Source organism: Lewinella cohaerens DSM 23179, assembly GCF_000379805.1.
Classification (GTDB): domain Bacteria; phylum Bacteroidota; class Bacteroidia; order Chitinophagales; family Saprospiraceae; genus Lewinella; species Lewinella cohaerens.
Genome location: NZ_KB903531.1, coordinates 288,357 through 403,699 on the forward strand (window position 1 = coordinate 288,357; position 115,343 = coordinate 403,699).

A 115,343-nucleotide genomic window follows, 5' to 3' on the forward strand; every position below is an offset into this window, starting at 1 on the left:
AAATAGAGGCGTACTTCTGCTCGGGCGTAATTTTCAAAGCCTGTTGTCCACGATACACAGGGGAACTGACCATGTCAAGGGTGCTATCTTGCTGTTCAAAATCAAGCTTCACCAGTTCCTTCTGTCTCATTAGTCCAGTGCTATCCGGTTGCATTTCATCGCTATCAAAAGCCACCAATGCATCATAGCTCATTTCTGTTTTACCAAAAACCGAACGGTAATAAGCACCGTTTGCCATTTCACTCCAGAGAATACCTTTGCTATGCTGCCAGTTTTGGAACAACTGCAAGCTGATGGCCCCAATAGTAAGCAATACCAAAAGAAAAGAGGTCCACTTTCGACGATCTAAGAAAGCAAAACTATAAGCCAAAGGAATCGCCAATAAAGCATACAATTCTACTATTGGCCGCGAACCAAACCCATTGATATAGTACCAGCACCACCAACTGTAAGCAATATAAACATGCAGCGGTAAGATGAGTAGCACAGGCCAAAGCCAATCTCGCTTTCGCAGTAATGCTACTATCCCAGCGAGGCTCAAAACCATAATTGGTGAATAAACCAGCCAGCCATTTTGGGTAGAAAACAATCCACTAAATATTTTTGCTCTCGCAAAATCAAAAGCCTCATTTGGGTAGCTATCAAAAAGCCAATGCCCCGAGGCGTATTTCCAATACAACAACTGAGGTATACCGCAGAGAATGAAAATTCCTGCCGCTAAAAATAGCCAGCGCCAGTGCTCGCCCCAAAATTTTAGTCGCTCTTGTAGTTTAGCCCTATCCGTCAGGCCATAGGCTAAGGGGATAGCCAAACACAGTATTTCTACCGGCCGAATCAAGGTGATCAAGCCTGCGCAAATAGCGGCCAAAATGATCCATCGCTGTTGAGGCTGCGTATAAAAGCGCCAGGTGGCATACATCAGGCCCGCGTACAACGAAAACAAGTAAGCGTGTGACATTCCTCCACGGTACACTGCAAAATTAAACAGGTTTGTTCCTAAAGCAAGAACAAGCAAGGTCCAGAATGCAATCTTTGGGTTAAAATGACCAGCCAGCAGCAAATACAATAAATAGCCCCCCAAAAGGAGATAGAACAGGTTGCCCAGTAAAACACAGAAAACATAGGGAAATGAAAAACCGTCCTGAGGGTAATCTCCATCTAAGCCTGCCCATACGTGCCCTATCGCAAAAAAAGGCAGCTGTAAAATCGCCACCCCGCAAGTATACTTGATTACTCGATGGCCATTTTCTGCAATAGGCAACTCTCCTCCTGGAGATGGGAAATGAGGACCTAGGTTCGTATAAGGAAACCGCTTCAGATAACTATCTGAGATATCGTGCAAATCGCCATAAATGAACGTAGCAGGCAGATAACCGTAGTATCCCCAACTGTCTCCACCATAGCGAATACTCGTATCCCATCGCTGAAAATAGCCAAATGAAAAAAGGTAGACGACGCCAACCAGTAATGCCAGGTAACGAAACCGGAAATAATTAACTTGCATACCGCAAAGTTGAAAATAAATTACTTAACACCCAAAAGAAGTATCTTGTCTATCATTCAATTTACTTAGTTTCCAGTATGAACCTATCTAATCTCAAAAAATATTATTCCCAAATAGCAGTCATCATCCTAAAAACAATGCCTTCGAGTGCTTTGAGTTACTGGAAACAACACAGCAAGTTATTCGTGACAATATCCGTACAGGTGCGCTACCCCATTTTCATGATTTTTCTCAGGCTGACGACAAATGTGAAAATTGCTACGTAGATTTGGTTCATTATAGCGGACTTTTTAATCAAAAACTGACCAATATGATAATTTCATTACAAAGCATATAAGCCCCCCTTAAAAGGTGGAGAACAGTAGTTTTATTACCAATTTATGAAGATTCTCGGTATCTCCTGTTATTATCATGACGCAGCCGCTGCACTCCTCATCAATGGGGAAGTTATTGCTGCAGCACAGGAGGAGTGGTTTAGTCGCGAAAAACACGATCCTTCCTTTCCACATCAAGCCATAGCGTGGATGCTGGAGAGTAATGGCATATCGCTTGAAGAGCTGGATGGCATTGCATTCTATGACAAGCCTTTCCTCAAATTTGAACGACTATTAGAAACCTATTACCAGCACGCACCTCGGGGTTGGCGGAGTTTTCTCAAAGCTATTCCGATTTGGATTAAGGAAAAAATATTCCTTAAACAGCAGTTGCGCAAAGAACTGAAGCGTCTTTTTCCTTTGACGAAGGAATGCCCACCACTGTTATTCACAGAGCACCACTTATCGCACGCCGCCAGTGCCTTCTACCCTTCCCCTTTTGGCGAGGCTGCTATCTTGACCATCGACGGTGTGGGGGAATGGGCAACAGCGACTATTGCTCATGGCTGTGGAAATCAAATCAAAGTGCTCAAAGAATTGCATTTCCCTGATTCAGTGGGCTTACTTTATTCTGCTTTTACTTATTTCTTAGGCTTCAAGGTCAACTTTGGCGAATACAAACTGATGGGACTTGCCCCTTACGGCAAACGTAAAAGTGAACAGACCCAATCGTTTATCAAAAAAATCAAAGAAGCCTTAATTGACCTAAAACCGGATGGTTCACTAGCCTTAAACCGAAGCTATTTTAAGTATGCGACCGGCGACCGGATGACGGATGATAAGAAGTGGGAACATTTATTTGGCTTTCCTCGCCGAGAACCAGAAAGTGCCTTTGAGCAACAGCACAGCAACTTGGCACTAGCTATCCAAATTGTTACAGAAGAGATTGTCCTAAAAATGGCCGCTACTACAGCCCTGCTCACCGGTAGCAAGCGGCTCTGTTTAGCAGGAGGTGTAGCATTAAACTGCGTAGCAAACGGCGTTTTGCATCGCCAGCAATTATTCGCCAACCTCTGGATACAACCCGCTGCAGGTGATGCTGGTGGAGCAATCGGGGCAGCACTCGCAGCACATCATATTTTCTTTGGACAAGAACGTAGTGACCGCAATAGAGAAAACGATGCCATGAATGGTGCCTATCTCGGGCCAGAATACACCTCCTTTGACATTGAAAAAGTGGCTAAAAAATACCAAGCTCCTTATCAACATTTCTCTAACCAAAGCGAACTTTGCGAAAAAGCAGCAGCGCTCATCGCTGAAGGTGCTTGCATAGGCTGGTACCAGGGTCGGCAGGAATTCGGGCCACGAGCTTTGGGGAATCGAAGTATCTTGGGAGATCCTCGGAATCCTGAGATGCAACAAAAACTCAACCTGAAGATAAAATTCAGGGAAAGCTTCCGTCCTTTTGCCCCTTCCGTACTCGCAGAAGACACCTCTGAATATTTCGACCTTGATCGTGACAGTCCTTACATGCTTCTCGTCGCTGAAGTAAAGCCTGAACGTCAAAACAAACTACCTCCGGAATATGACCAGTTGCCAATGCAGGAAAAAATAAACAGTACCCGCTCCGATATTCCAGCGGTCACTCATGTAGATTTTTCGGCCAGAGTACAGACAGTACACCAGGATACAAACCCCAAGTACTACCAACTTATTCAGCATTTTAAAAACCTAACGGGCTGTGCTGTATTGGTAAATACCAGTTTTAATGTTCGAGGAGAGCCTGTCGTTTGCAGCCCTGAGGATGCTTTTCATTGTTTTATTCGCACCAACATGGACTATCTGGTTTTGGGAGACTATCTTTTCTCAAAAAGTCAATTGACTCCCAACCCAAAGACGACAGCAATTACAAATCATACTTTTACACTTGACTAAATTTTCTTGAAATGGAATTCTTGAAAGACCTTTGGAACTTTATGATGGAAAGAAAAAAATGGTGGTTAGTTCCCATTATTTTAGTGGTTTTACTCATTGGCGTTTTGCTTCTTTTTGCTGAAAGTTCAGCTGTTGGTTCCTTTATTTACACCCTATTCTAAACAGAAGTAATGGACACCAAACCTGCCCATCCGCCTTATGAAGCTGCACTAGCCGTTACTTTTCTGCTTTTGCTACTACATTATTTTTTCTTTTCCGAACAACCTAAGCTGCTTGCTGTAAGCCTGGTTTTTGTATTGCTCTGCCTACTAAGCCCTGCTTTCACGCATATCGTAGAACGGTTCTGGAGTTTCTTTACTCGTACCATTGGTGGAGTGATGAATAACATTCTCTTGACGATCGTGTTTTTCCTCTTACTTACGCCCATAGCAATGCTTTACCGACGTTTCAAAAAAAACACCTTCTACAAATCCAAAACAGAAAACAGTTACTTTGTTAATCGTAACCATACTTACAAAAAAAGAGACTTGAAAAACCCCTGGTAATCCATATTTTCGGAACTTTGTTACCTTTGCTCCGCTAAAAATTAAAGCTATGTCAACCACCTTGTCGATTGTTATTCCTGCTTACAATGAAGAGCGTACTATCCACCTTATTCTGGATAAGGTAAAAGCAGTAGAATTGGTTGGTGGCTGGCAAAAAGAGGTACTAATAATCAACGATGCCTCCTCCGACGATACTAAGGGTGCTATTGAAAGCTATTGTAGTAGCAACCCTGATTTTCCGATTACTTATTTTGAACATGAGTACAACAAAGGAAAGGGAGCAGCATTGCACACCGGCATCAAGGAAGCTACCGGAGAATACCTCATTATTCAGGATGCTGATCTGGAATACGATCCAGAGGAATACAACATTCTGCTCAAACCTATCCAAAATGGTCAGGCTGATGTGGTTTACGGCTCTCGCTTTATTGGAGGCCACCCGCACCGCATCCTCTTCTTTTGGCATTCCATCGGCAACAAGTTTCTCACTTTCCTGTCTAATGCATTCACCAACCTGAACTTGACAGACATGGAAACTTGCTATAAACTCTTCCGGTCTGAATACGTCAAGCAGCTAACGCTCAAAGAAAATCGCTTTGGTTTTGAACCCGAAGTAACTGCTAAGATCTCCCGCATTCCCAATATTCGCATCTATGAAGTAGGTATTTCCTACTACGGCCGTACCTACGCAGAAGGCAAAAAAATCAATTGGCGCGACGGTTTCCGGGCGATTTACTGTATTCTGAAATACAACCTGTTTTCTTAAGGATGTAACAATGTAAAAGGTGTAAGAGTGTAAAGGCTCCAACTCCCCCCCCCTTACACTTACCCAACGTTTACACCAAGAAATCAATCCTGCGTAATAGCCGTCACAAAGCCCCGCATTTTGTATTTACGTAAAAGATTGTCGCGATAAACGGCTGCGGCTTCTCTATTCTCGAAAGGGCCAAGAACGACCTGATGTACATTGCCACGTAAACGGATCAGCACCTTGCTGTAGCCCTTTGCCTGTAGGTCAGCAGCGACCTTTGATGCGTTGTCATAAACACGATAAGACCCTACCTGTACACCAAACCCTTCCTGTATGGGCGCTAGCGCATCAGCACGATAAGTGCCCTGGCCTTCTATTACTGGCGTAGAAACAGCAACCTCCGGCACTGATTTTCCGGCATTTTCATAAGAAGCAGGCTGGTCTGAAGCAGCAGGTGCCGGACGATAACGACCACCACAAGCCAATTTTCCAGTACCCAACTTAACCAACTCTAAACGTACCGCGGTAATACCATCACGGATCAGACCTATTTGCTCGGCAGCAGCGCCTGATACATCAACAATACGACCTGCTTTATGCGGGCCACAGTCGTTTACTCTTACCTCTACTGCACGGCCATCATCCACACGAATGACTCGAAGCGTAGTACCAATGGGATAGTCCTTATTGGCACAAGTAAAACCATCATGTTTATAGCGTTCTCCGGAAGAGGTTTTTCTACCATCTAGGCCAGGAGCATAATAGGAAGCAATCCCATAATTGGTTTGTCCAAATAAGCAAACAGAGACGGCAGTTAAGAATAAAACAGAGAGGAAGGTTCTCATGGGCTTAGGGTTTAGTAGATAATCTGGTAAAAAACGATTAAGGCAGAATATTAATTGTGTGTAAACTTACAAAAAGTCCGTAGATATCCTTTGACTAATATTCAGCTAAAGAACCTCTGCCACAGTAAAAATACTCCCCCCTACAAAGATGGTATCCTCTACAGATGCAGCTCTTTTAGCTGCCCTCAGTGCATTTTTAACACTGGAATACGTTCTTCCTCTTAATTCAAACAAGGCAGCTGCCTGCTGCAAATCCTTCGCAGGAAGCCCTCTTGGGATATCAGCTTTTGCAAAATAGTATTTCGCCACTTTAGGAAATAATGGTAGTATCTGGTCTAGCTTCTTATCATTCACGACCCCCATCACGATATGCAATTGTCCAGAAAAAGTCTTGAGCTGCTCCATAATAGCTCGCAATCCTCCTTCATTATGGGCGCTATCTACTAATACGCGCGGCTGGTCACTCAACAATTGCCAACGTCCCTGAAAACGGGTTAACGCCCGAAGGTTAGACCATCCTTCCTGGATGGCATCGAAAGGTAAAAAGCGATCAGCCTTGTGCATTTGCCAGACCTCTAAGGCTGCGAGTGCTGTCTGGATATTCAACTGTTGATAACCGCCATGTAAATTAATCGCCAACTCATTGATGTACGGCTTGTGCTGTCGGCTGATTTGGTAATAAGAATGAGTAAGGTCCTGCTTTGCTTTTCTCACTTGAAAAAGCTGATCTGCAAAAACCAATGGAGCTTCCAACTCCGTCGCTTTCGCGCGAAACACATTGGCGGTAGCTTTCTGGGTTTCCCCAATAACAACAGGTACTCCTCTTTTAATAATTCCAGCTTTCTCTCCAGCAATTCCAGGCAAAGTGTCTCCCAGGAATTGCTGATGATCAAGGCTAATATTAGTAATCACTGCCAATTCCGGTGCCAATACATTGGTAGAATCCAGTCGCCCCCCCAGGCCCACCTCTACGACAGCAATATCCACCTTTTGCTCAGCAAAATACTGGAAAGCCATCGCAACAGTAATTTCAAAGAAGCTAGGTCTGATTATCGATAATTCCGGCTGAATACGCTCTACAAAATCCACGACAAATTTCCGGGAAACGTATTCCCCGTCGACCTTGATACGTTCCCTAAAATCTTTAAAATGTGGAGAGGTATACAGTCCTGTTTTATACCCCCCTTCTTGCAAAGCCGCACCTAACAAATGAGTCACTGACCCTTTACCATTGGTGCCTCCCACATGGATACTAGCAAACTTTGATTCAGGATTACCCAATACAGCAAGTAAATCCCGAATATTGGTCAGGTCTTTCTTAAAAGCAGCATTCCCCACCCTTTGATACATAGGCAGTTGCTCGTAGAGGAAGGTTAAGGTCTCTGTATAATTCATGGCGTTATATTGCGCAAACATGAGTCATCCCGAATTTTGGCTAAGGCCAAAATCCAGCCTGACTTTAACTCAGAACTAGTCATTAAGTATTGGTCAAAAATTAAGTTCCTCTTTCAATTTCGGTTTTTAGCTTGAATAAACTCATTAGCAATCGTTTATATCTTCACTAAAAACCGAAAGTCGGGAATTAATTATTCGACCGTTACTAAGCATCTGAAAAGAGTGATTTATCTGACTATTTGTACAAAACCCCATGATTTCACTAATAGAAATCATGAGGTTTTATTTTAAACTATAAGTTTTGCGATTGGTCAGCACGGATTTTGATGACAATCAAAATTCGGGATGACTCATATTATGGTATCATAACTAGCACCTTGTCAATATTTACAAGCCACTAAGTACACAATTACTGTACTTTAAAATTATAAGTAATCGTACCACATTGGCGATCAACAGAACCACTGGAGAAGCCCCATGATTTGGCATTTCTGATGGCCGCATTTACCAATTGGCTATCCGTAGTCGTAGAGCCTCGCTGGGTAAACTTAACAGAACCGGGGTCTACACTACCACTTGCATTTACACAAAGGCTGATGACAACGGTTCCTGATTTCTGGCTATTTTCTACCAATCGTGGAGAATTAGAAACACCTCTGCTTCCTAGGCCACCACCAACGGTACCGCTACCGAAGCTTTTGGTACCAATGTTACTGGAATTAGGATCACCATTTGTGGCACCACCATCACCTGGAGTATTCGTAGTTCCTCCACCTCCACCAGAATTAAACAACCCTCCAACTTGATCACGGGTTGCTTGCGCAGCAGCTTCTCGTGCTTTACGCTGGCGTTCGGCTTCTGCGGCATCCGCCTGACGCTGGCGTTCTCTTTCTGCTTCGGCTGCACGTTCTCGGCGCTCAGCATCTTCCTCTGCTTTGCGTTCGGCAGCTTCACGTTCTTGTTGCTTACGTATAGCAATTGCTTGGGCATCATCTGTCGTTACAACATCACGCTGCGGCGGCTCTGGATTAGGGTCTGCAGCAGCAGGAGGTGGGAGTTCTTCTTCCTGTGGTTCAGGTTGTACTTCCGGTTCAGAAGCTTCTTCCGTCTCCGTTGTAGTTGCCATCGGTGCATTCAGCTCCTCACCCATTCCAATATCAGGAATACCCAAGTTAACCTGAATACCTTCCTGCCCTGGAGGCGGGTTTTGGTACCAAAATAATGGTAACAACAGAATTATTACCAGAAGAAGGAACATCAAGCCACCGGCGAGTTGCCCTTTACGTTTATTCTCTAATTCTTTGGCCGTTAATATATCGTCCATTATTACTTGTTTTTTGCTCTTTAATTTCGTGCTCTTCCTTAGATGCAGAAATATACCCGATTACATAAAGAGCATCATTCCTTACTATTTCTCCGGTGCCAAAACCCTATTGATCTCAAACTTCAGCGTCAAGTCCATGACTGCTACAACGTTTTCAACCTTAGCGCCTTTGTCAATAGAAATGATTACACTTTCTGACTTTGGTGCCTTCCCGGCACTTAAACTCCGAAGTTGATCTTCCATCTCAATCAAGGTAATACTCTTATTATTGAAATAATAACGACCTCGATTATTGATTTTAATTTCATCCAGGGTACGTGTGGTATTAACCCGCTTTTGCGTACTGCCTGGTAGATTAAAATTAATCGCATTAGGCGCCACCAAGGTAGATGTCAACATAAAAAAGATCAACAACAAGAAAATAATATCCGTCAAAGAGGACATACTGAATTCTGCACTAACCTTCGCTCTTTTCTTAAGGCCCATAATTATGATCTTGGTTGAGTAGCTAAAATTGCCTGCACCTTAAGTGCTGCTGCAATTCCTAATATTTCGGTTACTTTCTCAAAGTCAGTACCAACTTCTGCTACAATGGTAATAGCTGTATGTTCCTTGTCGTTGATTCCCCTCACCTTCGTTCGAATGACTCCGACCAAATCACTTTGACGGACATCCTGGTCATCCACCATATAAGCACCATCTTTCGTGATACTTACTACAATGGACACCGGAGCTACCGTCTTCGAATCTGATTGTGGCAAATCGAAGGGTTGGATCCGAACAAAATTAGACGTTAACATAAAGAAGATAAGTAACAGAAAAATAATATCCGTCAAAGAGGACATGCTGAATTCTGCACTAACCTTGTTCTTTTTCTTAAACCCCATGGTAATTTATTTTTTGCGAACTCCCTAAGTCATCAAAGACGCGATGCATCGCGTCTTTACATTATACGGTAGGCTCCTGCAAAAGATCCATGAAGTCAACGGTCGTACGCTCCATTTTGTAGACAACTTTCTCTACACTGGAAACAAGAATATTGTACCCCACAAAAGCTAAAATACCAATAAACAATCCACCAGCAGTGGTGATCAGGGCTTGGTAAATACCTTCTGCTAATTGATCCGGTGCAACATTCTTTTCTGTTGCCATTTTCTGGAAGGCTGCGATCATACCTGTTACCGTTCCAAAGAAACCAATCATCGGCGCTGCACCAGCAATAGAAGCCAGCGTACTGAGATTTTTTTCCAAGCGGAAGATTTCCAGGTTACCGACATTCTCGATAGCGGCGTCGATATCACGTAATGGTTTTCCAATACGCTGCAGGCCTTTCTCTACCATACGTGCTACAGGAGAATCCGTAGACTGACAGAGTGCTTTTGCACCAGCAATATTACCTGAGGAAACATTGGCACGAATATTATTGATGAAGTTTTCATCTACCCGCCCTGCTTGCTTAATCGTCGCGTAACGTTCGATAAAGATAACAGTAGCAATAACGGCCAATGCTAACAAAATAGCTACAATTATGACACCCATGGTACCACTGCTAGCTATAATTGAAAATAAACTCTCACTTTCTTGAGTTGGTTCTTCCGTTCCGATATTCGCTGTCTGGAAAAACAAAAGGAGGTGGTTGAACATGTGGTTCATCGTTTTTTATGAATAAGTCCTTAGTAGTTTGAGCTAAAACAGGTTCTCCGCTTTGCTTTAAGGTCTTCACACAAGTACTTTTCACGTTCCAGTGGTCCGTAATTTTCGCTTTTTGTAAACCCCAAAGTTGGATAACTTATTTTTTACACGCTCTCTTAACGTATGTTAAGGCCGCAAATTATTAAAAAGCCGGAAGAATCCAGAAAATATTTTAAACTAGTCCCAAATAAGCTCTTTCGAAAATAGCTTATTTTTACAGCTCTTTCACTTCGTCATCCCAAATACCTTATGAAATACCCTTGTTTAATTTGCAGTTTATTACTCCCTATTTTCCTTTTCAGCCAAACAAGTATAGGCGGACAAATCAATGTTTACGGGCAATTGGTCAGCCAGGATGCCTGCACAAATACACTCTTACTTGAGAATGCTAGTGATTTCAATCCAGGCATGGGTTTAATCATTCTCCAAATGAATGGAGCTAATATTAATCTTAGCAATACGGATAATTACGGAAACATTACGGATTTGAATGGTGCGGGCCAATACGAGTACAACCGTATAAGTAGTATTACCGGAAATGAAATAAGCCTTGAATTTGCGCTCGTCAATGAATATAGTGGCAACAACACCCAAGTCATTGGTTTTCATGTTTACGAAGATGCAAATGTAGATAATACACTGGCTCCCGCGCTATGGGACGGGGCTACTGGTGGGGTTGTAGCTATCGAAGTAACTGGCACGCTTACGCTAAATGCCAATATTGATGCCAGTGGTCATGGCTTTCGGGGAGGAGCTCCTATTAGCATAGAAGATAACAATTGCAATTTTCTTACAAATGCAAGTGATTTTGCCTACGCCGACAACAATTGGAGAGGGGCTCCGAAAGGCGAAGGAATAGGTGCTGCCAACAGCAGTGCACCTTTTGGCCGTGGCGCACAAGCTAACGGTGGAGGTGGCGGCAATGACCACAACAGTGGCGGCGGTGGCGGAAGCTTAGTGACCGCAGGTGGACAAGGCGGCCGCAATAATGAACCCAGCACCTTTGGCTGTGATGGTGATTTCCCTGGCAGAGGAGGAAAAACACTACTGAATGATAGTTCGCTAGCCTTTCTTGGCGGCGGCGGCGGGAGCGGCCATGCCAACAACAATACACTTTCCGGCGGCGGAAACGGTGGCGGAATTATTTTTATCAAAGCGGAAACTATCAACTTTGCGGGTGGTCGTATCCTCAACAATGGCATCAATGCCAATAACATTAGCGGTGATGGCGGTGGCGGTGGCGGCGCTGGTGGGAGCATATTTATTCTAACTAATTCCGTCAGTGGAGAAGTGCAAATTACTGCTCAGGGAGGTACTGGATCAACGGTAAACAATAGCAATGCTGACCGTTGCTTTGGCCCCGGTGGTGGCGGTAGTGGAGGAGTCCTAAAATCCAACACCTCCCTTCTTGCTGATCTTACAGGAGGAAATGCAGGTTTGAGCATTAACTCAACGAGCTGTGGAGAAAGTAGTAATGGAGCAGAAAATGGTAATAATGGCTCGACAACATCAATAACAGCTTTGCCACAGGGTGAGCTTTTTACCGCACCTACGCTGGTTGCACTAACCGGAGATACCACGGTTTGCAATGGCACATTACTTACGCTCATTGCCTTAAGTTCAGGCAGTAACTACAACCTCCAATGGCAACGCCTTGTGGATGGAACATGGAGCGACCTAGTAGAAGTTCCAGGTGTTTTAACTGGTACTCAAACCGATAGCCTTCAATTTCAAGCAAACGAAACCTTCACTGGAAGTTATCGCTTAACGCTACTTCCTCAAAGTGATTGTTTTGCTGAAATTAATACTACAACTATCGATGTAAGTATTCTCCCCTTGCCGGCAGGTAACCCTTCCTATTTGGCTAATGGCAACGATGTTTCTTTTTCTGCCAATACCAGTAGTGGAAGCAGTTGGAATTGGAGTTTTTTAGCAGGGCAAGGCAGTACGGAAGAAGACCCATCGTTTACCTTTCCCGGGCCTGGAGAATACCCTGTAACACTTAGCATTGCAAATGAATGCGGTTCTGCTACTTACGATCTGCTAGTAAGCCTTAACGAGCCGCTTGTTGCACAAATAAGCAGTAGCAGTATTGAAGGATGCGCCCCTTTGGTTATTTTATTTGAAGATCAATCGACGGGTAATATCGAAAATCGAGTATGGACTTTTCCAGGTGGCACCCCGGCTACCAGCACAGCGGTCGCACCAGTTGTCACTTTTACGGAACCGGGTGTTTACACGGTAGACTTAAGTATTAGTAACAGCACTAGCAGTGCCAGCAGCAATCAGCAAATTGCAGTCGTAGTTCCTCCTACCCCTTCTTTTGAGATTATCACTGATGGCTTGATGATTAGTTTACAGAATAATTCGCTCAATGCGACAAATTTTTCCTGGAACTTTGGAGACGAAAACACCAGTACCCTAGAAAACCCTATACATATTTACAGCACCCCTGGCATCTACGAAGTGAGCTTAAGCGCCAGCAATAATTATTGCGGCGTTGCCATTGCACAAACTATCAACGTCGACGTATCGGCTGTTTCAAACCCCAACAGCTTCCCACTGATTATAAGCCCCAATCCTACTTCAGGATGGGTGGATGTACAAAACTGGCGAAGTGGAGAACTTGTGCTCATTGACCATACTGGCCGTTATTTAGCGACCTGGAAGTCCATTACCAATCGCATAGACATGAGTAGATTCCCTGCTGGATTATACTTTCTCCGCTACACGGATGGTAAGCAATACTATTGGTTCAGGATCATTAAACAGTAGAACAAATCTGTAACCTTCCCCTTCTCTGATAACTACTGGTGAGGGCGCTGGATAATTTCTGAATCTTCAGAGGTATTGATGACACCTGCACCACATTTTTGCAGTGCAAATGTGAGGATTGCAAAACCTAAAATTACCAAAATAAAAATTTCTCCTTTGGAGATTACCTTACGTGCCATTTATCTTTAATTTACTTGTTTTTCCAGCATCAGCTCTTTTAATCGAAGTCGGTAATTAAATACTCGTCGTTCCCACCCCCTATACCCTCTACCATAGGAACGCGAAGCGGTCCGAACTCTGAGGACTGAAAGGACGATCACCGAAGGTTATCTCTATACGGACTTTTACCGAGAGTCCAGCTTAAACCATTTCATTGATCCAATTTACAATCATAGCCATTACCTCTTCCTTTTCGGGCTCATTATGGATTTCATGGTACAAGCCTTCCCATTTTTTAAAAGTAACATCACCTGTTATTCGTCCGACAAAATCTTCACTCCCTTGAGGCGAAGTAATCCCATCTTCACCACCATGCATCAATAATAGTGGTACGGGAAAAGCACCTTTATATTTATCGAGCACCGCAGCGGCCTCCAGCATACTCATACCAGTAATAGCAGTAAGTTTATTATGCACGTAGGGATCGTTTATGTATTTTTCTACTTCTGCTTTATCGCGGGATATTTGCTCAACATCCAAGCCATTGGGTTGCGTAAAACCAGGAAAGACTCCCTTCATCACCCGCCCCATCGTCAGCATAACAGCTGAAGGCTGAAAAGCCAAGCGAATATGAGGTGCAGTGACTATCGCTCCCTTAATATTGGGATGACGCCTTATGATATAGTTAAGCAATAAATTGCCCCCCATACTGTGGCCATAAAGAAAAAGAGGGACATTAGGATAACGCTCCTCTGCCTCTACAGCTAGCTGCCCAATTTCGTCCAAAAAGGCTTTATAACTAACCGTATGGCCTTTCTTCCCTCCACTACGGCCATGGCCACGACGGTCATAGCCAACAACTGCGATATTATGCTGGTGGAAGTACTCCACAAGGTGCTCATAGCGATGTACATGCTCCCCCAAGCCGTGAATAACCCCAACTACAGCAAGAGGCTTTTCACAAGGCCAATCGATACCGTATATTTTTATACCATCAGCTGTTTGCCACGAAAATTCAGCACTCATATATTTAGTATTACACGTAATTTAGGGCCAAAATAATCATTTTTCAGAGCCTGCGTTGAATTTTATCACTTTCTACAAGTTCGGTATATTTGCGACATTAGCATTACGCAAAAATAAATGTCACTTAGCAAGTGATCACAAAAGGTTAACCGTTAACTATGCAGCCACGAATTATTTTTATGGGCACCCCCGATTTTGCTGTTTCCTCTTTGGATGCATTAATAGAAGCTGGACACAATGTTGTTGCCGTTATCACCGCAACTGACAAAATGGGCGGTCGTGGTGGCAAAAAGTTGCTGGAGTCGGCAGTAAAAAAATATGCTGTAGCCAAAGAAATCCCGGTTTTACAGCCAAAGAATTTAAAATCACCAGATTTTTTAGCAGCCTTGGCCAATTATCAGGCTGACTTGCAAGTCGTTGTTGCATTTAGAATGCTCCCTAAAGCAGTGTGGGCGATGCCTAGATTGGGCACCTTCAATTTGCACGGCTCTTTACTCCCTAAATACCGCGGGGCCGCCCCCATCAACTGGGCTGTTATTAATGGTGAAACAGAAACAGGAGTTACTACCTTTTTCATTCAAGAAGAGATAGATACCGGTGATTTGATCTTCCAGGAAAAGATGACCATCGGAGAAAATGAATCCGTTGGGGATGTTCATGACCGCATGATGGTGCTGGGAGCCCAAACGGTGGTAAAAACGGTGGATGCTATCGCTAAAGGAGAGATAGATGCCCAGCAGCAAGATCACCAACAAGCCAGCCCTGCTCCAAAATTGACGGCAGAAAATACCAGGATTGATTTTAATCAACCCGTAAAAAAAGTACATGATTTTATTCGTGGCCTTAACCCCTACCCCACCGCTTGGACCACCTTGGAGGATAAAAAGTGGAAAATATTAAAAACCATCCCCCACCAGGAAGCACACCAGTTGGAAGCTGGTACGATTATTACTGACGGAAAAACCGATTTCAAAATCGCTACTTCAGATGGATTCTTAGAGGTCCTTGAGCTCCAAGTCCCCGGAAAACGTCGTATGAACACCAGGGATTTTTTAAATGGTTGGCGAGCAGATCAAGCGTTTGGCAAATTCATTTAATGATACTATCTATTTACGATGGTTAACTATTTCACCAAGCCTTTCCTTTCCCCTCTATCCTTCATTAATTTCGTATCTCCCCCTTGTACCTTATAATTAATGGGCAATCATCTTTATTACTTTAAAAAGATGACGTAAATCATTCGTCTGTTATTAAAGATTTTACAATCTTTGTGTATTGTTGTAGTGTCAACGTCCTATCCTTAAGCCGTTTTTTTAAAACCGATTGGAAAGTAGATCTCCTCTACGCTTCCATTGGATTCTCATTAGTTATTAAAACGCTTGAATTATTCTAAACACTAAGTATTTAGCATGAAACAATTTCACAATTTAACCCTGTTGCTAATCGCAATGGTTATACTGCCTGGCCTAATGCTAGCCCAGCGTACCATTACCGGACAAGTAACAGATGCAGAAACGGGTGAAACCCTTATTGGGGCCAACATCCTGGTTGTCGGCACTTCTAGTGGTACCATCTCAGACATTGATGGTAACTATGAATTGGTTATGCCCGAAGGCAAAGACCTTCTATCTTTTAGTTACACAGGATACAGCACGCAGGAAGTCAAAGTAACCGCCAGCAATATCCTGAACGTACAGATGAGTTCCGGCACCATACTCGACGAAGTAGTCGTAATTGGCTATGGTACGGTAAAACGAGAAGATGCTACTGGTTCTGTTGAAACCATTAGCAGCGAATCCTTCAACCGAGGCGCCATCACTTCTACACAGGAATTAATAGCAGGTAAAGTTGCGGGGGTTGCCATTTCTCCCAGTAGCGACCCTGGTGGCGGTGCGACCATCCGTATTCGTGGTGGATCTTCTTTGAATGCCAGCAATGATCCATTGATCGTAATTGATGGTGTCCCAGTAGAGTCCCGTGGTGTTGCTGGAGGAAGAAACATCCTGAACCTTGTTAACCCTAATGATGTAGAAAATGTGACCGTACTTAAAGATGCCTCCGCAACTGCTATTTATGGTTCACGGGCATCAAACGGAGTCATCATCATTACGACTAAGAAAGGTAGCTTAGGTAAAGCTGTCAAAATCAACTACAACGGTAGCTTTGCTAGCAGTTCTATTCAGGAAACAGTAGATGTTATGTCTGCTGATCAATTCCGGACACTGGTTAACGAACGCTTCCCAGCCAATGCTGATCTTTTAGGTAATGAGAGTACCGACTGGCAAGATCAGATCTTCCAAACAGGTATTACTCACGATCATAACGTAAGTATCTCTGGAGGTATCAAGGATGTTCTTCCTTACCGTGTATCACTTGGTTATACCAATAAGGATGGCCTGCTGCTAACAGACAATTTCCAGCGTACCACTTACGGTGTGAGCCTTACACCAGGTTTCCTGGACAATCGCTTACAGGTGACAGCTAACATCAAAGGAGTGAATGTCCAGAACCAATTTGCCAACCGTGGTGCCTTGGGAGCTGCAGTATTTTTCGATCCTACCCAGCCGGTATTAGATCCAGAAAGTCCTTATGGTGGTTATTTTACCTTTGTCAATAACGATGGTACGCCTAACACTTTGGCTTCTGCAAATCCGCTTGCGCAGTTGCAATTAAAGGATGATCAATCTACGGTCAACCGCTTCATTGGAAACGTACAGGTTGATTATCGTTTCGAGTTCCTGCCTGAACTACGTGCCAATATGAATGTAGGTTACGATCAAGCTAAAGGAGAGGGCACGATCTACGAGCCTGGTTTCTACAGTGCTGTTTATGATGCTGCTACTGGCGGCGGAACAGACAACAGCTACAACGAACAGATCACCAATCAGCTTTTTGATTTCTACCTCAACTACGTAAAAGAGTTGGGTAAGAATCGCCTCGACATCATGGCTGGCTATGGTTATCAGCACTTCAAATTCGAGAAGGAAGATAACCGCAGTGACTTGGCAGGTACGCCAGAAAACGTGGTGCAAATTCTTACCGCTCGTGAGTACTACTTAGTTTCTTTGTTTAGTCGGGTGAATTTTACGATCAATGATCGCCTATTACTCACTGGTACTATCCGTCGGGACGGAACCAGCCGTTTCTCGGAAAAGAACCGCTATGGTATCTTCCCCGCAGCAGCCCTGGCCTACAAATTTATTGATGGTGACAACCCTGTAGGCTTCCTTAATAGTTTAAAGTTGAGAGTGGGATGGGGTGTTACAGGTCAGCAAGACCTTGGTGATAACTTCTACCCCTACATTCCCACTTATACCATTAGCTTGTCTAATGCACAGTATCAATTTGGGGATGAATTTATTCCGACAAACCGCCCTGGTGGTTACAATTCCGACCTTAAGTGGGAAGAAACTACCACCTATAATGCAGCCATTGATTTTGGTCTTTTCAACGACCGCGTCTACGGTTCTTTCGAAATTTACCAGCGTGATACAGAAGATTTGTTGACAACTACCCGCCCTGCTGCTGGTACCAACTTGACCAACAACATCCCTGCAAATATTGGCACCTTGGAAAACAAAGGTTTCGAAGTGTCTTTAAACATCGTACCTGTACGTACTGCTAAAGCAGAATGGTCTGTAGGTATAAACATGACTCGCAACCGCAACGAAATCACCAGCCTTACACTAGGTGACGATCCTGATTTTCAGGGTTTTGAAACTGGTGGCATTTCAGGTGGTGTAGGTAACAATATTCAGATTCACTCTGTAGGGTTCCCTACTAACTCTTTCTATGTTTACCAGCAAGTTTATAACGAAGCTGGCCGCCCAATCGAAGGCCTCTATGTAGATCGTAATGGCGATGGTGTTGTTTCTCCTGATGATCGTTACCGTTTTGAAAACCCTGCACCTGATTATTTCTTCGGATTTACATCGAACTTCAACTATGGTGCATTTGATTTCTCCTTTGCCGGGCGTGCAAATATTGGCAACTACGTTTACAACAACCGCTTTGTTAGTTCTTCGAACTACAACAGTATCGTTAACTCAACAGGTTTCTTGGGTAACGTACATAGCCAAATCAACAGCGTTGGACATAATGTTCCTCAGTATTTTAGCGACTACTTTTTAGAGGACGCTTCTTTCATTCGCCTTGACCACATCACGGCGGGCTATCGGTTCACCAATGTATTCGGCACTGATCGGGGTGGTAATTTGCGTTTATACGCAACTATGCAAAACCCATTTGTAATCACCAATTACACGGGTATTGATCCTGATGTATTTGAGAATGACAAATTTGGTATCGACAATGATATCTACCCACGTTCTCGGACCATTCTATTCGGTGTTAATTTGAACTTTTAGTAAACTTTAAATGCATTTTAAGATGAGAAATAACAATCTTTTAAATACCCTCTTTTTGCTGGGTGGATTGGTGTTCCTGACAACATCGTGCTTTAGCGATCTGGAAGTTGAACCCATTGACCCGGACGATACAACTGCTAATGTTGTTTATACCGACCCTGCTGCTTACCGTCAGGTATTGGCAAAACTATACGCTGGTCTTTCATTGAGTGGCCAAGAGGGCCCTTCAGGACAACCTGACATCAATGGCATTGACGAAGGTTTCTCGACCTACCTGCGTCAGTACTGGAAAGCACAGGAGCTATCTACCGATGAAGCCGTAATTGCCTGGAATGATGGTAACATCCATGATTTTGAAGACATGGATTGGGACGCTAATAACGAGTTCCTTCGGGCTATGTATGACCGTTTGTACTTCCAAATCGCATTGTGTAATGAATTTCTCCGGGAATCTACGGATGAGAAACTAGATAGTCGTGGTCAGAGCGACCTCAAAGGAGAGATGGTAGCCTACCGTGCAGAAGCACGTTTTCTGCGTGCATTGAGCTACTGGCATGCCCTAGACATGTTCCGTAATGTTCCTTTTGTTCTTGAAGCCGATGGTGTTGGATTCTTCTTGCCTGAGCAAATCAGCGCAGTGGATCTTTTCCAATGGTTAGAGGATGAAATCAAGGATATTGAGCCTGATATGCTTGGCCCTGGTGCCAATGAATATGGCCGTGCAGATAAAGGAGCACTATGGATGTTGGCTGCCAAACTGTATATCAATGCAGAATCCTACACTGGCCAGAGCCGTGCTGCGGATTGTGTTGAATTTTGTACTAAAGTCATCAACGCAGGTTATGAACTTGAGGAAGATTACAGTCATCTATTCCTAGCTGACAATGATAACTCCTCAGAAATTATTTTCCCTGTCTTATTTGATGGTGCCAATTCCCGCACCTTTGGAGGAATGACCTTCATCATGCATGCTGCTATTGGTGGCGATATGCAAGCCTCAGAGTTTGGCATGGATGGTGGCTGGGGTGGTACCCGTACCACCAGTGCTTTTGTCTCTAAATTCCCAGAAGTGGGTGGTAGTGTCGTTGAACCTGTTTTTGGTTCAGGTGATTACACTTTACTCAATGTTCCTGGTGATTACCAGGGGTGGGTACCAGAAGATGACAATACAGCCCTGGCTTCTTTGAATGACGACGGTATATATACCGGATATATCTACTTCCCGGCAGACCAACTGGGTTTCAAATTTGCTGACGGCGGCTGGGCTACCAACTGGGGCGATACTGGTGCCGACGGAACCTTAGAACCTGGAGGTGACAACATCGCTGCTCCAGCAGCTGGTTTTTATCAAGTAGACGTTGACTTGAACGCATTAACCTACACCCTTACACCTACCAACTGGGGTATTATTGGAGATGCTACTGCTGGCGGTTGGGACAACGATACAGACATGACCTACAACGAGGCCGATGGTGCTTGGGAAATCACTACTGATCTAACAGGTGGAGAAATGAAATTCCGCGCTAACGATGGCTGGGATATTGACTTCGGTGATAGTGGAGCTGATGCACTTTTAGACAGAGGTGGCGATAACATTGCGATACCCGGTGGTGGTAACTACACCATTAAGTTGTACCTGGGCAAGCCTGATTACACTTATTCTATCATCTCTAACACGAATGATGATCGTAAGATGTTCTTCACTGAGGGGCAAACACTGGAAATCACCGACGTTTCTCAGTTTACCCAGGGCTACGCTATTACCAAATGGCGCAATGTAGACCGTGCAGGTAACCCTGGCAAAGACCTGACCTACCCAGACACCGACTTCCCTATGTTCCGTTTAGCAGATGCTTACCTGATGTATGCTGAAGCGACCTTGCGGGGTGGTAATGGCGACCAGGGATTGGCCTTAGGTTATGTCAACGAGCTACGCAACCGGGCCGGAGCAGGTAACATAACCGCTGACGAACTCACCTTAGACTTCCTCCTTGATGAGCGAGGCCGTGAACTTTACTGGGAATGTCACCGTCGTACAGACCTTGTTCGCTTCGGACAATTTACTGATGGCGACTACCATTGGCCTTTAAAAGGAAACTCACTCGAAGGCACTAGCGTTGCTGGCTTTAGAGATATATTCCCTATTCCTTCTTCTGACCTAGGAGTAAACCCTAAATTATCTCAGAACGACGGATACTAAGGTAATTAGAACGGGAACTAGAACAAGATCAGGTAAAGCATCCGGTTCTAGTTCCCCTTTTGAAAACAAGCAAAACTAGCAGTCTTGAACCTGCTAGTTCCTTTGCTAAAACATAAAAATGATGTTGTTAAAAAAATATTTCATTTGGTCCCTTGCACTGAGCATTTTTGCTTTCGGCTGTGAAGACGACCGTGACCTAGTAGTGGCCCAATTGGGTGATGCACCGGTGATCATTTCCCCAGAAGCAGGTTTATCCGTAGACATTACAGAAGACAATCTGAGCGATGAGTTTGCCACCATCAGCTGGACTCCTGCTGACTTTGGCTTTGCGGCGGCTGTCAATTACAAAGTAGAAATAGATGTCGCTGGAAATAGCTTTGCAGAAGCTGTTGAGTTGGGATCATCTATGAGTGATGATGTTTCAGTAATCAATTCTAAGGTCAACAATATTATGGTGGCTAAAGGGCTACCCGGTGGTGAATTTACCGATATGGAAATTCGCGTACGTGCTTCTGCTAGCGATGAACTAGATGAATTGATTTCAGCAGCCATAACCGTGGGCGTTTCTCCGGTGGCTGTGGAAATTGACTATCCCAAACTACAAGTGCCGGGTAGCTACCAGGGTTGGGATGTAGAAAATGAAGCAACTGTCATCTATTCAGCTAATAGTGATGGTACCTTTGATGGCTACCTCTATATTGGTGAAGACGGTGCTGAACATAAATTCGCAGATGGCCCAAGTTGGGATGTCAACTGGGGAGACACTGGCGCTGACGGCACTTTAGATGCCGATGGAGATAACATTGTACTTGGCAATGCTGGTGTTTACCGTTTCTCGGTAGACATTAACACACTCACTCATAGCTCCTTAAGAACTGACTGGGGAATTATTGGTGATGCTACTCCGGGAGGTTGGGATAACGACACCGACATGACCTACGACCAAGGTACTGGCCTGTGGACCGTTGATATTGATTTGGAAGGTGGCAAGTTTGTTAAATTTCGCGTTAATGACGGCTGGGATCTCGATCTGGGCGACAATGACACCGATGGTAAAATGGAGTACGGCGGCGCTGATATTCCCGTTGCAGAATCGGGTAACTATACCGTGACGCTTGACCTTACCAATGCTATTTACACCTATACTTTGACGAAAAACTAAGTTCTTCATCAAATAGGTTAGCTGATTAACCAGCTAATAAAGGAGAGCAGGTTGACCAATGGGACGACCTGCTCTTGTTCTTTCTACTATTTTGCGTAAAAACATAGGTCATCACGAATTTTGGCTTAAGCCAAGATCCAAGCTGACTATAACTAAGAACTAGTCATTAAGTATCTGAAAAGAGTGATTTATCCGACTTTTTGTAGAAAGCCCCATGATTTCACTAGTAGAAATCATGGGGCTTCATCTTTAACGATAGGTTTTGCAGTTGGTCATCCCGGATTTTGATTGTCATCAAAATCCGGGATGACTCATGTTTAAGCTGTAAATAGACTTTTTATTTACCCTAGGAAAGACCTTAGCATATTACGATTGTAAGACTTTCGCAAGCGGCGGATAGCTCTTTCTTTGATTTGACGGACGCGCTCTCGTGTGAGCCCATACAAGTCGCCAATCTCTTCTAGCGTAAGTGCTTTATAGCCATTAAGGCCATAATAAGTAGACAGTACTTCTATTTCGCGAGGAGATAGAATAGACAAGCCTTGTTGTACTTCCTCCTTAAGCGATTCTTCCATCAACTGATTATCAGGAAGGTCTTCATCACCTGAGGTAATAAAATCCAACATGGTGGCACTCCCCTCTTCTGAAGATACAGGAGCATCTACAGAAACATGACGGGTATTTCCTTTAAGAACATTCGCTACATCCTTAGGGGTGATATTCAATAATTCAGCTAGTTCTTCATTAGTTGGTTCACGTTCAAATTCCTGAACAAAGGAACGAAAAGCTCCATTAATCTTGTGGTAAGATCCCACCTTATTCAATGGTAAACGAACAATTCGAGAATACTCTACAATTGCTTGTAAAATAGACTGTCGAATCCACCATACTGCGTAGGAAATAAACTTGAACCCTTTGGTTTCATCAAAGCGGCGTGCCGCTTTCATTAATCCAACATTGCCTTCATTGATAAGGTCAGGTAATGACAATCCTTGGTTTTGGTATTGTTTTGCGACAGAAACTACAAAGCGCAGATTAGCTTTGGTTAGTTTATCCAGAGCTTCCTGATCACCTTCTCGAATTTGGCGTGCCAACGCTGCCTCTTCTTCCGCTGAAAGCAATGAAATCTTACCTATATCCGTGAGATACTTATCAAGCGCTAAGCTCTCTCTGGAAGTAATTTTATTTGTAATTTTTAACTGACGCATGGATAATTCATTTGGTACCTTTTATAAAACATTAGCAAGCAGCAATTCCTTATTCAAATACGTTTAAGGACCCCATATTGTTGCTTGTGCCTTATTGAGTAGACTACATTATTTTCCTGAAAATACGAAAATTTGTTCGTATTGGTTCCTTTTAACAATAAAAAAGCCCTGAGTTATTTCTAACCCAGGGCTCAATATTTTTTCTCCTAAGAGGAAAATACTAGTCACGACGACGGTCATCGCGGCGATCGTCACGACGGCGATCATCACGACGGTCACCTCCACGGCGGTCGTCACGGCGGTCACCCCCTCCGCGGCGATCATCTCTACGATCATCACGACGGTCATCGCGGCGATCTCCACCTCCTTCTGGGCGAGGAATAAGCGCTTTGGCAGAAAGACGCAACTTACCTGTACGGTTATCTACGTCAATCAGTTTCACCCGAACTTCATCTCCTTCGCTGAAGTGATCTTCAACGTTTTCAACGCGAGAGTGGCTGATTTCAGATACGTGAAGTAATCCGCTACGGCCGCTAAAGTCAACAAATACACCATATGGCATAATCGTCTTTACAACCGCATCATACGCCTCACCAACCTTAGGAGTAAAGGCAATGCGATTGATAGCAGCAACTGCCTTATCAATCGCTTCTTTGTCATTACTGGCAATACTCACGACACCATGGTCGTCTACCTCTTCGATATTGATGACGGTACCGGTTTCTTTCTGTAGTTCCTGAACAACTTTACCACCAGGTCCGATAACCGCTCCGATAAACGACTTCTCGATATGTACCTGAACAATACGTGGTGCGTGTGGCTTGAGATCCTCACGAGGTTCAGCCAACTCCTTAGCCATTTCATCCAGGATATGGATACGGCCAGTACGAGCTTGTTCCAATGCTTTGGTCAGTTCCTCGTATGGTAATCCTTCGATTTTGATATCCATCTGACAAGCGGTAATCCCCTTCCGGGTTCCTGTCAGTTTGAAATCCATATCTCCCACTGCATCCTCGTCACCAAGAATATCAGAAAGGATAACTACGCGATTCTCGTCAGCAACCATACCCATTGCAATACCTGAAACAGGAGCTGCAATGTTTATACCTGCATCCATCAGTGCTAGTGTTCCGGCACAAACGGTAGCCATAGAAGATGAGCCATTTGACTCCATGATATCACTTACGATACGAATGGTGTAAGGCACCTCTTCTGGTAATACTTTACGCAAAGAACGTCCGGCAAGATTGGCGTGTCCTACTTCCCGACGACCAGGGCCACGCATTGGCTTGGTCTCACCCACAGAATAGGCAGGGAAATTATAGTGTAAGATAAAATCATCAAAAACAAGGCCTAAAGCCTTATCCACCATAGCCTTGTCTGACTTCGTTCCCAAGGTCAACGAAGTTAAACTTTGTGTTTCTCCACGATTAAAGATAGCAGAACCGTGCGTAGAAGGCAAGTAACTGGTTTCACACCAAATTGGGCGAATTTCGTTTGGTAAACGGCCATCAAGGCGTACACCTTCTCCCATAACCATCTCGCGGATAACTTCCTTTTGATACTTATACAGAATCTCTTTAGCAGTTCCCCAGTTTTCTGTGATCCACTCTTCTCCTTTACTTTCAAGAAGGCTTTCTTTCACTGCATCTTTTACAGCAGAAAAGCCAGCTTTACGATCCTCCTTGTTGTGAGCACCTTTACATACCTTGTAAAGACCATCATGAGAGATTTTTTTGATCTCTGCTTTCAAATCTTCATCTACAGGAGGTAATTCGAATGGACGCTTGTTGCTTGCTTTGTCACCTACTTTTGCAGCTAGATCAAGCTGTGCTTGAATCTGCACTTTAATAGCCTCATGTCCAACTTTGATAGCTCCTACAAGATCAGCTTCTGAACATTCGTCAGCTTCGCCTTCTACCATCATTACGTTGTCCATAGTAGCTGCAACGATGATATCCATATCCGCGTTTTCAAGTACGCTGAAATTAGGGTTAACTACATATTCCCCATCAACGCGGCCAACCCGTACTTCGGAAATTGGACCAGCAAAAGGAATATCAGAAACTGCAATAGCTGCACTGGCTGCCAAGGCTGTCAACGCATCAGGTGGAACATCTGTATCTCCCGAGATAAGGTTGATGATAACTTGTGTATCATACATGTANCCATCAGGAAACAATGGACGAATAGCCCGGTCTACCAAGCGAGACGTAAGTATTTCGTAATCATTTAATCTGGTTTCCCGACGGAAAAAGTTACCAGGAATACGGCCTGCTGCCGCAAATTTCTCCTGATAATCTACCGATAGAGGAAAGAAGGATTGTCCTTCACGTAGTTGTGTAGAAGAAACTACAGAACAAAACAACATGGTATTTCCCATGCGTACGACCACCGAGCCATCGGCTTGGGTCGCTAACTTGCCGGTTTCAATAACCACTTCTCGTCCGTCAGGCAAGTTGAAGGATGAAGTGATAGGATTCTTTTGTCCCATAAAACATTTTTGAGCGCAACTACATGAAAAAATCGGTCGCGCTCATTAATTTTCCTTTCTCCAAGCGCGTAAAGATAGTGTTGGGTAGCTGCAATGAAATAAATATAAAAAACGCTGCCTCAACATAGAGACAGCGTTCGGTAGTTCTTTTCGCTTATTTGCGAATATTACGGATACCTAATTTCTCAATTAGTGCACGGTAACCTTCCAAGTCTTTCTTGGCCAGGTAAGTTAACATTTGCTTACGACGACCAACCATTGTCAACAATGCTTTACGACAAGCATGATCTTTTGGATGCTCCTTCAGGTGCTGGCTCAGCTCCTGAACACGGTAAGTAAAAAGTGCGATCTGGCCTTCGGTAGAACCTGTGTTCTTGTCCGTACCACCGTACTCTGTGAAAATTTCCGCTTTCTTTTCTTTTGAAAGATAAACTGCCATGATAAAAGTTTGCGCCAGTAGTGATTTCGAGAATCAGTTATAGCAACGTTTAATAAATCACCTGACTATCTGTGCCAGGCGGGCGCAAAGGTAAACAGAATATCAATAATAACCAATAAAGGAAGAGAAGAATAAATCAAGGCAAAAATGCAGGCTAAAAGCCATAAACTACTGACTTCCAAGGACGGAAGCAAAGGGCTTTCAAGGAGTTCTTCCCTGGTGCAGATACGTTGTTGTTTATAGCAACCACTTTCTGGATACAGACACTGCTCGTTCAACTATTCTTCTACAAGAAAAAGTAAAAACCAGAGACGGAATCCAGAGGAATTCGCAGTAAATTATCATTCACCTTTCCGCAAAAGCTAAAAAATCCGTTTCTTTGCCTTTGGCGAGCAACCAAGTGAATATTCGCTTGTTTGCAATACAGAACGTAAGAAATTATACGTATCTTTAAAAGCTTAGGATGATGATCCTGCATTAGTAACCAATTATTCATCAAATAGCGACAACTCGCTTATGGCAACAGCAGCACCGACGAAGAAGAGAGCTACCAGCAAGAAAAAAACTACCTACAGCAAAGAGCAATACCTGGAATGGTATACCTTAATGCTTAGGATTCGCAAGTTTGAGCAGAAAGCGCTCATGGCTTACGGGCAGCAAAAAGTAAGAGGATTTTGCCACGTATACATCGGTCAGGAAGCAGTAGCTGCTGGCATAGAATCGGCTCTAATAGAGGGAGACGGTATCGTTACAGCTTACCGCCAACACGGAATTGCACTTGGCAGAGGCATTACCTCTGATGCTGCTATGGCTGAATTATTTGGCAAAGCAACGGGTGCAAACAAAGGAAAAGGTGGCTCTATGCACTTTTTCAGTAAAGAACATAACTACTTCGGAGGAAACGGCATCGTTGGTGCACAAATTCCGATTGGTACAGGTATCGCTTTTGCAGAAAAGTACAAAGGCACCGAAAATCTTTGTGTTACCATGTTTGGAGATGGTGCTGCACGCCAGGGAGCTTTGCACGAGGCGTTTAACATGGCCATGACCTGGAAAATTCCAGTATTGTACATTCTTGAGAACAATGGCTATGCCATGGGAACCTCTATTGAGCGTACTTCCAACGTTACAGACATGTCTAAACTGGGGCTTTCTTATGAGATGCCTACAGAATCCGTCGACGGGATGGATCCTGTTGCTGTACACGAAGCAGTGGGCAGAGCAGCAGCACACATTCGCTCAGGTAAAGGACCTTTCTATCTGGAAATCCGGACTTATCGCTACAAAGGACACTCTGTTTCCGATCCAGCAAAATACCGGACAAAAGAAGAGGTCAAAGAATACCAAGATCGCGACCCGATTAAAATGATTGAAAAAACAATTCTCGACGGCAAGATTGCTACCGAGAAAGAGATCAAAGCAATTCAAAGTGAGATCAAAGAAGAAATTGATCATGCTTATAAATTTGCAGAAGAGTCTCCACTACCCGATGCATCGGAGCTGTACACAGATAACTACCTTCAGGAAGATTACCCATATCTTACGTAAAATCAAGGCTTTAAATAAAGGATACCTTTATTTAATCCAAATAAGAAAAAAAAGCGGCAGTCCACAATGTGGTACTGCCGCTTTTTTGTTTATCTTTGCCGCGTTTTAAATCAAACGCAGTAAAAAGCAACAATGGCAAAGGATAATAAAGGCAGTCTGCCAAACGAAGAAACCTTAGCGGATGCTGTAGGGCAAAAATCCATCAATGAGATTTTTGAAGAGAATAAAAATACTATTACTTACCTACTCGTTGGGCTCTTAGTAATAGTAGGTGGTTACCTCCTTTACCGTCAGATGGTAAAATTACCAAAGGAGAACGAGGCTATTGAACAAATAGCTCAGGCACAAGTACAATTCGAACGTGATTCCTTTGCGCTTGCGTTGACCAACCCTGGAGCTGGATTCCTTGGTTTTGTTGATATTGCTGACCAGTATGGCAGTACTGCAGCAGGCAACTTGGCACTGTACTACGCTGGTGTCAGCTATTTGCAGTTGGGGCAGTTTGATGCTGCAATTGACTACCTAAGCGACTTCAGTCCTGCTGGCGATGTCACTCCTGCTATGGCAGCTGGTGCATTAGGTGATGCCTATTCTGAGAAGGGAGACTTTGACAAGGCCCTTTCTTCTTATAACAAAGCAGTAGGAAAAAGTAATAACCCTTTGATTTCTGCCTACTACCTAATGAAGGTAGGTATGCTCAATGAGCACCAGGGTAATGCTGCTGCTGCACGAGAAGCTTATCAAACGATCAAAGAGGAGTATCACAACACCCCTCAAGCTAACGATATTGAGAAGTATCTCGTTCGGGTGCAAGGATAAACAGCAATCCGTTGTTTAGAACCTAATAAAAGGTAAGGTGTTATTGATAACATCTTACCTTTTATTTTTTCAACCAATTATTTTGTAACGTTATGGCCAGTGCTCTAAAAAACTTATCCTCCTACGATACCGACAGTATACCAAATGCTGAAGATTTTACCCTCGGAATTGTTGTCGCAGATTGGAACGAAAAAATAACCCACGCACTTTACGAAGGTTGTTATGACACCCTCGTCAAACACGGCGCTCAAGCTGACAATATCCACACCATTCAGGTTCCTGGTGCTTTTGAGTTAACTGCTGGTGCAAGGATGCTGGCAGGTCGCTATAATTGCGATGCTGTAATTTGCCTGGGATGTGTCATCAAAGGAGAAACTTCTCATAATGAATACATCAATATGGCAGTAGCTCAGGGATTGACAAATTTGGGTCTTACTTCGGGGCGTCCTTTTATTTTCGGCTTACTGACCCCCAATGACGAGCAGCAAGCGCTTGATCGTGCTGGTGGAAAACATGGCAACAAAGGCGTAGAAGCAGCCACCACAGCCTTGCGTATGGCCGCTATACGGAAAGAATTGAACAAGGCTGGCAAGAAGTCAATAGGTTACTAATAGGAGCTCCCCTATCAGGAGAATAGAAAACCTTTTAATAATTGTGATACAGTCTATACTCAATAGCTATATCTTTAAGCCGTAACAGCGGAACTATTACTGCCACGCTGTATTTCAACGCCTAAAAAATGCAGCGGCCAATACTCCTGTTGATTTTGCTGGTTTCTTGTTTGCAGATGTTCGGAAGTAACATCAGCTATAACTTTAANGAGAACACCAACAACAGCCCTAACTTTACCGATTCTCTAGGCTTTTTCCTTGACAAGGAAGCAACATATAGCTTTGAAGAAATCCTTAGCTTATCAAGCTCTAAGTTTATTCTGCTAGAAGACGATGTAAAACTCAGTGCTCCTTTAGTCTTATGGACAAGCGTAACATTGACTAATAAAAGCGATGACAGGTTTGATGGCTATTTTCGCTTGTTTACATTCATTGACTCCATTTGGATGTACACCATTCAAGACGGAACGGTTATAGATGTGACTTTCACAGGCAACAGCCTAAGGCCATCAGAAAAAAGCCTATCAAGCAACCGAAGTAACCTCCCATTTAGCCTATACCCAGGAGAAACAACAACGTATTACTTTAAGATGCGTTACAATTCACTCGTTTGCGCTAATAAATGTTTGTCGACCCTGAGGGTAATCCCTCGAAATGTACTGGACAGGGATGAAATAACCACTAATTCGCTACAGAGTTTCTATGCCGGAATCATGCTCTTCTTCGGTCTCGTTAGCCTTTTCATGTACGCTATGTTTAGGGAAAGCGTCTTTATTTGGTTCTCTTTAATGATGTTTTCTTTCACCGCTTATTTTGCCTCATTCCACGGCCTCACAGATTTAATCTTCAACCACCATCCTACAGCATCAAAAAGACTAGACCTAACATTTATTGTACCGTCCATTTTGCTATCCTCCTCGATGTTTATAAGCAACTACATTGACCTTCGAGCACGTAACAGCAAGGTTTTCACGGGTTATTTATACTATTCTTTATTTACAACGATCTCCCCTCTTGCCTTTAAATTGTTTAACGATGACTGGCTCTGGATAAACACCGTCTCTGACTACCTCACGCTTATCTGGTTATTACTTGGTATGACAATCATTGGTTTATTTGCTCGAAAAAAAGATAAATCTTCTATCATTCTATTGGTTTCAGCGATTGTTTTATTCTTAGGTGCTATATTGTTTATTCTGGGTCTTTCCGGCTATATCCCTTCTAGCCCGGGCACCGATTATGCTTTTCAAATAGGAACAGTGCTTTTTTCAGGTATCCTCTTTTACGGTATTTTCGACAAAATCGATACTATTAGAGTAGAGAAAGAGCGCTTTAAAGAACTGGACCAAGTAAAGTCTCGTTTTTTTGCGAATATCTCTCATGAGTTTCGAACGCCACTTACCCTGGTGATGGGGCCCATCAAGGATGTATTGAAAAACACCGAGGCAGCCGAAGACAAAAATCGCCTGCAACTAGCTTATCAAAATGCGGAACGTTTACTGCAATTGATCAATCAACTGCTGGATTTATCTAAGCTGGAGGCCAATAAAATGGAATTGTTTGCGGTAGAACAAAACCTTCCGGCGATGCTAAAAGGTATTGCAATGTCTTTTGAATCGCTGGCAAAACGGAAGCATATTCAATTCAACTTTGTAGCCCAAAAAGAAGATATTCCTTTGTATGTGGACAAAGATAAAGTGGAGAAAATTTTCTATAACCTCTTATCTAATGCTTTTAAATTCACGAAGGAAAATGGCGAAATAGCCGTAATGATTACCGACTATAAAAATCATGTAGAAATTTTAGTAAGAGATAATGGTGTAGGTATTTCCTCTACCCGTCTGACCAATATTTTCAATCGCTTTTTCCAAGCAGACAGTGCTAAAATGAGTGAAGATGAAGGAAGCGGAATTGGGTTGGCATTGGTCAAGGAGTTAGTTGAATTACACAAAGGAAGGATTCAAGTCGAAAGCAAGGCTGGAGTAGGAACTACTTTTACCGTCATTTTTCAAAAAGGGACATCGCATCTAAAAGAGCATGAAATTCAAAGTAGTTCATCCTTAGTTGCTTCAGAAGCATCCAGTAGGCTAGAAAACTGGGTAAATATGGGCCTTGCTATCGAAACACCAATATTGGCAACTGCCAGCAATGATAGTGACGAGGAAAATGAAGCCCACGTAGCCTTGATCATTGAAGACAATGATGCCGTAAGAGCCTATATTAAGCAACACCTCATTTCGTCTTTTAATATCATTGAGGCCATCGATGGACAAGAGGGCATTGACAAAGCCTTGGAGCTACTGCCCGATTTAATCATCAGTGATGTTATGATGCCAAAAAAAGATGGCTATGAAGTCTGCGCAACACTAAAAAAAGATCAACGAACCAGCCATATTCCTATCATCTTACTAACGGCCAAAGCTGCTATTGAAGAGAAGATGCAAGGTCTGGAGATCGGAGCGGATGATTACCTGGTCAAGCCTTTTGATACCAAGGAACTCGGGATAAGAGCAAAAAACCTCATCACATCCAGGCTCCTATTAAGAAAGAAGTTTTCCGAATCGAACACCATCGAACCACAAGCCGTGGGCACGAATGCCGTTGACAAGGCCTTTTTAGAAAACGTATGTTCCATCATTGACACCCATTTATCTGACGAACAATTCAGTGTTGAGTTTTTGGCCCGAGAGATAGGCCTTAGCCGCAGCCAACTCAATCGGAAATTGAAAGCACTTACGGACCAGTCGTCAAATAAATTCATCCAGTCGTTCCGCCTGCAAAAAGCAAAAGAGATGCTTCAACAGGGAACGGGCAATGTTTCCGAAGTTGCTATGCAAACAGGCTTTAATAGTACTGCTTATTTTGTCAAATGTTTTGGCGATAAATATGGCCAAACACCGGGTTCGTTATTACAGTAATAGCGCCTATGCGCCATGACTTATAGGATATGCGTCGTTTTTGATACCGCCTTTCCCAATTTTATACTCTTTCCTTATTTTTTGATACCGCTCACCTGTAGTTGGTCCCCACCTTTGTAAGGTACTAAAACACAAGTAGTCAAGCTTCTTTGGAATGCTGGTTTTGTGGATGTCCCACGAATCACCAAAGGAAGTTGCTGTGCACTTTAATCAAAAAAATTCAAAAAATGAGACAAGCAATTTTACTCCTCAGTGCTTTTATTTTTATTCTTTATGCGCTCCCTGGAGCTTCACAGGTAACAATTACACAAAGTGATCTCTTGCGTCCGGCGAGCTTTACGGATAGTTCCCTGGTAATAACTGATCCAGGAACCCCTTTTCCTGAGGAAGGAGCCAATATCCTCTGGGATTACAGTACACTAGGCGAGGGCGTCCTTGAAACAACGGTCTACACTGACGCTACCACTGATCCCGATTTCACCGATGCTTTGAATTATTTCAGCTCAGATATTGAACTTTTTCTCGGAGGCTTTACTTTTGAAGTCACCAGTAATCTCTATGATGCCATAGATGCCGATGGATGGTATCGTACAGGAAGATCATTTGGTAGCCTGACTGTGCCTCTAACCCCTCTTTCAGGTGGGGCTAATGATCGAATAGACTATATCGCCAACAAATTCGATTACGTGGGCCGAACGAACATCATGGAGTTACCAATGACCTATCAAGACCAATGGGAAGGAAGCTATTATTATGACTTAAATTATGAAGTAACTGCAGTCGCATTTGGTCTGAACCAGACACCAGCATTCACCCGAACAACGATCACCGAAGAACGGGAAGTCGTTGGTTATGGTTCGATCATTCTACCAAGGTCTGATGGTGACCCCTCTGGAGAAATAGAGGTTTTACTAGTGAAAGGTAGCCTTGTCGAGGTGGATAGCTTTTTCCTAGGTGGAAGCCTTGCACCCCAAGCAATACTGGATGCTTTTGGCTTAGAACAAGGGCTTGCCAAGGGACGTAATTTTTATAATTTCTATGCCCCTGGCATCGGCACACCAGTCCTGCTCTCCGAGTCACCGCTAGGTGGAGGAGCAACTAATCGTATTGTTTACTGGCCTCAGGTAGCTGACATGGCCACCTCCACCGAGGAGTTAAGGGTACCTGTGGCTAAAAGCTTCCCGAACCCTGCATCAACTACATCATCTATTACGATCATTCTGGAGCAATTTACCTCCTCGGGGCAGGTTCGTTTCATTGATCTACAAGGACGAGTGCTGCAAACTGTTGATTATACCTCAAACGGAAGCAATTCCTTAGATGTTGAAATTCCGGCATCGCTGTCAAATGGCATGTTTATATACCAAGTTACCGATGAAGATAACGTCCTCATCGGTATTGGGAAACTACAGGTTTTCTAAAATAACTGATTAGGGCTAAAAATACTTCCGGTCCGTCAACGACAGTTGACAGACCGGAAATATTATATAAATACCCTACATGACTACTGAATAATCAAATCAAATTCCACGCGCCGATTAAGTGTACGTCCTGTGCTCGTAGAATTCGGTGAGATCGGGTAATCTTCCCCAAAGCCAGCGTAAGAGATACGGGTAGATCGCGCTCCCTTAGACAGCAGGTACTCATAACAAGCTGCTGCCCGCCCCTCAGAAAGTTCTTGATTCCTCTTAGCATCTCCGACATTATCAGTATGCCCTGCAATACGCAACTGGTAAGCAGGGTACCGCTTCATGATATCCGCAATCTGATCAAGAACAGCAAAAGACTCGGGTTTGATGACCGAACTCCCTGTCTCAAACTGAACGGCTCTCATGGCTAAATTAAGTACTTCACGTACATCTTCCTCAATTTCCGGGCACCCCTTGTTAGACGTAAGCCCTGCCTCTTCTGGGCAGCGATCATCGGCATCGATAACTCCATCGCCATCGGTATCCGGGCAACCGGTGTAAGGGCCAGCTTTATCTGGGCAGCGATCGTCTATATCTCGAACACCGTCGCCATCACGATCAGGGCAGCCTTGGGTGGAGGCTGGACCTTTAATATCGGGGCAAGCGTCTGCTTCATCAAGGATACCATCCCCATCGCGGTCACTTCCGGGGCAACCATTGTTTGTCGCTATACCTGCATCGTTGGGGCACTCATCATTCCCATCGTGAATACCATCACCATCCGTATCCGGGCAGCCAGCTTGAGCTATTGGGCCAGCATCCGTGGGACACAGATCATCAGCATCCGTCACGCCATCTCCGTCAGTATCCGGACAGCCCATCATCTCTGCAAGACCTGCTACTTCCGGGCAGCTATCTTTGGCATCCACAATACCATCGCCGTCGGTATCCGGGCAACCACTGGTAGCAGCGGGGCCAGCCACTTCCGGGCAAGCATCATCTTTATTAGCCACACCATCATTATCCGAATCCGGACATCCAGCAGTAGCCACAGGACCAAAAATCTCAGGGCAGCCATCTTCGCCGTCTGCTACACCATCGCCATCCGTGTCTTTGATTCCAAACTGATAGAGGTAACCAAGCCCAAGCTGGATATTGTCTCGATTTTCAGCATTTGAGGTCCGGTATTCTCCTTGAATACTGAGGTAAGAATTACTGCCCAACATGTAATTGATGCCAAGACCTACTGGTATCTGGGTATTGCCTTCATCGATGTTCTCGATTACATAGCCAATCCCCCCTAACAAATAAGGCTTAAGCTTTTGCTCGCCACCAAAAGGGTAGACATGCAATAAGGCATCAAAACTGGTGATATTCCGGTTTTGAGAGTCATCTATGACATCAGCGACACCTATTTTTAGCGGTACCGCCAAGCCAAAATTCTTGGTAATTAGATAGCGGTAACTGACTTCAAGACCAGCTGTGGGTGCTAAATCAGCATCATTAGGCGTACTATAGTCTACCCCCAGGACCCTGGCTGAGATGGCGTGCCGGTCTAATTTGTTACCATTTTGACTAAATCCAAACGTGCTTAGTAAAAGCATCATAGCAATGATGCCAAATCGGTTAATGTTCATACGGTAGTAATTGTGTAGTTTTCTCTTTTATTAATCGACCTTCATCAAGGTCCCCGTTTGTATTTTTTCTCCTTGTATCGAAACCAGTTGGTAAAAATAAGCTCCTGCGCTCAATTGCTGCACCTCTACCCTATCATTTCCACTGACAAGTTGCTTGTTGATGACTACTCTTCCAAGGGCATCAAATATCCGAATTTCGGCATTAACGCCTGTTGGGCCTTCAATAAAAAGGAAGCTTTTCAATGGATTAGGAAATAAATTCCAACTTCCCTGACCTACAATGTTATCTGTTGGTGTCGTACAATCCACCTCAGCATCGTAATCCGCAGCAATATCAGCACTCGTACTACAGCCCGTAGCATTGTCCGTTATCACCAGCGTGTAGGTCCCCGCTGCTTCCGCACATAATAGCAACTCCGTCGCCGATGGTATTAATTCTCCTTCGTATAACCATGTAAACGAGAAATCTACCGGAAGGTTACTTTCATCTTCCAATCTAAGTAAATTGCCATTCTGAATAAGGTCAATATCCTCAGGATTATCCGTGAAGGTTACGGCAATAGGCAAGGAGGTAGCAAGGCATCCATCTTCCGTCGTGTAAGTCGCCCAATAGCTACCACCTTGTTCCACCAAAAGGGTATCTGTTGTTGCACCTACAACCAAAACACTATCCCTATACCAAGTGAGGGAATTATTATAATTTAAGCTTACCAGCGCCACCACTTCACCATCACAATAAGGGCTATCCTCTGCGATTGTCAGGATTGGATCGTTAGGTATTTCATAAACGGTGATCGTTTCACTTGACCGGATGGTATCTATAGGGTTGACCATCTCAATATTCACATGAAGGTCGCCGTCATCATCTTGTAGAAGACCCGATACCCCTTGTCCAAATTCAATAATTCCACAGAGGTCATCTGCACCATCCAAGCCGCCGTCGTCATCAATGACATGCAACTCGTAAGTACCTTCACCAATTGGAATGAGAACGTTGTAAGTGATCGGTAAAGTAGCATTTCCAACAATGGGCGCAGTAAACACGTGATCACCATTGGGATCAAAAAGATCAAACTTTAGATCCGATGCTGTAAACAAATCCGTACAAGGAGATTGCTCGATGCTGACTTGGGTCATAAAAAAGCCTGTAGTATCTACTATTGCCTGATAATTGACCAGGTATTCGCCAGGCTGATCAAAGGTCTGATCAGCGGGATTCTCTGCTGTCGTTGAATTCCCGTTGTTAAAAAACCACAGGTACGAAAAGCCTTCGACCCCGCCAGAGGGTACGTTGTTTACAAAAGAAGCCGTAACCGATCCACAACCATTGTTATTCACAACAGTGAATCCTTCAGTTACGGTTTCTGCTGGGTTGATTAATAAAGGAAAAGAAAACGAAGTTTGCTGAGGAAAGATCAACACGACTGCCTCTATGACCACTTCTACCATGTAAAGGCCGGGGAGTAATGGCGTACCGCAAAACTTGACACAACCATCGGTACCTTCTTCGGTATCAAAGCTAGTCTGGCTAGCTTCCCAGTTCATTCCCGCAGGCAAACCTGCTACTGCCAGAATTGTAAACTGGGAGATATCAAGTCCAGCTGGAATAGTAGGATCAGAAGCGTTAACGGGGGTTGTTGTTAAAGGCAAACGAAAACTAAGGTCTCCGTTGTAGTAGGTGCCAGCTTCTCCATCAGGAGCGGGCGAAAGGTAGATAGTGTCTTCGGGTAGCATTGGTAAATCGACCAAGCACCCCGGACAGCCCGTCTGGGCAGTAATGGATGAAAGACATACGCTGACAAACAGCAAATTGAGTACAAATCGCAACATAGTTTCTACTGTTTAGTGGGCGGAGATAAGTAGATAGTTCCAGTAGAAAGATAAGGAAATATCGAAATTCCTTACATATGGACGTAAAACAATGCTTACGTCACTGTATTGGTGTTGCTATTATTCAAATAAAGGCGAGTAGGAAAAGGAATGGTCAGATGGTCAATTTTGGGCAAAACCAACCATCTGACTATATATCAATCCTTTTACCTTGGACTTAACATTTTTGTGTTGTTCCTTACCGTTGGATCAACAAACGACCTGAGGCTGCCTGTGCGCCTTGCTGAAGACGGAAAATATACATTCCGGTAGCGAGGTTAGATCCGTCGAAGCGGAAAGAATTTTGGCCGCTTACAAGCTCCAAAGACCGCTGCTGTACCAAAGTACCCAGTGTATTAAACACCTGTAAGTCGTACTTTCCACCTTGTGGAAGGTCAACAAAAATCTCTGAAAGGTCAGAAAACGGATTAGGCTGGATGCGTAGATCAAAAGCATTCTCCGTGACTTCAGTAGCATTAACGAGGCAGTTATCACTACCTTCAGGGCGTACAAAGAAGAAGTAGTTACCGGGTACCAACTGGCCATCAGGCAACGTGTAAGGAAGCGCAGCAATTTGCGTAGAAATCAACACATTGATCTTTAAATCATGCATTCCAACATCATCGCCAGTAGCTTCACCATACAATTGAATACAACCCACTTCTTCTGGCAAGAATACGCAAGAAGGAGGGTCACAAACGTAGTCAAAGCTTTCAGGAAGGTTCGTAACTCCCTGATCCGTAATCTGTACTTGAGTAATTCCCACTTCTGTTGTACCAATAGCAATGGTCTCAGGGATACGTATCTGGATAACGGTTTCATAATAACCAGCTACACAAGCCGTATCCTGAATACCACGCTCAGGAAAATCTTCCTGGTAAGGTAAAGGCAATACAATAACAGTATCCGGTAGCATTTCTTCCGGTGTACAACCGCTCTGTGCGGTCAACTGAAAATTGCCCAACATTAGGGCGAAAAGAGGTAAGAGGAAAAGTTTCTTCATTTGTATAAGATTTAATTCAGACGCAATATTGGCTAATTTTGCCGACAGTATAAAGGATTGATCAAGAATTTTATTGTCAAATAGTCGCATTTAGCGTAGGAAATTTTAAAATTTTCAAGCAAAGGTCTATATTGCGGCGTCTCAATTTGAATTATTTGATTAATTCGAGAAAAAGACGTTTGCAACTATTCACACTTCTTACTCCCAAAGAGCATTACTGCTCTTAATTCCCTTCCCGGAGAACTTTTGCTATTGCTGTTCCCTATTAAGTAAAGTTGATTAAATTTCGATATTCATCGAATCAACATCAATTCAGGCTTGATATATCTAACAACGGATAAACATTCAATTATGCTGCAATTCGCACGTTTCTGCGGGCTAATTTTAAGTCTGCTTCTCACTAATCTGGCTTTTTCCCAGTCAGGAACCATTAGTGGCACCATTACTGACAAACAATCTGGAGAGTCACTTATTGCCGCTACGGTGCGCGCAGGTGATATTGGAACCGTCACTGACTATGATGGTTTTTTTGAGCTAAAACTAACCGCAGGCACTTATGAAGTAAAAGCCAACTACCTTGGCTACACCACTGCTTCTGCTACATTGACTGTTGGTGCTGGTGAAACAACAACCTGGAATATCGCACTAGAAGAAGCTGCAACCTTACTACAAACAGCAACCGTAAGTAGCAGTAAGTACGAAAAACCGTTGAGTGAAGTAACTGTTTCACTCGAAATTTTGCGCCCTGACCTTATCGAAAGCACCGGAAAACTAACCCTTGACGATGCCCTTCAGAAAGTTCCTGGCGTAACGGTTGTCGATGGGCAGGCCAATATCCGGGGAGGATCAGGCTATAGCCAAGGCGCCGGTAGTCGTGTGCTTCTTTTGATGGATGATGTGCCCATTTTACAGGCTGATGCTGGTTTCCCGCAATGGGATGATGTGCCATTGGAAGTCATTCAACAGGTTGAAGTAATCAAGGGGGCTTCCTCGGCACTTTATGGTTCCTCTGCATTGAACGGCATCGTCAATGTTCGTACGGCATACGCTACTTCAACGCCCATTACCAAGGGTTCCCTGTTTTCTACCGTACACCTTACCCCAAAGCGGGAAGAACTCAAATGGTGGGACAGCGCTCCGCGTAGCTTAGGGGCTAGCCTGAGTCATCGCCAGAAATTCGATAAAGTTGACCTTGTTGTTGGCGGTTATTACCTCAACGACGAAAGCTTCCGCAAGGATGTATACCGTAAATTTGGTCGCGCCAACTTCAATATCCGACATCGTGCCAGCGACCGTCTGACTTATGGTCTAGCTGGTAACTTCAATGCTGGTGAGAGTAGTTCTTACTTTTACTGGTCTGGTATTGAGACGGCGTACGTGGGCGACAGTACGACCCAAGCTACACGCAAACGGTTTCGCTACAACCTGGACCCTACGATTACCTATTTCGATAAGAAAAATAACCGCCACCGTTTTCTGGGCAGATTTTACAGCGTAGACAATGACAATGATCGCAATCAAAGTAACCGTTCCAACCTCTACTACGCCGAATACCAATTTCAACGGCGATTTGAGAATTCAGGGCTGGTGATGACCAGTGGCTTGGTTGCTAGTGGTACAGGTGTAGAAGCAGAATTGTACGGAGATACGACTTTCACCTCTCAGAACTACGCGGCCTTTGCCCAATTAGATAAAAAATTTGGAAAACGGCTGAATGCCTCCTTTGGCTTCCGTTACGAATACAACAAGCTCAATAATCCCGGTTTCGACTATGTGCTCAATAATATCCAAAGCACAATACTTCCCACTACAGAGGAAGAAAGTCGTCCAGTATTTCGGTTTGGGCTTAACTACCAAGCTACCGAGGGCACCTTTATTCGCGCAAGCTGGGGGCAAGGTTACCGCTACCCTACCATTGCCGAAAAATACATATTTACCAATGCCGGAGGATTTTTCATTCAACCTAGCCCAGCGCTCGAATCAGAAACAGGTTGGTCGGCAGAAATTGGCATAAAACAGGGTTATCGACTGGGTGCTTTTGAAGGCTTTGTTGATGTCACAGCTTTCTATATGAAGTACGAAGACATGATTGAATTCAACTGGACAGGCTCTGGCTTTCAGTCTCTTAACATTGGAGGTACTAATATCCAAGGATTGGAGTTCACCATCGCCGGGCGTGGAAAATTAGGTAGTGTCCCATTTCAATTACTGACCGGGTTGGTAACCATCGACCCTCGTTTTGATGAGTTTGACACCAATGTTCCACCGGATGGCAGCACCCTGGGTGGGCAAAATTCTATTGGCTCTTCGAGCAACGATAATGTACTGAAATACCGTTTTCGCAATAGCTTCAAGTTTGACGGTGAGGTAGAATTAGGCAAATTCCGTTTGGGTGCAGAGTCATTTTACAACAGTCATATGGAAGCTATCGATGCATTGTTTTTAATCTTCATCAGTGGCCTTAATGATTATCGCCAGAAAGACAATAATGGTTATTGGTTACATAATATACGTTTGGCTTATGCACATAGCGAAAAAGTAAAAGCCACCTTCATTTTGGGGAATGTTTTCAACGAAGAATACACTATCCGGCCAGCACTGATGGAGGCTCCTAGAAATGTCACCCTGCGGTTGGACTATAAGTTCTAGAGGAAGACTTCACACCTATGATTAATGCCCTTCTGCGCGCCGGCCGGAACTCTTCGGAGTGATGGTCGGCGTTTTTTATTTGTAAAAACTTGGTCCTAAAGGGAAGAAGGTCACAATACCATTTGTATTGGAGTGGATTAATTTAATATTAAATCAGTATTAAGAAGTAAAAAAACAATAGTAATATCATTACTTTTTTTTAAATTGCTTGTGCAAATTGCTCTTTTTGACTTTGAGTTTACTTAAGCGCGCTAGTATTCAAAATTCTCAATTAAACCATTTTTAAATCTAAATTTTGAGTAATGAATTATTGTAAAAACAGTGTCCTGACACTGACACTCTCTCTATTGTCTACACTCTCTGTTTTCGCTCAATGTGGTACAATTTCATTTGGCTCGATTCAAGCCGAAGATGAAGGTGGCTATTCCGTGGAGGTTCTTCTTTCTGGAGTGTCTTCGCTAAGTAGTTTAAACGCACGAATATCCTTCCCTTTCGGTCTAACTGTCATCTATGACGATGCCCTTAGCGAAGCGAACTCTCCCAATACTATCACATTAACCCCACAATCAGGGTCTTATTTTCGCGTTGATCTTGGTGGTTCAGTAAGTTCTATCTCTGATGATCTACTGGCTAAGATTTACTTCTCCATTCCTTTCGGTGATTGCGTAAATAGCTTAACCTTTTCAAATGTCAGCTTCTTTATTCCGGGTGGAGGCTGTAGCTCAGGTCTAGTTATACAAGAGGACATGACGACAGCTTTCTGTCCTCCCAGCCGTAGCGTATTCGGTTCGCTCGAAGGAGTAATTGACGCTACGGGTGGTCATGTGGAAGATGCTGAGATTGAGATTGATTATTCTTATGATTTTCCAGAAATAGCAACATCTGACGTTACAGGCTACTTTAGCGAAACTGTTCCTACTACGGGTCTCACTATTACACCAAACCACGAAATCACTGGCACCACTACCTGTGGAATTACTACGCTTGATATTATCAAAACGCGTAAGCATATTCAACTGACAGCGCCTTTTACCGAGACCGCGCAATTTGTTGCGGCTGACATGAACGGGAGTAATACCATAACTACATTTGATCTTACTCGTATGCAGCGGGTAGTATTGGGTTATCCTTATTTCGATAATGCTCATCGTAATTGGGAATTTATTCCATCTACGCATTATTTTGGGATGACACTTCCCTCCGGAAGCAACGTCCCGGTAGAAGAGGTCGATTATCCAACAAGCATTATTGCCCCTGCTTCTTCCAGCAATTACTACGGAGCCAATTTCGCAGCGATCAAGATTGGAGACGTAACGGGAGACTGCGCATTGAATGGTGGACGAGGTGGCGAAGAAGAAGGCAGTTACGCTCTGGAAGAAATATTTTTAGCAGACCATTCCTTTGCTGCTAACGAAACAGCACTTGTACCAGTATACGCCAGCACCGATATAGATTTGTCCTTCTTTGGTTACACCTTGAATTTTGACGAGGATGCGATAGAGGTCACCAACGTCTTTTCCGGTCAGTTGGTCGACTTCACCGATGCTTACCGTATTGTTCCGCGTGAGGAAAACCGGGTCAGTTTCGTGTGGTTTCCTTATGACGAAAACGCGCAAAGTATTGATGCCGACGAACCGTTGTTTTTCCTGGAACTTAAAGCATTATCAGCGGTCACTACTTTAGATGGAATTGTAAGTATAGAAGACAACGGTAACTTGGGGGAGNGCCGAAATGGTTTACACCGCACATCACTACGAATTGGCAATGCTGCTGAACCACCAGTTTTAGAACCAATCTCGCATTTGACCGTTACTCCGAACCCTTTTGCGGATCGCTATACCACTAGCTTATTCGTAACCGAAACCCAGACTTGCATTATCGAGTTGTATAATATGCAGGGCCAACGCGTACATCGTCAAACGCTTGAACTGGTTAAAGGAGAGAACATCCTGACGAGCGACGATCTGAATAATCTACCCGCAGGCACCTATGTACAAAAGGTCATCCTTAATGACCAAACGCTCACTAATACACTGATCAAGCAACGTTAGTAAGTTTAAGTTCTAATTCATTACCGTACTACCGTAGTTTCACTATGGTAGTGCGGTTTTCAAATATCATGATCCTATGAAAAACTTCTTCCTCTTATTCCTCTTTTTCCTTACTCACACCGTCAACACCCAAGTTTATTACTGCGGCGATGATTCCAGGATAGGAGTATTCAATGTAGCCGATTGCTCTTACACTACCCTACCGACCAATAACCCTACCATCTTTCTTGCAGACATCACCTTTACACCAGAAGGACGCTTGATCGGTATCGGCTATACTGCTGATGCTGACTACTTAATAGAATTATTTTTGGACAATGGAGTACACTTTGATACCCTACTCGAAATCCCCAGCCTATCAGGTGCCCTAACTTGTGACCAAGACGGGCTGCTTTATATTGGTGGAAGCCAAGTCTATACCTATAATCTGGAAACACAATTTTTCGATTATCTTTCGCCTCTTCCGTCCAGTTATCCATTCGCAGGAGATTTTGTTTTCGTAGACGACGTATTGTATGGCAGTGCATTTCGTTTTCACATCGAAAGTACCGCTAATCAATTTGTTAATATTGATTTAGTGCCTAATGATACCTCTTTTGGGGATATCATCACCACCGAGTATCCCCAGTTTGGTGGGCTCGCTAAGTTTTATGACCCCGAACAGGAACAGTTTCGTCTGATTGGTACACAGGTATCAAATATCGTTGGCACCCCACAGAATGTAACCTTCCACGAAATCTTCCTGGAAGATACCACCCACCAAGCCCTTTGCACCCTCACCATGGAAGGCAATCCGCCTCGTGGCTTGGCTGGGCCTGATGATTTCCGCACCAATTTCGCACTACGCCTGGACCTGGACGAAGACGACAGCAGCGGGCGCTTTATCGATCATTATATCAGCGACAGCCTTTGCGCCGTCAGCTACCGACTATCGGACGACGATGTGTACATCCGTGCTCCGGGAAGTGGGATCGACTCCATGGTCGTCAACATCCATAGTGGCATCCAACAACCGGGGGAAGAAGTACTCGTTAGTGTTTCACACCCGCTGTTTCAGATCAATATGGCAAGCCCTACCCGATTGGTGGCCGTGCCACTGGCCACCGTCACCAATCAAGACTACGCTGACCTAATCCGGAGCCTACGCTTTGAACTCACCGACCCCGACCCACTCCCAGGTGAGCGCCGCATTGACTTTTATCTTTACGCCAACGGGCAAGCTTCCGACGCGGCCTACGCTTTCATACGGGTACAACCCGAGGTGGAGCTGTACGCTGGTGAAGATTACTCGCTGGAATTATGCCCTTATCGAGTCGCTAACTTGCTACAAGGCTTGGGGCCAGATGCTTACCAGGAAGGCTACTGGGTACCCGCACTAAATATCGACAACAACTTTTACGAACCCAGCTCTGGCGACCAACCCGGCATCTATCGCTACATTGCCCAGGAGGGCAGTTGCGGGCCTGACACAGCTATGGTCGAAGTCAATACGACATCCGTACCACCACTCAACTATGGGGGGGGTGACTGCTGACCTCCAAGACGTTTACCTCTGCCCCGGCGATACTGCCGTATGGACCATTAATACCGACTATACCGACTTCTGGTTCTGGAACTCCGATGCTTCTTCAGACACCACCCACCTCATCACTAGTCCTATTATCGAAGGTTTTCAGGTCATCGATAATCAAGGCTGTGACCATTACTTCCGTACCCGCTTTCTTATTCCCGAATGGGGCGATCAGATGCAAACCGACTATGACACCCTTCTGCTATGTGCTGGCACCACCGCCGATTTCTATGGCCGCGAAGTAAGCTCCGACACCACGATGTGTGAGCTGCTAACAGCATCTACGAGTGATTGTGGCTATGAGCTTTGCCGCACCTTCCGCTTTGAATACGCCGACACCTATGCTCTGGAGGCCGACATCTGCCAGGGAGAAAGCTATTCCTGGTTCGAGCAAGACCTTACTACCGCAGGTGTCTATGAGTATATACTCGACGGTACACAAGAACAGTGTGATACGCTCTATACGCTGACCCTTAACGTAAGTCCGCCGCCTACCGTAACGCAAGCAGCTAGCATCTGTGAGGGAGAAAGTTACGCCTGGTTTGGGCAACAACTCACTGCCCCTGATACTTACGAATACCTTGCCAGCACCGCAAATGACTGTGACACCCTCTACCTACTCGATCTAGCAGTAGAGCCCATCTACTCAACTGAAGTGGAGGTTGAGATTTTTTCCGATGAGAACTATACCATTGGTGATTCGGTATTTACCCTTGCTGGCACCTACACCGTGCCCTTGAATACCGTAGCGGGTTGTGACAGTATCATCCATCTGACGCTGGATATTATCAGCAGCACCGCTACAGCCAGCACAGTTGAATGTAACCTGGCCAATGCATGGCCACGCGGACTTCGCCCCTGGCAGTGGCAATGTGCTAAACCTGTGCTTTTACAACGCTGGACAATGTACGATAGCCAAGGACGGCGAGTGCAACATGCTAGTCCACAACAACTTGGACAAACATTCACGCTCTTACCTTCAACAGCCCAACAGCAGCTGGCCGCTGGTGTCTACTTTTACGAGTTGTACTTCCTGGAAAACGGCACACATCAACGAGTGAGTGGGAAGGTGATTGTTTGGTAAGGGTGGAAGGGTGAAGGGTTATTTGAGCGTCTCTAGTGGCTCCAAGAGACTCCGACTTTGCACTTTGCAGTTGGTTGAGTATAAAGAGCACTATAAGATTCACTCAGAGACCGTTGTTTTTGGATATAAACATGAGTCATCCCGAATTTTGATTGTCATCAAAATCCGTGCTGACCAACTGTAAAACCTATCGTTAAAGAAGAACCCCCATGATTTCTATTAGTGAAATCATGGGGGTTTCTACAAATAGTCAAATAAATCACTCTTTTCAGGATGTTTAATGACTCTTTCTAAGCTAAAGTCAGGCTTGATTTTGGCCTTAGCCAAAATTCGGGATGACTTATGTTTTGCTAATTATTACCACAATTAGCCTTCCTGTCTGCTTACTCCACTATCAAACGGCGAGTAGTCAAGCCTTCATCCGTTCGGAATTGAAGGATATAAACACCGGCAGGGAGATAGCTCATGTCTAAAGCTTCGCGGTAGAAATTATCGTACTGGAAACTTTCTAACAAGCGACCTTCTACACTGCGAATCTGTACATCTACGCGCTTGGTCATTGGCTGAGGTAAACTGAGTACAAACTGACCGGCCGTAGGGTTAGGGAACAAGCTCAATGGCAAATCTTGTACCAAGTTCTCTGTTGACTCAATGATACCATTAAGGATCGTAGTTACAGAGCTGCATAACTCTTCGCCGCCATTATCTGTACAAGCAGTATTGGTAACCGTGACCAGGTTGCCCATCAGAGAAATATCATCCACGTACCAACCTTCACGAGCATTACTGTCATTTGATCCAAAACGGAAACGAATCAGTACAGTTTCTCCTGCATAAGCCGTAAGATCTACTACCGAGCGAAGAAACTCACCGCCGCTTGCACCACTAAAAGCCGGGCGACCACTCAAAGGGTTACCAGACCCTGACGCTAACTCGCTGTTATAACCATTCTCGATAAAGTTGTCGGCACCGACATCTTCCCAATCCGCTCCGCCATTAATGGAAATCTCTACAACTCCACCATCAGTATCTACTTCAGTGCTGTACTGGTGGTAAAAAACCAATCCTGGGTTTAGGCCATCAAGAAACACGGGCTCTTCCATAACCAAAAGCTGATCACTTACTTCTTCAACACTACGAGCAAAGAAAGACAATAAACCAGTATTTGTATTGTTCAAGCGCAGTTGCCAGGTGATATCTGAAACAGAGCTGAGGAAATCCCAGTTGCCTGCTCCTGATATCATGTCTTCAAAGGCAGGGTAAGTGAAGGAAGCATCATCTGTTTGCAGTTGGTAGGTACAGGCAAATTCCTGTCCACTAGCCGCATCTCCCAAACTGATAACGAGGAAGCCATCTTCTACCGTAATATCACAATCAGAGCTACCGTCTACCAGTGTCGTTCCTTCAGGAAGTTGATCAAGTACAATAGCGTCGGTGATGCCATTGGTACGACCATTCACGATATCAAGTTGGTAAGTGATAATATCACCAGCAAAAGCTTCGGCAACGGCAGTTTTAGTCACACGATAAGCTGGTGGACAGGTGTCTGGTTTATCGAAAGCTTCCACTCCTACATCTGCGCTAACCCCCAAGCCACGACGAGCAAAGGTTTCCCAGATCAAACAACGGTTAACACCGCCGTTATTAACTTCGTCTGCTTCCAGAATAGCATCCCTAGCTTCGATGAAGCCAGGATTACAGGGCTGCAATTTCAAACCATCCATCACCAGCTGAATAGCAATATTATTGCCACCGGTTCCATTATACAGGTCATCATCAAAACCGTATTCGTCGACCAGGTTCCAATACATATCCCATATCATAACACACCACACTGAGCCAACGCCGTGAGGTATAGCAGCAGTAGCAACATCCGCATAAGTATGAGGATCAATAGTCATATCTCTAGAATAAGGATAGGGACGGATACCGCCACCTGTAATTGGCTCACCATCGGCATAAGTACCAATACCACGAGCTTCTTCCGCAAAGTCAGCAGAGGTTGTCGTCATCACTAAAGCGAAAAAGTCACTCCATCCTTCACCAGCTTGTTCTGGCTGTTGATTAGTAGAAAGGCATCCAGCCTGGTTAGGGCCAGCCGTAAGGCGATTAGAGATACCGTGCCCATATTCGTGAACAATTACCCCATTGTCAAAATCACTATCCCGCCCAGAAGGACCAGGCAGTGGCACATCAGCAACAGCTCCTTCTAACTGGATCATTACGCCAGGCATCGCCAATTTCAATTCATTACAATCCTGAAGACTTATCATTATCGCAGGAATATTAACTTGACCACCTGCATCACCTCCTGTCATCTCAAAGATAGCTGCACCGATATTATTACAAACTATCACAGCCACAGCTCCTGCTTCTTGGGCAGCTAGCGCTTTAGCACCAAACTCACAATCTCCACGATCAAGCATTGCTACTTTACCAAAAAGATCAGCACCGTTTATAATAGGTTCACAGGCATCGCTGCTTACACCAATCGTGTCACTGACAAGCACAACCTCAACTTCTGGAGAACCAGCAGGTAAGTCTGCACCAAAAGCTCCTTGGATAAACTCGTAACTTCCTTGCACTGATTCAGGTGCAGTTACTTCTAGTGATGGTGGTGGAAAACTAGGTAAGCTCCCTCCCCAAAGAAACATTTGCATACGAGGGCGGCCTCCATCAGCCGGCGTCGCAAAATTAGCGTTATTGGTGTTGCTACCGTCAAGTGCCTCGGCCCGTACATGGTCACCATCGTCACCGCCACGGCCGTAGTTATTCACTTGAAAGTTACCAGATTCTTCATCAAAACCATACTTGTACATTACATCATGGATAAGGTTATTCCAGTAAAACAGGTTCGTCGTCGCCGCATCTAACTGCGAATAAGGACGGCCAAGACTAAGGTCTAAAGGAAAATCAAAACACAGGGAATCACCTCCATCAGGTTCACCTCCAACGGATTCGTTCTGGCTGAAGATATCATGGTAGGCATGTACATTATTACCACGTGTAATGGTATACTCATGGCCTTCTTCACCATCGACATCATGCCAACCAAAAGGAGAAGCTACCTCATCGGCAGGATCAACCAATAGCTCCCGTGGACCATGATTGGGGCTTTCTGTATAAAGCGGGAAAGCACGGTAACTTCCTTCGTCTCCTGGGCCTGTTAAGAAGGAGAATGCTGTAGGTACACTTACTTGATCCTCCGGGCACTCTTCGTGCACAGGATGATCAAACTCACAATGAACGACTTGGTCATTATAATCAAGCATTTCGCCAGTAAGGGCATCTACCCTAGCCATCCACCAGTGATTAGCCGTTGTTTCATAATAATCCACATTCCAAACCAAACGAACTTGTTCATTCCGTGGCTGATACATTAAGCTGACTTTGATGGGTTCCAAAGCCAGACCATTATGGTCAAAAACAAATTCACGTGGGCTAATTTGCTCAACTAACTTTAGACCACCATCTATTGGTAGGCCAAAATAAGTCTGCACTGCGGTTACGGCCTGTGCTGGTGTAATCCCTGCTTCGCTTGCATTCACCTTATTAGACAAATCCGGCACAAAGCGATTTCCAACACTAAGCATTCTACCATCGGCTAAGATATTTAAGTTCAGAATAGCATTATGAACAGGAATATCCAAATGTGATTGTTGCAAATAAACATGGGTTAGTTTATTGTGCTTGGTGACAACCTTACTGCTCACTTGATAGTTGGCAACATCTCTGGCCGTAAGGCCCAGGTTGTCATAATTTGTTTGTAGGTGTTGGTCTGCCACTTCTAGTGGTCGATCAACTTGGGCCATAAGCATTTGGCAGCTTAGCAGCATTGCCAGCCCTAAAATTGTTGCGTTTTTTAACATACTGTACAAGTAGTGATAGTTAGGAATTGAAGGTTTACGGCGTTTATGCACTTCCATAAAGTAATATTCGGATATTACTTTTGGTTCATGACCGGTGAAATTAGTACACTTTTATAAATATATAGGGGGAATAAAAAAGTAGTTTCTTCTTGGGGCCGACAGTCTGTCGCATTTTATCTAACTTTGTGTCCCGTAATCGTTTTTCAGCGTCTTCAATATAATTCATGACCAAGTATATTTTCGTTACGGGCGGGGTTACTTCTTCCCTGGGCAAAGGCATTATCGCCGCTTCATTAGCCAAACTCCTGCAAGCCAGAGGCTTCTCTGTCACCATCCAAAAGTTTGATCCTTATCTCAATGTAGATCCAGGCACGCTTAATCCTTACGAGCATGGCGAATGTTTCGTCACGGACGATGGTGCCGAAACAGATCTGGACCTCGGGCATTACGAACGTTTTTTAAATGTTCCTACTTCTCAAGCTAATAATGTTACTACTGGTAGGATTTACCAAACGGTAATCAACAAAGAGCGAGCAGGAGATTATTTAGGAAAAACCGTTCAGGTAATTCCGCACATTACCGATGAAATTAAGCGCCGTGTGCAACTTTTGGGAAGCACCCAAGAATATGACATCGTCATCACGGAACTTGGCGGAACAGTAGGTGACATTGAATCACTACCTTATATAGAGGCTTTACGCCAAATGAGGTGGGAATTAGGTACCGACAATTGCCTGGTGGTTCACCTGACTTTGATTCCCTACCTCAGTGCTGCTAAGGAGTTAAAAACAAAACCTACCCAACACTCTGTAAAACAACTGCTCCAATCAGGTATCCAACCCGATATTTTGGTGTGCCGTACAGAGCATCCCATCACTATGGAAATCCGACGAAAGTTGGCCCTCTTTTGTAATGTCGAAGTAGGCTCTGTCATTGAAGCACGTGATGCGGAAACCATTTACGATGTCCCCTTACTCATGCTTAAAGAACAGTTGGATACGACTGTCATTCGTAAACTTAGGCTTCAAGATCGCAAAGCTCCCAACCTTTCTCGGTGGAAAGAATTCCTGGGCAAGCTAAAAAACCCTTCTTCCGAGGCAAGAATAGGATTGGTAGGTAAATACAATGAGCTACAGGATGCCTACAAATCTATCCACGAAGCTTTTGTACACGCTGGTGCTATTAATGAATGTAAGGTTAATGTTATTCCCATTCATTCTGAGCAACTGGAAGGCGATATGAAAAGTGTAGCCAAAGCGCTTAGAGACCTCGATGGTATTTTGGTAGCTCCTGGCTTTGGAGAAAGAGGCATTGAAGGGAAAATCCGAGCAATTCGCCACGTGCGTGAGAACAATATCCCCTTCTTTGGAATTTGCCTGGGAATGCAGTGTTGTGTAGTGGAATTTGGTCGCAATGTCCTTGGTTTAGAACAGGCCTCCTCTACAGAGGTTAACCCTAGTACGCCAAATCCTGTTATTCATTTGATGTCAGACCAAAAAGATGTTACGCAAATGGGCGGCACTATGCGTCTGGGGTCCTATGATTGTAACTTGAGGCGCAATTCCAAATCAAGTAAAGCCTACGGCAGCCTCTCCATTACAGAACGTCATCGCCATCGATACGAGTTTAACAACCAATATCGAGATCGATATGAGAAAGGTGGACTGGTACCAACAGGAATCAACCCTGCTACCGACTTGGTCGAGATCGTAGAGTTGAAAGGGCACCCCTACTTTGTAGGCGTTCAATTTCACCCTGAACTCAAAAGTACGGTAGAGAATCCCCACCCTCTTTTTGCAAGTTTTGTGCGAGCAGCACAGGAATATCGTAAAATAAAATAGTGCGTACCTATTTTTGGTTAACAGGGCTTTTGTCACTAGGGATAAGCCTCTTGGTCGCTGGAGAACCTTTCTTCTGGGATACCATTCAGTTGGGTGCTCGTCATGCCGATTGGTTTTATCATCAACCGCTGAGCACATTATTACTTCCGGAGGAGATGGACAGTGGTCATATCCCTGCTTTTGGGTATTACCTGGCCACTTGCTGGAGATTGTTCGGGCAAACCTTATTGGTGAGTCATCTAGCCATGTTTCCATTTATATGGTTAGTGTTATGGCAAGGATACCGCTTGGTCAGCAAACTTGACATAGGACTTAGATTTGCCACTTTAGCCTTAGCACCAGGAGTATTGCTACTAGATGCTACTTTGGTTGCGCAACTCAGCTTAGTCAGTCCTGACATTGTATTGATCGGTGCATTCTTTTTAGGAATCAATAGTATCCTAAGGAAGGCACCTCTTTGGTTAGGCATAGCCGTTTTACTGTTGGGGTTGACCAGTCTCAGGGGTATGATGGTTGCTTTTGGGCTCTTCCTTTGGCAACTTGCCTTATTATTCCTATATGGGAGCAAAAAAGACCGTCCATTCGCTGCTTTCAAGTTACTCCTCCCCTATTTACCGGGCGGCCTAATAGCACTTGCCTACCTCGTATATCATTACCAAATCAAAGGCTGGGTAGGTACACATCCGGATTCACCGTGGGCGGCAAGTTTTGCAAGCCAAGGAGGGCTTAGTATCATTAAGCAGGCGGCTATTGTAGGTTGGCGAATCCTGGATTTTGGTCGCATTTTCGTTGTGATTGCTTTAATGCTAAGTTGGTGGCAAACTGGATGGATATGGAACAAGCCAATAAAAAGAGCAGCGACCCTTTTACTGATTATGGGCATTACATTGGCCTTGCCTGCGCTCGTGAGTCCGGGCTTATCGCAGCATCGCTATTTACTGCCTGTATACCTTATGGTCGCTTACCTCTTTTTACTCGTACTAAAAGAGATACAAAATAAAACCTGGGCAACGGCAATGGTCATTGTTGTACTCTTGGGACAAATAAGTGGTCATTTTTGGGTTTACCCCGATCAGGTGGCTCAAGGTTGGGATGCTTCTCTGGCACATAAACCCTATTTTGAAGCACGTGAAGCAGGATTAGCGTATTTGCAACAAGAAAAAATCCCTTTATCAGCAGTAGGCACAGCGTTCCCTGAAGTTGGCAAACAGCATTTGCGGATGCTCAACAATATGGAAGAAGGTCTTGTTTCCTATAATCTTAATCAACAGAAATACATCTGGTATGCGAATATAATGAACGACTTTTCTGATGAAGAGCTATTAACTTTGCAAACCAGTTGGACACCTGTTTTCACCTTTCGGAAACGAGGGGTTCATTTAGAAATTTACCATCGTAAGTAAGCTATGCGGAAATTAAAATTAGAAGAGCTAGAACGGATCAGCATTGCTGAGTTTCAGAATAAGGATAAGCAGCCTGTTGCTTTGGTATTAGACAATGTTCGTTCTGCTTTAAATGTAGGCTCTGCTTTCCGAACAGCTGATGCTTTTGCTTTAGCTCATGTCTACTTGTGTGGCATTACTGCCCAACCTCCGCATCGTGAAATCCTAAAAACGGCATTGGGAGCTACAGAAGCGGTAGATTGGACCTATACAGAAACCGTAGAAGAAGCTATTAGCCACCTAAAAGTAGCCGGTTATGAGATATGGGCCGTAGAACAAGCTGCTGAACGCACTTGGCTCCAAGATTACAAACCAACGGATAGTGCACCTATAGCATTGGTGTTTGGCAATGAAGTAAATGGCGTCAGCCAGTCCGTGATGGATGCCGCAAACGGCGCTTTGGAAATTCCTCAATTTGGCACCAAACACTCCCTTAATGTATCTGTTTCTCTAGGTATTACCGTTTGGGAAGTTTTGAGGAAGATGGGAAAAATTTAAAGGTTAGATGGTTGATGGTTAGATGGTTGAATGGTTGGTTAAACAGTGTGGCAGCGCAATGTATTACGACAAGGACATGAACTATTAGCCAGTGAAATTTAAGTCACGTATATCTTCGATTTAGCCTAAAGGCTAAGGGCATCTTGATAATAAGTCATCCCGAATTTTGGATTAATCCAAAATCCGGGATGAATCGTGTTAGTCTTTCACTACTTTCGTTGAATAGACCCCTTCTTTTGTATACATTTTCAACAGGTAAAAACCGGATTGCAGGGCTGTCAGATCAATACTGCTTCCAGGCATTTCCTGATTGATCACCAGGCGGCCAGAGGCATCAAATACCTCTACTCGTTCTACACTCAGAGCAGGCAACTGCACTTCGCCAGTTGTAGGGTTGGGATACACCCGTAAGTTAGTGCTAGCCAAATCAGTAACACCTACCGTGGTCAAATTGGTTACTTCTAAACAAAAAGCTCCAGCCGTACCAGTATAACCATCTAACATCAACAAGTAAGTCGTACCAATCTCCGTATCCATTTCCAGGCTAACATTAAAAATGCTATTGCCGCCATCTTCGTCTTCGTTACAAACAACATCCGTCAAACTACCGCATTCACCGCTGTAAACAACTGCTTGCAAATCCAGGTTCGCAGGAGAATCATTACACACAATAGTTCTGATCAGGTAACGGTTGCCGTCACCAACGAAGGCATACCAAGACGTATTTTGCAGTGGGTCAGCTTCAAAGTGACACTCAAAACCAGTAGTAGGGTCGGTAGCATCCGTACCGTAGCCTGTATTGTCCTGCCCATCGGATATTTGTGGCACCAATGGTGTTTGACCGAAAAGGGTATTAATATCTAAAGCATCAGTACACATATCCCCGGGAAGGGGCTCACTACTTACCGTTACGTCCCCGGTAGCCGTTTGGCTACAACCAGCGGCACTTGTATAAGTATATGATAGTGTATGCATCCCCACGCCCGCAACGGTAGGATCAAAGCTATAGGTCATACCATTACCATCATCCGTGACTCCAGGGCCACTGTAAACTCCACTATCACCAGTTACAGTGCCTTGCGCAGGCGCACCTCCGCCAAGGCCCGTCTGGACACCAGCACTAATATCCAGATCAGGTAAGGCGGTAAAACTCACATCGGGGGTTGGATATACAGTTACCGTACCCGAGCTCATGCCAGAACACTCACCGCTAATCGTATAAGTAATAGTATGCTCACCCAATCCTGCTGTAGCAGGGGTAAAACTGTAAGTCATTCCATTTCCGTCATCTGTGACACCAGGGCCAGAATAAACGCCTCCCGCAGGAGAGCCTGAACCCAATCCACTTTGCACGCCCGCATCACTACAGAGGTCGGCCAAAGCGGTGAAGCTTACTGTGGGAGTTTGATCGTTTTGGAGAACAAGCTCGGCAAAAGGGCGACAATTATCATTATCAGGTAAATCGCCGAGGATGGCATAAAAATAAAGCGTGGAATTAGGAAAGTTGGTCGTAATATCCTCCAATATAGCAGTGGTATTAGTCCCCGTCAACTCATTGAAAGGCACCGTACCAAGAACCGACGTATTCACGTAAGGGTTGGTAGTAGAAACAGTGCTTACTACAAAATTAATACTGTAATTTTGCTCATCATTATCGGCCATCGCCATATTTTCCAGACCGCTAGCAGTAAGCGTAAAAGATTGATTTGAACAAATAGAGGAAGGACCTGAAACAGTACCAATAGTAGGACAAATTGATTGTTCTGGTGCACCACCAATCACCCGAAAGAAATAATCGTCTTGGTTAGCAAACGTAGGAGTGTCTTCGTCGTCACGGTACAGCACCATGAAGTTGCCATTCTGTAGAGGTTGCGCATATTCGAAGATCTCTTCCTGGCTGTCATTGCCCCCATTGGTTTTTGTCGTTCCACAAAGCGACATACCATCATTATCAACTACCTGATGGTAAACGTCCTGATCATCATTATTGCCGGGGCCAACGTCGCCAGGGCCTTGCTCGGAAGGCCAAACAACAGCAAAGCCTTCTGGCAACGCCTTCAAAGTAGGGCCGCCACTCCCCTGGTTGCCTACGCCCGTAGGGTTAATATCTGCGTAAGGTCTTACTACCGCACTTACTGCTGTTCCCGTAGCACTGAACACCCGGTAGTAACATTCTGTAGCGCTGCCATCCGTACTCCCTGAAGTAGACCAACCCATTACGAAGTTGCCATTATTAAGAGCGGCAAACCGATGATCGTCATTACTCATAAAACTACGGAGGTCGGTGTGTAAGCCACCGCTTACCTCTATGCTGCTGCTTACAGCACTACCACTCGCATTAAACACCCGAAAATAGAAGTCGTCGGTGTCGGGGCTTACTTCATCAGTATGATAAACGATAGCGAAGTTACCACCAGTGAGGGGAATGATTGCATCCAGGTTGTCTTCTTCAGCCGTATTGTCACCGTTGGCTTTAACAGTACCAGAGACCGCAGTACCCGTCGGTCCGTATACCCGAAAGTAAACATCTTGATCCTGATCTCCTCCCATACCGACATCTCCTGGTCCACCACGAGATTCCCAGCTGGTAACAAAATTACCACCCGCCAAGGCAACAACCTGCGGACCAAACCGGCCCTGGTCACCAGTACCAGCAGCATTGATATCGCTATAAGGCATTACTACTCCGGTTACCGCAGTACCATTGGCATTAAAAACTCGAAAGAAACCTCCGTTACCATCTCCGTCAATATCATTGCGGCCTTCCCAGGTAACGACAAAGTTGCCATTACCCAAATCTGCCATTACCTGCGAACCGGAATAGGTATTTTGAAAAGATTCTGCATGTGCATCTGACGTGATGTTTAACGGGCTACCGCTAGTCGCATTACCAGAAGCATTAAATGCCTGAAAAAAGAAGTCGTCTGTATTATTGTTATTATCAGGATTACCAGGAATTTGATCACTCTCCTCGATACGTGTAAGAACGACAAAACCGCCCGTGCTAAGAGGTAAAAGGAATTCAAGGTGATCTTCTTCGCCAGCAACACTAATACGGGTAGTACCACTAACGGCAGTACCATCATTACTGTAAACTCTAAAATAAACATCCTGATTTACATCTCCGGTATCGCCTGGCCCGTCTTCCGACTCCCAACCAATTACAAAACCGCCACCCGTAAGCGCTACGACCAAAGGGCCATTAGAACCCTGTTTTCCTGTACCGGAAGGATTAATGTCAGCATAAGGCATGATGATACTCGTTACTACAGCACCTGCTTCTGAAAAGACCTGAAAAAATGCCCCAGCATCATCACCATCAATATCATCCCTGGTTTCCCAGGCTATCACAAAATTGCCATTGCTTAAAGTAGCAACCGTATTTTTATTATTATTACTCTGTAGTCCAGGATCGTGGACATCTCCTCCGACATTAATATTTCCGCTGATATAATCGCAGGCCTGGGCCTGTAAATTAGACGTAAAAATGATTCCAAACAAAATCAGAATTATGGTGTAAAATGATCGCATTTTATTACAATTAGGGAAGTGAATTATGGAAAAACCCATGTTTTGCCCAAGCCGCTTCATGCCGGGTATAAGTACATGTACTATTTGCACCCACAGGTAAGTGCTTTGAGAGACTTTCTCAGAAATATAATGCCGCAGGCAAACCATTAAATGATATGAAATTTCACTTCTTTATAAATACTGTCGCGCAATACGATCCTCCGGTTGCCGGTCTGTAAGGTATAGGTACACCCAGAAACACCACTCCAAAGGCTTCATCAGGTAGTAAATCGCATCTGAGATGTACTTGTTTTCAAACCAATAATAGTAGCGATGAATCATGTCTCCAACACGGTTATAATTCCGGCGAATCAGGCGATGTAGGCGAGGGAATTGCTCCGTGATGACTTCTTCAAAAGCATTGGCGATCAATAATTGGCGATTGCACACAATGAGTTGTCCATGCCGCACGCCAAGTCGTTCTGGTCGAACAATATTTGGATGCCCCTGCGCGGCTACAGAACACAGAAAATGCCCGCCGCATTGAACATTATCGCACATATAATCCCATTGCGAAAAGCCATGCTTATAAGTATCAGTGAAGGCGCGTATACTGGAATCCGGCTGTTGCCCAAACAATAGTAAAATCGCCGTAACCACCAGTATAACGGGTAAACAAATGATGATCAATACCGGGTATTTTGCCCAAATTGGCAGCCGCAGCACATGGTTAGCCCAAGCTGTCAGTTTATGCTCTTCTGAGAATAAATCATCCTGCGTTTGCCGCAAAACAGCTTTCTGGTTTTCGCTAAGCAGTAGGAGAAAAAGTAAAACAATGGGTACATGCCCCAGCGTAACAGGAGACAGAACCCCTTGAAAAGCAATAAAAAAATTAAGAACAATCCCCAGCAAAAGCAAACAATTAACAATGACTTCCAGCAAAGGTGGGGCGAGCTGTTTACGAAAGGCGGAATAGAAAAAAGCTCCTGCGCTCAAAACGATCCACACATAGATTGTCAGGCGATGCTCGGGAGAAAAGACCGCACTGTCACTACAACAATCATTGTCTTGCTCAAAGTCGAAGATACCAAGATACAATAAAGGAAACCCCAAAACGACAAGCACTTCCAGTGTACGCGACAGTGTAGACCGAAACAAGCGCTTGCCATTGATGCAGTAATACATAAAATCAAGGGCGACCGAGGCACCGATTAAAACCACCAGCACAACGGGCAAGACGAATAAGAGTTCCATCTATTTTTAACATTTTCAGAAAAGGGCCTGTTGGTTCACAGGCTGTTCTTCCTTTTTTGGAAGCACTACTGGTGGTAGGTTCTTATCTGGTGCAAAAATTCGCTTTACAACGCGTAGCCGATGGGTATACTTCCCTTCCTGATAATTGAATATACCATAGTGATCGATAGCATCAATTCTCACTTTTTCATTGACATGAATGATTTTACTATCTGGAAGTAAAATACCTGAATGGGTAATCCGCCCTTGTGTGTTTTCAAAAAAGGCAATATCACCGGGCATGGCCTGCTCTACAAAATCAACAGTTTCACCACGATTAATCTGAATCTCAGCGGTACGAGGCAGTTGATAGCCAGCAACCTGAAAAGATAGCTGTACCAAGGCAGGACTATCGATTCCGAAAACGGTACGCCCTCCCCACAGGAAAGGAGCATTGAGCAATTTGCGGGCAATTTTGATCACCATCGCCGAACTCTGCCGAATATCTTCTGGAAAAACAGCTTGCCCACTGAAAGTAAAATCATGCGTACCCAGCGAAAAACGCATCCCGTCAAAGAAAGGCAACCGAGAGCCAAGCGTAATAGGCAAAGCCTCATCCGTTCCCATAAGGTTGTGGAAAAGATCCAACGAATAAGCAAAATTCCGACGAAAGTCCTGGGTTTCAGTAGGGCTAAGGTCCCTTAGCTGATTGCTTGGCGTCCAGCCAATATAGTCATCGTTGAGACAGCGGACTTTGGTCCACTGGCGACCTTTTGTCTCCATAATCTCTACCATTTCCCCAAAGAGTAGTTGAGATCCCATTTCGGAGCGATGGGCAGCACTGGTTCGCACAGGAACCACAGTAAAAGGACAAATGGCGTAGACGGACATTCGCTAGTTATTGGTACACTTCGTAAAAATAGTTTTTTATTCAAAATAAGGAAAGGAAATGCACCGTTATTCCGCTGAGGAATTAAACATCCTTACATTTGTCATTCCTTAGTATTGCTCAAAGAACCGAAATTAAGCGCATGAGGTATTATATTCTACTATTTTTTGTGGTATTGATAGGCAGCCAACTCTCGGCGCAAGACCAGCATTTTTCCCAATTTTACGCCTCCCCCCTTACCCTCAACCCTGCACTTACAGGTGCCCTGGAAGGTAAGTACCGTGTATCAATGATCTATCGCGACCAGTGGCGTTCGTCGCTGGATAATCCTTATCAAACTTTTTCTGCGGCGGCAGACTTCCGGTACAAAGTCAAGCAATACAAGAAACGCTACCGCGATGCTGTAGGTATTGGTGTGGTTTTTTACAACGACAAGGTCAATACCATCAATTTCTCCACCAATCAAATAATGATTTCCGGCGCTTATCATAAAGCACTTAACCCACAAAGTGACCAATTCCTAAGCCTCGGTTTTCAAGTTGGCATGGTGCAACGTAACATCAATTACGACCAACTAACATTCGACGACCAGTTCAACGGAACCGATCTATTCAATGATCCTACTGGCGAATTATTTCCAGAAAACAACTTTGCCTTTTCAGACTTCCAGGTAGGGCTGCATTACAGCTATGCTCCCAGAGGAGAAACTGGCGTTTTCGCCGGCGCAGCTATGCATCACGTTCTGGAACCAGAAATGAGCTTCTACTACCGCCAGCTGCCCGATGATGACAAAGACGAGCGCCTGAGCAATACTTTATATCGCAAATATTCCGCACACCTCGGGTTGCAGATACCTGTAGGCGAGCGCACCCAAATTTCCCCTCGGGCCTTGTTCTACAGCCAAGGTCCACACCTGACCTTCAATGCTGGCAGTAATTTTCGTTTCCTTGTAAATGAAATTGCAGGTACCGCTATCCATATTGGAGGCTGGGCCCGGCCCGTCAACAACGAAGATGACGCCTGGAACCTGGATGCAATCGTAGCCATGTTGGGCATCGAGCACCAAAATTTCCTAATGGGCTTCAGTTACGATATCAGCCCTGGTCAGCTAAACCTCAATAATCGTAATCGCAATGCTTTTGAAATCAGCGTAGCGTATTTAGGGGAATATGAAGATGAGACGGTATTGTGCCCTAAATTTTAACTCTTAGGGCATATTTGGAACGGATTTGATTCGGAAACCAAGACCATACAAGGGGGTAATCGTATAATTGCGATCTACGGTTACCCCCTACTACTACACTAACCTTTTAGAAAAATGAATACCGATCACCCTAGAAAGCCATTCTGGATTTTCCTTTTTTGCGCTTTTATGCAGGTGATTTTGTTTTTATTTATCTATTCTATCGGCTGGTCCATCATCGAGCACTATTACCACCCTTCCAATAGGTTTGACTGGGGGCTCACTTTTTTACTAGCTATTTACGCCTTTTTTATTGCGACTTCCGTTCAGTGGTTGCTTCTATTTTTCACCAAAGGAAAATACCTAATAGCCATCAGCGCTATTGTATTTATCACCTTAGCGATATTCATTTACACCTCTTATTACCCTTGGCGATCACTGTTTCTTTTGGGGTGCTTATTTTCAGCTCAAGCCACCAGCAACCTTGTTTTCCGTCGCCTAAGCAAGCGTGTACTTGCATCTACAGCCAAGAAAAACAACAGTGCTAGCAATTTACTGGATGACGATTGGGAGTGATTTTGGTCGCTGCCTACTATGGGCCATGCCATCTCCCGTCCCGACTTTTCTAGTCGGGACGGGATCGGCACCGGGCCATCCGTTCTTACCTTCGGTACCACTGCTGTCCCTTGTCCTTGGTCCATCCTGGCCCCGAGCTTCGGCCTACTGGCCTGCGCACTAAATGTTTGGGTAAAACTAAGCCCGCTTTACCATCTCCGTTACCGCCGCTATCCAGCGAGGATCATCGTTGAGACTGGGAACAAGATCGACTTTTTCGCCCCCCATCTCTTCGAATTCCTCTTGGTATTCATCACTTATTTCAATGATCGTTTCCAGGCAGTCTGCGACGAAAGCAGGACTAAAGACCAAAATTCGTTTTGCTCCTTTTTTGGCTTGCTCTTCCAGCACGGCGCTGGTATAAGGTTGCGCCCAAGCATCAGGCCCGAGACGACTCTGGAAAGTAGTGGTATACTGATCTTCTGTCAGTCCTAGTTCTGTAGCAATAGCTCGGGTAGTCGCATGGCATTGCGCAGAATAACAAAATTGATTGATCACGCTAATGCTCCCACAGCAATTTTCCGTCACCAGACAATGGTTGCAGTCATCCGCTTTCCGCAACTGACGCTGAGGCAAACCATGAAAGCTAAACATGATATGATCATAGCTTGATAGATCAAACTGACGAGCATTGTCTGCAAAAATATTGATCATCGCAGGCTCATCGAAATACGAATTGACCATCTTGACATTGGGGATGGTCTCTTTTTTCGCTAACAACCGCATCACCTCTTCATGGATAGACCCCGTAGTAGCACCCGCATACTGAGGAAAGAGTGGAAATACAATGATCTCACTTACTTGCTGTTTCAGCAAGCTATCCAAGGCACTCTCAATCGAAGGGCTTTGGTATCGCATAGCTAGCTCTACGACATACTCCTCTTTATCTAGACCTTCCTGTACCCCTGCGGCCAATAATTCACCATAGTATTTTAGTGGGGAGCCGTTTTCTGTCCAAAGCTGCTGATATAGTTTCGCAGACTTCCCCGACCGAAGGGGAGCAATTAAGCCACGTACCAGCAAGTTCCTAGGAATCCAGGGATAATCTATCACTCGGCGATCCAAAAGAAATTCTTTAAGATAACGGTAGACAGCTCCACGAGTAGGTGCGTCAGGTGTACCGAGATTAACCAACAAAACGCCTTTCTTGCCAAGCTGTGCCATAAATTTCTTAACTGTTTTTTATTGCAAATGCAAGGATACAACATATTGTCCGGCAAGGGGTTTATCTAAATGGTAAAATCATTGTCAATAATGTCAGAAAAGGAAAATGATTAGCTTTGCATTTTTAGCTTAGCGACGTACAATCAACAAGATTAAGATATTGATTGCACGGCACTAAAACCTCCAAATAATTTCTATTTATGTCCAAACCGCTCATTCTGGTCACCAATGATGATGGTGTCACTGCTCCTGGAATCAAAATGTTGGTTGAAATCGCTCAGGAACTGGGCGAAGTTGTTGTCGTCGCACCAGACAGCCCTCAGTCAGGTATGGGGCACGCCATTACACTCAATACACCTTTACGTATTCACAAAACGCGGGCCTTTCCCGATTTGCAAGCCTACGAATGTTCCGGTACACCGGTAGATTGTGTAAAACTGGCCAGGCACGTTGTCACCAAAGATCGCAAGGTTGACCTCTGTGTATCCGGCATCAATCACGGGAGCAATGCAGCGATTAACATCATCTACAGCGGCACCATGTCCGCTGCGATGGAGGCTTCGCTAGAAGGAATACCCTCTATAGGGTTTTCGTTACTGGATTATCGTTACGAAGCCGACTTTTCAGCTGCCCGTGGACATATAAAGGCCATTATGGAGCACGTGCTGAAGAATGGCCTTAGCAAAGGCAGCCTCCTCAACGTCAATATCCCAAAGTTGGCAACAAAAGAGATCAAAGGCATAAAAATCTGCCGCCAAGCCGATGCTCGCTGGCAAGAAACCTTTGCCGAAGCTACTGACCCCCGAGGTCAGAAATACTATTGGCTGACCGGCTCTTTCGTCAACGATGACCCCGGCACAGATACTGACGTACAGGCGCTGGAAGAAGGCTATATTTCCATTGTCCCCTCTCATCATGACCTGACCAATTACGAAGCCCTTCGACATAGCAGCTTGAAGGAGTTGGAGAATGGTTGATGGTTGATGGTTGATGGTTGATGGTTGATGGTTGATGGTTGATGGTAAAAAACAACTTTTACACCTTTACACCTACCCAACCTTTACACCATATAAAACTCATTATTAAAATTACATATCAATTCTGAAATATGCGTGATCAATTATGGTTTGGACTCTTGATTGGAGTGGTTGTCCCATTTGTGGGCTATGCCGTTTTGATGATGATTCTTGAACAATTGGGTGCTAGTGAAACACTGGCAGATAACCGTCTAAACTTTGACTTCAAAGAGCGTACACTTACCTTGCTTGCACTGGCTATTAATTTGATTCCGATGCGGATTTTCATGCGAGCCTATGCCAACAAAGCACTTCGTGGGCTTGTCCTCGCTACGCTGGCTTATGGAATGGTTTGGATGTTTTACTTTGGCAGACAGCTACTTGGCTCATGAAGTATTACCTCATTGCAGGAGAGGCATCCGGTGACCTACACGGCTCCTATTTAATAAAAGCCTTGGCGAAGGCTGATCCAGCAGCTGATTTCCGGTGCTGGGGGGGTGACCTAATGCAAGCTGCCGGTGCCAATTTACAGAAGCATTATCGTGACCTCGCCTTTATGGGCTTTGTGGAGGTACTGCTCAACATCAGAACGATATTGGGCAACTTCAAAGCCTGTAAAGCGGACGTATTAGCGTATCAGCCTGACGTGCTAATACTCGTGGATTACCCTGGTTTTAATCTACGCATGGCCAAATGGGCCAAGCAGCAGGGCATAAAAGTCTTTTATTACATTTCGCCCCAAATCTGGGCATGGCACAGTAGTCGCGTTCATCAGATCAAGGCCAATGTGGACGAGATGTTTGTGATTCTTCCTTTTGAGCAAGATTTTTATGCCAAATACGGAATGGAGGTCAATTTCGTTGGCCACCCATTATTAGATGTCGTTCAAGATCACAAGGCCGACCCTAATTTCCGGCGTAAAAACCAACTCTCTGACCAACCTATTATTGCGCTTCTGCCAGGCAGTCGAAAACAAGAAATCAGCAGGATGCTCTCGGTGCTACTTGCAACTGCTGATCATTTTCCTAGTTATCAGTTTGTCGTCGCTGGAGCCCCTTCTCAGGATAAAGACTATTATTTTTCTCTTTTTGAAGAATTGGGCCGGGAAAACAAGGTACACCTAGTAGAAGGACAGACCTACACACTTTTGCAAAACGCAGAAGCTGCATTGGTCACTTCTGGCACCGCTACCCTGGAAACAGCCCTGTTAGAATGTCCACAAATAGTGTGCTATCGTGGAAGCAGTATTTCTTATGCTATAGCTAAGCGGCTGATTAATGTAAAGTATATTTCTCTGGTTAACCTCATCATGGATGAGGAACTCGTTTTAGAGCTTATTCAGGATGACTTTAATGTAAAACGGACAACACAAGCACTCACCAATCTTTTAAAAACAGGTGAAAAAGAACGGATTGCTAAAGGCTACCAGCGCCTAAAAACAAAGCTTGGTGATGGTGGGGCAGCCCTTAGATGTGCAGAAACCATGGTTAATCGCTTGCAGGAATAAAATAAATTACACTTTTTTACAATACATTAAACACTGCTAATGTAGTATATACACAAAAAAAAGACTTACCGCTTCCTTCTTTTCTACTACCGTTCCCTCATTTACATATTATTAAATAAAATAAATTATACTTTTTTGCCATAAAAAGAGACTTCCTGAAGAGTTTGGCACACATTTTGATTTATTGCTATACGAAGGCAAGATGCAAAGCGTCACATGGTGAAATTATTTAATATTATATTTTTTCACCATATTTGTCCTGAGCATTTTGACGGAAATAAGCTATTACAATTTTTTTTGTAGGTTTTGAAAATTACACACTTAACTTTCCGCTGGTCAGTTGCGTCGTGAAATATTTCAAAACCAAAATTGGAATAACTCATTTTATCCCGTCACTAACACAATGAACTACTACTTTTGATAACCAGTGTCGAATTAGGTTGCAGGAGGTTATTTTTTTTGACTTTCCTGCATAACAAAACGGCCCCCTTCACATGTAACACTATGAAAAATTTTACGACCATTCTTATCAATGTTAGGTTTCACCCTTTTGTACCATTAAGGGAATGATTGTACTTCTCGTACGAATCATTTAATCTACACTTCCGCTTTATCAAGGCTATTTAACCAAGAAGACCCAGCGCTTGCTGGTACCTCCTACCCGTTAACGTTACTTGCAACGACTTGACCTGTTGTAAGCGTNGAACACTATTACTTAAACCTTTGCTACCCCTCACAGGGTGGCCTGGGAAGCTCATGCCCAAACAAATTACATCATGAAAAATTTTACACTATCGCTTGAAGCGTTACTCTTAATTTTTTTATTACTTGCAGGCTTGTACGGAGCCCGTACTATTATGAAAGGAGAAGACGTATCTCCAGGGTTGGCCTCGCCTCGCCAAGAAGAACCAGCAATGGTAATGGCTACAGAAACAACCGAAGATGTTTATCAAATACATCTCCCCAAATAAAATCACAACCATTTGAATGACTTGATAGAAGTCATGCTAAAATTCAATATCCATTTCAATGTACAATTTCCAAACAAGCTCTAAAAGTTGTACCTTATAGCACAAGTAATGTGCCTATGGAATACTTTAGACAAATGATGGAACGCTCGGCCTTCGGGGTTTGCAGCTATCTGGGAGAAAAAATTGGCTTGGCTAGCAGCCGGGTGAGGCTTTACTTTATCTATATTACCTTGCTTACGCTTGGTTCGCCAATCATTATTTATCTTTTTGCTGCTTTTTGGCTCAACATTAAGCGGTATATCAAAAAAGGTAGAAACATGATCTGGCAATAAGCACTAATTTCTTCCTTTCCAGGCTATTTCCTCTACTCCTAGCTCATGAGACAAATAGCGAGCTAGCACGAAAAAATAATCAGACAAGCGATTTAGGTAATGAAGTGCCCGAGCATTGATTGGCGCCTCTACATGCATGCGAACACATTGGCGTTCGGCACGGCGGCAGATAGTGCGCGCCAGATGTGCGTAAGATACCTGAGGATGGCCACCCGGTAAGATAAAATTACGCAAAGGCGCTAGGGTCGCGTCCATCCGATCCATTTCTTTTTCCAACAACTCCACATCTTCTTCAAGAATATCCAATGCAACCTCCTTGCCTTCTTTAGAAGGAGTTGCCAAATAAGCACCCAGGCTAAATAATCGATTTTGAATAGTGGAAAGAACAGCCTTTTCTGCGTCTAACGATATATGGTCTCTCAACAAACCAATAAAGGCATTGAGTTCGTCCAATGTCCCGTAAGCTTCAATCCGGTCATGTGATTTATTGACGCGCTGTCCGCCAAAAAGACCCGTTTCGCCTTGATCCCCCGTTTTGGTATAAATCTTCATAAGCTAATGTTGTAAAAGTGTAAGGGTGTGTAAGGGTGTAAAAGTGTAGGGGTTGTAAGGAGGTGATTTGAGACACACACATTTCTAAACAGTCTCAAATCAACCCTTACACCTTTACACTCATCCAACTTTTACACAAAAATCATTGATCCCGCAAATAACGGTGGGTGGGGTCATCGACACTTACGATATTTTCGTTTTTGATGTCAGACTCTACTTCACCATCACGTAAACGAATAATACGATGAGCATGTTCTGCAATATCAGGTTCGTGGGTTACGAGAATGACCGTGTTGCCTTTGCTATGGATGTTTTCAAATATTTTCATGATCTCAATGGAGGTCTTGGTATCAAGATTACCCGTTGGCTCATCAGCCAGGATGATACTGGGGTTGTTGACCAAGGCCCTGGCTATTGCAACCCGCTGGCGCTGTCCACCTGACAATTCATTCGGCTTGTGATCTACGCGATCACCGAGGCCTACCTCTGTAAGTACTTCTTGTGCCCGGGCTTCCCGATCCGCTTTTGACCAGCCGGAATACACCAAGGGCAAAGCCACGTTATCTAATGCTGTGAGGCGTGGCAGCAGGTTAAAAGTCTGAAAGACGAAACCAATTTTTCTGTTACGAACTTCAGCCAGCTCTCCATCCGTCATGGTGCTAACATTGATAGCATCCAGAAAGTAATCGCCCTCGCTAGGTGTATCCAAACAGCCCAGGAGATTCATCAGCGTGGATTTACCAGAACCAGAAGGCCCCATCAGCGCAACGTAATCGTTGACCGATATTTCGACATCAACCCCACGCAGCGCGTGTACTTTGGTCGTTCCCATGTCGTAGGTCTTCCGCAAATCTTTCGTAGATATAACAACAGCCATGCAAGGTGATTTTTTAAAAAAATTCTTAACTACAAATCAATTACTTTTGGAACACGGAAGAAAGTACCATCCTGATCTGGAGCATTGCGCAGAGCAGCTTCCCGATCTACTTGGTTGTTTATTACATCCTCACGTTGCCGATTGACAGCTTCATTGAGGTAAACCAGCGGTTCAACGTCTTCTACATCCAGCTTTTGCAATTTTTCTACCATACCCAGGATATTCGTAAGGTCTGTTTTCAAACCTTCTTTTTCTGTAGCAGAAAGTTGTAGTCGAGCTAGATTTTCCAATCGGGAAATTAGTTGATCATCTATCTTCATCATAAGTTTTTAGATGAGTAATGGGTATTCATCGTTAAAAAAACGAATACCAAAGGTAAGTAATCCCATTATTTCTAAGAGAAAGTTTATTTTCGCGAACACAACTGCACACAAAATAATTTTAATGGCTGATCATCAACCACCCGCTAACATAAAACACGTAGCAATTGCCGGAAATATCGGCGCTGGAAAAACCACCCTCTGCACACAGCTGGGGAAGCATTTCGACTGGGACGTTCACTACGAATCTACGGACAACAACCCCTATCTGAGTGATTTTTATCTCGATATGCAGCGATGGTCCTTCAACCTCCAGATTTATTTCCTCCATAACCGCTACGCTCAGATCTTAAATATCCACCAGGGAGACCGCACTGTGGTTCAAGATCGCACCATTTACGAAGATGCTCACATCTTTGCGCCCAACTTGCACGATATGGGCCTAATGACCAAACGTGACTTTGAGAACTATATGTCTTTGTTTAAAACAATGACTTCTCAGATTCAACCACCAGACCTCCTTATCTATCTAAGAGCGGGTATCCCTACCCTCGTCAATCACATCCAGTCACGAGGACGTGATTACGAAGGTAGCATGAGTCTTGATTATCTCAAGCGCCTCAATGAACGCTACGACGAATGGATCAGTACTTACACAGAAGGTAATTTACTCATCATTGATGCTGACAGTATCGATTTTAAGAAGAATCCAGAAGATTTAGGTACCGTATTGAACCAGGTTCAGGCCGAATTACATGGTTTATTCCATTAATTTACGGTTTGGAACTAAAATTTATTCAATTTCGTTTTGGATAATGAAACTGATCTTTATATTTGCAGCCGCTTAGGAAGTGAGTGTGGCTAGAAAGTCTAGTTTTTACTCGAAATCTAAGCTAAGGAGGAATGGCAGAGCGGTTTAATGCACCGGTCTTGAAAACCGACGTACTGAAAGGTACCGGGGGTTCGAATCCCTCTTCCTCCGCATAAGAAAGCAGTACCCTCGGGTGCTGCTTTTTTTATTGGCATAACTCACCCCCCTACTCTCATCTCAAGTCTATTAGCTGTGGAATTTTGTCTTCCTCCGTCTCGCTTTCATTCTACCGTGATGACCACCTCTAGCTGACAAATTTTCTTTTGAATAGAAAAAAGAGAGGAGCAATTGCCAAGTTTTCTGCTAACCTCTTAGTCTGGGTGTTTTTCTGAATTCTCTTATGTTTATCTTTTGGGGTTGGAAAGGCGGGAGTCGTGTAAGAGGTGTTCCCTCTTTAGTTTCTAGTCAGGGCCATATCTACTCGCCTAATTACTGGTATTTTTATATGCTACCAATGTTCTCTTATCGACATAGTATTTATAGTCATTCATGTCCACTTCAATTAATTCGACACCATCAACAGCTAAAAATTTCAGTTTTTGAGTAGTTATAGAAAGATGGATTCTTCCATCTAAATCCATAACTACTGATTTGCCACTTGAGAAAAATAAAAACTTGTTTATTGACAATTGATAACATCGTTCAAGTGAGCTAATATAATCGTAATTTCCCGAGAATAGCCTTTTACCATCTATAGTTACCAAGTGCCAATCGTGGTTATCGTCTCTAACGCTAATTATCTTATCTCCATAAAATCCACGAATGGCAGTGTAGTCAAAAGGGATCACGATACGGCCCTCTATATCAATTAAGCCATATCTCTCCTTCAGCTTAGCAACGTAGTAGCGGAATTTATCGGTATGGTTAAGGGGATATAGCCAATCATAGTTCGTCTCCAAAAAAACTTCACCTAGGGTATCGACCAATACAGCCTGCTTTTGGCCATCCATGCAGCCTTTTGATAAACAGGCATAATTCTCAAAGAATCGAAGCGTGAACCTATACTCCAGAGGCACCAGAACGTGTCCAAATTTGTCAATGTAACCAACATTTCTCTGCAGTTTCAGAATGGTATCTTGGCTTCCCGTGAAACAAGGGTTTGAAACGTGTTCGTAAAATTTATCGGAAGCAATTCTAAAAACGGAACGACGACCATTTATTGAAGAGTCATCAATGTAATCATAGCCAGCTTCATTTATTTGCTGCCCATCAGGAGTAAAAAGAAAATACTTTCCTTCTTTTTTGGCTACGAAGAACTCCTGGTTGATCTCTGTAATTTCTTGTTCTGAAAATGGAGAGATTACATTGCCGTGTACATCAATAACACCTTGCTTGTTTCCAGCAACTACAGCAATCAATCCCAGAGATATATTGACCTTTACAATACTATCAAACTGCTTACCCCAATGCTCAAATAACTTACCATCAATGATCACTTCATTTATGGTATCTCGCACATGCAATACAGCTATAAAAACAGAATCTTTCTTTGTATAGCCCGTGAAAAAGTTCTTACTATTTACATTTAAAGGATTGCCATGTATATCTGTAAAATGATAACTGTTTTCATGACGATGCCAATTGACGCTGCGGCCCGAAAGATGAGAAGATCTACTATTAAATGATGATAGTTGGTTTCCACTTAAATCAAAACTAGCATACCGCCCATTCTTTCTTGGTCGGAGTACGGTTTCATTTTGGACTACTTCAAACTCAATTTCTTCAAATTCTGGTTGGAGTATTATTTCCCCTTGAGCATTGGCTAATCCTTTTTTATCTCCCTGAGTGAGGATATAGAAATTGTTATTTCTATAGTAACACCTATCGTATTCAATTGGAATTATTATCTGCCCCTTTGAATCGATTATCCCGTATAATCCATTTGACGAAACAAGGTATCTGTCATTCCTTGAGCTAATTCTATGGATGGACGCTGCCTCGTAACTTATTTCTACATTCAAAGCGCTATCTAGCACTGATACTGTTTCACCCTTTTTTGAGGTATAGTAGTTTCCATCTTTGATAAATTTGAAGGTATCGAATACCTGATCTTCTAAAGTGATTTTTCCCAATAGCTCCACAACCTGTATCTTGTCATCATGCCTTATGGCTTTGAATAAGCTATCATTGATTGGATATATTGATTTGTATTCAGAAGTATCGACTAAGTCGTTTTTAAGGTCACTCAAAAATGCGTTACCGTTCCTTTTAAGGACATAAACTCCGTTGTGAGGTGAAACCCCTTGATATATCGTATCCAAAATTACTTGTCCATCTAAATTGACAACCCCATATTTAGTGTTTTGCCGATGAAAGACAAATCCCCCTCCATTCTTTTCTTGAGTAGAAACAATCAAGTACTTACCCTCAACGACTTCGACTATCGATTTATAGGAATATTCTTTTATGTATCCAGATTTGGGGTTAAATAGGTACGAATAGTCTCCTTGTCCAAAAGTTATCAGTTCATCCCCCCATATAGTAGGTTTGCTTAAAGTGGACTTAAGGACATCTCCATCTACATTTAGAATTTCAAAGCTCCCATCAGATTTGTCACCGATGAAATAACCATGGTAGAACTCCACCGATTCTCGTGGCCTTCTATACGAATACAATTGTTCATCTGGAGTATCAATAATATACCTAGAAGATAAAGTCTTAGTGTTCAGATTCAGCAATTGGCATTCGCCATTATCCAACATCACCCACTTTAGATGCTTTATTGTGTCTCTTGAAATAGCCCCTCGCCTCCACCCCCTGTTATCTGTACTGTAGGTAGCAGGTAATAATCGAATCTCAATGTCATTCGAATAAGAAGAAAGTTCTAATCCGTTTTTATCGATTATTATTTTTCTATCATCCTTTATCACAAATGCGATAGCGTCGCTTAAAAAGAATTCTACTTGATCATATTTAGGTGCAATTTTGACTATTCCATTTGTATCACAGTAGCCATATTTACCTTCATCGTAATACGGAATCAAAGTTTGACTGACGCAGTCTATCCCTACGGAAAATGTTAATATGATTAGTAAAAACTTAAGGTTCATATTAAAGATTTTATCACTTGTAACTAACAATAAGCTCTGCATTCGCCGGAATGGCAAATGCGGGAAAGTTGAAGAAAAAATCCCTTAGGTGTCTTCGGTGATTCAACATTTGGAAAGAAAAGCGTACAACCCCAATCGCTAATACCGCAGCCCCTCTGCTGGTATCTTCTCTAAATGCACATCGCCAAAGGTGACGCTGACTGTGATGACGGGGTAAGTTTCTTTACGGGTAGGTTTGAATTGTACCTTCTGGACTTCGGGGGTGTCTTCCAAGGCAAGTAGGCGGAGGTTTTCGGGGGTAAGGATTTTACCGTGGGCGGCCGTGAGGGTGTAGCCATACAACTCAGGCTGATCGCCGTAGAGGTAGACTTCGGATTTTTCGGCGCTAATATCCAATCCTAAGAGGCCTGCTCCGGGTTGCAATTTCAGGATACCGTATTGGGCATTGATCTGGTAATTGCCGGCTATCTCATAGAGGGTCACATCAGAACGGCGGGCATTGATGGTCACATTTCCGTCTATCTTTTCGCCGACGACATCACCGAAGCGGGTACGAATATCGAGGAGGCCTTTAACGTTGTCGATATCAATCTGGCTGTATTCTCCGAAGATCCGTAACCGGTTGGTAAGGTTGGAAATATTGGCCGCCCCAAAGTAATTCTTGACGTACACCGGGCAGTCTTCCGGGAGCGTAATGTAATAGGTAACGGAAAGTACGGATTCGGTTTGTTCGGCCCCACCGTAGCGGTAATTGCGCAGGTAAATTTTATTCTTGATGCGCTCTGCAACGAAGTTGACGGTTTCCAGATCAGTTTCGGCGGTAGCTTTTTCTGGATGTTTCGCTGAAATTTCTAGGCGTAGACCTACTTGACGTTTGTCCCAGGTTTCGACGAAAATCTCCGCTTTCTGGCCTTCAACATTGACTTCGTAGCCATCCTGATAGTTGAAGGTTTTCTCAATAACTTTGGTAACCACTTGCACGACTTCTTGCGCGGAAACAGAGATGGTTAGTAAACTCCCCAGGAAAAACAGGAATAATCTTTGCATCAATTAATTAGATTGCTTCAATGATTTGACGATAAATATCGCTTCTTTCGCGTTCAATATCGGCCATTTGTCGGATCAGCTGAGGGTCGCGACCATAGGACCTTAGCATCGCAGTTACGTCTTCGTGTGCCGAACTTAGTTCTTCGTATTCAAAACGCAACTTGTTGATAGCAGGGTCATTGACCTGCACAAGTTCTTGCTCCAGTTGTGCAAAAATATTTTCATCAGTATTCCAGTCAAGTTCCGCCTGGAATTGCTGAACCGTTTCTTGTGCGTATTGCAGTTTTACTTTCGGGCCGGGTTCCCGCATGATACCGTAGCCAGCCATTAACAGGAGTGCCACCGCTGCGGCCCACTGTAATACTTGCCGGCGGCGCACTACACGCAGTTGCCGGGTTTGATGGTCAGTGTCAAGCTGACGAGCCAATTTGTTCCACACCGTAACGGGAGGAGCATAACCGGGCAAATGCTGTACCGCATCGTGGAGTGCCTCCTCTACGGGCGCATGAGGCGTGGCTAACTCCGACTGAATCTGATCCCACAGTCCCGCAGGGGGATCGAAGGAAGGCATTTGGCCCAGTGCTTTTTTGAGGCTATCTCTATTCTTTTCGAATTCAGACATGGTTCAAAATAATTGATATAAAAATACAATAACCTGTTCTTATCTCTACCGGTATTTCTCCAGCGATTTTCGTAATTTTTTCTTGGCGTAAAAAAGCTGCGACTTCGATGTTCCTACCGAAATCCCCAGCATTTCTGCCACTTCTTTGTGCGCATACCCTTCTACTTCGATCATCACAAATACAGAACGATAGCCTGCTGGCAAAGCTTGAATAGCTTTTTCCAGGTAGTCCGCATCGAGATAATGCCCCCAGTCTACAACTTGGTCTTTATGGTGATAATCTTCCAGTGTTTCCATCCTGATTTCCCGTCGCATCCGGGAAAGAGCTGTTCGGACAACAATGGTTTTGATCCATGCTCCAAGGGTTGACTCTCTGCGAAATCCTGCCAGGTGGCGAAAGATTTTCACAAAAGCTTCCTGCAACACATCATTAGCAAGTTCAAAGTCGGAGGTTATTCGGTAAGCAGCAGTATACATTGCCCGCGAATAACGATCATATAGCTCTTTCTGAGCCAAGCGATCATTATCAAGGCAAGCATCTATCAATTCTGATTCCGTCATGGCGGCCGTAGTCATGAGCGAGTATTTCTTAGAAAAAAAACACCTAGGTGTAAACTCATCGTGGTTATAATGTAAAGAGTTGCACTTTCGTAAAACGGTTGTATCTTAGTTAAAATTATTCCAAGCTCTTGTCGCAAATTTCTGCGAACAGAGTTCCTGTCCCAAAGAAGCAAGCTACAAGCATTTAACGGAAATAAATTGATCTATTTCCCCCGTCTATTAACAAAACATAATGAAGAACAACAAAGTTATTTTGTGGTCCGTCACCGTGGCCCTGGCAGGGTTTTTATTTGGTTTTGATACTATCGTCATTAATGGTGCTGACAAGCCCATTCAGGATTTATGGCAAACCAGCGACTGGTTTCACAGTACCTTTATCATGTCGATGGCGCTGTGGGGCACTGTGATTGGAGCGCTGTGTGGCGGGTTTCCGACCAAACGCTTTGGGCGCAAGAAAACCTTATTTTGGATTGGTATCTTCTATCTCGTTTCTGCCTTGGGCTCATCGATGGCAACAGACCCTTATCTATTTTCCTTCTTCCGTTTTCTTGGTGGCTTGGGCGTAGGTGCTTCCTCGGTAGCAGCTCCCATTTATATTTCTGAAATAGCTCCGCGTGAAAACAGAGGCAAACTGGTAGCCCTTTACCAGTTTAATATCGTGTTGGGTATTCTAATTGCTTTTCTATCGAATTGGCTCATTGGTAAATACATGGCTCCGGCTGTTTCCTGGCGATGGATGTTGGGGATAGAAGCCCTACCCGCACTGCTCTACAGCTTGGTCGTGTTGACCATTGCAGAAAGTCCTCGTTGGTTATTACTCACCAAAGGCGACCGACAAGGTGCAAGGGCGGTGCTTGCTAATATCTTCTCCTCAGAAAAAGAAGTCGAAGAACAGTTACAAATCATCGAAGATTCACGAGAGACTGCGGAGCGTAAAACTGCTGGTGTTTCTTTCTTTTCTGCCCGACATCGCTGGCCTATATTTTTAGCGTTTTTACTCGCTATGTTCAATCAGCTTTCGGGTATCAATTTTGTGTTTTATTATGCTACCCGCATTATGCAAGAAGCAGGCATGACCGCTGAAACTGCTCGCGCCTCTGGCATTTGGCTGGGGCTTATCAACTTCCTATTTACCTTCGTAGGGCTTTACCTCATCGACCGCATGGGGCGTAAATCACTCATGTACATAGGCTCTATTGGTTATATCGTTTTCCTCTCACTGGTTGCTTATGCCTTTGCTACGGGTACCACAGGAGGTTGGGTAGTCGTAATGGTCTGTGGTTTCATTGCTGCCCATGCCGTAGGACAGGGAGCAGTGATTTGGGTGTTTATCTCCGAGATATTCCCCAACCAGGTACGAGATTTCGGCATGGCTTGGGGCTCAGGAACCCACTGGGTGTTTGCGGCAACTATTACGATGATTACACTACCTGTACTAAACGCCTTCTCTGCGACTACCGTATTTGGATTCTTTGCCTTTTGTATGGTACTACAACTACTTTTCGTCCATTTTATGATGCCGGAAACAAAAGGGGTATCGTTGGAGGAATTGCAGAAGCAGTTGACGGATAACGAGGCGTGATGGTGCGGGGGGGGGCTTTGTGCGAAGTGCGGGGTGTTCGCTGGCACTCACAGTAGTGCTGTTCCGATGAATCGGAATCGCGGAGGTGTTCATCCCAATTTTCGGGATTCACGAGGGTACTACTCATCCGATAAATCGGATTAGTGGCAGTACTCGCTTCGCTCGCGGTGGGGGCGACTGCCTCAGCGATAGCCCATGATACAGGTGATTCTAAAAACCGCCCGTATAGTGAGCACAACCGTGAACCCACTTTATTGAGAGAACACAACATAAACTAGGACAAACGCTAATTACTATGTATGCCAAAACACTATTAATTTTCTTGGTCGCTGTTACGCTTTTTACAACTTGTAGGAAGGATGAAACAGGAGACGCCACGGCTGGCCCAACTTATCTGGAACAACACCGGCCACAACTCCACTTCTCCCCTCCTACCCAGTGGATGAATGACCCAAATGGGATGGTCTTTTTTGATAATGAATATCATCTGTTCTATCAATATTATCCAGACAGTACGGTATGGGGGCCCATGCATTGGGGGCACGCAATCAGTAAAGACCTCGCTCACTGGGAGCATTTGCCTGTAGGAATAGCCCCTGACGAAAAAGGCTACATCTTCTCTGGTAGTGCGGTTGTTGATTGGGACAATACCAGTGGCTTTAGTGATGATGGAGAGCCGCCGTTGGTAGCCATTTTCACCTATCATGATCCTGAGGGAGAGAAAAGTGGTGCCATCGATTTCCAGAGTCAGGCCATTGCCTACAGCAACGACCGTGGGCGCACCTGGACGAAGTATGAAAACAACCCGGTCGTCCCTAATCCAGGGATTCGAGATTTTCGTGATCCAAAGGTCATCTGGGATTCAGATAATCGCCAATGGATCATGGTACTCGCCGCACAGGACAAAGTCATGTTTTATGCTTCAAAAGATTTAAAAAAGTGGAACTACCTCAGTCAATTCGGTAAAAACAGGGGGGCTCACGGTGGCGTGTGGGAATGCCCAGATTTGTTCCCCGTTACCATTAGTGAAACGGGGGGCAGAAAATGGGTTTTACTCGTTAGCATCAACCCTGGTGGGCCTAACGGTGGGTCTGCTACGCAATATTTCATTGGTGAATTTGATGGACAACGTTTCCGTTTAGATCAGGAGTTTGGTGCAGAAATGGCTCGCCAAGCGAGAAAAGACACCAGCAATGTTGCCGCTTGTTGGGTAGATTACGGTCGCGACAACTATGCTGGGGTAACCTGGTCAGACATTCCACAAGAAGATGGCCGTCGGATATTCATGGGTTGGATGAGCAATTGGGATTACGCGCAAGTGGTGCCCACCCAGCTATGGAGAAGTGCCATGACGTTGCCTCGCCAATTTCAAGTTAAATCGACGGCGATGGGTCCACGTTTAGCGCAATTTTTCCCGCAGGAACTACAAAACATTCGGGGAGAAAAAAAGGAAATCACGATCAATACAAGCCCCGGAACAACACACGACTTAGGAGTTGATCCACAGAAGCTGGAAATTATCCTTGAGGCTGCTACCGACGCCACTGGTAGCTTTGGATTTGAGTTACTCAATACCAAAGGGGAGGTTTACCGAATAGGTTACAGCGCTGATATGCAAGCCTATTTCAGTGATCGAACCAAAGCGGGCAATCATGATTTTTCAGAAAAATTCGCCCAAGAAATACACTACGCGCCTAAGCAATTGGAAGGTGTATTGATTACGATGCACTTGGTTTTGGACGTAAGTTCGGCCGAGCTCATTGCCGATGACGGGCTGACTGCTATCACAGACATTTTCTTCCCGACGGAAGATTTTACGACCATTCGTTTCTTCACAAACGAAGGCGTGGCGGTGCAGCGGTTGGACGTTTATCCTTTGGAGGGGGTTTGGTAAAACTTCTCTTTTGAACCACCAAAGGCACTTAAGTTTTTTTTAGTAATGCCTACAAACTAGACAAGCCCTCCAGTCCGTATTAGTGAATCAAATTGATCCCAGCAGCGGCCTTGGCAAAGCAAGGCCGCTGCTGGGAAAGGATACCATTTGTATAAATACATTTATGCATTTACACATTTGGTCACGCTACTTAATGATCACCTTCTGTACTGTACTGGCCCGTGTGGCATCGTCCTCTACATGAAGCCAATAGATACCCGCAGCTAGCTGCCCTATCATTAATTCAGTCGTATTTTGGCGCTGCATTACCCTTTGGCCCATACTGTTGAAAAGGCTCAAATTGAGTACCAGCCCTTCAGGGTTAATCACCTGGATACGATCAGTAGCAGGATTTGGGAAATTGCGGATACCGCTTAATGCTTCCGGCTGGTCATTGGTGCCAACAAGTTGCTCACACATAATGTCCTGCAAAAATTCTGTTGTAAAATCGATTGTAGCCGCATATTCTTCAGCAGTACCAAAATAACTAACGTGATCAAAGCTATTCTCGATGGTCAATAGACGGTTGGGGATATCAAGGCTATCTCCCTTTAGCTGAAGCTGAAGACTCCCCTCTAAATACACGATTTGCACGCCTAAGATGCTCGCAAAGCCAGTGTTGTAAGGAACAACGATATCCATATCGTCATGAACACTTGCAAAAGGAGGATCATTTTCATCCATCCAGGAAGCATCGTTCAATGCACCAGATAGACTGATATAGCCCTGCACTTCATGCGAGTATTCTGTATTGTTGCTGGAATTACCCGTAAATCCACCATTGGCTTCAATCAGTGCTACTAAATCTGCGTCAATATCGTCCGTTTCGTCCAATACCGCAGTATGCGCAGCAGCAATGCCGCCAGCAGACACACCACCTATAAATATCATATCAGGATCAACCCGGAAGGTGTTGCTCGTAGCGGCATCTTCTCTCATATATCGAATCGCAGCTTTGAAATCAGAGATTGACCGTACCACTACATCCCGCATTTCATCAGAAGTAGGGAATGGAATTAATGGAAGATCGTACAAGCGGTAATCAATACTCACGGCTACAAAACCCCGCCGGGCATAAGACTCACAAAGGCCAGCCAGGTCTCCTCGCTCGCCGGAGATAAAGCTCCCCCCGAAGGCAAGGATAATTACCGGGCGAATCGCCTGCTCGTCACCAACAGGCTCATAAACATCCAGAAAAAGCTCCTGTTCATTTCCTGCGATGGTCGTACCAGAACCGTAAGACAGGCCTAAGGTTGATTCTACTTCGGTAAATACATCTGTGCGATAGCGAATATCATCACAACCAGGGTAAGCTTGTGCGTTGGCAAAACTTATTGCACCCAAAACGAGTAGTGGTGTAAATAAAAACCTGATCGATTGTGGGCTAAAAATCGAACAAGAAAAATTTGGTAAAAATGGCTTCATCCTATTTCTGTATTTATGTGTATTTAAAAAATCTGCTAAAGTTAAGCCTTTCAGTTTATCCCATTTGTCAAGCAACAGTGTTATTGTTTTTTTGTTTACAACATGGAATTCCTATGTGCCTTTAATCGGCGCTTTACACTTGCGGGGAAATTGCTTATGTTTGTCTTTATATTGCGCAGAAAACAAAATGCGATTCTCTTTAGGTTTTTCAAATAGTTAAAGCACTTAGAATGAATCGTTTATTCAACTATTATGAAAAACAGAATCGCATTTTCTTTTCGTGCTGTTCCTCTAGCATAAAAGAAAAAATGGTCATTCACGAAATAGAATTTAAGGGAAGTTTTCCTGAGCAACGCCAGGCACCACAAGATGGTAAGCCTGAATTTGCCTTCATAGGACGTTCAAACGTAGGAAAATCATCACTTATCAATATGCTTACTGAGCGTAAAGATTTGGCGCGAATTTCCAACGTCCCCGGAAAAACACAACACCTAAATTATTACCTCATCAATGATAGCTGGTATCTAGTGGATTTACCGGGTTATGGTTACGCCAGGGTTTCCAAAAAGCTGCGTAAGCAGTGGCGCTTGATGATGGATTTTTACTTTAAGAAAAGGTTGAGTGTACAATGTGTTTTTGTCTTATTGGATGGTAATATTGGCCCTCAAAAAGTAGACATTGAATTCATCAACTGGCTTGGGGAGATTGGCGTACCTTTTATCATTGTTTATACCAAAACTGACCGTACCAAGCCCCACGAACTGGAAGCGAATATCGAGGCTATCACTGCTGCCTTGTTAGAACATTGGGAGGAGCTCCCACCCGGAATCCCTTCAAGTGCTAATACGAGAGTAGGCCGGGAAGAAATTCTAAAGATCATTGAAGAAACGTTAGATCGCATTGAGCTATGAAAAAACGTAGCAATACCATCCTACCTCCTGTCATCGATGACATTGAAGACTGGCCGATCTACCGACTCAGTGAAGATCGCCGTGCCTTTGTTCAAGAAATTGAGAAATATACCCTTGAAAGGCTAATGGGCCAGTCCCCCTCCAAGACCAGGGATCTCATCTCAAAAACTATTTACAAGGAGCGCATCCGGATCAAAGAAGAGCCGTGGAAGGTTGATCCTCCAAAAGAAAAGCAATTTTGGCGACGGCTAAGTCACCGGCATGTCCGCCTGGCGATGGATCATAAACCCGAGGAAGTTGATCAAATCAATCGTGAACATCTGCATCAGATTATTCTTCGCTACGCCGAAGAAATTGTGGGGACTTTCAGGATTAAAACATTCCTTTTCGCCCGCCGCTTTTTAACCTTCTTTTTTACGCGTCTGCTCAATACTGCAGCATTGCGTTCTGTGCGAGGATTGTGGGGTCGAGAACACCGGCTCACTGAAAAACTCGCTGTAGAAGGTGAAGTAGAAAAAGTACGCAAGCTTTTCAAACAAGGTACCGTTGTAGTCGTCCCTACCCACTTTAGTAACCTCGACTCCATTTTGATCGGATATGCCATGGATACCTACATGGGCTTGCCTTCGTTCAGCTACGGCGCTGGCCTCAATCTATACAACACTGGTTATACGGCTTATTTCATGAATCGCCTCGGTGCTTACCGGGTAGATCGCCGCAAGAAAAATGGCATCTATCTGGAGACCCTCAAGGCGATGAGTATGCTATCCATCAAACGAGGAATCAATAGTTTGTTCTTCCCTGGTGGTACTCGTTCCCGATCAGGCAAACTGGAAGACAAACTAAAACTAGGTCTGCTAGGGACGACTGTGGAAGCTCAAAGGACTATCTTTCAGGAAGGCCGAGATGAAAAAGTCTTTATTGTGCCATTGGTTTTGGGCTACCATTTTGTCTTGGAGGCCGAATTCCTTATTGAGCAGCATCTCCGCCAAATTGGTAAAGAACAATACCTCAAAACCAAAGACAACTCTTACAGCCCGTTTCGGGTACTCCAGTTTGCCTGGAAAGTGTTCTCCAAAGGGAACAACATCACCTTATCTTTTGGGCAACCTATGGATGTTTTGGGCAACCCTGTTGATGAAGAAGGTAATAGCTACGACCAGCACGGCCGCAAGGTAGATGTCTCAGAATATTTCCTGAATGCGAAAGGCGAAGTCAATGAAGACTTACAACGCGAAGCAGAGTACACCAGTTTGCTAGGTGATCGCATTGTCGACCGTTATCACAAGGATAATATCGTGTTGACCAGCCATCTCGTTGCTTTTGCTGCCTTCCGGTTGTTAGAGCACCAAAATCCACAACTAGACCTCTACGGCATACTGCGCCTACCTGCGGAAGAGTTTGTATTCCCTAAAGCAGCACTCGGAGATGTCATCAACCAGTTACGTAGCCGTTTGCTAGTCATGGAACGACTCGAAGAGGTTAAGCTTTCGCCGGATATTCATGAGGCAGTAGATTTCATTTTACAAGATGGTATCAAACACTTGGGGAATTTCCATGTTTCCAACCCTCTTTACTACGACAAGAAAGAACGTATCGTTAGTGCCAGTTTTAAGGTCCTCTACTTCTATCATAACCGGCTCGACAACTACGAACTAGAGCGCTATATTGACTGGAAAAATATCGGCGAAGAAGCGCTCCTTCTAGAAGAAGAATTGTATAATCAGGAGGGGAGGTTTTAGGATGTAAGCCTGCAAGAGTTGGATGGTTTGTTTGTTAGATGGTTGATGGTTGATCGTTATTTGTTCAAATAAGCCAAAAAAACAACTTGATATTCAACAATAAAAAACCTCTGCGGCTCCAAAGGGCCATGACATCCTACTTTTACACCTTTACACTTAACCAACTTTTACACAAATATTTCCGACTTGAAAAAAGGGAGATAAGGAATTCGTAGGTTTTAGAACAAATTGAAATAATTAAGAAAACAATGCTTCAACAACTCAATCCAAAGAACGAAAATCTTATCGTCTATGTAGACGGCGCTTTGGTACACCGCGATGATGCCAAAGTAAGTGTTTTCGATAGTGTTGTTCAGGGAGGTGATGCCGTATGGGAGGGCATCAGGGTTTACGATGGCAGAATTTTCCACCTAGAGCAGCACCTTGAACGGCTACAACTATCTGCTCATGCCTTGGATTTCAAAGCTATTCCCGATAATGACTTTATAACAGATGCAATTTTCCAAACCCTAAAGGCCAACCAGATGCGTGATGGTGTGCATATTCGCCTCACCCTCACCCGAGGCCGAAAAATCACCTCCGGGATGGACCCTCGCCTCAATCAATACGGTTGCACACTGATTGTTTTGGCAGAGTTTAAACCACCTGTGTATCCTCCGTCCATTAAATTGGCGACCAGTTCTACGCGCCGAAATTCCCCTATGCACCTTGACAGCAAGATTCACCACAACAACCTATTGAATAATATCCTGGCTAAAATAGAGGCCAACTATGCAGGTGCTGATGCTGGCCTAATGCTGGATACAGATGGCTACATCGCTGAAGCCAATGGCGTGAATGTCTTTTGCATACACCGAGGAGTCGTTTATACCCCTCATGCAGACTATTGTCTTCCTGGCATTACGCGCAGAACTATTCTTAGGCTCTGCAAGGAGAACAATATTCCACATGCTGAAAAACGGCTTTCCCTTACTGAATTTTATACTGCCGACGAAGTGTTTACCACCGGTACGATGGGGGAACTAACCCGCGTAGAAAGCATCGATGGTCGGAAAATCATTAACCGCTCAGGAGAACAGGTACTGGAAAAAATATCCGCTCATTTCCGGGCATTGACCGAAGTGGAAGGCGTAAAAATTCCAGCCTTCTAGTTAGGAGGCAGCGCCGCCAAAACCTCCTCAATAAACTTAGCTAAGGGGAAAGTTTTGTCCTCGTTCATTCCCAAACGCACCATTACAACCTTGCGGGAAGGAATAATAGCAATCCGCTGATCCTGGTAGCCTCGAAACATAAAAAGATTGCTGGGTACATCACTCAGCTCTTCGGGATCAGGCAACCATACCTGAGCGCCATAAACGCCCTCAGAACCAGCAGCAACTTCTCGTGAAAAGTCCACCCAGCCTGCTGGCAGTACGGGATAACCATCCCATTGGCCGTCCTGTAAATACAGCTGCCCAAAACGTGCCCAATCACGAGCTGTAGCCCAGCCGTAGCTAGAGCCAACAAAAGTACCAGATTGATCGGTTTCCATTTGTGCAGAATGCATACCTATTGTATTAAAAAGGCTATCCCGTACCAAATTGTGATAGGCCTGATCATTCCCCAATGTTTGGCGAACAAGATCACTCAGCAAGTTGGTCGTACCAGACGAATATACCCAGTTGGTATTTGGTGTAAATGCGGCTGGTTTTGCACGACTATACGCAGCCATATCAGACTGCGTATACAACATTTTTGTAGCGTCAGATACACCACCGTAAGCTTCATTCCATTCCAAACCACTATTCATGTGTAATAAGTCTGCCAAGGTGATATTGGCTCGCTCATCTCCTTCCCATTCAGGGAAAAGGTGGTCTTGCTGCAAACTCAAAGCCCCATTTTTCACCAATATCCCCACCAGTGCATTGGTAATGCTTTTCGTCATAGACCAACCTAACAGAGGTGTATCTCTGGTGAAACCCGGAGCGTACTTTTCGTGAACCAGATGTCCATCATGTAGTATGACCAGGCCACGAGTACCTCCACCAGGTAGGGGCAAAAAAGCATTCTGTGCTGCTTGCTCCAGGGCTTCTTTGTTTAGCCCTTCTGGTAGTGTATCGTAAGTAGGCAAAGGCATCACGATAGAAGCCATTGGAGAAGCAGGGACCTCCGCTGGCATCGGCTGATCTTCATCAACGATCAGCACACACCCTCTTCCTTCAATAAACTGTGCTTGCTGAGAAATCAAGCCAAAGAAAGAAGCCTTGATGACTTTCTTTTCCTGATTGTGAGACAATTTCACCAGCGGTAATGCAGAATAATTCAGGTCTTCAGCCTTGATATTTTCCAAATTTCGGCCTTGTATATAATGACAAGAACATGCCATCTTAGCCGCATAACCCGCGCCTACCTTTAGTAAAGGATGAGCATACCAATATCCACCTACTAAAAGGATGGCAACAACTATCAAGAACCATTTGAGGTACTGCATAAAGGAATGAAATTTAAGCTAAAGATAAAAGAATATGTGTTTCTTCCTCGGTGTGTGTTTAACTTATTGGTTGTATCTTAATCCCTACCCTGCTCCCCTGGTGTCTTTGGTGTCTTTGGCTCTAAATGTTCGTACTAAACGTAGCTTGGGCTTCAGCCCGAGCGTAATACTCACACTCGGGCTGAAGCCCAAGCTACGTTTAACAGCCCACTAGCAAAAAAACCAACACAAATACTTAATAATGAAAAAATTAGCAACACTCACCTCTAGTATCATTGCAGTACTATTCCTGTATCTCCTTTTCTGGCCAACTGCCCTCAAACCAGAAACATGGACAGCGCCACCCAACCCAGGTTATACTGGCGACTTTGCGTCCAACACATTGCTACAAGCTGTAGAAGTGCGCCACTTGAGCTGTCCGGAATGTGAAGATATTGCTATTGACTCCAGCGGCAGGGTGTACGGCGCAGCAGTGGATGGGAGGTTATTAAGGTACGATAGCCCCGACGCCGATCCTGTGGAGTTGGTTAATACTGGTGGCCGGCCACTAGGGTTGGATTTTGACCAAGCTGGCAACCTCTATATTGCCGATGCCCGTAAGGGGCTGCTTCGTTATTCAACAGACGGGCAACTCGAGGAGTTAGTCAACAGTTATGATGGACAACCATTTGGGTTTACCGATGACCTGGAGGTGGGGCCTGATGGAAAAGTATATTTTTCAGATGCTTCTGATCGCTGGGCCATTGAATCTTATAAGCTGGATATTCTGGAACACCTTCCTGTAGGGAAACTATACGTCTATGACCCTCTCACCAAGGAGCTAGACCTATTATTGGATAAGCTCTATTTTGCAAATGGTATAGCACTGGCGGCAGACACTTTCTTTGTGCTCGTCAATGAAACCAGCAGTTACCGCACCTTACGCTACTATTTAAAGGGAGAAAAAGGAGGAACAGTAGATACTTTCATACAGGGGCTACCCGCCTTTCCCGATGGCATTAGCCGTGGGAGCGATGGCATCTTCTGGCTGGCTATGATCAGCCCCCGCAACTCACTCATTGATGATTTGTCGGAGTGGCCTTTCCTGCGTAAGGCTATCGCACGCCTACCTAACTGGCTACAACCAGCTCCCGCTACCCATGCAGGTGTATTAGGCATTAATAGCCAGGGAGAGGTGATTTACAACATACAAGACCCCGATGGCAAGTTTTCCCAAATCAGTAGCGTGCAAGAATGGAATGGGCATTTGTATTTTGGTAGCTTGGGGCGGGAAGGAATTGGTTATTTGAAAACCTTTCAATAGGTGAATACCCCGCGTGAGCGATGTGGAGGGGTGACCGACCAGCGGGAGGTGAGATAGCGACGATAGGAGCTAGCCGAGTGAATAACGAGCCCCGCAACGTAGCGACCACAAAGTGGGCACGCCCAAAAGAGGGAAAAACGAAAATAATCAAATCAGAAGATCAGCATTCCGTTGCAAAGTTGGCCTACAATTTAATAAATGACCGACACCCGACCAAGCAAGCAACCATATTGCGGGAAATCATTTTATCTTTGCGCCGTTGAAAACAGTTCCCCCGAAATAATGGGTTAACTGCCCCGATTGACTTATTGAAACAGATTGAAACAGACGATATTTTGAAGAAGTTATTTACCCTCCTGTTATTTTGTGCTTTCTCTTTCCTGGCTTTTGCCCAAACTGGTATTATCCGAGGCAATGTTTTTGATGAAGAAAGCGGTGAAACTATCATTTACGGTACCGTAATGATGGATGGCACCGACCGTGGAACGACCACCGACCTTGATGGTTTCTTTACCTTTTCTAACCTGGAGCCTGGCACCTACAAGTTGCTGGTTTCCTATACTGGCTTTGGCACCAAAGAGGTAGAGGTAGAAGTTAAAAGTGGCATTGAATACGTAAGGATTTATCTCTCCACAGAAGCGGTCAACCTTTCTACCGTCAATGTTTCTGCTGATCGGGAACAGGCACGCTCTGACACTCAGGTATCTAAAATTACTGTTTCCGCAAACGATATCAGGGCTTTACCTTCCACAGGCGGCGAGGCAGATATTGCGCAGTACCTCACGGTTATTCCCGGTATTGTTTCTTCTGGTGACCAAGGCGGGCAAGTATATATTCGTGGTGGTTCTCCGGTGCAAAACAAGATCTTGCTAGATGGGGTAACCATCTACAATCCTTTTCACTCGATTGGATTTTTCTCTGTTTTTGAAACAGAAACAGTACGTAGTGTAGACGTGCTTACTGGAGGCTTTAATGCAGAATATGGTGGCCGTGTATCTGCCGTCGTAGATATTAAGACACGAACGGGCAATCAGCGCAACTTGAGTGGTTTGGTTTCCGCCAGTCCTTTTCAGGCGAAAGCACTGATTGAAGGCCCCATCAAAAAGCTTGACCCTGAAACAGGTAACAGCATCAGCTTCATGCTGACTGCAAAACACTCTTACCTCGACCAGACCTCTAAGCAATTGTATGCATACGCTGTAGATACGAATTACTATGCTTATGCAGGTGACTCCCTGAATTTGCGCCCGGAAGACATTGGCTTACCTTTTAATTATACCGACGTTTATGGCAAGCTCTCTATCAATGGAGGTAACGGTAGTAAACTGGATCTTTTCGGGTTCAATTTTACCGATGGCTTCAAGGTTCCCAATGTAGCTGACCTCACTTGGGACAATGGTGGCGGCGGTGCCAACTTCATCTTGATTCCGCTCAATAGTAACATCATCATGAATGGTACCTTGAGCTATTCTGATTACAATATTGGTCTTCAAGAATCAGACGGAGCACCACGTAGTAGTGGTATTACCACCTACAATGCACTTTTGAATTTCGCGTATTTCGGCCGCAACAGCCAATTGAATTACGGTATTGAATTCAATGGTTTCAACACCAATTTTGAATTTACCAACCTCATCGGCGTGCGCTTTAAACAACTTGATTTCACTACCGAGTTGTCGGCCTACATGAAGTATAAGCAGAAAATAGGTAATTTGATTTTGGAACCTGGTTTCCGGATGCAATACTATGCCTCTCAGAATACAGCCTCTCCGGAACCACGCCTGGGCTTAAAGTGGAACGCTACGGAATATCTGCGTTTCAAAGGAGCTGCCGGCTTGTATTCTCAAAACCTAATCAGTACAGTCAACGACCTGGATATTGTCAATTTCTTTGTAGGGTTCCTAGCGGGGCCAGAAGAAACTATATACGAACCTAATTCTCGTACACCTACCGATAATCGCTTGCAAACAGCCTTTCATGGCGTAGCAGGATTTGAGTTGGACCTCGGTGATTATGTCACCACCAATATCGAAGGTTATTACAAGGGCTTCACCCAACTCATTACGATTAATCGTAACAAACTTCGCGCTACCGACCCCGATTTCACTACAGAAACAGGCTATGCCTACGGGATAGATTTATCGCTGAAGTACGAAAGAAATCGTCTGTACTTATGGAGTACCTACAGTTATGGTCACGTACGACGCGATGATGGATTCCAGGAATACCCTACCAATTTCGACCGCCGTCATAATGCCAACTTTTTAGCCAGCTATCTTTTAGGTGAAAAAAGAAACTGGGAATTAGGCGTTCGTTGGAACCTTGGTTCTGGCTTCCCTTTCACAGAAACGCAAGGTTTCTATGAAAATGCTACCTCTCAGAATCCGGTGCTTGTCAACTTCCTAACAGGCAATTACAATCTTGACATTTTACTGGACGAAGACCTTAATGGCGGACGGCTTTCTTATTTCCATCGTTTAGACTTTTCGTTGAAACGCAACTGGAGTTTTGGTCGCTACGGCGGGCTGGAAGCCATCATCAGTGTAACCAACGCCTATGATCGCGCCAATGTATTTTACGTTGACCGGCTTACTAACAGGCGGGTAAATCAATTGCCGATTCTACCAAGTCTGGGAGTTACCTACAAGTGGTAAGCCCTGGAAAGCACTATTTTTAGCTCTACTCACATGAAAAAATTGGATGCGGAATATTGGGAGAAGCAATGGCAAGACCAACAAACAGGTTGGGATATTGGCCAGGCTTCTCCCCCGCTAATACACTATCTCAACGAGAACAATTATCAGCAATCCCGCATTTTAATTCCCGGAGCTGGCCGAGCTTATGAGGCCATCTATCTTCACCAACAAGGGTATCAGCATGTATTTGTCTGCGATTGGGCCCCAAGCGCCTTTGATCACCTCCGGCAGATGGCCACTGATTTCCCTGAAGAACACCTTCTGGTAGGCAATTTTTTTGAACTCGAAATCGATGTTCCTTTTGATCTCCTCCTTGAGCAAACCTTCTTTTGCGCCATTGATCCCGCTCTACGACCACAGTATGTAGCACAAGCTGCTAACCTACTTGGTGATCAAGGCCGATTGGCCGGTGTTTTATTTGCCAAAGAGTTTTCTTTCCCTGGCCCTCCTTTCGGTGGAGTTGCCGAAGACTATCGAAAATTATTTGCCCCATCTTTCGAGATAATATCGTTAGAAATCACCCCCTACTCTATCGCTCCTCGCTTGGGGAATGAACTTTTTATTGAACTAAAGAAAAATTAGATAGTTGTAACTATTGTTCTTTCGGTTTTAGACGACATTGCTAAAATCATCAGAAGGAAACAGGAGAAAGAAGAGTCTCCTGTTTCCTTATTTGAATTAAGTCTAAATAAATTTTGCTAACCAACGCTCCCCGCTTATCTTCGCGCAGCAGCCTTATCCTATGGAAGCAAGTACAACTATAGCCATCGCCGATCCGCAGCTCCTCTCCAGGGCTGGCATCAAGCACCTTCTCAGTCAGAACGAAGGCTTAGTGCTATTGTTTGAATCTACCCGTGAAGAAGAACTGTTTAGTCAACTGAAGATACAACAACCCAATATCCTCGTAATTGATTACGATCATTCGCCTCATTTCAGTGCAAATACGGTACACACTGTTATTAAGAACTATCCAGATATTCAGCTTTTGATCATCACTGATGATGATCGCAGGCATCAGATTTTACGGCTTCTGGAAAGTGGTGTAAAAACCTTCATCACCAAGGCCTGTAATGAAGAGGAAGTCGAAGACGCCCTACTAGCAGCAGTTCGTAAAGAAAAATTCTTTTGTGCAAAAGTACTTGATTACCTCCTTGAAAGGTCTGCCTCACAAGCTAGTCCTGACATTACTATTCTGAGTCCCCGAGAAATAGAAATCGTCAGTTTAATTGCTAAAGGATTAGTGGCCAAAGAGATTGCCGCCGAGCTACACCTGAGTACACACACCGTTTATACCCACCGTAAAAATATTCTCAAAAAGCTCAACTTGCGCTCTTCCTCAGAATTATTGGTTTTTGCGTTACAGAATAACCTGGTTACGGGCTAATATGTGGTAAATTGCACCCAAAGAAGCGTCTCGTATGACAAAACGGATTGGTATTACCGGAGGAATTGGAAGTGGGAAAACAACAGCTTGCCGTATTTTTGCAGCCTTAGGTATTCCTGTTTACTATGCTGATGACCGCGCCAAATGGCTGATGCAAAACGACCCAAAACTCGTAGCAGCCCTCAAAGATGCTTTTGGCGAAAAAACCTATGACGAGCAAGGGTTACTCAATCGCCCCTACCTCGCTGAGATTGTTTTCAATAACAAGGAACAACTAAGTATCCTCAATGGCCTCGTCCATCCTGCCGTCAAAGAGGATGGTATCCAATGGGATGAACAGCATCAAGCTACGCCATACACCCTCCGGGAGGCAGCTCTTCTTTATGAAAGTGGGATAGACCAACTCCTCGACCAGGTCATTACCGTAACCGCTCCTGAGGATTTACGTATCCAACGTGTGATCGAACGTGATGGCCTCAGCGCCGAGCAAGTGAAGGCTCGCATCGATAAACAATGGCCAGAAGAGAAGAAAGTAGACCTCGCTGATTTCGTCATCCACAATGATGGTCAACATTCGCTGATTCGACAAGTATATCAAATTCATCAACAACTAAGCAAGTCCAAGGAATGAGTGCTGATCGCCCTAAATTTATTGCCCCACAAGAACAGATCATTAACCAGATCAGTACCTTCAAGGAACTTCTGAAAAATGGTCATTCTTTAGCCAACTGTACCGTGCAAGCTCTTGACTTTAGACCACTAAATCTGGACTGGGAAAATTTCAAAATCGACAATACCCTCTTTTTAGGTTGTCAGATGAGCATGGAGGAGGAAATGCAGCTCCGCCAAAAGGGTGCCAATATCTATCACGCCCCCGAAGATTTGCCTTACGACCCCTTCCGTACCCAGTTATATACCTGGAAAGAACTTTGTAAAACAACGAATGGGCAAAGTCATGACTTGGAGGTTTACAATCACTTCAGTACTTGTCGTTATAACCCTACCATCAATGAGGCCCTCTGGCAAAGAATCCACGACCACGCAATGGACAATTCGCTGCGCCAGCTGCTGGAATTTGATAAACAAGGCATGACCAATCGGCGGTGCGTCGCTTTTATGGGAGGCCATGGCGTACTTCGTACAGATCCCTACTATCGTAAAACGGTAGCTACCGCAAAATTACTTGGCGAACACGGCTACTTTATCGCTTCCGGAGGAGGGCCTGGCATTATGGAGGCTGCTAACCTTGGCGCCTATCTTGCTGGCCAACCTGCAAATGCAATTGACAAGGCACTTGATCTACTAAAGGAGGCTCCGCTTTATTCCGATGAAGGATATCACGAAACCGCAGTGGCCGTGTTAGAAGCTTACCCTAATGGGCAAGAAAATCTCGCCATACCCACTTGGTTTTATGGCCATGAACCCAGTAACCTCTTCGCTAGTCATATTGCCAAATACTTTTCTAACAGCATTAGGGAGGACACCTTGCTGGCAGTAGCGCTCTACGGTATTGTTTACGCCCCTGGCAGTGCAGGCACTACTCAGGAAATATTCATGGATGCTGCGCAAAACCATTATGCGACCTTCAATTACTACAGTCCAATGGTTTTTCTGGGCAGAGAACGGTACGAAATTAACACGATGATTTACCCACTTTTGCGGCAACTTGCTTATGGTAAAACGTACTACGACTTACTACATCTTACCGATGAGCCTACCGATGTTTTAGCCTTTTTACAGCAGCATGGGCCCGTGGAGAAGGATTAAGTACTTAATATTCAGTTTTATCTGTTTTGCTGTCCCACTGTTCAAAAACCTTTACGCCTTCTTCATTCAAGAGCGGAATAAATTTTATTTTTCTGTCTTCGATCTTCATATCCAATTCATCATAAATAAATTGGTCATCAAACTCAATGCGGGCGGCATCTTCTTTTGTGCAGGCATAATAAACGGCTCGTGGCCTAGCCCAGTAAATAGCACCTAAGCACATTGGGCAGGGTTCGCAAGACGTGTAGATATCACAATCATCCAGCTGAAAAGTATTGAGCTTTTTACAGGCTTCTCTGATGGCAACCATTTCTGCATGCGCAGTGGGGTCATTGGTAGATGTAACTTTGTTATATCCTTGCGCAATGATCTCATTATTTTTAACGATAACAGCTCCAAATGGTCCACCTGCATTACTGTTCATTCCCTTCGCAGCCAGCTGGATTGCCTGTCTCATAAAATAGGCATGATCTAATTTCATATTATTATTCCGTGTTTATAGCCCAAAATAAGCGCTTTACATTAGTAATCCTAAATCATTAAATACGCCATTCATTATTTTCTCTTTCCTTAAGCTGCTTATTCCAAATTCCTCTCATTATCTTCCATCTATTACATGAAGCTATCTAAAATTCAGCTTCAATATGCTATTGTAAATTAACCACAATACAAGACTAGTTATGAAAAATGCATTTTTACTCGTTCTAGGATTATTCCTAGTTGACGGTGTTGCTTTTGGACAACATCGCCACCTTTCTATCGACACCATGGTTGTCACTCAACATAGTACAACTATTCGGGGCCAAAAAATTGACTACACCGCGACCATCGGCATGCAACCCGTTTGGGATGAAATGGGGGAACCCATTGCCACATTGCATTATACCTATTATACACGAAATGGAGTGACAGACCGTGGAGAACGCCCCCTACTCATCTCTTTCAACGGCGGCCCTGGATCAGGTTCTGTATGGATGCATGTTGCCTACACCGGGCCACAGGTCTTGAATATAGACGAGGAAGGTTACCCCGTACAACCCTACGGTACTCACGAGAACCCCTATTCGGTATTGGATATAGCAGACATTGTTTATGTAAACCCTGTTAATACTGGCTACTCTCGGACCATACCCATGAGTGGTAAAGAAATTAAGCGTGAGCAGTTTTTCGGTGTAAATGCCGACATCAACTACTTGTCAGAGTGGCTAACCACTTTTGTGACCCGCAAAGAGCGTTGGCGATCACCCAAGTACATTATTGGAGAAAGCTATGGTGGCACCCGGGTAGCTGGCTTGGCCTTAGCCCTTCAGGAAAAACAGTGGATGTATCTTAATGGTGTAATAATGGTCTCCCCGGCAGATTATCAAGCATCAGCTTCGGACAGCCCTGTATCATCTGCCGTTAATTTTCCTTACTTCACAGCAGCGGCCTGGTACCACAAGCAATTGTCTCCTCAATTGCAGCAGCAAGACCTATTGGACATCCTCCCTGCCTCAGAGGATTTTGCTATCAACACCCTGATGCCAGCACTCGCGAGAGGCGGTTTTTTACCCCAAGAAGAAAAGGAGGTTATTGCCACCAAAATGGCGGAATATGCAGGCATCTCAGCCGAAGTAATTTTGCAACACAACCTGGACGTTCCCACCCAATACTTCTGGAAAGAACTATTACGTAACGACAGTGGCCACACTATCGGTCGCCTCGACTCACGCTACCTCGGCTTAGATCGCAGGGAAGCAGGGGAAAGACCTGATTATAGTGCAGAACTAACCTCGTGGTTACACTCTTTCACTCCGGCCATCAATTATTACCTACGGGAAGAGTTGGGCTTCAAGACAGATTTGAAGTACAATATGTTTGGCCCGGTGCGCCCCTGGGACTTCCAGAAGAACAATGTGCGCGATGATTTGCGTAAAGCAATGGCCGAAAACCCTTACCTCAACGTCATGTTTCAATCAGGGTACTATGATGGGGCTACTACCTATTTCAAAGCCAAATACATGATGTGGCAACTAGACCCTAGCGGCAAACTACAAGATCGTCTAAGTTTCCAGGGTTATCGTAGTGGTCACATGATGTATCTCCGACTAGAGGATTTGCAAGCAGCAAATGAACACCTCCGAACTTTTATTCTGGATAGTATGCCAAATGGGGAGGCGGCGAAGTATTAGGTGCTTGGCTTTACCTCGCGTAGTGTTCGTCCTTAAGATCGGGCCTCACGGGGGAGCTTTTCCTATAAATCGATCGCGGGTGTGCTCACTACACTCGCGATTTTTTTTGCACCTATAGATAGTGTCTCGCAACCATGAGCTCGAACGAAGTGAGCACCCAAAGTGAATAAAGCGAACACAAAAGAGTAATACCTTTTCCGAGAACCGTTTTTACCCACCCCCTTCTTTGGCCTCACACCATATTTATATCTATTTTACCGTTTTTTACAAAAAAATATTCCCCAGTAAGGAATATTACCGTATTTTGGGTTGACTAGCCAATTGGTCAACCAATAATCCTGGTTTAAAAACTATAATCTCTTATGCTTGAAAATTTCAGTGAAATCCGTGTTGAAACCCCTGTTGATAAGATTATCAAGCAAATTCGTGCATTAATCACGTCAGGACAGCTTGCCTCTGGGGATCGTTTACCTGCAGAGCGAAAGCTTGCAGAGAAACTAGGTGTAAGTCGATCAAACGTTCGCGAAGCTATCCAAAAACTTGAGTTCTACGGTATTCTTAAAACGCTGCCCCAGAGTGGCACCGTAGTAGCAGGTATGGGGATCACAGCACTAGAAGGGCTTATCACTGATGTTTTGAAACTAGAAAAAAGTGATTTCGCTTCCTTGGTTGAAACCAGGGTTATTCTGGAGGTAAGCGCTGCGAAAATCGCTGCGGAGCGCAGAACACAGGAAGATATCATTGAGCTGAAGAAAGCATTAGTTGCTTACGAAAAAACAATTCGTTCTGGTGCATTAGCGGTAGAAGAAGACTTACTCTTCCATCTAAAAATTGCAGAAGCCAGTAAGAACGCGGTTTTAAAATCACTAATGCTGATTATTACCCCCGACATCGTCAATAACTTTATCCAATATAAGGTATGCGATGATCAATCAGAATTGAAAGCCTACCACCAGCACGAGCAGATTCTGGAACATATCATTAATAAAGATAGCGAGGCTGCTGCCGAAGCTATGCGAGCGCATCTTCAGGAAGTTTCAGCCTTCAGCAAGTCGAAGAACATTCTAGGATAAATTAGAGCTTGTTTCTGAAGTTAAATCACCACAAATACATTCAAGCCTGAATTGCAGTAAAGCAGCATAAAGAATGGTCTCCTAGTGACCGATCCTAAATTGACTGCTACGCTCAAAGTCATGATTTTTTCAACTTTTGCTCCGCGACCGGTACTTTATTAAAAGTAGAAAATCGTCAAAAAATTTGGTAGTTCAAATTCTTCACTCTAAATTGGTCGACCAATTGATGGTTGGCCAAATTTTCTGCTGTTTAAGATCCAGGTATTTAATTGAAAGGTAAAGAAAAAGGTCAAGCAAAATTTGCATTAGAAGGCCACCAGGTACTGCTTCATTACATCAGAAATGAAAATTCTGAAACAGCGGATTGAAGAGCACTTCAGTGGATACATTACTACAACACGCTAAACGAACAGTACTGGTTTCAAAAAACGTAAACAGTACTAAAAATACAACTTTAATAATTTACCAAACTTTTTTAATAAAAAACGTAACTGAAATGGAAAGTTTCTTAACTAAAATAAATAAAAACATCATTCTAATGATGTCCTTATTTTTAGCGTTTACTTTAATCACCTCTTGTGGAGACGATGACGAAATGATAGTGCCAGACCTATCAACCGTTGTTGCCAGTTTCACCGCACAGGTTGATGCCGACAATTCTTTGACCTATGATTTCACAAACAACTCTGTAGTAAATGGAATCACGGATACTAGTTTTGATTCATCATGGGACTTTGGTGGCGACGGGACTTCAACTGATGAGAATCCTACCCATACCTTTTCTGGTGAGGGTACTTATACCGTGACATTGACTGTAACCGCTTCCGATGGAGTAGTAGCTACGACAACTGAAACAGTAGAAGTTACTGCACCTAAGAACAGATATGCTATTATTACCGATATGACGGATAGTGATACTGGTGAGCTTAGATATGCACCGATGGATTCTATCCGGAACGGAAGAATTACTTTTATGTACCGATTAACTGAAGGTCCTGCAATGGATATTCAGGATGGCTTTATCAACGTTTCAGGTAATTCCACAACTGGTGATTTTGCAATGGTCGAAGTAAGATTGAAAGACAATGCACCACATGAGTTCCGTGAAGGAGCTTCCGATGCGACTATTGCTGCTGCTGCTGCTAATTTCCCTACGGGAGCGCCTGACGTTTGGGTTCCTGTAGAGATAAGTTGGTCTGCTGATGGCACTAATTACCCAACTTATAGCCTTACAATCGATGGTGTAACTATAATCACTGATGCGGTAAGTACTACTAACGGTGGTGTTGATGATGAAGCTCCGCATTTAGAGGCTGTCAAAGACGGTGCTGCTAATTTCCAATGGAAATACGCTGGAAATTCAGCTATTTCTGACGGTATGTTTCATGTTGATGATATCGTAATATATTCTTCAGATTCAGGAAGTGAAGTAGTGGCTTTCGAAGATAACTTCCAAGGAAGAGTAAAAGGTGATAATCTAAATCCTGATGTTAACCTTGATTCTCCTTATCATGTAAACAGTGCAGACGCTACAGTAGGAGAAGATGAATAAACTGTTAATGTCTCAATGAGATATTAGGAGTGGAACATAAGTTTCCTTAATCAAGAAGAGGAGTGTCTATTCAGGCGCTCCTCTTTTTGGTTTTGGCAATACATTACGAGCATGTTTGGTACTCACTCCAGTTGAAAATTAACGCTTTATGAAACGATTATTATTTCTGATTTCTAGCCTTATTGGGGCTTATTTAGCTCATGGGCAAAATTCTTCTCAATTGGTCTATTTAGATCAAGGTGAATTAACTTATGTTCCCTTCTCTATGACGGGGCAATCAAATGAGGTCAACACCATTCCGGATTTTTCTTACGCTGGCTATATGGGGGGAGGTGTTTCACTTCCTACTGATATTCCAATTGAGGCTATCGTCACCCCAGAGGAAGGAGAGGATGCTCGAAGAATTCAGGCTGCGATAGACCTCGTCGCAGCACTCGAACCTGATCAAAATGGATTTAGAGGTGTAGTATTAATTAAAGCAGGGCATTATAGCTTGGAAAACATTTTGACAGTCAGAGCGTCTGGTGTCGTTTTAAGAGGGGAAGGGCAGGGATTAAACGGAACTGTGCTCCATTCAAATCCGCGAGTTGACCATAGTATTATCAATATTATGGGGCCAAGTGGTACCATTATTATTAAAGATGAACAATCGGAACAAGCTATTACAACCAATTATGTACCGGTAGGAGCCTATTCCTTTGAAGTTGAAGATGCATCGGGTTTTGAGGTTGGAGGAAAAATTGTGGTTACCAGAACACCAAATCAAGTCTGGATTGATGAATTAGGTATGGATCAGGAAACACTCTGTGCGGGAGAAAGTGGTTGTAACGGCTGGACACCTGATGGCTATACCATTGATCATGAACGAATGATCACCGCCATATCTGGCAATACTATTTCCATCAATATTCCCATAGTTGATGTCATGGAAGAGGTGTATGGCGGCGGGTCTATTTCGAAAATCCAATCATCAAGGCGCATCAGCCATTGCGGTGTTGAAAACATGAGAATCCAATCCTTTTACGATGGTGATCTGGATGAATCTCATGCCTGGACTGCGGTTAGACTAAAAGATTCAGAAAACTGTTGGGTAAAACAAGTAACCGGTCAATACCTTGCTTATAGTACCGTAAATATTGAAAGTGCCAATTTTACAACGGTTCAGGATTGCGCATATATTGACCCAAAATCTCGAGTTTCTGGGGGCAGGAGGTATCCTTTTGCTATCCAAGAGGGATTAGGAAATCTATTTCAACGATGTTACGCAATTAATGGACGACACGATTTTGTGACAGGATCCAGAGTCACCGGACCCAATGTTTTTTTGGATGGGCTGGCAGAAAGCGCTAACTCAGATATTGGCCCTCACCATAGATGGGCTACGGGGACCCTTTTTGACAACATTCGTGGAGGTTCTACCAGGGTTTGGAACCGGGGTAGCTCGGGTAGTGGACATGGATGGTCAGGTGCACAAACTATGTTTTGGAATATGGACTCCTATAATGGAGAGTTTCGGGTAGACAGTCCACAGGGTTCAATGAATTGGGGTATCGGCTGTATTGGTACAAATCAAACAGGCGACGGATATTGGGAAAGTTGGGGTACTAACGTGCATCCCAGGAGTCTTTATATCCAGCAATTAGAAGATCGCTTAGGCGTGAGTGCTCTTGATAATGTTTTAATACCTGAGCAGCAATCAGGAGAAATATATGATTTGCTAGCTACGTGGGGTGGAGATGGAAATTTTTCTGATAGAGGGTTTCATGGGGAGATACCCAATGTGAGTTTTATAAATCCAACGAGTGCTATTGATGTGTCCATTTGGGAGGGGGGTGATATAGAAGTTGATGCGTCGGATAGTGATGGAACAATTCAAAATGTGAAATTGCTCATCAATGGAGAACCCGTTGGGACGGATAATGAAGCGCCCTACATATTCACTAATTTAACTGCTACCATTCAAGACCTTTCTCATGAAATTCATTACCTACAAGCTATTGTTACGGACAATGATGCGAATACAAATTTTACCAGAATAGCTATTATAGGAGGAGATCCGCCACCGCCTAATGAGGAGGAAGAAGAAAATGAGCACTCACAAATACGAGTTTACCCCAACCCAACACAAAACAGGGAGCTAACTATTGAAATGAAAGAGGTGGGGTCCTATGCCGTCAGCATTCTTGATTTGTACGGTCGGAAAGTAGATCATTTTATATTTGAAGGGGTGGAGTACCGGGGCAATTTGCAGCAAAATCTGCCTGACGGAATTTATATCCTGGAAATTCAAACTGAGGAAATGATCCTCTTTACAATGAAGCTTAGTTTATAGTGATTTGACTTGAAGACACCAAAAAGGTAAATCAAAAATCCAGCATTTTTAGTGGAAGCACTGCGTGTTGAAGCAATATTCTATTTTTTAATAAAAAAATAGTCAAGATTATTTGGTCAGGAAATTAGATGGCCTTAAATTGGTCAACCAATTTGAAGGTGGTTATACATTTAGCTGCTTTGGCTATGCATATGACCCAAAAAGTGCATTTTTAATGGATTTTAATAACCTTATTCTATGAAGTATTTTTTACAAAAAATTCTTGGGTGTACCAGCAAGGTGATGAGCCTCCTGGTTATATTCATTTGCTTGGTGGCGGCAACGAGCGCATCCGCGCAGGAAACCATCAATGGTAACATCACCGATGAGAGTGGTGAACCTTTAATAGGAGTTACCATACTAGTGCAAGGAACTGCTACTGGTACGGTAACTGATATCGACGGAAATTTTAGCTTAGCGGTTGACTCTGACGCGGTGTTACAGGTTTCGTACACTGGATATGAACCACAAACTATTCCCGTTAACGGGCAAACCACCTTCAACATCACGCTACTGGTAAATTCAACGGTATTGGACGAAGTTGTCGTAATCGGCTATGGAAGTGTTAAAAAGAGTGATGTTACGGGTAGTGTATCTTCTGTAAAAGCGGACGAAATACAAGCTTTTCCCGTATTAAATGCAGCACAGGCACTTCAAGGTCGTGCAGCTGGAGTAGCTGTTCAAACACAGAATGGAGGTGAGCCTGGTGCAGGTATTTCTATTCGAGTTCGAGGTAGTTCATCACTTAATGCAAGCAGTGACCCACTTGTGGTGGTTGATGGTTTTGTTGGAGCTGCTTTTCCGCAGCAAAATGACATTGAATCTATAGAGATATTAAAAGATGCCTCTGCTACTGCAATTTATGGATCAAGAGGATCAGGAGGTGTTATCCTGGTAACTACTAAGAAAGGTAAAGCCGGGAAAGCGGTCGTAGAGCTTAATTCCACTTATTCTTCTCAGGAGACGACCAATAGGTTGGACTTGCTGGATGCAAACGGATTTGCTCAATATCAAAACATGATCCGTAATAATGCCGGAGATGCTCCGTATGCTCAAGGACAGGCTAATACAGACTGGCAAGACGAAATTTATAGAGCTGGAAGCACACAAAATCACCAGTTGGCAGTTTCTGGAGGTAGTGATAATGTAAACTATTATTTTTCTGGTACTTATTTTGACCAAGAAGGAATCATTGTTAACTCTGACTTCAACAAAGTTCAGTTTTTAGCAAATGTAGATGCAAAAGTTGGTGAGCGATTAAAGATTGGAATAAACAGTATTGCTAGTAGAAGCGAGCAAAATGGTGTTTCAACTCAATCAACTGGTAGTGATAATATTGGTTCTGTGAACGGAGGAGGAGATGATGTAGTCGCTTTGGCATTCAGATTTGCTCCCGATGTTGGCAGGTTTAATGACGCAGGAGATTTCTCTCAAAATACAGTGGGAGATGACATAGAAAATCCGTGGGCTGTGGCAACACAGATAACAAACGAAACCAAAACGGATAATTCAAGAACAAACGTTTATGCCGATTTTGAGATTTTGAAAGGCCTGAATTTCAAAACTACTTTAGGCTACAGAACGCAAAATAGTACGGAAGGTTATTTTAAGCCACAGACGTTTGTGCTTTCTGCTGGTGGAGCGTTTTTAGAATCCGTAAAAAGAACAAGGCTACTAAATGAAAATTACCTGACGTATACTTCAGTAATTGGGCAAGGTAATTTAACAGCAACAGCCGGACACTCCTATCAAAAAAATACCACCGAAGGGTTTGAAGCAGGTGCTCGAGGGTTATTGACTGATGCGTTCTCATGGTATAACCTAGAAGCTGGGCAGATAGATCAACGCACCATTGATTCTCGTTTCTCTGAATCGGAAATCGAGTCCGTTTTTGGGCGCGTCAATTTTGAATGGGCAGGCAAATATTTGCTGACTTCTACCGTCCGTAGAGATGGAGCATCCAACTTTGCAGCAAATAATAAATATGCAATCTTCCCTTCTGTCGCAGTTGGATGGAAGGTTTCAAGAGAAGATTTTTTACTCGACAACCCGACACTATCTCTCCTCAAATTAAGAGCTAGTTATGGTCTAACGGGTAATCAGGCCATTGGCCCTTATGAGTCACTTTCTACGTATCGTGTTCAGCCACCTACAGTGGTTGGTGGAGCTTTTGGTGTAGATCTAGCTCGTGAAGCAAACCCAGACTTGAAGTGGGAAACTTCCTATCAGACAAATATCGGTGTGGATATTGGTTTATTTGAAAATAGAATCACGATTAGTGCAGACTATTACAACATCGACACGGAAGACCTTTTAGCGGTAGATAGAGCTTCTAATTTTTACTTAGGAACATCTGATTTAGATGTTCTCAGAAATGTTGGTTCTATTAATAATCGTGGAGTTGAGTTTTCTTTGACGTCAACCAATATTAACAAGAAAGATTTTAGATGGACATCTAATTTCAACATTGCAAGGAACAGAAATGAAATAGTGGAGCTGTCTGGCGGAACCGAGATTTTAGGCAGTGGAGCTCCGGGTTACTTCGCTGGTGGTAATACTTACATATTACGAGAAGGTGAGGCGCTTGGTCTCTTTTGGGGATTAGATTACCAAGGTGTATACCAAGGTGGTGCTCTTCCCGAAGGTACAGCTGTAAAAGACGTGTCTTTGGATGGAGATGGAAACGCAATCCCTGGAGAGCCTTTGTTCGCTGAAGTAGCAGATGAAGAGGGCAATTTTGATGGCGTAATAAACGACAATGACCGGCAGATTATAGGAGACCCAAATCCTGATTTTACGTTTGGTTTCACCAATACCTTAACTTACAAGAGTTTTGACTTAAATATCTTTTTCCAGGGGTCTGTAGGTGGAGATATCTACAACCTGACAGCTGTTCAATTATATAATGGTGACAGTAATGGCTTAACGGATGTATTAAATTCGTGGACGCCAACCAATACAGATACCGATATACCTCGAGCGGCAATTAGAGGAAGAGAACGTTCATCTCGTTTTGTGGAAAGCGGAAGTTATGTAAGACTTAAGAATGTAGCATTAGGCTATAGCTTGCCAAATGGTATGTTGGATAAAGTTGGCGTCGGTTCTGCAAGGTTATCTGTTAGTGCTCAGAATCTACTAACCATTACTAACTATTCTGGATTAGATCCTGAAGTGAGTTACTTTGGTAGTGGTGGCGAAAGCAGTGGAGATGATAATGTAATTCAAGGGCATGATTTTGGTAATTACCCTAATCTAAGGTCAATTACGCTTGCTCTCAACTTGAAATTCTAAAGAACTAAAATGATGATTAAAATGAAAGCATATAAATATTTATTCGCCTTGATACTTGGTTTATCAATGGTGGCATGTTCGGACTTAGAAGAGAACGCAATAAGCGAATTGGAGCCCGATGAGCGTGTGGTCGATTTGCAAACAGTAGAGACTACCATTGCTGGTGCTTATGGTAATTTATCGGCTAGAGCATTTTTGTCTAGAGGATTGGGCTTACCGATTATGCTGCGTTCAGATATGGTAGCTATAGGAAACCCTACCACTGCGGCTGAAAGAATTGAACACGATATATTTACTGTCTCGGCAACTAATCCACTGATTTTAAATCCGTCTAATCCTGAAAGAAGTTTCTGGCCTCGGCTCTATCAGATGGTGAGAGGTGCCAATGAGACCTTGCGAGAGGTAGCTGCTCTTGAAGAACAAAACCCTGGGGTGAGTGAAGAAATAGCAGGACGAGCGCGATTCATTAGAGCTTATGCCTACTATCATTTGGTCAGACTTTTTGGAGACATTCCATATTTGGACGAGAAAATTACTACTGCTGAAGCATCAGTGGCACCAAGAACACCTGTAGAAACTGTATATGAGAACATCATTGCAGATTTTGAATATGCCAAGGAATGGTTACCAGACTCACGAGCTAACAGAGCCCTTCCTGGCAAAGCAGCCGCTAGTGCTTTTCTCGCTAGTGTTTACCTAACCAGAGGAGAATATCAACTGGCTTACAATGAAGCTACTGATATCATCAATAAGGCAGGAACCTACAACTTGGCATTGGAGCCGGACTATCGGAATATCTTTCATGCAGAGAATACCAATTTTTCTCTAGAGCCAATTTTTGTAATAGACTTTGTTGCAACCAATATTAATGATGAATCCAGAGATTATCTAGCTGCTTTCACTGGTTTCTTTGGTCAAGCAACTTATTACCCTTCAGGTGGATGGTCTGTTATGGTGCCAGCTCAAAAAGTATATGATACTTGGGAAGATGGAGACTACAGAAAGGACGTCTGTTTTGATGATGAAGCATTAGATAACAGTGGTAATCTAATTCCTTTTACTGCTTTTTCTAGCTTAGATGGTCGTAATACGAATCGTCCACATATTTCTAAGTACACAGCAATGGCGGGCGACTTGCCACAAGCGAATACTAGCGGAAGAGATTCGGAATCCAATTACCAGTTGATGCGCTATGCCGAAGTGCTATTAATCGCTGCGGAGGCTGCTGCTGAACTTGGTAATACGGCAGAGGCCGACCAATGGATTAATATGATAAGAGAAAGAGCGAGAAATGGAGATGGAACTGGTGCTCCTAGTGCTGCACCTGCCAACATCTCGGGAGCGACTGTTGAAGATGTGCTAGAGGAAAGAAGATTAGAGCTTGCCTTTGAGCATAAAAGATGGTACGATATCGTCAGAAGAAAAATGGGAAATGAGGTGTTCGGACCAAATGGTTTTGAAGCCGAACTTCCAACACGAAACTTTGATCCATCTAGGGACTATTTGCTGCCAATTCCTCCATTGGAAATTACAAACAACCCTAATTTGACCCAAAACCCCGGGTACTAGTCAGGGCATTATTGAGAAGATTCAAGGTTCCTCCTTCTTTAGAGAACAGCACGAAAATAATCCAGATAATTATCGGAATTATTTTCTGCGAAATACTCTAGGAAACAGCACCAAAATAAGTGCTTGGAGGAAGCTTGAATCTTTCCCTAATTATACGGATACTCTTAATGTACCAAACATCCTCTTAGTTGGACATTTTCCATGCTTGGCTTGGATATTTCCTACTCAATACTCTTCGCCCCTTTCAAAAAAATAATTATGAAAACGTCATTTAGCTGTAACTTTCTAAGTATAAGACAACTTGAATTTTCTTATATTTTACCTTACACTCGATCTGTTTTTCTGCTATTAGTAATGAGTATGGTAGTTAGTTCTGCTACGGCACAAGATTTAGATCCCAACCTTCCTCCCGGTGGGAATTTTGATCTTTCTTACTGGAAACTTACCCGTCCAAATCAACAAGAACGAGATGCAGAACAACTGGTAGGTGGCTATGAAGTGGATGGTGAATTCTACACCGATCCGGTTACTGGCGCCATGGTATTTTGGTGCCCCAACGATGGAGCTACAGGTGGTAGCAGCTATCCAAGGAACGAGTTAAGAGAAATGATTCGTAGACTTGACACCAGCATTCCTACTCAAGGAATAAATAAAAACAACTGGGTATTTTCTTCTTCTACGATGGAAAACCAAGAAGCTGCTGGAGGCGTAGACGGCATTATGACTGCCACCGTAGCTGTGGATCATGTGTCTGAAACCTCTGATGCGAGCTTTAAGGTAGGTCGAACTATCGTTGGGCAAATACACGCCTCCAATGATGAGCCTTGTAGATTGTATTATCGCAAATTGCCAGGGAACACCAAGGGGGCTATTTATTTCGCTCATGAACCTACTACTGGCCCTGAACAATGGTACGAAATGATTGGTAGTAGAAGTGATGGTGTACCCGATCCAGTAGATGGGATTGCCTTAGGTGAACAGTTTAGCTACGAGATTAAGGTAATTGGCAATCTTCTGACGGTAACCATCATGAGAGAGGGTATGGATGATGTTGTTCAAGAAGTAGATATGACAGATAGTGGCTTTGCTGATGATTGGATGTACTTCAAAGCAGGAAACTATAACCAAAACAATGCTGGAGATCCCGACGAATATGCGCAAGTATCTTTCTTTGCTTTAGATGTTACGCACTTTGCCCCTACCCCACCAACCGCCTATCTTGCCCCATCTGATATACCAAGATTTCAACCTTTTCTCGCAGAATGCAAATTACAAGGTCCTACCAGCTCAACGCTTCGCGACAGAGATGCACTTAATTCTGGCTATACGCATCCCGAGTGGTTCTATGTAGTTGATGGTGATAAAATACGGTTCAATCAATCTGGTGATAGCCAACGAACAGAACTCCGGAATGAAACGAATTGGGACCTCAACGACGAGAATCGATCGCTGCACGGAAGAATTGACATTGTAGAGCAGACTTGTGATCAGGTGACTGTAATGCAGATTCATGATGATGCCAATGCTGGTAGTGGACCTAACAAACCCTTACTGAGAATATATAAACACAATAACAAAGTACCTACTAATCATTTGTGGGCGGCAATTAAAACAGACGACGGAGGATCCAACACCACTCATGTGGACCTTGGAGAAGACCCCGGTGGATATTTTAACTGTGATATTCGATTGGTTGATGGAAATATGATCATAGATTTTGAAGGAGAAGAAAAGGTGAATATGGATGTCTCCTACTGGACCTGGCCTAGTTATTGGAAAGCAGGGGTTTACCTTCAGGATGCTGGTGAAGCAACTGCACATTTTGATGAACTATTTGAAGAAGATGGTTCGCCACAAAACTATTCCCCTTCTGTCAGTATAACTGATCCTGCCAACGGTACTAATTTCTTACCCGGTAGTGACATCACGATTACCGTTGACGCGGTAGATTCTGATGGTTCCGTTACAGCGGTAGAGTTTATTGAAGGCGGTGGTAATATACTTGGAGAAGACACTACTGCTCCCTATTCGTTTACCTGGACAAATGTACCTGAGGGAGCCTATACATTGACAGCCAGAGCTACCGATAATGAAGGAGGGTCAAAGACCTCCTTAAGTACCAATATTACGGTTCAGGTTCCGATAGATGTGACTGGAGTGGACATGGCTGAGCTTACCGGACCAATTGCTGTTGGGGCTAATCTCCAATTAGAAACACTCGTTTCTCCTGGAGATGCCACCAATCAAAATTTGATTTTTGAGTCTGACGATACAAGCGTTGCTACAGTAACAGAAAGCGGCTTACTGTCCGCGATTTCCGAGGGGGAGGTGACCATCACAGTAACAACAGTTGCCGGAGGATTTACCGATTCGCAAACCTTAGATGTACTCACTCCTTCCGATGACTTCAACTGGGCATTGGGGCAGCCGGTTGTAGGTACCGGTACGCCAGATGGTAACAACGATGAAGATAAGCTTGTAGATGATGATACCGGTACGCGTTGGGCTGTATCAGGCTTTCCACAATCTGCAACTGTTGATTTAGAAGGGAATATAAAGATAACCCAGACAGAAGTTACCTGCTACCAAGACAGAGCTTATCAATTCATTATTGAAGGTGCTTTAAATGAAGATGGCCCCTTTACCACTATCATAGACAGATCAAATAATAATATTCCAGGTACTGCTATTGCGCCTATTATCAATGCTGTAGATAGTATTGAAGCCAGATTCGTAAGAATAACGGTATCGGGTGCAGATATTTATACTGGTCCATGGGTAAGTCTTACGGAATTGAGAGTGTTTGGTGACGGTGAACGGACATTTACAAATGTGACGGAATTAGAGGAAGAAAAAATACAAATATCTCCCAACCCTGCCTCATCTATCGTAACAATAGAAGCCGGGGATGAATACGATGCCGTGGTCGTTTATGACGCAACAGGAAGAAGCGTCATCCAAAAACCGATTAATAAGTTAATAACCCTGGATATAAGTGGACTTCAATCAGGAACTTACTTTATAAAGCTTGAAGGCCGTAACAAGTCCGAAGTTCGTAAGCTTATAAAACGCTAAATATTTAAGGAACAGCAAGAAAACAAAATACGATTGGCTACGCCGCTACTACGTGGTCGCTTTGCGGCTACTTTGTAGTCTGTTTTCCATAATAGTTAACTAAATGATTCATTTCAAATGTGTTAACTATTATGGAAAACCTGAAGAGACCTCGAAGAAAGAGCGAAGCTAATCGCATTTTTTATTTTATGTGCAATACTAAGTCCCTATGAAACTTCCTCTTCTGTTTTCGTTTTTATTCGTTAGTGTTCTGGTAAGTGCCCAAAACCGCTATGATGTTTCGTCTCAATCAGAGTTCAATACCGCCCAAGACCTGGCAAACGCAGGGGATACAATAGCATGGGTGCAGGGTACGTATTCCGATACTCGTATGGATATTGATAAAGATGGATTAATAGTAACCGCAATACCGTACGGAACTGTTTTATTTACAGGAGTATCTAGAGTTGTCATCAATGGTGATGATGTCACTTTTTCTGGCTTTCAATATATTGGAGGTTTTGTCCCCACTTTAGATGTAATTAGAGTATATGGAAGTGATGTGTTGATTACGCAGGTAAACATTCAAAATTACACGAGCTTCAAGTATCTCAGGGTGTATGAAGAATCCAGAAGAACGACCATTAGCTATTGTAATTTCGAGAATCGACTCAACTTAGATGATCAGAATATACTCTCCATATTAGTAGATGATGAACCCGGCTATCACAAGATTCAATATTGTTCCTTTAAAAATTTCGATGGTATAGGCAATGACCAAGGTATTGAACCAATCAGAATTGGGGTCAGTTCACAATGGGATTTAGATAGTCGTACACTTGTGGAGTATTGCTACTTTACGCAGTGCAATGGAGATGGTGAAATTATCTCGCACAAGTCCAGACAAAATGTTTATCGCTATAATACCTTTGAAAACAACCCGGTAGCTGAACTTGTACTAAGACATGGTGATGAAGGAATCGTCTACGGCAATTTTTTTCTGAATAATATGGGAGGAATTAGAATACGAGAGGGTTCTAATCATTTCATTTACAACAACTATTTCGAGGGACAAGATCGAAGAACAATTTACTTACAAAACGACCCGTCTGACCCTTTATCTGATATTCACATTTATCATAACACGATTATCGATTCGGAGGAATTCAGACTGGGAGGTAATGGAAATAACCCGCCCACCAATGTTATCATTGCTAATAATGTTTTTACAGATCCAAAAACGCAATTATTTGACGAAGACACTGGAAATGAAACATGGATTGGCAATCTTTCCTTTGGTACCCTAGGGATTGACTCCCCATCATCTGGGCTTTCTAATACTGACCCTGAGCTTGTTGAAAACATCGAGGGCTTTTTTCAGCCAGCATCCAACAGCCCGGTTATTGCCGCAGCTAGTGCTGGCTACCCAGTAGTTCCTCTTTATCCAGGCATGGATTATGATAATGAAATATTGTTTGATTTGATGATAGAACCGAGACCGGTATCAATAGCCGATCGAGCGATTGGTGCTTCTGAATTTTCATCAACAGTCAATGTCCAGCCACATGCTACTGAAATGAATACAGGTCCTTCCTACTTATTTGACAACCTGGTCAATTATATTGCGGCCAATGTATCACAGCTTTATATTGGAGGAGAAGGAGAGAATAGGTCTATTGTGATTTCCAGTAATATCGATTGGACCATAACGAGTAGTACAAGCTGGATATCAACCAACCTTTCATCTGGATCGGGAGATGCCCAACTCACTGTAACGATTGATGCAAACGAAGAGAACGTTAATAGATCGGGAACATTGACAATTACTGGTGGCACACAATCGGTGACTATTAATGTGTTTCAAGATCCCGGTGGACCGGTTGGTGTGCAGGAAAACCTTAAAAGTGAAGTACTTTTATTTCCAAACCCAACAGATGGCAGCGTAAGGTTGAGTAATTTACCATCAGGAATCTACAGTTCTCATTTAGAGCTAGTTGATCTGGCCGGAAGAAGTCTTTTCTCAAAGGAGTATCGAATAGATAATAATGAATTGTTGGTTGATTTGGACAAATTGGTGCCTGGTACTTATATATTGAATATAAAATTCATGCTTCAAAATGGCACTATTTACAGGGAGTTGACCCGTAGGGTGGTGAGAAATTAATCACACCTTTTTGTTCTCGACAGTTCGGGTAACCAGTATCTTGGATTTGTATCTCCTATACTAATTGTAGCATTATTTTTCTACCGCTGTACCACAAATAGGCCATACAGGGAATTGCTGCTATTTATTAAGGGGAAGTGCTTGCTTTATGCTATTTTAGCACATATCACCTGCCTCCGAGCTTATCTTCCATTGCAAATTCAATATCAAGTGTTGTATTTGAGGTCTTCGCACAAAAAAAATTTGGCAAATCGGAAATATGACTTATATTTGGTCAACCAATTTATGGTTAACCAATTTTACGCCCAGCTTCTATAATAAACAGGGATGTTAGAAAATTTCAATGAAATCAAGGTAGAATCATCAGTAGATAAGCTTATCAAGCAAATCAAAGAGCTGATTACTACTGGACAACTGACTCCGGGAGATCGCCTACCTGCTGAGCGAAAGTTGGCAGAACGACTTGGCATCAGTCGTTCAAATGTTAGAGATGCCATACAGAAGCTGGAGTTTTATGGCATACTGAAGACATTACCACAAAGTGGTACGGTGGTCGCTGGTATTGGAATAACGGCTTTAGAAGGGCTAATTACGGATGTATTAAAATTGGAGAAAAGTGACTTTACTTCTTTAGTGGAAACACGAGTTATTCTGGAAACCTCTGCGGCGCACTTTGCAGCAGAGCGCCGCACAAAGGATGACTTAGCAGAAATAAAGAAAACACTAAAAGCATACGAACTCAAAGTAAAGCAAGGAGAACCTGCCATTGAGGAAGATTTGCTTTTTCACCTAAAAATTGCAGAAGCAAGTAAAAACGTGGTGTTAAAGTCTCTGATGCTGATCATAACGCCAGATATCATTAAAAACTTTACTCAATATAAGGTTTGTGATGATGAGACAGAATACAAGGCATTTCATGAGCATCAGCTCGTTCTTAAGCATATTACAGATAAATATAGTCAGGGAGCGGCAGAAGTTATGCGCAAGCATTTACGTGATGTAATAGACTTCAGCCGGTCGACCGTATTTTAATCACAGTTCTATTGTTGATTACTTTCTTTTACTCACTTTGATTTTTAAACTTAAAAATAGTGATTAGACATATCTGTACCTTCATGTTATCCTTTTTGTTGTTGACTTCGATTAATGCTCAACATCCATCTTTAAGTCTGACTTTCGAAGGGGTTGAACGTATCAGGGCTGGCTTAGGTAGTGTGCCCTTATTTGATGAGGCTTTAGACAAAGCTAAACAAGAAGTTGCTGAAGTTCTGGGGCAACCGTTACCGGTACCGGTGCCTAAGGATATGGCCGGTGGCTATACCCATGAACAGCATAAGAAAAATTGGTTTTTACTACAAAAGGCAGGTGTACTATTTCAAATCACGGGAGAAGAGAAATATGCTATTTTTGTACGTGATGCCTTATTGTCTTACGCCAAGCTCTACCCTACTCTACCCATACACCCAACTAAAAGGTCATACGCTACAGGAAAATTATTTTGGCAATGCCTCAACGATGCCAACTGGTTGGTCTACGTAAGCCAGGCTTATGATTGTATCTACGACTGGCTTTCTACGCAAGAACAGCAGTTGCTAAATGATCAGCTTTTCCGCCCAATGGCCGATTTTCTTTCTGTTGAGAACCCTCAATTCTTCAATCGTATTCACAACCACAGCACCTGGGCCAATGCCGCTGTAGGAATGATAGCGATCGTGATGGAGGACGACGAATTATTACAAAAGGCCCTCTACGGCTTACCCAATGATCAACTGCCTGATGATTTACGTGATAATGATAATGGTCAAATCAAACAGACCGGGCAAAAAGCAGCAGGGTTTCTTGCTCAGCTCGATTACTCTTTCTCGCCTGATGGCTACTTTACAGAAGGGCCTTATTATTTGCGTTACGCCATTTATCCATTTCTGCTATTCAGCAAGGCTTTAGCAAATAATCAGCCAGCCTTGGATATTTTTAATTACCGTGATCGCATACTCCAAAAGGCAACCTATTCCTTATTGAATCAAGCCGATTACAAAGGTGTCTTTTTTCCAATCAACGACTCCCAAAAAGGGATGTCTATCCAGGCGCGCGAAGTGATCACCGCAGTGGATTTAATGTACCTGGATGGTGGACGTGACCCACAATTGCTGTCTATAGCCCAGCATCAGCAAAAAGTTATCCTTACGGATGCTGGTTTTGCTGTAGCTAAAGCAATCAGCCAAGGTTTAGCAGAGCCTTTTATCCCCAAATCTATGCTTTATCGAGATGGTGCCGATGGTAAAGAAGGAGGCTTAGCCATTCTACGCACTAGCCAAAAGAAAGACACTGAAATCTGTTTGGTAATGAAATATACCGCCCAAGGTATGGGACATGGCCACTTTGATAAGCTTTCCTACTCGTTGTATGATGAAACCGGGGAAGTTATTCAAGACTACGCCTCAGCTCGTTGGGTAAACATTGAACAAAAAGGTGGAGGGCGATACTTAAGAGAAAACAACAGCTGGGCCAAGCAATCCATCGCTCACAACACCCTTGTTATCAACGAAACCTCTCACTATAACGGAGACATCCGTATTGCGGAAACAAGGCAACCAGATTTATACATTGGCAAGGCCGATCAATCAGATATTCAACTCATAGGGGCTATCGATACCGGTGCTTATACCGACCATACGCTTCAACGAACCATGCTTCTACTTAAGGATGAAGCTTTTGAACACCCTGTGATCATTGATATTTATCAGGCAACAGGTGCTACCCCTGCTCAATTTGATCTTCCTACCTGGTTTCACGGGCAACTACTGTCTACCAATTTTGAATATGAAATTGAGCATGAAGTAATGGGAGATGGCCATGGTTACCAGCACTTATGGTCAGAAGCGAAAGGAAATAGTACCGATGGACAGGCGCAAGTGACCTGGTTTTCCGATGGGAAATTTTACAGTCAGACCTCTTTAGCCAATGCATCAGATGAGCTTTATTTTTTACGCTTGGGCGCAAACGACCCTTTGTTCAACCTCCGGCGTGATCCTGCCTTTATGATTCGAAAAACGGCGGCTGTTAATCCTGTGTTTATATCCATTCTGGAGTCGCATGGGAGTTACAATCCGGTTGAAGAAATTCCTTCTGCTCCTTTTGGAAATGTGACCAAACTAAACCTCTTACATGCTGATGAAGCTTATATTATTTGTCAAATTCAGCATAAAAACGGAGACACTTGGCAACTAATGCTTGCCCAAAACAATGCAACAGCAGAAGCTATTCACAGTGTAAGTACCAAAGAAAAAACGTGGGAGTGGAAAGGCCCTTATCAACTTATCAAAACAACTAATTCTAATGAAAGCAAGTAATAAATTTCTCTTAGCCGACAAAATTGAGTGGCAAGAGGTAGGCCATGAAACATTAGACCAATAGCTTATGTTAAATCAAATCAAAAAAAAGGTAAGTGGCTTGCGTTGGTGGGTAATCGGTCTCATCGCCCTAGCTACGGTAATCAATTACATAGACAGACAGGCTTTGCCTGTTCTGTGGCCGGATATTGCAGAGGATCTGTATCCGGAGAAAAATGCAGACGAACGAAAAGCAATTTACGGGACTATTTCAGTAGTATTCCTTTTCTCTTATGCCTTTGGTCAAGCTATCTTTGGTAAGATATTTGACAAAGTGGGTACCCGCATTGGCTTTGCACTATCTATTGGCTTTTGGTCTATCGCAACAGCTATGCATGCTTTTGCAAGAGGTGTTGTTAGCCTTAGTATATTCAGAGGAATATTAGGTGTTGCGGAGGCTGGTAACTGGCCTGGCGCTGCCAAGGGTAATGCCGAATGGTTTCCCACTAAGGAGCGAGCTTTTGCACAAGGGCTTTTCAATTCAGGTGCTGCGATTGGAGGTATCATTGCCTTTCCGACAATCGGTATATTATCGATTTACATGTCTTGGAAGTTCATTTTCATTATTGTTGGCCTGATTGGTATGTTGTGGTTAATTCCATGGTGGATTATTGTAAAATCGCCTCCGTCGGAACATCCATGGATTACTGACGAAGAACGTGATTATATCCTGACAGGTCAGAAGAACCAAGACATAGATGATGATGGAGAACCTGACGAAGGCTATAATCCGACAACCACCAACATGCTTAAGCATAAAGAAAGCTGGGGGGTCATTATCGCCTCAGCAGCTATTGATCCAATATGGTGGCTTTTTGTATTCTGGATTCCCATTTATCTCAATGAGGTTTATGGCATGGACGTCAAATCAATAGGTTTTTACGCATGGGTACCCTACGTGGGAGCCATGTTAGGTGCCTGGTTTGGGGGGTTATTTGCGCAGAACCGAATAAAAGCAGGTGTGTCTGTCAATAAGACACGTAAAACGGTGATAACATTAGGTTGTATAATCATGTTACCAGCATTATTTGCAATGTCGAATCCCGGAGGGCCAGTAACAGCAGTTTTGCTGATGGCTGTGATCCTGTTTGGATTCCAGACTGCAATAGGTAATGTTCAAACACTACCCAGTGATTTATTTGGTTCCAATACTGTTGGAACACTTGCAGGTATTGCAGGAACTGCAGCAAAATTAACTGCGGCAGGGCTTACCGTATTAGTTCCCTTACTTACTGCCGGAGGAAACTATACACCAGCTTTTATTATAGGAGCTGCATTGGCGATCATTGCATTAGCAGCAGTGTGGGTCTTATGCCCTAAAATTGAACCATTAAAGCCACTTAATTAAGGAACAATATTAAACATTAAGTTAAGTAATAATATGAAAAAAGTAGTCACTTTTGGAGAGATCATGCTACGGCTGACTCCTCCAGCAATGCAACGTTTTTCTCAGGCCAACAGCTTCGATGTTGTTTATGGCGGNGGTGAATCCAATGTAGCCGTTTCGCTGGCTAACTATGGGATACCCACAGAATTTGTCTCTCGCGTTCCTGCCAATGACTTGGGTGAATGTGCATTGATGGAGATGCGTAAACGAAACGTAGGTACACAACACATGCTGCGCGGCGGCGAGCGACTAGGCATCTACTTCTTGGAAATAGGAGCAGTGAGCAGAGGTAGCAAAGTGGTCTATGACCGAGCACATTCCGGGATGGCCAGCATAGAAAAAGGCATGGTCGATTGGGAAGCCGTTTTTGCCGATGCACAATGGTTTCATTGGACGGGTATTACACCAGCTATCTCACAAGGGGCAGCCGATGCTTGTCTGGAAGCTATCCAGACAGCTAATCGTATGGGCGTTACCGTTTCTACGGACCTCAACTACCGGAAAAACCTATGGAAGTATGGTAAAGAGCCCGAAGAAGTAATGCCCGAACTGGTGGCTGGCTGCGATATTATCTTAGGTAATGAAGAAGATGCCGAAAAGCACTTCGGGATTCATCCTAAAGGTGTCGATGTGACCCAGGGACACTCCGTTGACGCCAAGGCCTATCTATCTGTTTTGCAGCAGCTAATGGAACGTTTTCCACGCTGTAAGAAAGCCATCACCACTTTAAGAGGCTCGATCAGTGCATCACATAACACTTGGTCGGGGGTACTTTATGATGGCAAAACGCTCTTTGAGGCGCCAACTTACCAAATCACCCATATCGTTGATCGAGTAGGTGGAGGTGACAGCTTCATGGGCGGCCTTGTCTACGGCCTGATTACTTATCCTGACGACGATCAAAAAGCACTAGATTTTGCGGTTGCGGCTTCATGCCTAAAGCACACCATTTATGGCGATGCAAACTTGGCTACTATCTCTGAAGTAACGCAATTGATGGGAGGCGATGCCAGCGGTCGTGTGAGTCGTTAAATTTTATTGCCACGGAGGCACGGAAGGTTTAAAAACAAACGCCGTGCCTCTGTGGCTAAGAACTAGTTGGGATTCATAGAAACCAACTAGTTCTCTATGAATCCCCATTATTAAAACTTCTTATTTCTTATGGCTAATTTTAGTAGAATACAAGTTGTTCAGACTATGCAGGACAGTGGTATAATTCCTGTTTTTTATCACTCAGATGTTGCTATCGCCAAAGAGGCATTGAGCGCCTGTTATCGTGGAGGTGCACGCCTTTTTGAGTTTACCAATCGCGGTGATTTCGCTCACGAGGTTTTTCGTGAACTGAGTCTTTTTGCTAGAAAAGAGTTGCCAGAAATGATCCTAGGCGTAGGGTCTATTACGGACGCGGCCACTGCTTCATTATACATGCAGATGGGAGCTAACTTTATTGTTACGCCTGCTTTCCGCAGAGATATCGCTTTGGTGTGTAATCGCAGAAAAGTACTATGGTCACCTGGATGTGGCTCTCTTACAGAAATCTGCGAAGCGGAAGAGTTAGGTTGTGAAGTCGTAAAGTTATTCCCTGGTGGTGTATACGGCCCTGGTTTTGTAAAAGCCATTAAAGGCCCACAGCCGTGGACCTCTATTATGCCTACTGGTGGCGTTTCTCCTACCCGTGAATCACTTGAAACTTGGTTCAAGGCTGGAGTAAGCTGCGTTGGTATGGGTTCAAAACTCATGGTCAAAGACAAAGATGGCTTGCCTGATTTCTCACGCATCGAACAACTTACGAGGGATGCCATTCAGATGATCAAAGAAATTAAAGGATAACCGTCTATCGAAAATGATGTCGTTGCGAAGCTTGGCTTTTAGTAAAAGTCAAGCTTCGCTATTTAGGTGCTAAAAGTAATATTAATCCCGCCCCCTCTTCTTTTTAGAAGGCGTTGGCGCGTTTTTCATAACAAATCGATGGTCTTCAACTAATCTCAGAAGATCATGAGCGCTCAAGACACCAACAATTTTCTGTTCATCCGCAACAACAAGGTGATTAATATTGTGGTTACGCATTACACGAGCGGCAATATGGACGTCTGAATAAGGAGGGATAGTATATACTTTTGTAGTCATGACATGACTGAGGGGAGTATTATCTGAAAAATCACCAAGCATATCAGTCGCCGTAAAGATGCCTTTTATATTATTTTCATTATCAACGACAGGGATAGACTTAATCTTGTTTTTAGTCATTATTGACTGAGCATGTCCAACAGATTTATGGGGCATTGTGGTGATGACTGATTTTACCATCAGGTCTTTTACTTTGATATTCATAATTGTTAATTTATGCTGGTAATCGAAAATACGCCCAATTTCAAAGTGTTTATGCAAATCAAAAACACACTCCATTCGGAATACTTTATTACCCTAAAGTACCAGATTACTAAGAACAAAGATGATGATGACTATCACCCTACACGATGCGAAATATCAATAAGTTTTTAATGCTCTTCATTAATCAGTTTAAGGCCTATCAAAAAACTAACCTATATACACTAATTTTTCACCCTGCTCTTCTACCCTACCCACAGGTGATAATACCAAATCGTTCTTTTCTTGAAATTGTTGGAATGCTGCCAGTTTACCTGGAGAAACGGCTATCAATAATCCACCGCTTGTTTGGGGATCACAAAGAATATTTCTTTGCAAGTCAGTTAAATATCCAACCCGGTGGCTATAGCTTGCCCAGTTGCGGTTGGTACCTCCGGGGATACAGCCTTCCGATAAATAATAATGGATAACAGCTGGATCAATGAGAGGGACATTATCAAAAATAACT

85 protein-coding genes and 1 tRNA gene (2 of these 86 cut by a window edge) are annotated in these 115,343 nt (G+C 43.8%); 54 read left to right on the forward strand and 32 right to left on the reverse strand.

Features of this window, described 5'->3' with window-relative positions; translation table 11 throughout:
- A protein-coding gene (locus tag A3EU_RS0101060) for an ArnT family glycosyltransferase (protein WP_020534262.1) crosses the window boundary here: on the reverse strand, positions 1-1,504 show its 5' portion. The gene continues 347 nt to the left of window position 1, outside the view; only the first 1,504 of its 1,851 coding nucleotides appear in the window; it begins with the start codon at positions 1,502-1,504; its stop codon lies off the left edge, out of view.
- A 380-nt stretch (positions 1,505-1,884) separates the two neighbouring features.
- Here A3EU_RS0101060 and A3EU_RS0101065 point away from each other — a divergent pair, with 380 nt between their 5' ends.
- From A3EU_RS0101065 to A3EU_RS0101080, 4 genes are read left to right on the forward strand one after another with little or no spacing between them, the layout of a single operon-like run.
- Entirely contained in the window at positions 1,885-3,753 is a 1,869-nt protein-coding gene (locus tag A3EU_RS0101065; RefSeq protein WP_020534263.1) for a carbamoyltransferase family protein, read from the forward strand.
- An 11-nt stretch (positions 3,754-3,764) separates the two neighbouring features.
- On the forward strand, positions 3,765-3,914 hold the full coding sequence (locus tag A3EU_RS34470) for a DUF5989 family protein (protein ID WP_020534264.1): 150 nt from the start codon (positions 3,765-3,767) through the stop codon (positions 3,912-3,914).
- A gap of 9 nt (positions 3,915-3,923) precedes the next feature.
- Entirely contained in the window at positions 3,924-4,298 is a 375-nt protein-coding gene (locus A3EU_RS32315; RefSeq protein ID WP_020534265.1) for a hypothetical protein, read from the forward strand.
- 49 nt (positions 4,299-4,347) lie between these two features.
- On the forward strand, positions 4,348-5,064 hold the full coding sequence (locus A3EU_RS0101080) for a glycosyltransferase family 2 protein (protein ID WP_020534266.1): 717 nt from the start codon (positions 4,348-4,350) through the stop codon (positions 5,062-5,064).
- Between the two features lie 83 nt (positions 5,065-5,147).
- Here the strand turns inward: A3EU_RS0101080 and A3EU_RS32320 are convergent, their stop codons facing one another.
- The 6 genes from A3EU_RS32320 to A3EU_RS0101110 form a co-directional block, all read right to left on the reverse strand.
- Positions 5,148-5,894: a septal ring lytic transglycosylase RlpA family protein gene (locus tag A3EU_RS32320; protein ID WP_020534267.1), complete on the reverse strand. Its 747-nt coding sequence runs from the start codon at positions 5,892-5,894 to the stop codon at positions 5,148-5,150.
- 105 nt (positions 5,895-5,999) lie between these two features.
- Positions 6,000-7,289 (reverse strand): bifunctional folylpolyglutamate synthase/dihydrofolate synthase, encoded by a 1,290-nt coding sequence (locus tag A3EU_RS0101090; RefSeq protein ID WP_026211163.1) that lies wholly within the window; start codon positions 7,287-7,289, stop codon positions 6,000-6,002.
- Between the two features lie 409 nt (positions 7,290-7,698).
- Entirely contained in the window at positions 7,699-8,613 is a 915-nt protein-coding gene (locus A3EU_RS0101095) for a hypothetical protein (RefSeq protein WP_020534269.1), read from the reverse strand.
- 84 nt (positions 8,614-8,697) lie between these two features.
- The gene (locus A3EU_RS0101100) at positions 8,698-9,099 is read right to left on the reverse strand and encodes an ExbD/TolR family protein (protein ID WP_020534270.1); all 402 of its coding nucleotides are present in this window, start codon (positions 9,097-9,099) and stop codon (positions 8,698-8,700) included.
- A 2-nt stretch (positions 9,100-9,101) separates the two neighbouring features.
- Positions 9,102-9,500, reverse strand: coding sequence for an ExbD/TolR family protein (locus tag A3EU_RS0101105; RefSeq protein ID WP_020534271.1), 399 nt, complete (start codon positions 9,498-9,500; stop codon positions 9,102-9,104).
- 61 nt (positions 9,501-9,561) lie between these two features.
- Complete coding sequence (locus A3EU_RS0101110) at positions 9,562-10,257, reverse strand: MotA/TolQ/ExbB proton channel family protein (protein WP_020534272.1); 696 nt, start codon at positions 10,255-10,257, stop codon at positions 9,562-9,564.
- A 297-nt stretch (positions 10,258-10,554) separates the two neighbouring features.
- Here A3EU_RS0101110 and A3EU_RS32325 point away from each other — a divergent pair, with 297 nt between their 5' ends.
- On the forward strand, positions 10,555-13,080 hold the full coding sequence (locus tag A3EU_RS32325) for a PKD domain-containing protein (protein ID WP_020534273.1): 2,526 nt from the start codon (positions 10,555-10,557) through the stop codon (positions 13,078-13,080).
- A 32-nt stretch (positions 13,081-13,112) separates the two neighbouring features.
- On the opposite strand, the gene A3EU_RS34115 is transcribed toward A3EU_RS32325, so the two are convergent.
- Together A3EU_RS34115 and A3EU_RS0101125 are read right to left on the reverse strand one after the other, a co-directional pair.
- Positions 13,113-13,259, reverse strand: coding sequence for a hypothetical protein (locus tag A3EU_RS34115; protein ID WP_020534274.1), 147 nt, complete (start codon positions 13,257-13,259; stop codon positions 13,113-13,115).
- Between the two features lie 181 nt (positions 13,260-13,440).
- The gene (locus A3EU_RS0101125; RefSeq protein WP_020534275.1) at positions 13,441-14,265 is read right to left on the reverse strand and encodes an alpha/beta hydrolase; all 825 of its coding nucleotides are present in this window, start codon (positions 14,263-14,265) and stop codon (positions 13,441-13,443) included.
- Positions 14,266-14,423: 158 nt separating this feature from the next.
- Here A3EU_RS0101125 and fmt point away from each other — a divergent pair, with 158 nt between their 5' ends.
- From fmt to A3EU_RS0101145, 4 genes are all read left to right on the forward strand, one after another.
- The gene (gene fmt / locus A3EU_RS0101130) at positions 14,424-15,362 is read left to right on the forward strand and encodes a methionyl-tRNA formyltransferase (protein ID WP_020534276.1); all 939 of its coding nucleotides are present in this window, start codon (positions 14,424-14,426) and stop codon (positions 15,360-15,362) included.
- A gap of 312 nt (positions 15,363-15,674) precedes the next feature.
- Positions 15,675-18,632 carry a SusC/RagA family TonB-linked outer membrane protein gene (locus A3EU_RS0101135; protein WP_020534277.1) on the forward strand — a complete coding sequence of 986 codons (2,958 nt, stop codon included), beginning with the start codon at positions 15,675-15,677 and terminating at the stop codon, positions 18,630-18,632.
- A gap of 22 nt (positions 18,633-18,654) precedes the next feature.
- Entirely contained in the window at positions 18,655-20,832 is a 2,178-nt protein-coding gene (locus tag A3EU_RS32330; RefSeq protein WP_020534278.1) for a RagB/SusD family nutrient uptake outer membrane protein, read from the forward strand.
- A 118-nt stretch (positions 20,833-20,950) separates the two neighbouring features.
- Positions 20,951-21,994 carry a SusE domain-containing protein gene (locus tag A3EU_RS0101145; RefSeq protein ID WP_044085308.1) on the forward strand — a complete coding sequence of 348 codons (1,044 nt, stop codon included), beginning with the start codon at positions 20,951-20,953 and terminating at the stop codon, positions 21,992-21,994.
- Between the two features lie 341 nt (positions 21,995-22,335).
- On the opposite strand, the gene A3EU_RS0101150 is transcribed toward A3EU_RS0101145, so the two are convergent.
- From A3EU_RS0101150 to rpsO, 3 genes are all read right to left on the reverse strand, one after another.
- Positions 22,336-23,202, reverse strand: coding sequence for a sigma-70 family RNA polymerase sigma factor (locus A3EU_RS0101150; protein WP_020534280.1), 867 nt, complete (start codon positions 23,200-23,202; stop codon positions 22,336-22,338).
- Positions 23,203-23,422: 220 nt separating this feature from the next.
- Positions 23,423-25,696: a polyribonucleotide nucleotidyltransferase gene (gene pnp, locus A3EU_RS0101155; RefSeq protein WP_020534281.1), complete on the reverse strand. Its 2,274-nt coding sequence runs from the start codon at positions 25,694-25,696 to the stop codon at positions 23,423-23,425.
- 154 nt (positions 25,697-25,850) lie between these two features.
- Complete coding sequence (gene rpsO / locus A3EU_RS0101160) at positions 25,851-26,135, reverse strand: 30S ribosomal protein S15 (protein ID WP_020534282.1); 285 nt, start codon at positions 26,133-26,135, stop codon at positions 25,851-25,853.
- A gap of 516 nt (positions 26,136-26,651) precedes the next feature.
- On the opposite strand from rpsO, the gene pdhA reads away from it, so the two are divergent.
- The 5 genes from pdhA to A3EU_RS0101185 all read left to right on the forward strand — a co-directional run bounded on the left by pdhA (position 26,652) and on the right by A3EU_RS0101185 (position 33,452).
- Complete coding sequence (pdhA, locus tag A3EU_RS0101165) at positions 26,652-27,683, forward strand: pyruvate dehydrogenase (acetyl-transferring) E1 component subunit alpha (RefSeq protein ID WP_020534283.1); 1,032 nt, start codon at positions 26,652-26,654, stop codon at positions 27,681-27,683.
- A 132-nt stretch (positions 27,684-27,815) separates the two neighbouring features.
- Entirely contained in the window at positions 27,816-28,502 is a 687-nt protein-coding gene (locus tag A3EU_RS0101170) for a tetratricopeptide repeat protein (RefSeq protein ID WP_020534284.1), read from the forward strand.
- A 92-nt stretch (positions 28,503-28,594) separates the two neighbouring features.
- Complete coding sequence (ribH, locus tag A3EU_RS0101175) at positions 28,595-29,113, forward strand: 6,7-dimethyl-8-ribityllumazine synthase (protein ID WP_020534285.1); 519 nt, start codon at positions 28,595-28,597, stop codon at positions 29,111-29,113.
- A gap of 176 nt (positions 29,114-29,289) precedes the next feature.
- Complete coding sequence (locus A3EU_RS32335) at positions 29,290-32,031, forward strand: ATP-binding protein (RefSeq protein ID WP_425412633.1); 2,742 nt, start codon at positions 29,290-29,292, stop codon at positions 32,029-32,031.
- A gap of 227 nt (positions 32,032-32,258) precedes the next feature.
- Entirely contained in the window at positions 32,259-33,452 is a 1,194-nt protein-coding gene (locus A3EU_RS0101185; RefSeq protein ID WP_020534287.1) for a T9SS type A sorting domain-containing protein, read from the forward strand.
- Positions 33,453-33,535: 83 nt separating this feature from the next.
- Here A3EU_RS0101185 and A3EU_RS0101190 read toward each other — a convergent pair whose 3' ends face one another.
- The 3 genes from A3EU_RS0101190 to A3EU_RS0101200 form a co-directional block, all read right to left on the reverse strand.
- A complete protein-coding gene (locus A3EU_RS0101190) occupies positions 33,536-35,077 on the reverse strand; it encodes a thrombospondin type 3 repeat-containing protein (RefSeq protein ID WP_020534288.1) in 1,542 nt (513 codons plus the stop codon).
- 30 nt (positions 35,078-35,107) lie between these two features.
- Positions 35,108-36,907, reverse strand: a complete 1,800-nt coding sequence (locus A3EU_RS0101195; protein ID WP_020534289.1) for a T9SS type A sorting domain-containing protein — start codon at positions 36,905-36,907, stop codon at positions 35,108-35,110.
- 238 nt (positions 36,908-37,145) lie between these two features.
- On the reverse strand, positions 37,146-37,949 hold the full coding sequence (locus A3EU_RS0101200; protein ID WP_169433307.1) for a T9SS type A sorting domain-containing protein: 804 nt from the start codon (positions 37,947-37,949) through the stop codon (positions 37,146-37,148).
- A gap of 351 nt (positions 37,950-38,300) precedes the next feature.
- Here A3EU_RS0101200 and A3EU_RS0101205 point away from each other — a divergent pair, with 351 nt between their 5' ends.
- The 4 genes from A3EU_RS0101205 to A3EU_RS0101220 all read left to right on the forward strand — a co-directional run bounded on the left by A3EU_RS0101205 (position 38,301) and on the right by A3EU_RS0101220 (position 45,303).
- Positions 38,301-40,598 (forward strand): TonB-dependent receptor, encoded by a 2,298-nt coding sequence (locus A3EU_RS0101205; RefSeq protein ID WP_020534291.1) that lies wholly within the window; start codon positions 38,301-38,303, stop codon positions 40,596-40,598.
- A 1,187-nt stretch (positions 40,599-41,785) separates the two neighbouring features.
- Positions 41,786-42,649 carry a T9SS type A sorting domain-containing protein gene (locus A3EU_RS35425; RefSeq protein ID WP_425412634.1) on the forward strand — a complete coding sequence of 288 codons (864 nt, stop codon included), beginning with the start codon at positions 41,786-41,788 and terminating at the stop codon, positions 42,647-42,649.
- 76 nt (positions 42,650-42,725) lie between these two features.
- Entirely contained in the window at positions 42,726-44,183 is a 1,458-nt protein-coding gene (locus A3EU_RS0101215; RefSeq protein WP_020534293.1) for a hypothetical protein, read from the forward strand.
- Positions 44,173-45,303: a hypothetical protein gene (locus tag A3EU_RS0101220; protein WP_156825604.1), complete on the forward strand. Its 1,131-nt coding sequence runs from the start codon at positions 44,173-44,175 to the stop codon at positions 45,301-45,303. The genes A3EU_RS0101215 and A3EU_RS0101220 overlap by 11 nt, the downstream gene beginning before the upstream one ends.
- A gap of 383 nt (positions 45,304-45,686) precedes the next feature.
- Here the strand turns inward: A3EU_RS0101220 and A3EU_RS32340 are convergent, their stop codons facing one another.
- Positions 45,687-49,172, reverse strand: a complete 3,486-nt coding sequence (locus A3EU_RS32340) for a T9SS-dependent M36 family metallopeptidase (protein WP_169433308.1) — start codon at positions 49,170-49,172, stop codon at positions 45,687-45,689.
- Between the two features lie 224 nt (positions 49,173-49,396).
- On the opposite strand from A3EU_RS32340, the gene A3EU_RS0101235 reads away from it, so the two are divergent.
- Genes A3EU_RS0101235 through A3EU_RS0101245 form a run of 3 tightly spaced genes read left to right on the forward strand, consistent with a single transcriptional unit; the run spans position 49,397 to position 52,953 of the window.
- On the forward strand, positions 49,397-51,013 hold the full coding sequence (locus A3EU_RS0101235; protein ID WP_020534297.1) for a CTP synthase: 1,617 nt from the start codon (positions 49,397-49,399) through the stop codon (positions 51,011-51,013).
- A complete protein-coding gene (locus A3EU_RS0101240) occupies positions 51,013-52,416 on the forward strand; it encodes a hypothetical protein (protein ID WP_020534298.1) in 1,404 nt (467 codons plus the stop codon). Before A3EU_RS0101235 ends, A3EU_RS0101240 begins: the two co-directional genes overlap by 1 nt.
- A gap of 3 nt (positions 52,417-52,419) precedes the next feature.
- Entirely contained in the window at positions 52,420-52,953 is a 534-nt protein-coding gene (locus tag A3EU_RS0101245; RefSeq protein ID WP_020534299.1) for an RNA methyltransferase, read from the forward strand.
- Between the two features lie 198 nt (positions 52,954-53,151).
- On the opposite strand, the gene A3EU_RS0101250 is transcribed toward A3EU_RS0101245, so the two are convergent.
- From A3EU_RS0101250 to A3EU_RS0101260, 3 genes are all read right to left on the reverse strand, one after another.
- Complete coding sequence (locus tag A3EU_RS0101250; RefSeq protein WP_044085316.1) at positions 53,152-56,484, reverse strand: T9SS type A sorting domain-containing protein; 3,333 nt, start codon at positions 56,482-56,484, stop codon at positions 53,152-53,154.
- Positions 56,485-56,655: 171 nt separating this feature from the next.
- Positions 56,656-57,717, reverse strand: coding sequence for a DUF6688 domain-containing protein (locus A3EU_RS32345; protein ID WP_020534301.1), 1,062 nt, complete (start codon positions 57,715-57,717; stop codon positions 56,656-56,658).
- A gap of 15 nt (positions 57,718-57,732) precedes the next feature.
- Positions 57,733-58,587, reverse strand: coding sequence for a C40 family peptidase (locus A3EU_RS0101260; RefSeq protein WP_020534302.1), 855 nt, complete (start codon positions 58,585-58,587; stop codon positions 57,733-57,735).
- Positions 58,588-58,727: 140 nt separating this feature from the next.
- On the opposite strand from A3EU_RS0101260, the gene A3EU_RS0101265 reads away from it, so the two are divergent.
- Positions 58,728-59,789, forward strand: a complete 1,062-nt coding sequence (locus tag A3EU_RS0101265) for a PorP/SprF family type IX secretion system membrane protein (protein WP_020534303.1) — start codon at positions 58,728-58,730, stop codon at positions 59,787-59,789.
- Positions 59,790-59,903: 114 nt separating this feature from the next.
- Entirely contained in the window at positions 59,904-60,344 is a 441-nt protein-coding gene (locus A3EU_RS0101270) for a hypothetical protein (RefSeq protein WP_020534304.1), read from the forward strand.
- A 177-nt stretch (positions 60,345-60,521) separates the two neighbouring features.
- Here the strand turns inward: A3EU_RS0101270 and hemH are convergent, their stop codons facing one another.
- Positions 60,522-61,547 (reverse strand): ferrochelatase, encoded by a 1,026-nt coding sequence (hemH, locus tag A3EU_RS0101275; RefSeq protein ID WP_020534305.1) that lies wholly within the window; start codon positions 61,545-61,547, stop codon positions 60,522-60,524.
- 200 nt (positions 61,548-61,747) lie between these two features.
- Between hemH and surE the strand changes: the two genes are divergently transcribed.
- The 5 genes from surE (at position 61,748) to A3EU_RS0101300 (ending at position 65,373) form a co-directional block, all read left to right on the forward strand.
- Positions 61,748-62,524, forward strand: coding sequence for a 5'/3'-nucleotidase SurE (gene surE / locus A3EU_RS0101280; protein WP_020534306.1), 777 nt, complete (start codon positions 61,748-61,750; stop codon positions 62,522-62,524).
- A 131-nt stretch (positions 62,525-62,655) separates the two neighbouring features.
- Positions 62,656-62,955, forward strand: a complete 300-nt coding sequence (locus A3EU_RS0101285; RefSeq protein WP_020534307.1) for a hypothetical protein — start codon at positions 62,656-62,658, stop codon at positions 62,953-62,955.
- Complete coding sequence (lpxB, locus tag A3EU_RS0101290) at positions 62,952-64,070, forward strand: lipid-A-disaccharide synthase (RefSeq protein ID WP_020534308.1); 1,119 nt, start codon at positions 62,952-62,954, stop codon at positions 64,068-64,070. The genes A3EU_RS0101285 and lpxB overlap by 4 nt, the downstream gene beginning before the upstream one ends.
- 776 nt (positions 64,071-64,846) lie before the next feature.
- Positions 64,847-65,041 carry a hypothetical protein gene (locus tag A3EU_RS0101295; protein ID WP_020534309.1) on the forward strand — a complete coding sequence of 65 codons (195 nt, stop codon included), beginning with the start codon at positions 64,847-64,849 and terminating at the stop codon, positions 65,039-65,041.
- 116 nt (positions 65,042-65,157) lie between these two features.
- Entirely contained in the window at positions 65,158-65,373 is a 216-nt protein-coding gene (locus A3EU_RS0101300) for a PspC domain-containing protein (RefSeq protein WP_026211166.1), read from the forward strand.
- 3 nt (positions 65,374-65,376) lie between these two features.
- On the opposite strand, the gene A3EU_RS0101305 is transcribed toward A3EU_RS0101300, so the two are convergent.
- From A3EU_RS0101305 to gatC, 3 genes are all read right to left on the reverse strand, one after another.
- Complete coding sequence (locus A3EU_RS0101305; protein WP_020534311.1) at positions 65,377-65,925, reverse strand: cob(I)yrinic acid a,c-diamide adenosyltransferase; 549 nt, start codon at positions 65,923-65,925, stop codon at positions 65,377-65,379.
- 142 nt (positions 65,926-66,067) lie between these two features.
- Positions 66,068-66,802 carry an ABC transporter ATP-binding protein gene (locus tag A3EU_RS0101310; protein WP_020534312.1) on the reverse strand — a complete coding sequence of 245 codons (735 nt, stop codon included), beginning with the start codon at positions 66,800-66,802 and terminating at the stop codon, positions 66,068-66,070.
- A gap of 29 nt (positions 66,803-66,831) precedes the next feature.
- Entirely contained in the window at positions 66,832-67,125 is a 294-nt protein-coding gene (gene gatC, locus A3EU_RS0101315; RefSeq protein ID WP_245569322.1) for an Asp-tRNA(Asn)/Glu-tRNA(Gln) amidotransferase subunit GatC, read from the reverse strand.
- A gap of 121 nt (positions 67,126-67,246) precedes the next feature.
- Here gatC and A3EU_RS0101320 point away from each other — a divergent pair, with 121 nt between their 5' ends.
- Entirely contained in the window at positions 67,247-67,894 is a 648-nt protein-coding gene (locus A3EU_RS0101320; RefSeq protein WP_020534314.1) for a deoxynucleoside kinase, read from the forward strand.
- 125 nt (positions 67,895-68,019) lie between these two features.
- Positions 68,020-68,104, forward strand: a tRNA-Ser gene (locus A3EU_RS0101325).
- A gap of 314 nt (positions 68,105-68,418) precedes the next feature.
- Here A3EU_RS0101325 and A3EU_RS0101330 read toward each other — a convergent pair.
- The 4 genes from A3EU_RS0101330 to A3EU_RS0101345 form a co-directional block, all read right to left on the reverse strand.
- Positions 68,419-71,043 carry a WG repeat-containing protein gene (locus A3EU_RS0101330; protein WP_020534315.1) on the reverse strand — a complete coding sequence of 875 codons (2,625 nt, stop codon included), beginning with the start codon at positions 71,041-71,043 and terminating at the stop codon, positions 68,419-68,421.
- Positions 71,044-71,181: 138 nt separating this feature from the next.
- Positions 71,182-72,090 carry a hypothetical protein gene (locus tag A3EU_RS0101335; RefSeq protein WP_020534316.1) on the reverse strand — a complete coding sequence of 303 codons (909 nt, stop codon included), beginning with the start codon at positions 72,088-72,090 and terminating at the stop codon, positions 71,182-71,184.
- A 7-nt stretch (positions 72,091-72,097) separates the two neighbouring features.
- Positions 72,098-72,712: a hypothetical protein gene (locus A3EU_RS0101340; protein ID WP_020534317.1), complete on the reverse strand. Its 615-nt coding sequence runs from the start codon at positions 72,710-72,712 to the stop codon at positions 72,098-72,100.
- Positions 72,713-72,757: 45 nt separating this feature from the next.
- A complete protein-coding gene (locus A3EU_RS0101345) occupies positions 72,758-73,288 on the reverse strand; it encodes an RNA polymerase sigma factor (RefSeq protein WP_020534318.1) in 531 nt (176 codons plus the stop codon).
- A gap of 217 nt (positions 73,289-73,505) precedes the next feature.
- On the opposite strand from A3EU_RS0101345, the gene A3EU_RS0101350 reads away from it, so the two are divergent.
- Positions 73,506-74,855 (forward strand): sugar porter family MFS transporter, encoded by a 1,350-nt coding sequence (locus A3EU_RS0101350; RefSeq protein ID WP_020534319.1) that lies wholly within the window; start codon positions 73,506-73,508, stop codon positions 74,853-74,855.
- Positions 74,856-75,150: 295 nt separating this feature from the next.
- Positions 75,151-76,749 carry a glycoside hydrolase family 32 protein gene (locus tag A3EU_RS0101355; protein WP_020534320.1) on the forward strand — a complete coding sequence of 533 codons (1,599 nt, stop codon included), beginning with the start codon at positions 75,151-75,153 and terminating at the stop codon, positions 76,747-76,749.
- A gap of 186 nt (positions 76,750-76,935) precedes the next feature.
- Here A3EU_RS0101355 and A3EU_RS0101360 read toward each other — a convergent pair whose 3' ends face one another.
- Entirely contained in the window at positions 76,936-78,213 is a 1,278-nt protein-coding gene (locus tag A3EU_RS0101360) for a T9SS type A sorting domain-containing protein (protein ID WP_020534321.1), read from the reverse strand.
- A gap of 230 nt (positions 78,214-78,443) precedes the next feature.
- Here A3EU_RS0101360 and yihA point away from each other — a divergent pair, with 230 nt between their 5' ends.
- From yihA to A3EU_RS0101375, 3 genes are all read left to right on the forward strand, one after another.
- Entirely contained in the window at positions 78,444-79,124 is a 681-nt protein-coding gene (yihA, locus tag A3EU_RS0101365) for a ribosome biogenesis GTP-binding protein YihA/YsxC (protein WP_020534322.1), read from the forward strand.
- Positions 79,121-80,866 carry a 1-acyl-sn-glycerol-3-phosphate acyltransferase gene (locus A3EU_RS0101370; protein ID WP_020534323.1) on the forward strand — a complete coding sequence of 582 codons (1,746 nt, stop codon included), beginning with the start codon at positions 79,121-79,123 and terminating at the stop codon, positions 80,864-80,866. Before yihA ends, A3EU_RS0101370 begins: the two co-directional genes overlap by 4 nt.
- 248 nt (positions 80,867-81,114) lie before the next feature.
- On the forward strand, positions 81,115-82,017 hold the full coding sequence (locus A3EU_RS0101375) for an aminotransferase class IV (protein ID WP_020534324.1): 903 nt from the start codon (positions 81,115-81,117) through the stop codon (positions 82,015-82,017).
- Here the strand turns inward: A3EU_RS0101375 and A3EU_RS0101380 are convergent.
- Complete coding sequence (locus A3EU_RS0101380; protein ID WP_020534325.1) at positions 82,014-83,336, reverse strand: serine hydrolase domain-containing protein; 1,323 nt, start codon at positions 83,334-83,336, stop codon at positions 82,014-82,016. The two genes, A3EU_RS0101375 and A3EU_RS0101380, sit on opposite strands and share 4 nt — an antisense overlap.
- Before the next feature lie 241 nt (positions 83,337-83,577).
- Between A3EU_RS0101380 and A3EU_RS29000 the strand changes: the two genes are divergently transcribed.
- The 6 genes from A3EU_RS29000 to A3EU_RS0101415 all read left to right on the forward strand — a co-directional run bounded on the left by A3EU_RS29000 (position 83,578) and on the right by A3EU_RS0101415 (position 90,486).
- Positions 83,578-84,639, forward strand: coding sequence for an SMP-30/gluconolactonase/LRE family protein (locus tag A3EU_RS29000; protein ID WP_020534326.1), 1,062 nt, complete (start codon positions 83,578-83,580; stop codon positions 84,637-84,639).
- A 335-nt stretch (positions 84,640-84,974) separates the two neighbouring features.
- Entirely contained in the window at positions 84,975-87,293 is a 2,319-nt protein-coding gene (locus A3EU_RS0101395; RefSeq protein WP_052331274.1) for a TonB-dependent receptor, read from the forward strand.
- A 33-nt stretch (positions 87,294-87,326) separates the two neighbouring features.
- Complete coding sequence (locus tag A3EU_RS0101400) at positions 87,327-87,917, forward strand: class I SAM-dependent methyltransferase (protein WP_020534329.1); 591 nt, start codon at positions 87,327-87,329, stop codon at positions 87,915-87,917.
- A 160-nt stretch (positions 87,918-88,077) separates the two neighbouring features.
- Positions 88,078-88,719 carry a response regulator transcription factor gene (locus tag A3EU_RS0101405; RefSeq protein ID WP_020534330.1) on the forward strand — a complete coding sequence of 214 codons (642 nt, stop codon included), beginning with the start codon at positions 88,078-88,080 and terminating at the stop codon, positions 88,717-88,719.
- Between the two features lie 34 nt (positions 88,720-88,753).
- Positions 88,754-89,350, forward strand: coding sequence for a dephospho-CoA kinase (gene coaE, locus A3EU_RS0101410; RefSeq protein WP_020534331.1), 597 nt, complete (start codon positions 88,754-88,756; stop codon positions 89,348-89,350).
- Positions 89,347-90,486 carry an LOG family protein gene (locus A3EU_RS0101415; protein ID WP_020534332.1) on the forward strand — a complete coding sequence of 380 codons (1,140 nt, stop codon included), beginning with the start codon at positions 89,347-89,349 and terminating at the stop codon, positions 90,484-90,486. Before coaE ends, A3EU_RS0101415 begins: the two co-directional genes overlap by 4 nt.
- Positions 90,487-90,490: 4 nt before the next feature.
- Here A3EU_RS0101415 and A3EU_RS0101420 read toward each other — a convergent pair whose 3' ends face one another.
- On the reverse strand, positions 90,491-90,967 hold the full coding sequence (locus tag A3EU_RS0101420) for a nucleoside deaminase (protein ID WP_020534333.1): 477 nt from the start codon (positions 90,965-90,967) through the stop codon (positions 90,491-90,493).
- 199 nt (positions 90,968-91,166) lie between these two features.
- Between A3EU_RS0101420 and A3EU_RS0101425 the strand changes: the two genes are divergently transcribed.
- The 13 genes from A3EU_RS0101425 to A3EU_RS0101500 all read left to right on the forward strand — a co-directional run bounded on the left by A3EU_RS0101425 (position 91,167) and on the right by A3EU_RS0101500 (position 114,337).
- The gene (locus A3EU_RS0101425) at positions 91,167-92,657 is read left to right on the forward strand and encodes a S10 family peptidase (protein WP_020534334.1); all 1,491 of its coding nucleotides are present in this window, start codon (positions 91,167-91,169) and stop codon (positions 92,655-92,657) included.
- Positions 92,658-93,019: 362 nt separating this feature from the next.
- On the forward strand, positions 93,020-93,730 hold the full coding sequence (locus A3EU_RS0101430) for a FadR/GntR family transcriptional regulator (protein ID WP_020534335.1): 711 nt from the start codon (positions 93,020-93,022) through the stop codon (positions 93,728-93,730).
- 496 nt (positions 93,731-94,226) lie between these two features.
- Positions 94,227-95,282, forward strand: a complete 1,056-nt coding sequence (locus tag A3EU_RS0101440) for a PKD domain-containing protein (RefSeq protein WP_020534337.1) — start codon at positions 94,227-94,229, stop codon at positions 95,280-95,282.
- 148 nt (positions 95,283-95,430) lie between these two features.
- Positions 95,431-97,614 carry a T9SS type A sorting domain-containing protein gene (locus A3EU_RS29005; protein ID WP_020534338.1) on the forward strand — a complete coding sequence of 728 codons (2,184 nt, stop codon included), beginning with the start codon at positions 95,431-95,433 and terminating at the stop codon, positions 97,612-97,614.
- A gap of 237 nt (positions 97,615-97,851) precedes the next feature.
- Positions 97,852-100,944, forward strand: a complete 3,093-nt coding sequence (locus tag A3EU_RS0101455) for a SusC/RagA family TonB-linked outer membrane protein (protein WP_020534340.1) — start codon at positions 97,852-97,854, stop codon at positions 100,942-100,944.
- Positions 100,945-100,965: 21 nt separating this feature from the next.
- Positions 100,966-102,513: a RagB/SusD family nutrient uptake outer membrane protein gene (locus tag A3EU_RS0101460; RefSeq protein ID WP_020534341.1), complete on the forward strand. Its 1,548-nt coding sequence runs from the start codon at positions 100,966-100,968 to the stop codon at positions 102,511-102,513.
- A 258-nt stretch (positions 102,514-102,771) separates the two neighbouring features.
- Positions 102,772-105,588 carry a polysaccharide lyase family 7 protein gene (locus A3EU_RS29010; protein WP_020534342.1) on the forward strand — a complete coding sequence of 939 codons (2,817 nt, stop codon included), beginning with the start codon at positions 102,772-102,774 and terminating at the stop codon, positions 105,586-105,588.
- 208 nt (positions 105,589-105,796) lie between these two features.
- Positions 105,797-107,731, forward strand: a complete 1,935-nt coding sequence (locus A3EU_RS0101475; protein WP_020534343.1) for a chondroitinase-B domain-containing protein — start codon at positions 105,797-105,799, stop codon at positions 107,729-107,731.
- Between the two features lie 327 nt (positions 107,732-108,058).
- Positions 108,059-108,763 (forward strand): FadR/GntR family transcriptional regulator, encoded by a 705-nt coding sequence (locus A3EU_RS0101480; RefSeq protein ID WP_020534344.1) that lies wholly within the window; start codon positions 108,059-108,061, stop codon positions 108,761-108,763.
- Between the two features lie 59 nt (positions 108,764-108,822).
- The gene (locus A3EU_RS0101485) at positions 108,823-111,081 is read left to right on the forward strand and encodes a heparinase II/III domain-containing protein (RefSeq protein WP_156825605.1); all 2,259 of its coding nucleotides are present in this window, start codon (positions 108,823-108,825) and stop codon (positions 111,079-111,081) included.
- Between the two features lie 67 nt (positions 111,082-111,148).
- Positions 111,149-112,468: an MFS transporter gene (locus A3EU_RS0101490; protein ID WP_020534346.1), complete on the forward strand. Its 1,320-nt coding sequence runs from the start codon at positions 111,149-111,151 to the stop codon at positions 112,466-112,468.
- 33 nt (positions 112,469-112,501) lie between these two features.
- Positions 112,502-113,539 (forward strand): sugar kinase, encoded by a 1,038-nt coding sequence (locus A3EU_RS0101495; protein WP_020534347.1) that lies wholly within the window; start codon positions 112,502-112,504, stop codon positions 113,537-113,539.
- A gap of 129 nt (positions 113,540-113,668) precedes the next feature.
- Positions 113,669-114,337 (forward strand): bifunctional 4-hydroxy-2-oxoglutarate aldolase/2-dehydro-3-deoxy-phosphogluconate aldolase, encoded by a 669-nt coding sequence (locus A3EU_RS0101500; protein WP_020534348.1) that lies wholly within the window; start codon positions 113,669-113,671, stop codon positions 114,335-114,337.
- A gap of 81 nt (positions 114,338-114,418) precedes the next feature.
- Here the strand turns inward: A3EU_RS0101500 and A3EU_RS0101505 are convergent, their stop codons facing one another.
- Together A3EU_RS0101505 and selD are read right to left on the reverse strand one after the other, a co-directional pair.
- Positions 114,419-114,838 (reverse strand): CBS domain-containing protein, encoded by a 420-nt coding sequence (locus A3EU_RS0101505; protein ID WP_169433309.1) that lies wholly within the window; start codon positions 114,836-114,838, stop codon positions 114,419-114,421.
- Positions 114,839-115,045: 207 nt separating this feature from the next.
- On the reverse strand, positions 115,046-115,343 hold the end of the coding sequence (gene selD / locus A3EU_RS0101510) for a selenide, water dikinase SelD (RefSeq protein WP_020534350.1). 749 nt of this gene lie beyond the right edge of the window; 298 of the gene's 1,047 nt are visible here — the last part of the coding sequence; its start codon lies off the right edge, out of view; it ends in the stop codon at positions 115,046-115,048.

Excerpts from the sequence above, each read along its gene's own strand:
- A3EU_RS0101065 (WP_020534263.1), top strand. The coding sequence starts at position 1,885 with ATGAAGATTCTCGGTATCTCCTGTTATTATCATGACGCAGCCGCTGCA.
- A3EU_RS34470 (WP_020534264.1), top strand. The coding sequence starts at position 3,765 with ATGGAATTCTTGAAAGACCTTTGGAACTTTATGATGGAAAGAAAAAAA.
- A3EU_RS32315 (WP_020534265.1), top strand. The coding sequence starts at position 3,924 with ATGGACACCAAACCTGCCCATCCGCCTTATGAAGCTGCACTAGCCGTT.
- A3EU_RS0101080 (WP_020534266.1), top strand. The coding sequence starts at position 4,348 with ATGTCAACCACCTTGTCGATTGTTATTCCTGCTTACAATGAAGAGCGT.
- A3EU_RS32320 (WP_020534267.1), bottom strand. The coding sequence starts at position 5,894 with ATGAGAACCTTCCTCTCTGTTTTATTCTTAACTGCCGTCTCTGTTTGC.
- A3EU_RS0101090 (WP_026211163.1), bottom strand. The coding sequence starts at position 7,289 with ATGAATTATACAGAGACCTTAACCTTCCTCTACGAGCAACTGCCTATG.
- A3EU_RS0101095 (WP_020534269.1), bottom strand. The coding sequence starts at position 8,613 with ATGGACGATATATTAACGGCCAAAGAATTAGAGAATAAACGTAAAGGG.
- A3EU_RS0101100 (WP_020534270.1), bottom strand. The coding sequence starts at position 9,099 with ATGGGCCTTAAGAAAAGAGCGAAGGTTAGTGCAGAATTCAGTATGTCC.
- A3EU_RS0101105 (WP_020534271.1), bottom strand. The coding sequence starts at position 9,500 with ATGGGGTTTAAGAAAAAGAACAAGGTTAGTGCAGAATTCAGCATGTCC.
- A3EU_RS0101110 (WP_020534272.1), bottom strand. The coding sequence starts at position 10,257 with ATGTTCAACCACCTCCTTTTGTTTTTCCAGACAGCGAATATCGGAACG.
- A3EU_RS32325 (WP_020534273.1), top strand. The coding sequence starts at position 10,555 with ATGAAATACCCTTGTTTAATTTGCAGTTTATTACTCCCTATTTTCCTT.
- A3EU_RS34115 (WP_020534274.1), bottom strand. The coding sequence starts at position 13,259 with ATGGCACGTAAGGTAATCTCCAAAGGAGAAATTTTTATTTTGGTAATT.
- A3EU_RS0101125 (WP_020534275.1), bottom strand. The coding sequence starts at position 14,265 with ATGAGTGCTGAATTTTCGTGGCAAACAGCTGATGGTATAAAAATATAC.
- fmt (WP_020534276.1), top strand. The coding sequence starts at position 14,424 with ATGCAGCCACGAATTATTTTTATGGGCACCCCCGATTTTGCTGTTTCC.
- A3EU_RS0101135 (WP_020534277.1), top strand. The coding sequence starts at position 15,675 with ATGAAACAATTTCACAATTTAACCCTGTTGCTAATCGCAATGGTTATA.
- A3EU_RS32330 (WP_020534278.1), top strand. The coding sequence starts at position 18,655 with ATGAGAAATAACAATCTTTTAAATACCCTCTTTTTGCTGGGTGGATTG.
- A3EU_RS0101145 (WP_044085308.1), top strand. The coding sequence starts at position 20,951 with ATGATGTTGTTAAAAAAATATTTCATTTGGTCCCTTGCACTGAGCATT.
- A3EU_RS0101150 (WP_020534280.1), bottom strand. The coding sequence starts at position 23,202 with ATGCGTCAGTTAAAAATTACAAATAAAATTACTTCCAGAGAGAGCTTA.
- rpsO (WP_020534282.1), bottom strand. The coding sequence starts at position 26,135 with ATGGCAGTTTATCTTTCAAAAGAAAAGAAAGCGGAAATTTTCACAGAG.
- pdhA (WP_020534283.1), top strand. The coding sequence starts at position 26,652 with ATGGCAACAGCAGCACCGACGAAGAAGAGAGCTACCAGCAAGAAAAAA.
- A3EU_RS0101170 (WP_020534284.1), top strand. The coding sequence starts at position 27,816 with ATGGCAAAGGATAATAAAGGCAGTCTGCCAAACGAAGAAACCTTAGCG.
- ribH (WP_020534285.1), top strand. The coding sequence starts at position 28,595 with ATGGCCAGTGCTCTAAAAAACTTATCCTCCTACGATACCGACAGTATA.
- A3EU_RS0101185 (WP_020534287.1), top strand. The coding sequence starts at position 32,259 with ATGAGACAAGCAATTTTACTCCTCAGTGCTTTTATTTTTATTCTTTAT.
- A3EU_RS0101190 (WP_020534288.1), bottom strand. The coding sequence starts at position 35,077 with ATGAACATTAACCGATTTGGCATCATTGCTATGATGCTTTTACTAAGC.
- A3EU_RS0101195 (WP_020534289.1), bottom strand. The coding sequence starts at position 36,907 with ATGTTGCGATTTGTACTCAATTTGCTGTTTGTCAGCGTATGTCTTTCA.
- A3EU_RS0101200 (WP_169433307.1), bottom strand. The coding sequence starts at position 37,949 with ATGAAGAAACTTTTCCTCTTACCTCTTTTCGCCCTAATGTTGGGCAAT.
- A3EU_RS0101205 (WP_020534291.1), top strand. The coding sequence starts at position 38,301 with ATGCTGCAATTCGCACGTTTCTGCGGGCTAATTTTAAGTCTGCTTCTC.
- A3EU_RS0101215 (WP_020534293.1), top strand. The coding sequence starts at position 42,726 with ATGAAAAACTTCTTCCTCTTATTCCTCTTTTTCCTTACTCACACCGTC.
- A3EU_RS32340 (WP_169433308.1), bottom strand. The coding sequence starts at position 49,172 with ATGTTAAAAAACGCAACAATTTTAGGGCTGGCAATGCTGCTAAGCTGC.
- A3EU_RS0101235 (WP_020534297.1), top strand. The coding sequence starts at position 49,397 with ATGACCAAGTATATTTTCGTTACGGGCGGGGTTACTTCTTCCCTGGGC.
- A3EU_RS0101245 (WP_020534299.1), top strand. The coding sequence starts at position 52,420 with ATGCGGAAATTAAAATTAGAAGAGCTAGAACGGATCAGCATTGCTGAG.
- A3EU_RS0101250 (WP_044085316.1), bottom strand. The coding sequence starts at position 56,484 with ATGCGATCATTTTACACCATAATTCTGATTTTGTTTGGAATCATTTTT.
- A3EU_RS32345 (WP_020534301.1), bottom strand. The coding sequence starts at position 57,717 with ATGGAACTCTTATTCGTCTTGCCCGTTGTGCTGGTGGTTTTAATCGGT.
- A3EU_RS0101260 (WP_020534302.1), bottom strand. The coding sequence starts at position 58,587 with ATGTCCGTCTACGCCATTTGTCCTTTTACTGTGGTTCCTGTGCGAACC.
- A3EU_RS0101265 (WP_020534303.1), top strand. The coding sequence starts at position 58,728 with ATGAGGTATTATATTCTACTATTTTTTGTGGTATTGATAGGCAGCCAA.
- A3EU_RS0101270 (WP_020534304.1), top strand. The coding sequence starts at position 59,904 with ATGAATACCGATCACCCTAGAAAGCCATTCTGGATTTTCCTTTTTTGC.
- hemH (WP_020534305.1), bottom strand. The coding sequence starts at position 61,547 with ATGGCACAGCTTGGCAAGAAAGGCGTTTTGTTGGTTAATCTCGGTACA.
- surE (WP_020534306.1), top strand. The coding sequence starts at position 61,748 with ATGTCCAAACCGCTCATTCTGGTCACCAATGATGATGGTGTCACTGCT.
- A3EU_RS0101285 (WP_020534307.1), top strand. The coding sequence starts at position 62,656 with ATGCGTGATCAATTATGGTTTGGACTCTTGATTGGAGTGGTTGTCCCA.
- lpxB (WP_020534308.1), top strand. The coding sequence starts at position 62,952 with ATGAAGTATTACCTCATTGCAGGAGAGGCATCCGGTGACCTACACGGC.
- A3EU_RS0101295 (WP_020534309.1), top strand. The coding sequence starts at position 64,847 with ATGAAAAATTTTACACTATCGCTTGAAGCGTTACTCTTAATTTTTTTA.
- A3EU_RS0101300 (WP_026211166.1), top strand. The coding sequence starts at position 65,158 with ATGGAATACTTTAGACAAATGATGGAACGCTCGGCCTTCGGGGTTTGC.
- A3EU_RS0101305 (WP_020534311.1), bottom strand. The coding sequence starts at position 65,925 with ATGAAGATTTATACCAAAACGGGGGATCAAGGCGAAACGGGTCTTTTT.
- A3EU_RS0101310 (WP_020534312.1), bottom strand. The coding sequence starts at position 66,802 with ATGGCTGTTGTTATATCTACGAAAGATTTGCGGAAGACCTACGACATG.
- gatC (WP_245569322.1), bottom strand. The coding sequence starts at position 67,125 with ATGATGAAGATAGATGATCAACTAATTTCCCGATTGGAAAATCTAGCT.
- A3EU_RS0101320 (WP_020534314.1), top strand. The coding sequence starts at position 67,247 with ATGGCTGATCATCAACCACCCGCTAACATAAAACACGTAGCAATTGCC.
- A3EU_RS0101330 (WP_020534315.1), bottom strand. The coding sequence starts at position 71,043 with ATGAACCTTAAGTTTTTACTAATCATATTAACATTTTCCGTAGGGATA.
- A3EU_RS0101335 (WP_020534316.1), bottom strand. The coding sequence starts at position 72,090 with ATGCAAAGATTATTCCTGTTTTTCCTGGGGAGTTTACTAACCATCTCT.
- A3EU_RS0101340 (WP_020534317.1), bottom strand. The coding sequence starts at position 72,712 with ATGTCTGAATTCGAAAAGAATAGAGATAGCCTCAAAAAAGCACTGGGC.
- A3EU_RS0101345 (WP_020534318.1), bottom strand. The coding sequence starts at position 73,288 with ATGACTACGGCCGCCATGACGGAATCAGAATTGATAGATGCTTGCCTT.
- A3EU_RS0101350 (WP_020534319.1), top strand. The coding sequence starts at position 73,506 with ATGAAGAACAACAAAGTTATTTTGTGGTCCGTCACCGTGGCCCTGGCA.
- A3EU_RS0101355 (WP_020534320.1), top strand. The coding sequence starts at position 75,151 with ATGTATGCCAAAACACTATTAATTTTCTTGGTCGCTGTTACGCTTTTT.
- A3EU_RS0101360 (WP_020534321.1), bottom strand. The coding sequence starts at position 78,213 with ATGAAGCCATTTTTACCAAATTTTTCTTGTTCGATTTTTAGCCCACAA.
- yihA (WP_020534322.1), top strand. The coding sequence starts at position 78,444 with ATGAATCGTTTATTCAACTATTATGAAAAACAGAATCGCATTTTCTTT.
- A3EU_RS0101370 (WP_020534323.1), top strand. The coding sequence starts at position 79,121 with ATGAAAAAACGTAGCAATACCATCCTACCTCCTGTCATCGATGACATT.
- A3EU_RS0101375 (WP_020534324.1), top strand. The coding sequence starts at position 81,115 with ATGCTTCAACAACTCAATCCAAAGAACGAAAATCTTATCGTCTATGTA.
- A3EU_RS0101380 (WP_020534325.1), bottom strand. The coding sequence starts at position 83,336 with ATGCAGTACCTCAAATGGTTCTTGATAGTTGTTGCCATCCTTTTAGTA.
- A3EU_RS29000 (WP_020534326.1), top strand. The coding sequence starts at position 83,578 with ATGAAAAAATTAGCAACACTCACCTCTAGTATCATTGCAGTACTATTC.
- A3EU_RS0101400 (WP_020534329.1), top strand. The coding sequence starts at position 87,327 with ATGAAAAAATTGGATGCGGAATATTGGGAGAAGCAATGGCAAGACCAA.
- A3EU_RS0101405 (WP_020534330.1), top strand. The coding sequence starts at position 88,078 with ATGGAAGCAAGTACAACTATAGCCATCGCCGATCCGCAGCTCCTCTCC.
- coaE (WP_020534331.1), top strand. The coding sequence starts at position 88,754 with ATGACAAAACGGATTGGTATTACCGGAGGAATTGGAAGTGGGAAAACA.
- A3EU_RS0101415 (WP_020534332.1), top strand. The coding sequence starts at position 89,347 with ATGAGTGCTGATCGCCCTAAATTTATTGCCCCACAAGAACAGATCATT.
- A3EU_RS0101420 (WP_020534333.1), bottom strand. The coding sequence starts at position 90,967 with ATGAAATTAGATCATGCCTATTTTATGAGACAGGCAATCCAGCTGGCT.
- A3EU_RS0101425 (WP_020534334.1), top strand. The coding sequence starts at position 91,167 with ATGAAAAATGCATTTTTACTCGTTCTAGGATTATTCCTAGTTGACGGT.
- A3EU_RS0101430 (WP_020534335.1), top strand. The coding sequence starts at position 93,020 with ATGCTTGAAAATTTCAGTGAAATCCGTGTTGAAACCCCTGTTGATAAG.
- A3EU_RS0101440 (WP_020534337.1), top strand. The coding sequence starts at position 94,227 with ATGGAAAGTTTCTTAACTAAAATAAATAAAAACATCATTCTAATGATG.
- A3EU_RS29005 (WP_020534338.1), top strand. The coding sequence starts at position 95,431 with ATGAAACGATTATTATTTCTGATTTCTAGCCTTATTGGGGCTTATTTA.
- A3EU_RS0101455 (WP_020534340.1), top strand. The coding sequence starts at position 97,852 with ATGAAGTATTTTTTACAAAAAATTCTTGGGTGTACCAGCAAGGTGATG.
- A3EU_RS0101460 (WP_020534341.1), top strand. The coding sequence starts at position 100,966 with ATGAAAGCATATAAATATTTATTCGCCTTGATACTTGGTTTATCAATG.
- A3EU_RS29010 (WP_020534342.1), top strand. The coding sequence starts at position 102,772 with ATGAAAACGTCATTTAGCTGTAACTTTCTAAGTATAAGACAACTTGAA.
- A3EU_RS0101475 (WP_020534343.1), top strand. The coding sequence starts at position 105,797 with ATGAAACTTCCTCTTCTGTTTTCGTTTTTATTCGTTAGTGTTCTGGTA.
- A3EU_RS0101480 (WP_020534344.1), top strand. The coding sequence starts at position 108,059 with ATGTTAGAAAATTTCAATGAAATCAAGGTAGAATCATCAGTAGATAAG.
- A3EU_RS0101490 (WP_020534346.1), top strand. The coding sequence starts at position 111,149 with ATGTTAAATCAAATCAAAAAAAAGGTAAGTGGCTTGCGTTGGTGGGTA.
- A3EU_RS0101500 (WP_020534348.1), top strand. The coding sequence starts at position 113,669 with ATGGCTAATTTTAGTAGAATACAAGTTGTTCAGACTATGCAGGACAGT.
- A3EU_RS0101505 (WP_169433309.1), bottom strand. The coding sequence starts at position 114,838 with ATGAATATCAAAGTAAAAGACCTGATGGTAAAATCAGTCATCACCACA.